The organism is Loigolactobacillus coryniformis subsp. coryniformis KCTC 3167 = DSM 20001, assembly GCF_002706425.1.
Taxonomy (GTDB): domain Bacteria; phylum Bacillota; class Bacilli; order Lactobacillales; family Lactobacillaceae; genus Loigolactobacillus; species Loigolactobacillus coryniformis.
The window spans coordinates 346,029-461,371 of sequence record NZ_CP017713.1; the positions used below are offsets into that span (position 1 = coordinate 346,029).

Genomic DNA, 115,343 nt, shown 5'->3' on the forward strand with positions numbered 1-115,343 from the left:
AAAGAAACGATTGATGCGATCTGCGCGGACTTTAACGGTGTTCATATTAATACACCACTACGCCACCACGAGATCTCACTAGAATTATTGAATTATGTTCAAGCTAAAAATGCCGTGAGCGTTTAAATAAATAAAGCAGTTCTGCCGATAAGTTGGTGGAACTGCTTTATTTATTTGGGTTTATTTTAGTAGGTTTTCGATCGTATCCAGCACGCCAAAATGATTATTGTCTAAGCGAGTAACGAAGCTGGCTTGTTGCTGCACTGCGGGTTCAGCGTTCAACATGGCATAGCCATATTTGGCCCGGCGCAACATTTCTAGATCATTATAGTTATCGCCAAAGGCTGCGACCTCATCCGGTGTCAGTTGCCAATAATCTTCTAGCTGCTGTAGGCCAACGCCTTTGTTGATGCCGGCAGGGATAACGTCGATACTGCCAAAACCACTAGCAGTTGCGTGAAAAGCACCAGGAAACTTAGCGTTTAAATAGTCGGCTTTGGCTTTGATATCCTCGTGTTTCCACGCTACGTTAACTTTATAAATATGATCAGTCACTTGCCCGATATCATCGACTAATTGCAGATTACTGATAAAGTAACGCAATTCAACATCGTTGACGTCCGGGTCAGTCCGATTCATATAACTAGCCTGTTGGCCCGATAGTCGAATCGAATCAGGTTGCAACAGCGGATCGTCATGTAAGATACGCAATAGTTGCTGCATTGTTTGCTGTGGTAGCCGCGTTTCCGCCACAATCGTCTGTTGATCCATGATCAAAGCGCCATTTTCAGCCATGAAGGTGTTGATGTGAGAGCGGGCAGCGAAAATATCGACTAAATGGCCGTAGTGATTGCCACTGGCGATTGCAAAATGGATCTGGCGCCGCCGCATTTCCTGCAATAATTCATTAAAGCGGTCGATCGCGTATTCATGTTGGTCGTTGAGAAAAGTGCCATCAATATCGGTTGCAATTAATTTTATCGTCAAGTCGCCAACCTCCAGAAATAAGTTATCTCTATTGTACCGTAGAAAGCGCATTCTGTGTTAACGAAAGCGATAACCGATTTTACGCCCAAAACTGGTTAGTTCGTTGAGCACAGGTGCGGCTAATAGTTTCAAGGCGATTAAATAAGTGAGCCCGCCTGCGCTGACCGCCAAAATAAGTCCGGCAAAATTATGTACCGGCAGTAGGTGTAATAGGCTAAACATAAGCAGCCCGCTGAGTAAATATTTCCAGGTTGCAGTAAAAAGTTGCCGGCGGCTAATAAAATCACGCACCGCGTGCAGTTGATAGGCAGTCACACTAAATTCAGTCAATACTGTCGCCACGGCTGCACCTAACGCACCGGCGAGTGGAATTAAAATCAGATTAGCGCCTACGCTGATGATGGCGCCGAGAAAAACCGAGCGGGTGTACGCCTGGTTACGATTAAGTGGCAATAACAGTTGCACGCCAGTAACGTTGCCCCAAGCAATCAGTAGAATAGCTGGTGCTTCCACGACTAGCAGCTGTCCGGTGAGGGTGTAGCCACTTCCTAAATACCAGCGACTAAAACTTGGTCCCAGCGCGGCGATCCCCAAAGTAAGTGGCACGGCTAATGCAGTTGTGAAATCGAATGAACGATATAAATTTCGTTTGATCGCCGTGTACTGATGTTGGGCAACTTGATTTGCCATATGCGGTAAAATAACGGTACCCGAAGCGGTGACAATACCGATCACTAGCCGGATCACCCGATCAGCATAACCGTAATAGCCCACCGCCGCCATTGAAACCAACCAACCCAATAAGTTGCGATTAAGGCTTAAGTAGATCTGCGTGGCGATCGTCGGTAAAAATAAAGTCAGACTACCACGTAAATGGCGGAAAGGCTGCAGTTGTCGTAGTGGGATGCGCTGAATTTGCTTGGTTAAATAAGGCCACATGGTTAGATTACCCAGTAGGCTGCTACCGGTATTAAATAAAATGTACAACCAGAGGTCAGCGGCTGAATGAACCAATGTAAAAGTAAGCCCAATCGCCAGCAAACGGACTAAAGCGTTCCGCAGCACAACCTTGCCAAAATCTTCCATACCCATGAAATACCAAGAGATATCAAACGCAGCCGCCGGTAAAATCAAAGCTTGAAGCAATAAATAAGTGCGGTATTGATCAGTGAATAACCAATAAAGCATGAAGGCGCCAAAAGCTAAGCTGAGCGTCAGTAGCTGTAAGCAAGTGATCTCCCAAAATAAGCGCGAGCGCACAACTTTGTTATCGCGCTGGTAAGCTAACGTACGATTAGCGTATAGCCCAATACCTAGCGTACCGAAAATTAGAAAGTAATTGACAGCAGCACCAGTGTAATCACTAATGCCTACACCGGTAACGCCGATTACACGCGAAACGTAGGGTACAGTGATCAACGGCAAGATCAGTAATAATAAATTATAGCTTAGGTTATATAGCCAGTTTTTAATTAATTTCATCAGTAATGATCCCTTCCATGAAATAGATCCATTACTGATGTTAAGCGTTTTGTAACTCATTTAGCAGTCAACAACGGTCAACGTTACTAAACGCACGGTCAGCGTAATAAATGATTAAGTGCCGCCACTTTGCGGAAAGCTACTAGACAACTCTGCTGATCGGGAAAGTAAGCCACTCGTTTAGCCGTGTCAAAACTGACGATCGTTTGCGGATTTAACAAAATACTACGGTGAGCTAAAAATAAGTGCGGGTATTTGGTGGCTTGTTCGCTTAGTTTACCGATGAATTCGGCTTGACGTTGTTGCGCATGAATGATCAATTTACCGGTATTACCGGGAGCAGTTTCTAAAAAGTAAAGTTGTGCAAACGGAATTTCATAGTAACGTTGGCCGATCCGATAACCAAATTTTTGTGTATTGATAACGATCGTTTGGTTATACCGCTGCACGGCCAGCTGAATATCTGCACGTAATTGAGCTTCCACTAGCGTCATACCCTTATCCTTTAGCAAATAATCCATTGGCGCAATTTTGCGTTCAAAGGTGAGAAAAGCCATCTCGGTGTGGGTGGTCATGAAAATAATCTGCGCGTCAAAAAAGCGTTCGCGAACCCAAACCGCTAAATCAAGCCCAGCCGTTAGCTCCGTACCGATTTCAATATCGAATAAAAATAAGCCGTGCGTCTGCGGATTCTGTACTAAATAATCCTGAATCGCTGCTGGTGTGGCGGTGACGACTGCTAATTGCATATCTAATTCATCGATCATGATCTGGGTGCGTACAACTTGCTGATAGTAAAAACGCTGCTGGGGATTATCTTCGAGAATAAAGGTGGTCAACATCAATTTGCCTCCATAAAAGTTAGAATCACACGAAATTCAGTTGCGGTTTGGCTTATATCTAACAATAAGTTTGGCTGTTGTTCAGCTAATTCACGTAGACTGGCTAAACCGGTACCACGCTCAGTTCCTTTTTGTGAGTAACCGTAGTCAAATAAATGACCAAAGTTAGGTGCAGTCGCAAAGTTGTTGGCGACGATCAATTCAGCGTCGCCGTTTGGGTAACTGAACAAAGCGACCTGAACAGCTGGTGTCGTAGCGCTTTTAGCGGCCTCAAGCGCATTGTCGAGAATGATACCCAGCATTCGAATTTGTGCCACTGAGATCGGTGCCGCTAAAGCGAATGGCTTAGTTAGCTCTAATTTGACCGTCACCGCATCCTGTTGTGCTTGGGCTAACTTTTGCAGTAAAATGCTGCGCAACGGCTTATCGGCAATCAAATCTAAGTTGGCAAATTGTGGCGCTACTTGTAATTGAGCGTTGGCGTTATCCAGAATCTGCTGGAAATACTGTTGTAGTTCTGGTTGCTGACTTTCGTTAACGTAGGTCTGTAATGACAGTAGAATATTTTGCTGGTCATGTTTGAATTTACGCAAAGTGCGGTCATTTTTTTCAATCGCTTGGGCGTAAACTAATAAATTCTGATAATCACGTTGCGCAACCAATTGTTCGTTACGTAAATTAAAAATCTTCAGAAAATAAACGAAAATAAAGGCGGTCAGCAAAATTAGGCTACTGAAACCGGCAATCAGTAAACTACGACTGGCCGTATTCAATTGGTAAAAATCGATCAACCATAATAATGCGGATAAGGCACTAAAGCAGATCAGCAAAAGGGCGAGAAAATATTTTTGTACTTGGACTTGGCGGAAAATACTGGTGATCGCCGCAAAAATTTTCAGATAGTGCAATAAAATAATAAAGCCACCGATCAAGCCGTAATCAATCATTAAACTAATTATGTTTGTGTAATCAGTGAGTGCGGGCCATAATTTACCGCTAGCCACCGCAAAAATCGTAGCTAAACTGACAAAAATCAATTGTAAGCTTAGCGCTGAACAGAACTTGACCAACTCAGTCAACACCGGCCGCTTTTTCTGTTGAAGGACATAATAGCTTAAGTAACAAAGAAGCAGTAGCACAAAAACGATTCGGCCCCAAAATAGCAATAAACTGCCGAAAAGTAAACTCAATAAAATTGCGTAGCCGCGAATACGCCAGGTTCGGCGCTCGACAGCAATGTAGTCCGCTAATAAGTGAACGCCTAGTATCAGTAGGCAAGAAATGATCCAGTTCACGATGGCAACTCCTTAATTGGTTTCTTTTAGCATACTCGATTTGGGGCTATTTTGCAGAACCAGCTCGGTGAGCGTCCTTAATTAGTAGTTTAACGTCAAAAAAATAGAGCAACCAAATCGGTTGCTCTATTTTAATTTTGTTTCAATATTTGATCGATCGTATCGAGCACGCCAAAGTGATTGTTATCCAAGCGGGTAACGAAAGCAGCTTGCTGTTGAACTTCTGGTACAGCATTACACATTGCATAGCTGTATTTAGCACGATTCAACATTTCGAGATCATTGAAATTATCCCCAAAAGCGGCGATGTTAGCGGCCGTTAAATGCAAGTGATCTTCTAACTGTTGTAAGCCAGTCCCCTTATTGACGCCACCAGCGATAATATCGATACTACCAAAACCGCTGGCAGTTGCGTGAATTACACCGGGAAACTTAGCGTTAAGGTAATCCGCTTTGGGTTTAAGCGGTGTATGATTCCAGATCGCGTTTAATTTGTAAATATGATCGTCGACTTGGCTAATATCTGGTACCAGCTTGAGATTATTATAAAAATATTTGATCTCGGGTGTCGTTGTTGCGGCTTCGGCTGCATTCATGTAGCTGGCATGTTGACCAGATAGGTGAATCGATTCCGGCTGTAAGTTAGGGTCGTCCTTTAATTGGCGTAATAATTGCTGAATAATAGTTGGTGCCAATCTTGATTCAGCAATGACTTGACCACGATCCATGGTTAAAGCGCCGTTTTCAGCGATAAAAGTGACGATTGGCGATTTAGTCCCAAAAATCATTTGTAAATGACTATAGTGATTACCACTGGCGATGGCGAAGTGGATCTTGCGGTGCTTTAATTCTTGTAATTGTTCGTTGAAACGGTCGATCTCATACTGATGTTGATCGTTTAAAAAAGTGCCATCCACGTCTGTGGCGATTAGTTTGATTGTCAAAAAAGTACGGCCTCCCAAAAATCTGATGGCTCTATTGTACCGCTTGAACCGGGCGCTGGCTATCAGATTTTAATTATAGCTTAGCGTACTTTGGCTGCGCCAACACTCGCGTCAAAATTTGGCCTAAACGTTTGACACCAAGTTCGATCGTTGCCGTGTCTAGGTTGGTAAAATTGAGCCGGAGACCGTTAGCTTGATGACTAACTGGGAAAAGACTTGCGCTGGGGACGTAAGCGACTTTGGCTTGTGGTAAAATCACTTGCTTCAGTAATTCGCCAGTGTCGATATCAGCGGGTAAGGTTAAATAGATGAAGAAGCCGCCACGCGGACGAGTGAAGTTAACGGCAGCTGGCAGGTAATGATCTAGTGCATTTAGCATGGTTGCCATTTTAGCAGCATATGCCTGATTCATTTTGGCAATATGATCGCTGAGGTCATGTTGGTCTAAATATTGATCAATTGCGCTCATAACCAGAGTAGAGGATTGGACGTCATTACCGAGTTTTAATTCAGTTAGGGGCACCAACAACTCTGGTGTGGTGACTAACCAACCTAAACGCAATCCTGGCGATAAAATTTTAGAAAAGCTACCTAAACTAATAACGTGATCAGTGGTATCTAGACTAGCTAGTGAGGGTAACGACTCACCACTGAAGCGCAGATCGCGGTAGGGGCTGTCTTCTAAAATAATGACATCATAGCGTTGCGCCAAACGTAATAAAGCTTGACGTTTCGGTAATGATAGTGTGCTGCCAGTTGGATTTTGAAAATCGGGAATCGTATAAATAAATTTAACGTGGTGCGTCATTAACGTTTTCTGTAAAACGTTCAGATCCATACCGTCGTCTTGCAATGGCACTTCGTAATAAGTGGGCTGATAGGCATCAAAAGCAGAAAGTGCACCTAGATAAGTGGGCGCTTCAACCACAACACCATCGCCTGGATCAAGTAATAACTTTGCTGTTAGGTCGAGACCTTGCTGCGCACCTTGAGTCAGTAAAATTTCAGCAGCAGTAAAAGTCCGTCGTGGAGAACTGATGTGTTGCGCGATTTTAGCGCGGAGACTTTTTAAACCAGCGGCACCACTATATTGCAAGGAGGTGCTATCGGTTAAACTAGATGCAAAGGCGCTTTTTAATTCGGCTTGCGGAAATAAATGATTGTTAGGATAGCCGGCGGCAAATGAAATCAGCGCTGGGTCATTGGCGTAAGTAAAGATATCATTTAGTCCGTTGTCGCAAGGTTGAATTCGATTTGCAAATTTTACCATGGTAATCCCTCCAATAATTAATTACAGTGTCGTTTACGAGTTGTTGTCTATTATGATAAAATGAACGCAGTAATAAGTAAAACTCAGCTTTTTCATATTTAGATGAAATATATTCATCAGTATATTATTTGACGGCGTGTATTGAAAAAGCGCCAAGATTTTGAGCAGCTGGTCCTCGCACCCCGTACTTCATCTGGCCGCTAAACATTGAAACGTTGTTTGTACATAGTGAAGACAATAGAAAAAATTTATTTTCAGTGTCGATTTAAGACTGCTAGTTAACTTGAAGATTACGAACTATTAAAAATCCGATCTACTATCAAACGATCGAATTGATCAATAATTTAGGTAGTTCATTTTCAGAACTCGTACAACCCAATGTGAAATTTTCGTCATTATACTTGGTTACTGGTAAAGTCGGTGCGTTATTAAGGAGGAAATTTGAATGTCCACTTTCTCATACGAAATTTTTCATGCAGTCGTAGAACGTAAAACCTTTTATCAGGCCGCAGTCGCGTTAAATGTAACTCCCAGTGCGGTCAGTCATTCGATCAATCAACTAGAAAATGAACTTGGTTTTCCGTTGTTTATTCGTAACCGCACTGGCGTGGAATTGACCAGTGATGGTAAACGTATTTTGCCGATCGTGCAGGAAATCCTAAATACGGAAGAACGCTTACGTCAGGAAGCGGCCAACATCAATGGGTTAAATGCAGGCTCGATTCGGATCGGTGCTTTTAGTAGTGTGTGTATCAGCTGGTTACCGCCGATCATTCAGAAATTCAAGCAGCAATATCCGGATATTGCGATCAGTATTGTCCAAAGTGATTTCAACGATATTGTCAATCAAGCTAAAATTGGTACGATCGATATCGGTTTTTCCGCTTTGCCGATTGCTGATCCATTGGTGGTCACGCCGCTGATTGCTGATCCGATTTTCTGTATTACACCGCAAAATTTTGTTCCGGCACATAAAAGTTATATTACCGCTGCTGATGTGGCTAATCAGGATTTTATTTTGCAGCAAACCGATTATGATCGTGACACTAAACGCGCGCTGGATCGTTACAATGTGCGGCCGAATTCGTTACGCTACAGTATTGATGATCAATCAATTTTAGCCATGGTTGAAAGTGGTCTTGGCATGGGTATTTTACCAGAGTTAGCCTTACAAAAATTATCCGGTAATGTGAATATTTATCCATTTGATCAAGACTTTCATCGTACGGTAGCTTTAGTGGCCAATAAGGTCCAAGCCGTCGCGCCATCAACAAAAAAAATGTTGCAGGCGATCAAAGCATATATTGATCAACGATATCCAGAGAATTTACTGGCATAAGAAAAGGGTGGGATGGTCGGCTTTTAGCAGCGACTCATCCCACCCTCTGTGTTTAATCTAAGTCATATTCGGCACTTGATTGTGCGGTTCTCTGTTTTCGTTTTAAGCGGAAGTACTTAGTGATCTCGAGACAGATCACTGAGCCAAAAATTGCTGGCACCGTGATCCACCATGCAGAAGTGGATAAATTGGTGAGAGCGAAAGCTTGCTGAAGCCAGGGCACAAAGGCGGTGGCCAAAACTAGACTGATCGCGATGGTGACACTGATATTTAAGGGACGATTATGCTTGAGTGTGCGCCAACTCAGCATTTGATGGGTTTTGATCGGATAAACGTCGATCACTGAGCCCAATGCCAGTACCAGAAAGGCCATCGTCATTCCTTGTTCCTGCGAACCGCCAGTTAAGCTGAAACGGCCAAGGTAGTAAACGCCGCCGACTAATAGCGTGAAGACTAAGGCCCGTAACCCTAACCGCCAACCGAGACCATCGGCAAATAACGAGCGATTTTTGCTAACTGGCGGTTGTTGCATGTTATCGCGATCACCAGGTTCGTAACCGATATAAAAGCCGGGGAGTCCGTCGGCTAGTACGTTGATCAGCAATAGCTGTTCGGCAATGAGAATAGTGCCCCAGCCGAGACTGACGCTGATCAGCATCAAGAAGATCTGAGCAAAGTTGACACCGACTAAGAATTCGATCGCTTTTAAAATATTATGGTAAACGGTGCGGCCTTCTTCGACCGCATCGAGGATCGTGGCAAAATTATCATCGGTGAGGATCATGTCGGCGGCATTTTTAGAAACGTCGGTCCCAGTGATCCCCATTGCGATACCGACATCAGCGGCTTTCAGCGCGGGTGCATCGTTGACGCCATCACCGGTCATAGCAATCGTGGCGCCGTTAGCTTGCCAAGCGGTAATGATCCGCAATTTGTCTTCCGGAGAAACACGGGCAAAAACACTATAGTCGGCAATATTATCTTTTAGTTCACGATCACTTAGCTGGCGTAATTCGGCACCGCTGATTGCTTGATCACCGGCTTGCAAGATGCCAATATCACTAGCAATTGCTTTGGCGGTGGCTAAATGATCACCAGTGATCATTACCGGTTTGATGCCGGCTGCATGAGCTTTGGCAATCGCTGCGGGTACTTCAGGGCGTGGTGGATCAATTAAGCCAATTAAGCCAACTAGGGTCAGTTCTTGCTCGATCTCGGCCCAGTCAGCTGTCGGTTTAGTGGAAAATTCACGATAGGCGATCCCTAAAATACGTAAGGCGTTGGCCGCAAAATCGTTGTGTACCCGCATCATTTCTTTTGGTTGCTGTGCCAGTTGTAGTCGATCGATGGCGCCTTTGACGATCACGACATAATGACCGTCAGGCGTTTCGTGTAAAGTTGCCATGGTTTTCTTAGTTGAATCGAAAGGATCTTCATCTAAACGTGGATAATCTTTTTCAAAGTCACGACGGTGCAAATTGAATTTTTCCAGGAGATGAACAATTGCTAGTTCGGTTGCGTCGCCATGGGCTTCACCGTCATCGGTTACTTCAGCATTGGTAGCTAGGCCCATATACGTAAAGGCTTGCTGTTGCTCAGGCGTCAGTTCATTTAGATCATCTATTTTCTGTACTGGCTGTTCAGGTTGCCAAAAGCGGGTGATCGTCATTTTATTTTGTGTTAACGTTCCTGTTTTGTCGCTGGCGATCACATTCACATTACCGATTGTTTCTACCGCAGTCATTCGGCGAATAATTGCCCGGCGCTGCGCCATTTTACGTACCCCATGAGTTAAACTTAGGGTGACGATCACCGGTAGTGTTTCGGGAACGGCAGCGACGGCTAATGAAATTCCGATCAACAAACTATCAGCCATATTATCTTGATACAAGAAAAAGTTTAAAAGAAAAATCAGTACACCGGCAATTAAAGCAATGGTGGTCAAACGCAACGCTAACTGAGATAAGCGTTGTTGTAGCAAGGTTTTTTGTTTTTTAGTTTTGTTCAGCAATGTGGCGATCTTACCAAGTTCGGTATGCATTCCGGTGGCGGTCACCACGAAGCTACCGTTACCTTGCGTGACTGCCGTGCCGGAGAAAACTAAGTTAAAACTATCGCCAATACTGTCGGGGTCAGCCGCCAAAGTTTCCGTTTGTTTACTGATGGCTTCACTTTCGCCGGTCAAAATGGCTTCGTCGATGGTCAAATTCTGCGCCGTTAACAATCGACCGTCAGCTGGTACACTATTACCCGCAGTCAGTAAAACAATGTCGCCGGGAACTAATTCGGGTGCAGGTAAAGTCGTTTTAGTGCCTTCCCGTAAAACAGTAACGGTCGGAACGTGTAGATCTTGCAAAGCTGCTAATGCTTTTTCCGCGTGATGTTCTTGGAATAAAGTAATAACGACATTTAAAACGATGATCGCGCCGATGACGATCACTTTCAGCCAAGAACTATCGCTGGTGATAGCTAAGTATGCTGCGATCCCGGTGGCGATCAATAAGATAATGGAGGTAATATCGGTAAGCTGCTGAATGACCTTGCGCCACAGCGGGATTGGGGGCGCTGCGGCAAGTTCATTGGTGCCAGCAATAGTGCGTTGTTTGTCGACCTGTGCTTCAGACAAGCCTTGTTGGGGGTCAACTTGGTATTCGCGGCAAATGTCACTGCCGCTGCGAGTGGCATGTGTCATGTTGAGTCGCCTCCTTTATTGGCTTCAGAAATGAATAAACCTACAATTTAATTGTAACAAGCAGTTAAATTAATTGTCAAAATATGTACTAGCAAAGTCGATCAAAAAAGCGCCACCGAATATTTGGTGACGCAGGACACGGTTAACTCATATGCAGACCACCATCGACGGTGATCGTTTGACCAGTAATATAGTCTGAACGGTCATTAGCCAAAAAAGTGACTAAATTGGCGGCATCTTCTGGTTCCTCAATGCGCCCTAAAGCAATGCGCTCGCTAAACTGTTTCAATGCGGTTTGCCGATCGGTTTGGTCTAATTTTTCGGTTTGTGCGTTGACTAATTCCCATAATGGACTGTTAACAATACCTGGTGAATAAGAATTGACTGTGATATGATAAGGCGCCAGTTCTTTGGCGGCTGCTTGGGTCAAACCACGGACAGCAAATTTGCTAGCAGAGTATGCACTGAGCAGGGGCATTCCCTCCATGGCGCCTAAACCAGCGGCGTTAATAATTTTGCCGCCGTGTTCTTGCTTTTTCATGAACCGCGCCGCTGCTTGAATACCGAACAGGACACCTTTAACGTTAACTGCCATTAAATCGTCCACTTCTTTATCAGTAACTTGCTCAACAGGACCGACTTTAACGATACCGGCATCATTGACCATGACGTCGATATGGCCATGCTCGGTGACGACTTGCTCAACTAAATGTTGGACATCATGTTGGTAAATGACATTCGTTTGGTAGGCTGCTGCACGATGGTGTTGCTGGTGAATTTCTTTGACGGTACGTTGTGCGGCAGCGAGGATAATATCGGAAGCAGCCACGAAGAATCCGTCGGCGGCTAAAGCTTTAGCGATGGCGCGACCAATACCCTGTCCGGCGCCGGTGATGACTGCAATTTTTTGTGGCATATTAATAGTTCCTCCTATGAATATGGTTTCAGGTTTAGTATAGCATCGATATGCGTTTATGTTTAAGCAAACGCTAGCTTTGGTTGTCCCGCTTGTCAAAGCTGGGTCAACAGCTTATACTAAAATGTATTGTTGAAGTCGTTATAATACGGTAATGAATTCTAAGTTAATCACTAATGTATAAATAATCTATATCAATGAATAATCAATGCATATAAGGGGCTACGAAAAATGAAAAAAGAAACTGTCAAATCATGGCTGTGGGTCGTGATTGATATTGTGATCGTCGTAGGTGTGGCAATGTTATTGCGCACTTTCCTGATCACGCCACATAATGTGGATGGGCCTTCAATGGAACCTAATTTTATGGACAATGATCGCGTGCTAGTTTGGCGCCACCCCACACTTAAGCGTGGGGATGTGGTGATTCTACACGCACCAGATGGATCGTTATATATCAAACGAATTATTGGTTTACCGGGCGATACCGTGACGTCAAAAGATGATGTAATGTACGTTAATGGTAAGAAATACGATGAACCTTACTTGAACAGTTATAAGACACAATGGGCGGATGATAACAACGGTTTGTTCACGCAAAACTTCTCGTTAAGCACATTGAAAGCAACGAATTATGCCAAGAAGGTACCGCAGGAATCATACTTTGTCATGGGTGATAATCGGCCGATTTCAAAGGATAGCCGAATGATCGGTTTTGTTAAACGTAATAAAATTGAAGGTAAAGTCGTTTGGCGTTATTGGCCACTGAACAAAATGTCGATTTATTAGTGTGTATCATTAAGTTAATGACTAACAGCGAAGGAGTTGGACGTAATTTACTTACGTCTAACTCCTTTTTTGTACTTCTGAACCGTATAGTTAAACCGGGTTCCATAAGGCAACCTTATTAGCGGAGTAGCTGGAATGTCATACGCTCCTTTTTTGCGCATTGTTTTCATTGCGGCGGCGTGCTAGATTAAAGCTAAAATGATGAAAGTAGTGACTTGAATGAAAAAGGATGGGCACAGCCATACAGAATTTTGTCCCCATGGTAGTGGCGACGACGTTGAATTGATGATCCAAAAGGCTATTAAATTTGGCTTTAGCGAATACAGTATTACCGAGCACGCGCCGTTACCACCGGATTTTAAGCACGATTACGCTGGTGCGATGACTGGCTTGACTGAAGCCTCAATGGCGTTGAATGATCTACCAGCTTATTTCAAGAAATGCCAGCAATTACAAGCAAAATATCGCGGGCAAATTAAAATCAATATTGGTTTTGAACTAGATTTTTTGCCCACTCAAGTCGCTTGGACCCGTGATTTTTGGGCTGAGTATGGCCCACAGACGCAAGATAACGTACTTTCAATTCATTTTATGCAAGGGGCAGCTGCTAAGTTTTGGTGTGTTGATGATACTACCGCTGACTTCAAAAAAGGCTTACTCGATCCACAAAATGGTGATGCTCAGGCCTTATACGGCCAATATTTACAGGCGTTGCTGGTTGCCGTACAGACTGATTTAGGCCCCCACGCACCAACACGATTGGGACACATGACTTTGATTAAAAAATTCCAAGACTATTTTAATTTACCAACTAAATTTAATGCGACCAATTTGGCCTTAGTTGATCAATTATTTGCTAGTTTAAAACAGCGCCATTTTAGTTTGGATCTAAATACTGCTGGGTTATATAAGCCTTACTGTAATGAGACTTATCCTTATTCTGACTTGATTCTACGGGCACAAGCGGCAGGTATTCCGTTAATTTATGGTTCAGATGCTCATAGTATTGCCGAAGTTGGTCATGCCTATCATCAGATCGAAAAATTTGTATAAAGCCGCTTGACTTTTTGAAAACAACTGCTATTATGAGAACAACATTAAAAATAAAATGAAGTTTTGATTAGAAAAAGTAGCAAGCAAATGTTTCGAGAGAGTATCCAGACGGCTGTGAGGATATAGCATAACTTGTGAACACACATCTATGAACTTTGGCGCTGAATCACAGTAAGCACCAACGCAGGGTCTGCGTTAAAAACTGTTACAAGTTAATTTGATTCTAGTGTGATTATTCAGCGCACGTTTTAAAAATGACACTTAATTTGCAACTTGAGGTCTGGCCTGTAAGGTCCAGATAAACTTGAGGTGGCACCACGATCATTCGTCCTCGTAAGCGATAAGCTTGCGGGGATTTTTTGGTGCGCCCGGCATGGGCGTCAACTAGGTGGTGAAAGTCCACTGCGGGCCGTAGTAGTCGGAACCGCTAGCCAAAGGCAAGGCCTTTATCGTGAGGTGAAGACTGAAGGAAGCCTGATGAGCAAAGTACTGCACCGATGAACAAGAAGCAGCTATAAGGCCGGAAGTAACTGGATAAGGTGGCCAAACACACTGAAGTCCGATACTACCCGAAGTTACGACAGTAAAGCTGACGGTGACATGGTACGAAAGTTGACGTTCTTACCCGGGGAGACCTGTACACACAATCCTGATTTTCTTAGGGAATACCCAAATGACAAGGAAATATGAGTTCAAAGCAAGTCAGAAATGGCTGGTTAAGTGTACAGGAGTCAGCCGAGGTCATAGTAGTGGGTAACCATGAAGGACCAAACAATAATAACTCATATTGCGACTGGAAGTGAAGACGATGCGAAAATCGCAGAAAACAGAACAAGCTGACCGCCAGCGGATGATAGGTCTGGAAGACCAAAGACAAACTGGGGCGCGTAGTATCGCCTCCGGTGAAGGAGAAAAGATGAGTGGCACTCAGTTTCAAGCATTAGTTTTGGCCCGCAACAACCTGAATTTGGCTTATCAACGTGTGGTCAGGAACAAAGGGGCGGCCGGAGTTGACGGTATGACCGTTGATGAATTGAAACCGTACCTGAAAGTACATCGCGAAGAATTACTCGCAGAATTGGCCAATGGGACTTATAAACCGGCACCAGTCAAGCAAGTCTCAATTCCAAAGCCCAACGGTGGAACGCGTAAGCTTGGCATTCCGACCGTGATCGACCGGCTAGTCCAGCAGGCCGTGGCCCAGGTCCTTTCGCCGATATATGAACAGATCTTCGCCAACAATAGTTTTGGTTTTCGACCCCAACGCAGTGCACATGACGCAGTTCAACAGGTCGTTCAGCTAGATAATGCGGGTTATCACTATGTGGTTGATCTGGATTTGAAGGCCTACTTCGATACGGTTAATCATGACATGCTTATGAAGTTTCTCAAGCAGCGAATTAGTGACCGCTGGATACTACGGCTCATTCGCCGTTTTCTGACTAGTGGCACCATGAATGGGCAATTGTTTGAACGCAGTGAGAAAGGCACACCGCAAGGCGGGCCGATCTCGCCACTGTTAGCGAATATTTATCTCAACGAATTCGACCAAGAACTAGCTAGGCGCGGTCATGAATTTGTCCGTTACGCCGATGACTGCAATATCTTTGTTAAAAGTCCACGCGCGGGCCAACGAGTCCTCGCTAGTGTGACTCGTTTTCTCGAGCATGAGTTAAAACTCACGCTCAATCAGGAAAAGACACAAGTGGTCGCCACCAACAGAATGAAGTTCTTAGGTTTTACGTTGGGCCACACTAAAGGCAGGGCTTTTCCCTATCCGGTGTGGTCAGCGAAGCAGCGAGTTAAACAAGCATTGAGGCGGCTGACTAAGCGTAATCGTGGTGTATCCGAAGACCAAATAATGGCAGAGATTCGTCAAAAGATGCGCGGTTGGTTGCAGTATTACAGCTTGGGTAGAATGAAGCGGTTCATCACGGAATTAGATGCGTGGCTGCGGTCACGTATTCGCCAGTACATTTGGAAACAATGGAAGAAAGCCAAAACTAGAGAGAACAACTTGAGCGGATTAGGATTTACGAAAGATGAAGCTAAGCTATCCGCTAACACGCGTAAAGGGTACTGGCGGACAGCGCATAGTAAAACGCTGTGCCGTACCCTAACTAACAAAGAGCTGGAACGTCGTGGACTCATTAACTTGAGTCAGACGCTCCAGCAAATTCAGAGTGCTTAAATTATTGAACCGCCGTATACGGAACCGTACGTACGGTGGTGTGAGAGGACGGTAACTTACAATTACCTCCTACTCGATTATTCAGAGTGTTTGAAAAAGCGATTAGACACTGGAACGTAGCCTAGCTTAGCGATAAGATACGCGCAGCGAATCGTTAGCTAAGCGTAGCTAGGTGGAAGTGGCTGCTTTTTCAAACACGTTTCCGCAAACCCAGTTAGCTAAGCGCAATAATCTGCTTTTCCAAACACGTTTCCACAAACCCAGTTAGCCAAGCACAATAATTATTCCGTAAACACATTTTCACCAATCATCAACTCAAAAAAGAAAGGGGCACTGACCATGTTGAATCGTAATTTACCAGTCGGTACGCGCGATGAATTTGGTGTCGTCGCACAGGCTAAAGAAAAAATTACCGGCCAGATTCAAACTTACTTTCGCAGCCGTGGTTTTCAAAAATTGACCACACCGTTACTTGAATATAAGGCGGTGTTCAGCTCAATGGAGCAACAAACTTATCAGCCCTACCAGTTACTAGATGAGCACGGGGAGACCTTGGTTTTACGGCCTGATCTAACTTTACCGGTGGCACGGGTGATGAGCACCACCGGTATCAAGACGCCAGTCAAATGGTATTACAGTGGCGAGGTTTTCCGAGTCAAAAAGCGCTTATCCGGCAGCTATAACCAGCAAACACAGGCCGGAATTGAAATTATTGGTTATCGTTCGTTAAAAGCCGAATGGGAGTGTTTGACTGCTGCAATCGAACTTTGTCAGCAATTGGCGGTCAGTGATCTCCACGTTGAGTTAGGCCACGCCCGTTTTGTTAAGGCGGTGTTACAGGCATTACCGTTGAATACCCTGCAACAAGCAACTTTGCAACGCACATTATTCAGTAAAAACGTCACTGCCTATCAAGCTGTGATCGCGCCACTAGCGGATGATCCCTTTTATCCCTTTTTACAAGTTTGGCCGTGGTTGTTTGGTGATTTTGAGCAGGTACTCGCTAAATTAGAGCTGTTACCGGCAATGCCTGAGTTACAGTCGATCATGCAAGAATTATCCGCTACTCAAGCCTTTTTACAGCAACAATTTCCCCAGCAAAAAATTGAGCTAGATCTATCGATCGAATCGCCGCAGGCTTATTACACAGGGATGATTTTTCACGGTTATAGCGATTCGACGGCCGAATTTTTGTTCAGCGGTGGGCGTTATGATCAGTTGTTATCCAGCTTTCAAAATACGCTGCAGCCTGCTGTTGGTTTAGCTTTTGAAGTTGATCAATTAGCGCAATACACGGCGGTCACCACGACAACGCCCACGACTTTGATCTACTTTGATGAAGCCAGTTGGGGTGCGGCACAACAAATTTTGCAGCAACAACCAAATAGTAGTTTGTGTTTGGCGGAAACTAAGCACGAAGCGGAGCGAATCGCTCGGCAAACCAACAGTAGACTGATCGACGTCACGGAGGTGCAACCATGAGTGCATTGAAAATTGCTTTGACCAAAGGCCGTACCGAAAAACAAGTACTGCCGTTACTGGAAGCTAGCGGTATTGATTGTACAGCGATCCGCAATAAGCAGCGGCGGCTGATTTTTAACGATTTGCCTGATTATCATTTTATCCTGGCAAAAGGGCCGGATGTGCTGACTTACCTCAATCGCGGTGCGATGGATATCGGTATCGTCGGTAGTGATATTTTGGAAGAACAGCACAACGAACAATACGAAATGCTTGATCTGCAAACGGGTAAATGTCATTTCGTCTTAGCGTCGACGCCGAATTTCGATCCTTATCAGGTCAAACGCAAAATTATCGCCACTAAATACCCGAACATTACTCAACGATATTTCCGTAGTATCGGTGAGGATGTGGAGATCATCAAGATCGAAGGCTCAGTGGAATTAGCGCCGCTAGTCGGTTTAGCCGATGCGATCGTCGATATTGTCGAAACCGGCACCACCTTAAAAGAAAACAACTTACAAGTTTTCGCAACTTTACAGTCGGTCTCGACGCGATTAGTCGTTAACCGGTTAGCCTTAAAGCAACATCAAAATGCGATCCAGCAATTGATCACAAATTTACAGCAAGCAATTCAAACGGAGGTCTAGCACATGGAAATTTTACAACAATCATTGGCGGAACTTAAAAAACAAGTGAATCAACGGACGCAACAAGCGACTCATCCCGAAGTTGAAGCCAGCGTCGCGGCAATTTTGGCTGATGTCCAAGCAAATGGCGACACCGCCTTGCGGCAATACAGTGAAAAATTTGATGGCGTGACCCTAACTGATTTGCAAGTGCCACAAGCGGAGATCGATGCGGCTTATAATAACAGCGCGCCAGAATTACTGGCGGCTTTAAAATTAGCCCAGCGCAATATTACTTCCTTCCATAAAAAGGAAATCAGCTATGGCTTCATCGACAGTGAGCGTCCTGGCGTGATCCGCGGTCAAAAAGTGACGCCGTTGGCCGCTGTTGGCTTGTATGTCCCCGGCGGAACAGCCGCTTATCCCTCAACGATCATGATGAGCGCGATCCCCGCTAAATTAGCTGGTGTCAAAAAAATCGTCATGGTAACTCCACCACAAAAGGAGGGTATCAACCCTGCCGTTTTAACTGCTGCTAAATTAGTTGGTATCGATGCGATCTACCAAGTTGGTGGCGCACAGGCTGTTGCGGCGTTGGCTTACGGCACGGAAACCATTCCGCAAGTCGATAAAATTATGGGCCCCGGTAATATTTTTGTTGCGACCGCTAAGAAACAAGTATTTGGTAAGGTCAGTATCGATATGATCGCTGGACCTTCGGAAATCGGGATTATCGCTGACGACAACGCCAAGCCAGCCCAAGTCGCCGCGGATCTGTTGTCACAAGCCGAACATGACAAGTTAGCTCGGCCGATGTTGGTCACACCAAGTTTAGTTTTAGCCCAAGCCGTTAACGTTGAATTAGAAAAACAATTAGCCACGTTACCACGTCAAGAAATTGCCCGCGCATCATTAGATAATGAAGGGTTTATTGCAATCGTGGCTTCGTTAGCTGATGCGTTTACGTTGATGAATGCTATTGCACCAGAACATTTGGAAGTTCAAGTTGCGGAACCGATGCAATATTTGGCACAAATCGAAAATGCCGGCTCTGTTTTCTTAGGTAGTACAGCCTCTGAGCCGCTCGGGGACTATGTCGCTGGTCCGAACCATATTTTACCGACTAGTGGTACGGCGCGTTTCTTCTCCCCATTAGGTGTGTATGATTTCGTCAAGCGCACGCAATTTATTCAATACACGGCCGCCGCGTTGCAGCCAGAAGCCAGTGCCATCACGACTTTGGCGCGGACGGAAGGTTTGGAAGCCCACGCCCGGGCGATTGAAGCTCGTTTTCCTAATGCGAAGTCTTGATCAAGTTGTATCGGAACAAAAATAACCACGAAGAGGTGTAAGGATGAGACAAGCAAAAATAACGCGTAATACACAGGAAACGCAAATCACGGTTGCTTTAAATTTAGATGATGCCAGCACGATCAAAATCAATAGCGGCATCGGGTTTCTCGATCACATGTTGAATGCTTTTGCTAAACACGGCCGCTTCGGCTTGATTGTTGAAGCTAAGGGCGATCTCAATGTTGACCCACATCACACTACCGAAGATATCGCGATCGTACTTGGTCAGTGTTTTAAGCAAACTCTCGGTGATAAGGCCGGGATCGAACGTTTTGGCACCGCCTTTGTACCGATGGATGAAACTTTGGCTCGTGTGGTGATCGATTTATCCGGCCGCTCGTATTTAGTTTTTGACGCTGAGTTAACCAATCCGCGCTTAGGCACTTACGATACCGAAGTGACGGAGGACTTTTTCCAAGGCTTCGCGTTTAACGCTGAGTTGAATTGTCATGCTACGGTATTATACGGTCGCAACACGCATCATAAAATCGAGGCGCTATTCAAAGCCCTCGGACGAGCAATGCGTGGCGCGGTGGCAATCAATCCCGAAGTCAAAGGCATTCCATCGACTAAAGGGGTGATCTGATGTTAGTGATCGTTGATTATGATACCGGTAATACCCGCAATTTGAAAAAGGCGCTGGATTATCTCGGCATCGCCAACCAACTTTCCAGTGACCCAGCGACGATTTTAGCCGCCGATGGTTTGATTTTACCCGGCGTTGGCGCTTTTCAAAAAGCAATGGCGGCGTTAGCAGAACGTGGCCTAGTCACCGTTTTGCAAACGGCTGCCCAACAAGGGAAACCAATTTTAGGGATCTGCTTGGGCATGCAATTATTAGTTGAAACGGGTTACGAATTTGGGATCACCCGCGGTCTTGGTTTATTACCCGGTGAAGTGGTGCCGATCCCCGCTGATAATGGGCTAAAAGTACCCCATATGGGTTGGAACACCAATCAAGTCTTGCAGCCTAATCCGGTGGCTGACGTTTTTGATCAGCAAGCAACTTACTTCGTACACTCATTTTATGTCCAAACAGCGGCGAAGAATATTATCGCCCAAACCGATTACGGCGTGAAAATTCCCAGCATCATTCAACAAGATAACGTGATGGGGATGCAATTTCACCCCGAAAAAAGCGGTCAGGTTGGCCTACAAGGCTTGGCACGCTTCAATAAGGAGTTGGTTCGCATATGAAGTTATATCCCGCAATCGATTTAAAGAATGGTCGCAGTGTCCGGCTGTATCAGGGGCAATTTGACCAAGAAACGGTGGTCAATAATTCGCCGCTACAACAGGCCAAGCAGATCGCAGCTGCTGGCTTGACCAATTTACATTTAGTTGACCTTGATGGGGCCAAGGATGGCCGCCCGGTGAACCAAGCGATTATTGCTGCGATCGTCGAACAAACACCCCTACAAGTCGAAATCGGCGGCGGTATTCGCACCTTAGCGCAGATCGAAACCTATCTGAACTTGGGTGTTACCCGAGTGATCATTGGCTCGGCAGCTTTGACTGATCCTGAATTGGTCACTACCGCGGTCAAAAAATTCGGCGCCGCTAAAATTGTTGTCGGTATCGATGGTAAGCAGGGTAAAGTCGCTACCGAAGGCTGGTTGGCGCAAAGCCAAGTCACGATGGCTGACCTAGTCGCTGCCATGCAAAAAGTCGGTGTACAAACGTTTATCGTCACCGATATTGAGCGCGATGGCACCTTACAAGGTCCTAACCAAGCACAGTTAGTTGAACTCGCCGCACAATTTCCGATGGCAACTTTTGTGGCTTCCGGTGGGGTGCGCGATGCCCGCGATCTTAAAAATCTAGCGGCAGCGGGCATTGAGCACGCAATCGTCGGTAAGGCACTTTATGCCGGTAGCGTGACCCTAGCCGAGCTGGCTGAGCTTAGTCGGAATAAATCTGAATTGTAAAAACATACGAAAAAGGGGGTTGACCATATGTTAGCTAAACGAATCGTTCCCTGTTTAGATGTCGATCATGGCCGAGTGAAAAAAGGTGTTAACTTTGTGGATCTGACCGATGTTGGTGATCCCGCCGAAATCGCCGCAGCATACGAGCAACAAGGGGCCGATGAATTAGTCTTTCTCGACATCACGGCAACCAATGAAGCCCGCCGCGCAATGGTCGATACCATCGAAAAAGTGGCGGCACAAGTGTTCATGCCTCTAACCGTTGGCGGCGGCATTAAAAGTGTAGCTGATATGCAAGCTTTGTTAAAGGCCGGCGCCGACAAGATTGCTTTGAATTCAGCTGCAGTGACGCAGCCGGAATTGATCCAAGCCGGCGCTGAAAAGTTTGGCAGTCAATGTATCGTGGTGGCCATCGATGTTCGCTGGGATGAAGCCACCCAAGAATATCGGGTTTACGTCAATGGCGGTCGTAAAGCTGCTGATCTAGAAGCAATCAGTTGGGCTAAAAAAGTGGTCGCTTTAGGTGCTGGTGAGTTACTGGTTACCAGCATGGATCGCGACGGCACTAAATCCGGCTATGATTTGAAATTGTATCAGGCACTGACTGCGGCGGTCAATGTGCCGATCGTCGCTTCTGGCGGCTGTGGTAAATTAGCTGATTTCAACACCCTTTTTGCGGAAACTGACGTTGATGCTGCTTTAGCCGCCTCAGTTTTTCATTACGGCGAGCTAACCATTCCGCAAGTTAAACAAAGCTTGCGGGAACAAGGGGTGACTGTCCGATGATCCAACTTGATTTTAGCAAATTACCGCAACAATTACTGACCACTGTCATCACTGACGCAAGTAACGGCCAAGTTTTGATGGTGGCGTATATGAATGAGGAAAGTTGGCAAAAAACGTTAGCCAGCGGTGAAACTTGGTTTTGGTCGCGCAGCCGCCAAGCGTTATGGCACAAAGGTGAAACCAGCGGCAATACACAAAAAGTGGTGGCGATCCGCGTTGATTGTGACGCCGATACCTTGTTGATCAGCGTTACCCCAGCTGGGCCAGCCTGCCATACCGGCCACTATAGTTGTTTTTATCGTGATATTGAAGGCAATGAAATTTAATTTAAAGAAGGCAATAACTATGCAAACAGTCGAAGAACTTTATCAATTGATCCTACAACGGAAAAGTAATCCCGAAAAAGGTTCGTATACCGATTATCTATTCACTAAAGGTTTGGATAAGATCTTGAAAAAAGTCGGCGAAGAATCCACCGAAGTCATCGTCGCCGCTAAAAATCCCAGCGATGACGAATTTGTGTATGAAGTCAGTGATTTAGTCTATCACGTGCTGGTTTTAATGGCTGACCGCGGGATCAGTGTCGATGATATCAAAACCGAGTTGGCTAAGCGTGAAGGGCTAATGAGCAAAACACAAGAACGCCGCGAGATCGATAAATTATAGATTGATATTATCCGAAAAAAGTGAGTAGAGGAGGAACTGCGATGCTGAAAAAAACGGTCAGTCAGTTACAACCGTACGTGCCAGAAACGCCATTGCCGGAGCTAGAAAAGCAGTTAGGCTTAGCTTCAGTGGTTCGATTATCGGCTAATGAAAATCCATTTGGCACTTCACCAAAAGTCCAACAAGCTTTACAGAATTGGGACTTTAGCAACAGCCGCTATTATCCCGATGGCGATGCGGCAGCGTTGCGTCAAGCGGTTGCCGACTACGTTAAGGTGGCGCCGGAACGGCTGTTATTTGGCAATGGCCTTGACGAAGTGATCGAACTTGTTTCCAGGACTTTTTTGGAAACTGGCGATGAAGTTTTGGAACTCGGGCCGACTTTTTCCGAGTACAAATTACACGCGCAAATTGAAGATACAATTGTCCACGATGTGGCAGTACAAGCGGATGGTATCGCTGATTTGACCGCACTGGCTGCCGCAATCACGCCGAAAACGAAACTAATTTGGTTGTGTAACCCGAATAATCCAACTGGGACCGCTGTACCCCAAACAGAGATCGCTAAATTTATGGCGCAAGTGCCGCGGACGGTGTTAGTGTTGATCGATGAAGCCTATATTGACTTTGTTGACAAGCTAGCGACCTATACGGCGTTACCGTTATTAGATCAGTACGATAATTTAATGGTTTTGCGCACTTTCTCAAAGGCGTATGGTCTAGCTAACTTCCGCGTCGGTTACGCCGTGATGCCACCTAAATTAGCGCCGAGCTTGCAGTCGGTGCGCTTACCGTATAACTTAAGTGCGATCGCCCAATTAGCCGCTCAGGCCGCCTTAGCCGATCAAGCCTTTTTACAAGCGACAGTCACCCGCGTGCGCCAAGCGCGGCAGCAATGGGAATGCTTTTTGCAGCAGCACGGCTTTACTTTCTATCATTCACAAGCTAATTTCACCTTTTTCCAAGCACCACATGCGCTGAAATTAGCCGATTACTTACTGCACAACGGCTTTATCGTACGCACTGGTTTACGGCCAGATTGGTTGCGGATCACTTTTGGTACTGCGGAGCAGAATGAAAAGCTACAACAATTGATTCTAGCGTTTTATGAGAAATAAATAATCGTCAGCTATCAACTTCCTAATGAAGGCGTTGATAACTGACGATTTTATTTTGCGCTGATCACCACGCGATAATCCAGCGGCCGTTTACTGCCTAAAATAACCAACCGTTGCTCTGGCAAGCGAACTAAGTTTACTTGCGCCGACTCAGTCTCATAGTGCCAACTAAAGCCAGTTGAATTATAATCAATGCTTAAACAAGGTAGTTGTGATTCTGGAATTGGCCAACGTAGGTGCTGCTGCGGCGTGTGTAGCTGTAAATGATGTCTGGTGACCGTGAGCCGACTGATCTGTCGGCGTTGATTATCGGTCGGTAAGTACAGTATTGGCTGCTGGCCAACACCGAAATTTAATTCTAAGTGAAATTCAGGGGGTGCTGGCGCCAATAAAACGCGTTCAGCACCATGAAGATAGCCATTAAAGACTTGCTTCATCGATCGTTGTTGTATTGTGGGAGCCACGCTCAGCAGTGAAAACAGTGGGTTCTAGCTGGTCAGTAGCAACGACAAAAGTGAATTCAGTATTGGTCGCTACACCCCAATTACCAGCTTTGTCCAAAGCAACTACGGATACGGCACCGATATGACCACTGCGATGATAAAGTTCATCAACAAACGGATAAACGGCTTGGTCGCAGGCTTCTTGTGGGGTAGCACCAGCGCGGATCAATTCATTGATCTTAAATGGCAGCATGCCCTTCATCAAATCCTCGCCTAATCCAGTGGTAACCACGCCAGCCACCTTATTATCGCAATAAAAACCAGCACCAGGCAGTGGCGCATCACCGACGCGGCCTTTAGCTTTCATAAAAATACCCGTTGTTGAAGTCCCCGTGTGCAGCCGCCCACGGTAATCAAGACTGATCACAGAAACGGTATCATGGGTATTCAACACGTCATGGCGGGTAGCATTTTTACGTACTTGCTTGCCCCAGAAAGCCTGCATTTCAGGGGTCAGCATGTTTTTATTCGTGAAGCCGTGTCGTTGTGCATAAGCATCAGCACCGCTGCCGGCTAAAAAGTTATTTAGTTGTTCATGCGATAAATTACGCGCGACCGCGATCGGGTGTGCGATATCGTGTAAGGCAGCCACGGCGCCAATACTTAATGTGTCACCGTTCATAAAGGCAGCATCCATTTCTACAGCACCTTCAGCATTGGGTAGACCACCGTAGCCGACCGTATTAAAAGCTGGATTGCTCTCGACATCTTCAATTGCTGTTTGGACCGCATCCCCGCTTGGCCGCCCTTCACGCAGCTGCTCTGCGGCTTTAGTGACCCCATCCAGGCTCATTTGCCACGTTGAAATAATTCCCCAAGTCATATGGATTCCCCCTTAAGTAAGGTTTGATTTTAGTTAAATATAAAAATGAAAAACGTGCGCCAGCAATTTGCGGCAGCACGTTTGAGTCAAGCAACGACTAAATTGGGTAATCGCAACTGTTTTTCGCTGGCGCGCAACGCCAAAATATAGCCATTCTTGATAATCAACGTATAACGAACGTTGGGCTGTAACTGTAGTCGTTGGCCCAGATAATTATAAATTGGTAAAGCTGTGCTTGTAGCGATGCTCAGCCTCCTTCATTTATTACTATCTTCATTGTACTGATTATCAAGTGAAATATCAGCGATTTAGGCGCCAATTTTGTTTACAATTTGGTAACATTTTTTAGAATGCTTAAAAAAGCACTTGCTCAGCTGATTTTCCAGCACATTGATGCTACTTGGCTAGTGTGAAATGTGCTAGTCGGCGATGATCTCGATCACAAGTTTGCCTTGCGTATGACCAGCTTCCAGTAAACGATGTGCGGTGATCATACTAAGTTCAGAGAAGGGGAGACAACGGCCCAGTGGGACTTGTAATTTATTGTGACTTAGCAGATCGACTAAATGCTGTAACTCAGTACCATCTGGGACTAAATTAAAATCTTCCTGTGTCGCTAGATAGCGGCCATTTGCACTAAGTAAGTTCGTTGTAATTGGTTTGGTCGTTAAGTCGAGTATTACGTCGTATTGCTGCTGCATAGCAGTGGCTGCATCGACTAAATTAAAATCAGATTCCTGAGTGGTTTCGGGAGTGATGGCCGTAACTTCAGCACCAATACCCGCAGCTAGTTGAGCGGCCAATTGTCCAGTACAACTGGTGAAGTCGTTGATCAAAACATGTTGCTCATTTTCGACCGCTAAATGCATTACGATCGTTTGCCAAGCAGTTAACCCGGCAGTTGGTAGCGCAGCCGCTGTACGAAAGGCAACGTTGTCTGGTTTATAAGCTAGGTTGGCCGCATCGACTGCAACATACTCAGCTGCTGCACCGGGAGTCGTCAATGGTAGACGAGCAAGTACGGCGTCACCGACTAAGAAATCAGTGACGGCACTGCCAGCCGCAACGATGGTTCCTGCTAGATCCCAACCTAAGGTTAAGGGAAAATTTGCTGGAATTTGTGCAAGCAGTTGACCTGTACGCAATTGAATATCCAATTGGTCAATTGAAAAAGCATGCACTTTAACCAGTACTTGATGCGCAGAAATTTCTGGTTGTGGTTGTTCCGTCAAGGTCAACGCCTTTGCGGAACCGAATTGATTAATTACCATTGTCTGCATAACCTGATAGCCTCTATTCGTCATTAATTATATTCCATTATTATACAATTAGTTGTCGATGTCCAAGATATTGGCATTTATGCGTATTTATTGCCAGTATTTATGATCAATGTTAATTTGTTCTTAATCATAACGATAAAATGGAGGCGTAATAAAATGAACGAATTTGATGTCCAGAAGCGTTATCTGCAGTGTGTCACTTATATGATCACAAAGTTAAAAATGTTTGATCAAGGTTTTCGCGATTATGAAGGCCGTTACTTGCATATCATGGATACACGCGAAGCAACTACTGGAGAATTAGTGGAACTCAAAACTAATTTTAAACGTAGCTTGATCAATTTCGGTAGTTTAGTTGATCGCTTCCAGGAATTAGAAGCACCCACACAATATCAACAGCAACATCAGCATTTAATTTGGATCTATCGTGATTATGCTGCTGCTGTTTGTGATATGATCGATGCTTTTAACGTTACTGATTATGCGATTTGTCATACCAAACAAGATAGTGGTCACGCCCAACGAACACGTAGTCTGACTGATGTTAAACAATTATTGGCCGAAGAATATCAGATTGCTTAATATGTACTGAAAATAGGCGCTTTTACCCAATTATGACTAAAATTTGCATGATTTTTTGAGCTCGTTTAGGCGAATCAAGCTGGGATTAGTCCAGTTAGGCAGATTCTTTGGCGTAGATAGCGGTTCAATGTTAAATTGATGATGAGCAGCGCAAAAAGTAATTTCTGTAATAACTTTAATGTCAGTGAGTCTAAGGGGGCTTATAGATGATGTTCGATGTGCTATTTATTGGTAGTGGTCAAGGTGCCTGGAACGGTGCGATTCCCATGAGTCAAGCGGGGTTAAAAGTTGCAGTGGTCGAAGAAGATTTATTTGGCGGTGTTTGCAGCAATCGTGGGTGTAACGCTAAAATTACATTAGATAAGCCAGTGGAATTGGTGCGTAATATTGAACAGTTGCAGGGGCGCGGGTTTGATAGCGTACCCCAGATCAACTGGCCTGATTTGATGGCGCATAAGCATGAAGTGATTGGTCGGCTAGCGGCAAGCAACGAACAAAAATTGGTTAAAGCTGGTGTGCAAGTGATCAAAGGCCATGCCACCGTCACTGCTGCTGATACCGTCACAGTCGGGGCAACCGAATATAATGCAGAGAAAATTGTGTTAGCCCTTGGTCAGTTGCCGCATCGTTTGGATATTCCTGGTCAAGCTTATCTGCGGGATAGTACCGATTTCATGGCATTGACTCAGATGCCAGAACGGGTGACGATCATTGGCGCTGGCTATGTTGGAATGGAATTTGCGGCAATCGCTAATACAGCCGGGGCTGAGGTTAATGTGATCGTTAAAGGTCATCAGCCACTGCGCGAATTTTATCAACCTTACGTTGAACGATTAGTTGTCAGCTTACGTGAACGCGGCGTGCGCTTTTTCTATGATCAACAAGTCGAGTCAGTGACAGAGTCAACATCTGGTTTGTTACTGCAAGGGACTAATCAATTTGCTTTGGAAAGTGACTATATTCTTGATGCCACCGGCCGTGAACCTCATGTGACGGACAGTGGCCTAGAGAATATTGGTATCGCGACCAATGCAAATGGGATCGTTGTGGATGATCATTTGCAAACCAACGTTGCTGGCGTCTATGCAACGGGTGATGTGGTCGATAAAACACAGCCGAAGATCACGCCAGTTGCTATCTTTGAATCACAATATTTAGCTCAATTATTTACTGGACAGACAACGGCGCCAATTAATTATCCTAGTATTGCCACAACTGTCTTTACTTCACCACGGATCTCACAGGTTGGCATTAGCCCAACTGAGGCGGCTAAATCGCCAGATCAATATACGATCGAAACTTTTGAATATGCTGAAGATTGGTTCCGCCAAGTGCAAAATGAAACCGATGGCAGCCTGACCTTGGTTTTTGATCAGGAAAATATTTTGGTCGGGGCGGTGGAATATAGTAACGAAGCGGTTGATACGATCAATGGTTTATTGGAGGTCATTGAATTACGCTTGACCCATGAACAGGTTCAACGCTTTATTTATACTTTCCCTAGTCTGCAGCATAGCTATTTTCGTAAGGTTTAATAAAAAGTTAGCAGTTTTAAAAAAGAAAATCCGTTTAGAAATCATTTGATTTCTAAACGGATTTTTTAAATAGTTAAATATATAACGTAGCTCTATTCAGCCAAGTGCCGTGAGTCACTTCGACTAAGTGCTTTGACCTTTTGCCAAAGTGCGTGCAGACCAAAAGCAGAAGCAAATGATAGACACCAAGTGCAAGTATAGGTCAGGATAACGCCTAATAATATACTTTGACCGGTGAGCTGTTGTCCAAATAAATGCCAGATGAGTTGTGACCAGAAGACATTGGACAGATAAGCTTTATAGGCAAAACCGGCAAACTTGTGGACGAAGGCGGTAAAAGGTAACTTGCGTTGAATTTGAAAAAGTGCCAACGCGGCAATTAAGCCAATTGCTGCTAGATCATAGATCGTCATGGATGGTTTGTAATAAGGGGCATTAGCTAGATCAACTGGCGTACCGAATTGGTGTAATTCATAGTTTGTCCAGTAGAAACTAGCTAGGAAAATGACGACTAGAATCGGCCAAAATTTTTGTAGCATACGATTAAAGCTTGCCCGGTACTGCCAGGCAAGTACGCCGCCAACACCGTAAATAAAGAAACTGATAAATAAGCGATCAAATAAATACCAACTTTGGGCGTGTGGGCCCTGGAAAATCGCGGTGTCATAAAATAGCAACCAGGCAGCGGTGATGAGCAGCGTGCCGCCTAAAGTGATCCAGCCGCGTTTTTTGTTGGTCCCGCACCAATGACCGATGGCCCAAAAAAGTGGCATCAAAATAATGAATTGCAGCATCATGGTGTTATACCACAAATGTGGCGCCGCATTCCCATTAATAAAATGCCACAAGAAACTAGGTAGATCATGAAATTGATTGACTTGTTGCACATTGGGCATTAGTAATAAATAGGCGAAAGTCCACCAAATAGTCGGAATAAATAACGCGTGCCACTGCTTGTTTAAATAACTACCATAGGTTAGCTGGGCATTAAGCGTGGTGCGGGTGGTGGTATATAAAATACCAAATATAAAAGCTGGTGCTGTAAATTTTACTAAGTTATAGATGAGTCCAATGCCGAATTGACTTCCGGCTGCGGGGTGCGCTGTAAGTGCTAAACTTAAAATTGGTTGTAGCATAACAGCTGTACAGGCACAAAGCTTGAGATAATCGCCAATATCCACGTTTATTTCAAGCTTTTTTGACTTGCTCATAAGAAATACCACCTTTTCGATAATTGTGAGACCGATTAGGCAGTACGTTTCGCATTCAATCTAACAAATAATCTCAAAAGAAGCAAGCTAAATTTTAAGTGAACGTTTGCGTTCGGCAACAAATAGTTCAACTAGCGCGTTGGCAACAATTCGTGCAACGTTGGATTCTGTTTGTTGATTTTCCGTTAAGTAAATGGTGCGAAATGGTGGATTCGAAATGATGCGCGCTAGGTGCAATTGCCGGCCGACCTTTTGCCACGTGACTGCGGGAATGAAGCCAATGCCAGCGCCGCTTAATAATAATTCGCGAATTGTCGCGGGATCGTCGGCTTCATACTGGTAGTTTAAATGAATGTCTAAGGCTTCGAAGTAACTATCAACTGTATCACGTAGGGGATTGTGCCGCCCCAAACCAATCACTGGTAATCGTTGTAGCTCGGCTGGCGTAACGTATTGCGATTTAAACTGCTGCTGGGCGCTACCAACAAGAATTTCTTCATTTAGCAACGGAATGGCGGTACGGTCGAGCTGTGGTTGCCGGCTGGAGATAATAAAGTCAAATTGGCGCGGTTCGCTGAGCGTACTGATACGTTGAGTGAGCTGAACTGGTGCTGCCGGAAAGTGTTGTTGAATGATGTGGATGATTTCGGGAATTAGTGACGAGGCAACTTCGACTAAAAGGCGAATTGGCTTTAGTTTGTTAGTTGTTTTAGTCGTGACGGCATCGATGCCTTTTTGCAGTTGGTCAAGCACAGTGGTGACGTAAGAGAAGAAGAGCTGACCTTGAGCATTTAATTGAATGGTGCGGCCAGTACGGTCAAAAAGTTGTACACCTAGTTCTTTTTCCAGTTGATGAATTAATTTGGTCATAGCTGGTTGACTGATATAGGCTAATTTAGCGGCTTGGGTAATACTGTCAGTTTGGGCAGCGAAAACAAAGCCTTGTAATTGTGCAATATTCATTTGGATTCCCCACTTTAATAACTAATGGTTATTATTTATTAATATAATTCATTATACATCAGAATTAATTCGCGTTACATTAAGCTTGTGAGACTGATTAGACTGTTTCGTCAGAAGGAAGGAACAAACATGGATGCGCTATGGATTTTTCCTGGTCAAGGTGGCCAATACGCGGGGATGCTTAAGCAGGTACCAGCAGCATTGCGTCAGCATGTAGAAACATTGCTAGACTTACCGTTGCTAGATACGACGGCCGGCTACGCGGATTCAGTGCAACTACAAGTTAGCATTACGTTGCTGCAAGTTGCCCAAGTGCAAATGATCCAAAAAATGGGCTTTCGGCCACGCTTGGCGGCGGGGCATTCGTTAGGTGTTTTTGCGGCCGCCTATGCTTTAGATTGTTTAGCATTAGATGATTTATTCAAAATCGTTAAGCAACGCGCTGAATTGATGCAGCAAGCCTATCCTGTAGGCTATGGTATGGGCGTTATTGTGGGTTTAACGCGTGCGGAGGTTACCCAGTTAGTGGCACAAGTCACGACTACCGCAAAGCCCGTTTTTGTCTCAAACCAAAATGCTGAGGACCAAGTTGCCTTATCCGGTCATTTAGTAGCAATCGATCAAGTGTTAGAACTAGCCAAAGCCCAAGGTGCGGCTAAGGCATTGCGCTTGAACGTGCCAGTACCCTCGCATTCGCCATTAATGCACGATGTTGCAGAAAAATTGCAACAAAGTTTAGCCAAGGTCACTTTTAATCGTCCGCACGGTATTTATCTAGCTAATGACAATGGGCACGCCGCCAGGCAGATCATTCCTGTGCGCCGTGATCTAGGTGATAATCTAGTGCATCCAGTTTATTTTGAGTCGATGATGGCCGTTGCAACGAACTACGCGCCAGATGTCATTATTAATTTTGCACCGGGACATCCTTTCAAACAAGTGTTAGCACAAAAATTCGACGAGCAGCACCAACTCTACTTGGCGCAGTTTTCCAAGGCAGATATACATTACTTATTAGAAAAATGGGAAAGAGGTTCTAATTTATGAGTGATTCAGAACGAAATTGGGCAAGTCATCGCCAAGCTAAAGCCGCTAAATTAGCCAATGTCGCTAATTTACTTGATGGCAAGTTTGCCAAGACTGAAGCTGCAACACAAATTTTAGAAACATTGATCAGTAGTGGTGACAAGGTGGTTCTGGAAGGTGACAATCAAAAGCAAGCCAGCTTTTTATCCAAAACGTTGGCGGCAGTTGATCCAGAAAAAGTTCATGATCTGCATATGATCATGAGCAGTATTTCGCGACCAGAACATTTAGATATTTTTGAAGACGGTATTGCCAGTAAGATGGACTTTTCATTTGCTGGACCACAAAGTACCCGAGTTTCACAAATGATCGCTGATGGTAGTTTAAAGGTCGGCGATATTCATACTTATTTGGAACTTTATGCGCGTTTATTTGTTGATTTAATTCCGAATGTTGTCTTAGTCGCTGCTGATAAAGCGGATCACCAAGGCAACCTTTACACTGGGTATAATACTGAAGAAACACCAGTGATCGTTGAATCAGCTGCCTTTAAAGATGGTATTGTTATCGTTCAAGCCAATGAGATTGTGGATCAATTACCGCGCGTTGATATTCCTGGGGACTGGGTCGATGTGGTTATTCCGGCTGACGAACCTTATCAGTTAGAACCGCTATTTACTCGTGATCCACAAAATATTACTGAGATCCAAATTTTGATGGGGATGATGGCGATCCGCGGAATCTATGAGAAACATAACGTGCAATCAGTCAATCATGGTGTCGGGTTTAATACCGCTGCGATCGAACTGTTATTGCCCACTTATGGTGAACAATTAGGTTTGAAAGGGAAAATCGTGCCTAACTGGGAAGTCAACCCTACACCAACTTTGATCCCCGCAATCGAAAGCGGCTGGGTTCAATCGATCCACAGTTTTGGTGGCGAAGTGGGGATGGAAAAATACATTGCCGCACGCCCAGACGTTTTCTTTGTCGGCAAAGATGGAACCATGCGCTCTAACCGTGCTTTTGGTCAAATGGCTGGTCAGTATGCCTTGGATATGTTTGTAGGCTCAACTTTGCAACTGGATCAATTTGGGAACTCATCAACGGTTACTAATGGTCGTTTATCTGGTTTTGGTGGTGCACCAAATATGGGGAGCAACCCAACTGGTCGTCGTCATTCAACACCAGCCTGGCAAAGTCTAAAGCCAGCGGATGATCCTTTGGCACGTGGTCAAAAACTAGTTGTCCAGATGGTGGAGACATACGGTGCCAATAAACGGCCAGTATTTGTTGATCATTTGGATGCAGAAGAAGTTCGTAAAGAAGCCAAACTAGCTAATGTGCCAGTTATGATCTACAGCGAAGATACCACACATATCGTAACCGAAGAAGGCATTGCTTACCTATATAAAACCGATAGTATGGCTGAACGGCAAGCGGCAATCGAAGCTATCGCTGGGGTGACACCAATTGGGTTACGTAGTGATCCAGATACATTAAAGGATCTCCGTGCGCGCGGCATCGTTGCTTTACCAGAAGATTTAGGTGTTCGGCGGAATGATGCTAAGCGGTCATTATTAGCAGCACAAAACATGGCTGATTTAGTTAAGTGGTCAAAAGGACTTTATAATCCGCCAGCGAAGTTCCGTAGTTGGTCATAAAATGATGAACAGTATTGCAGAACTAGCTGTTGCCGCATTAAAATGGGAGGCCAATTTTACCCCTAAACCAGGTTTGGTTGACGCCGTTTCAAATGGTGCCCATCAGGACATGGATGTGACTTTATTTAGACGTTCTGCCACTAGTTTATCTTCGTATTTTGAAAGCATCGTACAGGTGTCGAGTGGCGCAACGCTCGATCGTTCATTACGAACGAAGATTGGCGCTTTAGGTCGGCAGGCTGAAGCAACTATGTATCAGACGACTAATGGTGTCAATACACACAAAGGAGCTATTTGGACCTTGGGGTTATTAGTCAGTAGCCTCGCGATCACACCAGATGCTGCGTTAGCAGATATTCTTACTGGAGCGGCTGCCTTGGCTAGTTTACCTGATGAAAAATTGGTTGCACCAAAAAAGTCCTACGGTGAACAAGCTCAGCAGAAGTATGGATTAGGCGGTGCTAAGGCGGAAGCGCAACAAGCTTTTCCGCACATTGCCCCCTTGCTACAATGGCCTTTAAATAGTCAGGATGATTGGTTAAGGGTACTGTTGCAACTTTATGCGACTGTTGATGATACGAACATTGTTCATCGCGCTGACTTGGCAACGTTACGTAATTTTCAAAAGCAAGCACAACAGATCGTTGCCGATGAACAGCCGGTGCTGGCCAATTCTCGGTTACGTGAGTTAGATCGTTTTACTTTAAAAATGAATATTTCACCTGGTGGCAGTGCAGATCTATTTGCGGCAATCAGATTTTTAACTTGGATCAATATTTATCGAGAGGAGCATGAATCATCATGGAAAAATTACATTTCACATTTAAAGCCACAGAACCTATCAGCCACCCTGTCCATGTAGGTGTGGTTGCGTCTGGGGACTTGGAGGTTATTATGCGGCCAACAACTAAAGATGCTGAATTAAATATTGTTACCGGTAGTGATGGCTTTCATGATACGTGGGAACATGTTTTACAACGCTTTTTTGCCCGTTATCCACTACAGGCTGACTTTGAAATCAATGATTTTGGGGCCACACCGGGTGTCGTTAATTTGCGATTAACTCAAGCAATGGAGGCGTTGAATGATGAACAATAGTTTTGTTGAATTACATGCACGGCAACGTGCACTAGCGTTATTGGACGCAGGTACGACGCGTGAATTGATCGATCCATTTGCCGATATGATCTCACCGCATTTGGAACCCCAGAATATTGTTCCAGAAAGCGATGACGGGGTCGTTATTATGAAAGGCCAATTAGCTGGGAAAGCTGCTGTAGTCATTGCAATTGAAGGCGCATTTCAAGGCGGCGGTATCGGTGAAGTCAGCGGGGCTAAAATTGTTGCTGCGCTGGAACATGCTTTAGCTGATAATCAGGCTGGCAATACGATCTATCCGGTTTTGATTTTAGATACTGGTGGTGTTCGGCTGCAAGAGGCTAACTATGGTTTACTATCGATTTCCGAAATTCAAAATGTGATCATTGCGTTGAAACAGTTTGTTCCCGTGATCGGCTTAGTTCCTGGCCGGGTAGGTTCTTTTGGTGGCATGTCGATCACTAACGCGCTGTTGTCTTATGTTATTGGAACCAACCGTGCGCGTATTGGTTTAAATGGCCCTGAAGTAATCGAACAAGAAGCTGGGGTTCAGGAATTCGACTCAAGTGATAAAGATTTGATCTGGAATACCTTGGGAACCACGGAACGGCAAGCAACAGGCATTATTGATGAAGTTGTAGCTGATGACGTGACTGCATTTAAACAAGCGATTATCGCGGCTATTGACGAGAAAAAAGATAGTCACCGCGATCAGCAAGTTGATTTTTATCTATCATTATTGGATCAACTTGATCCTAGTCAACCACTGGATATTGCCGGCTATCGTGACCTTTATCACCAAGTTAAGGTAACAGAACATCACTTGGCTGCGGCAAAATCAAGTGCTGTTGCTGGCACCAAGAGTCGTGGCCGCTTATGGTTTGAACAATTAACGGGTATTAAAAACGCTCAAAGTGAGGTTGCAACAGTATTGCATGCTCAAGCCGATGGCCGTGAGTATATTGCCATTGTACCTGATGCACAAAATCGTTTCCCGCGTGTACGTGAAGGTGAAGTTGGGTTACTTGAAGGCTATACTGTCGCGTCAGTAGTCAATGACTTGATCAAGGCGGATCAAGCCAAGGCAAACAAGACACCATTAGTGTTGATCGTTGATGTTCCTAGCCAAGCATACGGTTATAAAGAAGAATTGATCGGGATCCACATGGCATTAGCCTCTAGCGTTAGTGCTTATGCCCGTGCACGGCAAGCAGGACACAAAGTCGTTGCCTTTATTCCTGGCGATGCGGTTTCCGGTGGCTTTTTGGCACATGGTTTGCAATCTAATCGATTGATTGCATTGGATGATTTAGCGATTACGATTCAAGCGATGAGTAAAGCAAGCGCCGCACGAATCACACAACGGACGATCGAAGAATTAGAAGAAGCAACGAAGCACGTTCCCGCAATGGCTTACGATATTAAAAATTATCAAAAACTAGGCGCACTGTATCAATTAGTTCCTGGTGTAAAGGGCTATGATGATGATCCTAAAGCTATTGCCACGATTCAAGCGGTTATTGCTGAAGCTTTAGCTAGCTTAGATGACGTACCTGCAGATATGAGTTTCCGCTATACGAATTCAATTGCTAAACAAAGCGGCCGGGTGGCGACTAATCAAGTCCGTCAGCTGATGGATGAACAATGGAACGGATAGCGCCACATACGCTGCTTAAATTAAAAACGGTAACCGACTTGATTTTCACTGGTGACTTACCAGAATGGGTAACGGATATGTTGGCGCAAGCACCATACGTCATTGTCCGACGTGGTCAGCAAGATACACAGATTCCGATTGGTATTCGCGGTTATCAGAAAAATCAACGCTTCGCTGCTTGGCTGCCGCTAGGCGCATGGCAACAAGTAATTACGCCACAGGCGGCGCTAAAATACTTACCACAACTGGCTGCGACTAGACAAACTTTAGCTGCTTTTCAAACCTTACGGCAGATCACGCCGCTTTTAGCTGATTATCAGTGGGGTGTCGGTGGTAGTTTACAATATGAATTAGTTACTGGTTTACCGATGGCTCGTGCAGCTAGCGATGTGGATGTGATCATGACGTTGCCACCCAAAAAAATGACGCCAGCAACGGCCAAGCAGCTAGTCACTACTTTAAAGCAAATGAGCCAACACGTTGATATTCAAGTAGTCGCTGATGAATATGGCTTTTCACTAGAGGAATACGGGATGCAGCGCAGCACGGAAATTTTAGTTAAATCTAATCAGGGACCACAATTGGTTCATGACCCGTGGACTTTTATTCAAGAGCGGTGTGACTAATGAAACATCATTTAGCCGATGGAACAGAACTAGTTGTTGATATTCAGGGTCAAAGGCGGCCAATCATTTTTCTCAATGGTTTTGGTGGTTATTTAGAAATTTGGACCGCCCAACTAAGGCCATTGCTGGCTAACGGTTACCAAACGATTCGTTTTAATTATCGCGGTCAGGGTGGTTCAAGCGGTGGTTACGCTGCTAGCATAGCAACTTTAGCCTGTGATTTAGCCGATCTATGGTCCAGTTTGAACGTTACGCGTCCGGTAATCGTTGCGCATTCGATGGGGGCCAGTGTCTTGTGGGCGTTGCGGGCTGATTTTCCACAGTTAGTGCCACAAGCACAAGTGATCGTGGATCAGTCACCTAAAATGCTTAATGCAGCTGATTGGCAGTTTGGTTTTTGTGATGCGACAGCCAGTAATTACCAAAAATATTTAACGCAGGCACGCGGACACGAAACCTTGCATGGGTTGGTTCCTGAGGTGATGCGGCCTCTGATCAGCGCGCAGCTTAAGGCACCGTTCAAGCGGCAACAAGCTCACATGTTACTGGAAACTCATTTTCAAGCCGATTGGCGCGCACAAGTTCAGATTGAACAGGTACCAACACTGTTCATCAGTGCACAGCAAAGCCCATATTTTGCCAGTGGCTTTGGTAAGTGGGCCGCCGCACTTAATGCAAAGATTCAGGCAGTGACGATTGCGGATTGTGGGCATGATATTATGGCTGAAGTACCGGCAGCATTCAATCAAACATTAAGACATTTCTTACGTCAAACTTGTTAAAGAAGACCAGCAAAAGCTGATCTTCTTTTTTCATTAGTTATTTTAATTTGTTCACTGGTCTTTTATGCTAATATAGAGACAAAAGGGCGGTGTTAGCGATGAAGCCACGTAAACGAGCGCGCTTATGGCAAATTATTAAGGTGCTACGTCAATATAATGTACTACGTAATTTTACTCATCAAACCCATCCGGAACAGGTACGGCAGGCTTTTACCGAGCTGGGGCCGACTTTTATTAAGGTTGGGCAAATGCTATCGACCCGCACCGATTTGATCACACCTGAATTTGCTCATGTGCTCAAGGGATTGCAGGATCAAGTGCCGGCTGATGATTTTACGGTGGTTAAGGCGACGATCGAAGCCCAAACAGGTAAAAAGTTAACCGAGCAGTATCAGCAATTTGATCAACAGGCGTTTGCGTCAGCGTCGATGGGGCAAGCCCATCATGCAGTCACTAAGGCGGGCCAGCAGGTGGTGGTTAAAGTCCAACATCCGCACATTCGGGCTGATATTATTACCGATCTAGCACTATTTCAAAAAGCAATCAGCTTACTGAAATTTGTACCGGAGGCCAGTGTGATCGACCCGCAAGCGATGTTTCGCGAAATCAAACGGGCCTTGTTTAACGAATTAAACACCGCATTGGAAGTGGAAAACGGCCAGCGGTTCTACGAATTAAATAATGGCTGGGATATTATTCGTGTGCCCCAGGTCGATACTGCGCTTTCGCAAGGGACGGTGCTAGTTAATCAAACCATGCCCGGCAAGCGAATCACTAGTTTTTTAGCGGATATGCCAACTGAGCAGCGGCATTATCTCGCCCAAACATTGGTGCAGAACTTTTTAAAGCAGGTCTTTACGGACGGCTTTTTTCACGCCGATCCGCATCCAGGCAATATTCTATTGACCACTGAGGAGTTGCCACCAGTAACTAAGGTTAAGCGTGCTTTTCAGCGCGCTGACTTTACGGCTACGCAAACCGAAACCTTACCACCATACCGGTTAGTCTATCTGGATTTTGGTATGATGGGCCAACTAGCCCCAGCAATGATCACGAGCTTAGCTAATGTCGTGATCGCGATCACCGGCAAAGATAGTCGCCAAATTGGCCAAGCCTTACTGGCAATCTGTAATCGAACAGGCACTGTGGATGAGGAAAGCTTTTATCAGCAATTAGGTGCGTTTATGCAACCTTATTTCAACGCTGGCTTAGGTGAAATTGATTTTGAGGCTTTGTTGTATGCAGTCATTCAACTATGTCGCGCTAATCAATTACAGATGAAACCTGAAGTGACGTTGCTACTTAAGGCGTTTGGTGTGTTGGAAGGCACAATTGCCCAGCTAGATCCTGATTTATCAATGCTAACGGTGGCCCGTCACTTTGCCCGCGATTATTTCCAGCAACACTTTGATTGGCGCCAAGAAACGGAAGCTAGTGTAGTTAAGTTATGGCAATTCGCGAAAACAGCGCCCCAGCTACCGGTGAAATTACTTAGCGCGCTTGACGTGTTTGAGCGCGGTGGGGCTAAAGTTAACCTAGAGCTAAAGCAGCGGGATACATTATTGGATCGCTTGGAAAATATTGTCAATCGTTTGGTGATTGCCATTATTTTAGCGGCGGTGATCATAGGCTCTTCATTGTTGGTTCAAGCCCGGGAAGCCAACGACTTGATCGCCCGCTTAGGGGTAATTGGCTATAGCGCCGCACTGCTGGTGATTATCGGGTTAGTGATCAGTAGTTTATATCGCCGCTACCAACGTTGGCGTCATAAATGATAGTCTTTTGGTGCTTACGTTGTAGCAGGTTTGATTTAGTTGGCACTAGACTTTACGGTCAGTGCAACCATGATTTAGAAATTGATTAGCAACAGGCAAAAGCGCGCTTAATGGCGCGATTTTTTGTTATAGTTAGGGTAAATATTCTAGAGATGAGGTGAGTGGATGCGAACTTTAATTATTGTGGCTCATCCAGAATTAGCCAGTTCCGGGACGCAACAATTTTTACGGCGTGGGGCCGAATTAGTGGCCGCCGACTGGCAGCCGCTGAGTACAGATTTTAATGTTGCCACCGAGCAAGTTAAATTACGTGCCGCTGAGCGAATTATTTGGCAATTTCCACTTTATTGGTATAGCGCACCGGCAATATTGAAAGCTTGGCAGGATCAAGTGTTAACTAGTAAATTTGTGCTCCACGAACAGGGCTTAGCTGGAAAAGAACTGGGGATCGTGGTGACGACGGATACCAAAGCTAGTGACTATCAGTCAGGAGCGGCTGAACAATTTACGCTGGCTGAATTATTGCGGCCTTATCAAGCACTAGCGAATAAAGCGGGGCTGCATTGGTTGCCACCATTTGTGATCAACCAGTTTAGATATCAAACGGAAAGTCAACAACAGGCGCTACTGATCGCCTATCAGCAATACTTAACGTTGCCGCAGCCAGCCACATTTACTCAGCGGCAGCACTGGTTTGCCCAGCAACTTCAACAAATGATCACCAATGCGACTGGTGAACGTAAAACTCAGTTAGCACTGGTCGAACAGCAACTAGCGGCTAAGCAGGATGAGCTGGAAGAGTTACGGTGGACGATCGAACAAATGCGAGGTGATGACTAATGGATTCATGGTTATATCAAACGGTCCAGCAATTGGCGCAAGATAGTGCTGCCTATGAAGAGCGCGCTTTTTTTCAGGCGTTAAGTCAATTAGCTTTAGAGCAAGAAAAACGGATCGCGCAAGCGCAAGGTGAGATCGATGGACGTAGTTGGGATGAAAAGTCATGGTGAACGAGACGGACGATCAAGCAACGGCAGCATTTTGGGATGATTTTGCGCCGGATTATGTTGCCGCTCAAAATGAGTCGCGGTTAGCGATCACAACGGATCTAACCGCCTATTTAACGCAGCAAAATATTTTACCGCGGGTCAGTGTATTGGATGTTGGTGGCGGGGCGGGGCGGTTTGCCTTGCCATTTGCGCGTGTGGCGCGTCAAGTGACGATCAGTGATATTTCGCAGCAAATGTTGAAGTTTGCGCGGCAAGCTGCTGTGCAAGCTGGACTGACTAATTTGAAATTCCAACACAGTGCTTGGTCACAACTGCCGGCACAGCCGCAAGCTGACGTTGTTTTTGCCAGTATGTTGCCGCTGGCGCCGGCTGAGTTGCAAAAATTCAGTCAATTAGGACGTCATTTTGCGGTTCTTAATCGGGCGGTGCGTCATACGGATAGTATTTCAACTGAGTTGCAGCAGTTGCTAGATCTGCCGCCAGTGCTGGACCCAACTAATGACGCTACCATCTTTTCTGAATACGTGCTGGCAGTCCGCCAACTCGGTTATCAACCTTGGCAGCAGACATTTACCTACCATTTAACTGAGCAAGTGACCCGTGAAATGTTGGTAGCCGAATTGGCGGATGAATTAACGCTACATCAGCAGCGACTATTCCAGCAATGGCTAACTGAAAAGTTTGCGCAACACGATGAGATTACGGCACAACAGACTTATGCGTTCAAGACTTTACTCTGGCGAGTCGGATTGCAGTAGCTAATTTCACGTGAGGCAGCTATAATATAAGCAAAGTAATTAGTTAGCTCGTACTTTCCGATGGTGATTAAACTAATGCCGCGAACTGGCAAGTTTAAGTCGCACTGTCCGTAATATTAAGAATTTTTGATACAAAAATTAACCACTTTTGTGGAAGAGGTGCAAAAATGATGACGGTATTTGACGTGCTAAAAATGGTCACCATCAACCATATGCCGGTTGATGTTCAGCAAATTGTCATGACGGATACGGATGGCAAACCAAATAGTGTTTTAACTGACCTGTTAAATGACGTTTTAGGAAAAGTTCGAATTTTTATCGACTTACAGGAAATGACTGGTGTTAGTCAGTTGGTCAATGAGTTAAAAATGTTTACGCCGCTGCCAACGGATGTATTAGATGAATATACGAAGATTTTAGAGCAGCCGGTCAGCAGCATCAATTTTGCACCGCGTAAGCAGCAAATCGAATTGGTTTACGATGAATATACGTATTAAGTAATTAAAGTGAGGTTGTGGCAGAATTTTTTGTCGCGATCTCACTATTTATTTTATATAGTAGAATTAGTTTTTAGCCAAACATGTGTTCTTTGAAACGTGATTTCATGGTATAGTTTAATTATTAAAACGAATGCAGAGAAAGTGGGTGCACAAATGCGTTTTTTACATACTGCTGATTGGCATATTGGCAAAAAATTGCATGGGTATGAGCTATGGACTGAACAAGAAGATGCCTTTCAACAGATTCTAGCCTTGGCCCAGCAAAAAAAAGTGGATGCAGTTGTATTGGCGGGTGATATTTATGATCGTGCCCTGCCCAGTGAACAGGCTGTGGCAACAGTCAATCAAATGTTACAACAGATCAATTTGACGGCACAACTGCCATTACTGGCGATTTCCGGTAATCATGATAGCGCGACACGTTTGGAAACGGGGAGTCCCTGGTTTACGGCCACCAATTTCTATTTGAATACTAAGCTCGAACAAGCATTTACACCAATTGAGCTCGCGGATACACAGTTCTTCCTATTGCCTTATTTTGAGCCCTTTGCCGCACGCCAATACTTTGGTGACGATAAATTGCGGACGATCGCGCAGGCGATGCCAAAAATCGTTGCGGCGATGCAGGAAAAATTTAAAGCCGACAAGAAACATGTCCTAGTGGCCCATTTTTTTGCGGCGGGTAGCCAACAAAGTGATTCGGAAACTAAAGTAACCGTTGGTGGACTAGACGCAGTACCAACGGATGCATTGGCAGCTTTTGATTATGTAGCATTAGGCCATTTACACAATGAGACGGCGCTGCATGCTGAGCGCATCAAATATAGTGGTTCACCATTAAAGTTTTCCGTTTCGGAAGCACAACAGCAGAAAGGGGTTTGGTTGATCGATACAGATCCATTTCAGGCTGAGTTTCTACCATTAAAGCCACTGCGGGATGTTGCCGAAGTGACCGCTAGCTTTGCGCAGCTCACGGATCCAGCTTATTATGGCCAACTTGAGCGGGATGATTATTTGGCGATCAATTTAACGGATACTAAAGTTATTCCCAATGTGATGCAGGAACTGCGTAAAATTTATCCCTATATACTAAGCTTATCCCGCGAAAATGGTCGCGAAGTCACTGTAACCTTAACGCCACAGATTCGAACCTTATCACCAATGGCTTTGTTGGCGGACTTTTTTCAAGAAACGACGACGCAGTCCTTGACGACTAAGCAAGAAAAATTAGCAGCGGCAGCACTTAAAGCAGCACAAAAGGACGGTGAGTAGGATGCGGCCCTTAAGTTTGATCATGACCAATTTTGGTCCCTACGCCCACGAGACGATTGATTTCACGAAATTTCAGGAAACACCGTTATTCTTGATCAGCGGTAAAACTGGCAGTGGGAAAACAACGATTTTTGATGGCTTATGCTACGCCTTATTTGGAGTGACTTCCGGTCAGGAGCGGGATGGCAAAATGCTGCGCTCTGATTTTGCGACTGCAGCCGATTTGACTCAAGTTAGTTTTCGGTTTTCTCATCGCGACCGTGAGTATCTAATCGTTCGGCAACCTGATCAATTAGTAGCTAAAAAACGTGGTGACGGTTATCGTGATCAGCCAGCCAAAGTAACGCTGACCGTTTATCAACAAGGTAAAGAAATTCAGGAATTAACTAAAAAAGGTCAAGTAGCAACTTATATTCAAGCGTTACTTCATTTGGATGCCAATCAATTTGCCCAGATCGTTTTATTGCCACAAGGAGAGTTCCGGAAATTCTTGATGTCAGATAGCAACGATAAAGAAAAAGTGCTCCGGAATCTTTTTGGCACACAGATTTATGAGCGCTGGGCGCAAGTGTTAAAAGACCAGCGGCGAACAGCTGATAAAGCTTTTGCCAATGCTAATCAGCAAGTGACTGTAATCTTACAACAGGCTTTTTGGTTACCAGAATTTCAGGCTGCGGCGGATAGTGCAAATCCCAATGATGTGTTGGCCGCTTTACAGCAACAATTACCAGAGCTAACGCACCAAGTAACTGTGGCGGAACAGCAAATGCAGGCAACGCGGCAAAGCGAGCAGCAGCAACAGGCTGCCTTAACTGCAGCGCAGCAGCAAGCTAAATGGCTGCAAGAACAGCAGGCTAATCAAGTCGCTTTGGCGGCTTTAGCTGACCAAGAACCAGCGATGGCGGCTTTGCAACAGCAAATTAAAGCGTTGGAATGGGCGCAAGGGGTTCAGCCTTTGGCGCAGCAATGTCAGCAGTTGACGGAACAGCAGCGTGAGTTAGAACAGAGCTTAACGACTTTGCGGCAGCAACAACCGCAATATCAAGCTGAATTATCCGCAGCCAATACGCGACTGAATGATTTGCAAGCAATGAGTGAGCAGCAGGCCAACTGGCAAGCACAATTGCATCAGTGGCAAGCTTTACTGCCGCTTTATCAGGAAGTTACTGAATTGACCGAAAAAATTAAAGCGACAACTACGGCTGCAGATCAGGCACAACAAGTTGAACAACAAGTCAGGACGAAGCAAGAACAACTAACCACTGAACAAACTAGACTGAATGAGTTGATGGCAACTGGCGGCAAAGTGGCACAAGAGCTAGCGGAATTGACGAGTCAACAACAGGCCCAGCAACAAATACAGCAACAGATCACGACTTTGCAACAGCAAGCCACTCAAATAAAGATTGCGGAAACAGATTTGGCCCAGCAGCAGGTGAAGTTAACTGATTTGCAGACGACTAGTGCCACGGCTGAAGCAAACTTTTTACAAGTTAAAAGTGATTGGGCAGCGACGCAAATTATCCGTTTGCAGCAGGAGCTATTACCAGGACAACCCTGCCCTGTTTGTGGCGCCGTGGAACACCAAGTCGTGGCACCGCCACAAACTCAGGTGGTCAGCGAGCAGGACTACCAAGCGGCGGAAACAACCTGGCAACAAGCTCAGGCAAATGCAGCGCGCTTAGCAGGCCAAGTCGCTAATGCCGCTGAAAATGTTGAGCAACAACAAACGGCTTGGCAAACAGCCGTTGCGACTTTACTTAAAGCGACAACCACCAGCGCAACTGATTTAACTGAACTAACGGCGATCGTAACGCAAACTCAACAAGACTTAGCCCAGCAATTGGTTGCCAAACAACAGCAACAAGGCCAATTGGACCAGGCGGCGGCGCAATTAACCAAGTTAAAATCAGCCGTAACTGCTAATCAAGCGGCTTTACAGCAGCAACAGCAACAACGTCAAGCATTAACCCAGCAGCTGATAGAATTAAAAACGCAACAACAAAATAAGCAACAGCAATTACCAGAAGCTTTTACGGATCAAGCGGCTTTGCAACAGCAACTCAGGCAGTTGCAGCAAAAAATGACGCTTTTTGAGCAGTCCCTCACAGCAGCAACCAAGCAACAGCAAGCTGCAAGTGAAGCTAGTTTGGTCAATCAAACGCAGATAGCGGAACAAACCAAGCAACTGGCTGCTGTCACCCAGCAATTGACCCAGCGCCAAGCCGAGTTGACCCAGATCTTAGCAGCGGCAAGCAAAACCGAGGTCCAACTACAACAATTAATAGCAACATTACCGCAATTAAACGCGCAGCGTCAGCGATTGCAAGCCTTTAACAATCAACGGTTGCAGTTGACGACGCGTCAGCAAAGTTTGGCAGCGCAATTAACTATTACAACACCACCAGACCTAGCAGCATTACAAGAACAGTTAGCACAGGCCACAGCAAAATTGCGGGAGCAAGAAAAAAGCTACTATCAATTAAAGGAATACTGTGAACGTGATCAACACGTTATTCAACAAGCCACAACGCAACTTGCCGGTATCAAGCAGCAAATGGCTGATCTAGCTGAATTGACCCAATTAGCTGAAGTTGCCAACGGGGATGGACCACAAAAATTGAGTTTGGAACGGTTTGTCTTACAAACTTATCTGCGGGAAGTGTTGCGTGTCGCTAATCAGCGACTCAGTGAGCTGACTCAAGATCGTTATCAATTCCAATTACGAGCGACCAATGGTAGTTTCCGGACCAATACCGGCCTGGAAATTGACGTTTACGATGATAATTGTGGTGCCATTCGCAGTGTGCATACCTTGTCTGGGGGTGAAAGTTTCATTGCCGCGTTGACGCTGGCATTAGCTCTAGGTGAGGTGATCCAGCAGGAATCCGGTGGTGTCGAGATCGAGGCTTTATTTATTGATGAAGGCTTTGGTTCGTTAGATGAAGATGCGCTGGAAACAGCTTTAGATACTTTAGAAACAGTTGAAGGTAAGCATCGTATGATCGGTATTATTAGCCACGTTAAGGAATTACAAGAGCGGGTACCAGATCAATTGCAAGTCACCACCAATGGAAATGGTCAAAGCCATATTCGTTATCAGCTTGGCTTTGAAGTTTGATATTCTCATTAAAACAAGTCGAATATTCAATGAATATCGTGCTAAAATTAATTAAAGGTTAGTATTTAATTAAAAAATGAATTGACAAGTAACGCTATTATACTTACCATTTAAAGCATGGTTTGACTTTTAAATAAGTCGACAATCAAATTAATGGTGTGGTGGATAGTGTGATAAAAAGATATGATAGCGACAAAATTAAACAATTAGTATTCAACCCGAATTATTCATACGAGGTTTAATATCGGCATACCGCACAATTTTGGACCAATTCTCGTGCTGCTATGGTGTAGTCAAACCAAGATGTACTGTTTTTGCTAAAGGCTACCAAATTATGGGGCTGGATAAATTTTTGATCCTCAATTTTGAGCATACTTGCCCCTTGGCCGAACCGACTTTTTTTGATTTATTGCACCAGTTTAGCCCCACTGTAGCGCTTGGATTCGAGCTAACAGTTGATAAAACAAATCCTGATAGACGTGGTGGCGGCTTAATTTTAGATAAAGTTGCCGGCCGCTGGTCACCAGCTTACCCGCTACTTTAAACAGCCATAAGCGCAAGGTTGTAACCTGTAATCGCTGATGTTGTACAGGCAACAATTGGCGCATCAAGCTGACTAAATTATAAGCGAGGACACTGAGCATCATGCGGGCATAATTTGGTATAAATTGCGAGCTAGTCATTTTATCCAGGTAAAAGCCAGCCTTGGCTTCCTTGATATAATTTTCCATTTGGCCCCGTTGATGATAGGCTTGAAACGCATCTTCGGCGACAAAACTCGTTAAATTGGACACAAGGTATTCATGTTGAAATAACAATTCACCAGCTGGTCGAGTTGATTTAATATAGATCTGGCGCGGCTTAGGCCATGATCGGGCTTGATAAGACGCGCGATAATAATGGACCTCGGTCTCAGTCCAATTCTGCTCATCACTGATCTGAACAAAACGTTCAGCCAGTTGGTTCAGCCGCCGATTGGCTTTCAGGCGGATCAAGTAAAAAGTGTCGTTGGCTTCACAAGTTTCGTATAATTCTGGAGTCGCAAAGCCACTATCCCCGCGGACCAAGATATCAGCGTTCGGTTTGACTTGATGATAGTGCTGTAGTAGTGGTGTGATAAAGGGGGCAATATCCGTACTGGTATAAACATTACCTGGGCGCAATTGAGCCTTTAAACAGTGGCCCGTTTGCCCGTCAAAAGCGACCAGCGGATGGTAACCCGTGGTACCGTAATGCGCATTAAAGGCCGTTTTTTCCTGATGACCATGAGTATCGGCGTGAGTCGAGTCAATATCGAGGATCAGCTGTTGTTGCTTGGCGCCAGTCCACGCTTGGTCAAGCAATGCTTGATTCAACGTTTGTAATGAGGTGATGGTCTGCTCGTCACAGCGTTGCCAAAAACGGGATAATGACGGTTGTGAGGCCAATTGCGGTTGTGCCAATAGTAATTTAAATGTGGGGTCATTGCGCAAACTGGTGGCAGCTAGATCGGCCGGGTAACCGGCGATCAACTGCAGCACGACCTGCTCTAGTAGACTAAAGTTGCTGTAACGAGCGTAATGGCGCTGGTCATCAAAATGGACTAATTGATACGCTAAGGTCGTGAAATTGAGTTGCGCCATTAATTCTTTGACCAACACTAGCCCAGCATCAGTGGAAAGTTCACCACCAGTGTGCGAAATATGTAATTTAGGATTGAAATTAACTCGTTTTTCCGGTAAAATTGCCATGAGAAGGACCTCTTTCTTTGGGTGGATAGCTGACTTGTGGTGAATCAACTATACCAAATCGGAGGTTCTTTTTCTGCACTAAAAAGGTGAAAAATAAAAAACACAGTACCGCCCATGATACCGGGGTGACACTGTACTTGGAGAACTTATGGTGAATAATTCAGGATTCAACATTTATCAAGCTTATGGGTTTTCTGAAACACAAAGTCATAAGGTAGCTGAAATGTTGATCTATACGGATTTACATGGGATAGAATCACACGGTGTACAGCGCTTGGTCATGTATGACCATTTTATTCAAAATGGTAAAATTCGGGTACATAGCCAACCAGAGATCGTGAAAGAAACCGATGTTAGTGCGGTAGTTGACGCTAAGTTTGGTCTTGGTCAATTAAACGGAATCTATAGTATGAATTTAGCAATCGAAAAGGCTAAACAACATGGCATTGGTATCGTGACGACCCGTGATTCTGGGCATTACGGGATTGCTGGCTATTATGCAGATATGGCCGCACAGCAAGGCTTGATTGGAATGTCATCGTGCAATTCACGGCCGGCAATGTTGCCAACGCATGCAACTAAAGCTTTTGTTGGGACCAATCCGATTGCATTTGCCATGCCGGCTAAGCCGCACACCTTCATTTTTGATGCCGCGACCACCACGGTTCCGCAAGGAAAAATTGAAGTGTACAATAAATTGGAAAAGGATCTTCCGGCTTTATGGGTAGCCAAGAATGGCAATGAGCCAGTGTATGACCACACACAAACTGAAGATTTTAAGGCTTTGCGTGATCCTGATGCGACGGTTGGTTTAGCGCCATTAGGTGGTGTGTCGGAAAATACTGGTAGTCATAAAGGTTTTGGCTTAGGAATTATCGTTGAAGTTTTCACTTCTATATTATCAATGGGCAATATTTCAACTGAGATCACGCCGGAGGATTTATCAGTGGGACCTCGCCAAAGCTTTACTGCGATTGATCCAGCTATTTTTGGCGATAAAGAGCAGATTATCGATCGTTTCTCGCGTTATTTGCAGGATATTCGTGAATTGCCGGCAATTCCAGGCAAAACGATCTATGTACATGGTGACAAAGAGGCGGCTGCCTACGCTGATCGTAAAAAGAACGGCATTGAAATTGATGATCGGACACTGGAAGAAATTGAATCAATTGCTAGCCGCTTGAATATTGACTATACAAACTATGTTGCTTAGTATTTAAATAAATTGAAGAACTTTTACCTTGAACCAGAGGTGGAAGTTCTTTTTATTTGTCTGTGAATTTTTGTGCGGAAATGGGCTAAAAAAGCCGATTTTACCAAAAAAACTCAGTTTTAATCATTTTCTAATCTAAAAAATGGAATTATTTTTTTATTTATCGTGAAAAAATGGCGTTTTTGTAATCTAAAAAAAGACTATTATATCAAGAACATACGGTCGTTTTGAAAAAATTATATTGCAATAGATTACAGCGATATGACAATGTTTCATGAAAATCCTGTTCTGTAATGGTTTAGGTATTTGTTTGTCATGGCGAGTTGCTATAATCATCCTCGTTGATTAAATTAAATCAACATTCATGTGAACGTCGTTATTAACAAACAAATTTTACAAACCCAAATTTTAGGAGTGATATTTATTTTATTAAGTAACCGTATTAAGATGTTAGTTTTATCAACTGTTGGTGCCGCTAGTTTATTTGTTGGTGGCGTTGCTCAGGCAAGCGCAGCTACTGTAACTGCTCAATCTGGTGACACAGTCGCTAAATTGGCAAACGCAAATGGTGTTTCGATCTCTGCATTTGAACAAGCAAATGGTATCAACACAAGCACACATTTAATTTATGCGGGGCAAACTTATACGCTTCCTGGTAGTACTCAAACAACAACGACTACAACTGCAGTAGCACAGCCTGCAGCAACTCAAACGACAACGCAAACAACACAACCTGCTGCTACTCAGTCGACAACAACACAAGCTGCTTCAACACAAGCAGCAACAACATCGACCGCAGCAACGACTTCAACTACTGCCACAACTTCAAGTTCAAGTTCAGATGAAGCTGCTAAAGCATGGATCGCTAATAAGGAATCCGGTGGTAGCTATACTGCAACCAACGGTCAATATATTGGTAAATATCAATTAAGCTCGTCATACTTAAATGGCGATTACTCAGCAGCTAACCAAGAAGCAGTGGCTAACAACTACGTCACTTCACGTTATGGTTCATGGACTGCCGCTCAATCATTCTGGCAAGCAAATGGCTGGTACTAAGCTTTAAATAAATGATTAACACAAAAAGCTGCGACTTTTAGTCGCAGCTTTTTTTCGTGTAGTGTCATGAAAATGGGGCAACTCTGCAATTAGTTTGCATTTCTGTCATAATAGAAGTTAAAGTGAAGAAATGAGGTGGCATAATGCCACAAATTAGCCGGGTACAGGTGCGACAATTTTTCTTGATGATCGTTGCACTGGAAATTATTGCCGTGAGTATTAATTTGTTTTATGCACCCCATGCTGTAGCGGCAGGTGGTGTCACTGGTATTGCGATTCTTGCTGAAGCGGCCTTTGGCTTGCCGGTATCGACTGTGGTGCTGGTGTTGAATACGGTATTACTGATCATTGCGTATTTTTTCTTGGAGCGAGCGACGGTGGTCCGCATTGCGTTTGGTAGCTTTGCTTTACCGTTGTGTTTAGCATTAACGCCGCAAGTTAAGGTAGTACAGGATCGTTTATTGGCCGTGATTGTCGGGGGCGTTGTCTTTGCTCTGGGTGTTTCATTGTTATACCGAATGGATGCTTCCAGTGGTGGAACGACTGTACCGCCAATGATCTTGAAGAAATATTTCCAGATCAAACCGGCGGTCAGCTTACTCGTTATTGATGGCTTGATCTGTCTTGGTAACTTGTTTACCGCCAATTTTGAAGTGTTTGTACTAGCACTGTTGTCGTTGGTGGTGACTTCATTATTGATGAACTATATTGAAACCGGATTGGATCGCAAACGAGTGATTTACGTCATGAGTGAGTATGAAGCAGAAATTAAAGCTTTGCTGGTCGATGATATGGCTCGCGGACTGACTGCTTTACAAGTGACCGGCGGTTTTAGCGGTGATGCACGCGAAATGTTGATGCTAGTGGTAGAAAATCAAGATTATCCCCATGTGATCAAACGAATTCGTAGTATCGATCCTAGTGCCTTTTTAATGGTGCACGATGTGGCGGAAGTCCATGGTGGAATTTTGTGAAAAGCTAAGTGGATCGAGAAAGTGTTCGGATCATGTTGTAGTGGTGGAAAGCAGGTTACCGTTAATTAGTTATTAAAACTAAGCTGGCATAAATTTTCAAACACAACTTCGGTAAAAAATGTTATTATCAAGCCACGGTAGAAATTTTTAGAAATTAGCAGGTAAGGTAAATGCAAAAAAAGAGTATACGTAATAAATTATCAATTGCTGGCATTCTCGTAACTTTAGGCATTGTTTACGGGGATATCGGGACGTCACCGTTATACGTTATGAATGCGATTGTTGCCGATGCTGGTGGCTTGCAACACGCGACCCCTGATTATGTGATCGGCAGTATTTCATTGATTTTTTGGACCTTGATGTTAGTTACAACGGTGAAGTACGTGTTGATCGCATTGCGTGCAGATAACAATGGTGAGGGCGGTATTTTTGCCTTGTACGCGTTGGTTCACAAAAACGCCCGCTGGTTGATGATTCCGGCATTGATCGGTGGTGCGGCATTGTTGGCCGATGGGACCTTGACGCCAGCGGTAACAGTAACTAGTGCCGTTGAAGGGTTAAAGGGGCAAGCGTTCGGTAAATTAGTTTTTAGTCAGGATCAAAACGTAGTGGTGCTGACGACGATCATTATTTTATTACTATTGTTTATGATTCAACGCTTTGGGACGTCAACGATCGGTAAAGCTTTTGGACCGATCATGTTCCTGTGGTTCGCCTTGATCGGTGTGATCGGTTTTGTTAATATGGTGCCTAATTTAGAGGTATTAAAAGCTTTATCACCAGTTTATGCGATCAAAACGTTATTCAGTCCAGCTAATAAAGTTGGTGTCTTCATTCTAGGTAGTGTTTTTCTAGCAACAACTGGGGCGGAGGCGCTGTATTCAGATATGGGTCACGTGGGTAAGAAAAATATCTACGCGAGCTGGCCGTTTGTTTACGGGATGCTGACATTGAGCTACTTTGGTCAAGGAGCATGGTTGATCCGTAATTATCATAGCCAGGCTGCAACTGGATTTGCCAATCCGTTTTTTGAAGTAATTCCGGCTAATACGAAGTTATTCGTGATCATCGTGGCAACTTTAGCAGCAATCATCGCTTCGCAGGCCTTGATTACCGGCTCATTTACGTTAGTTGCTGAGGCAATCCGCTTGAAGATTTTGCCACGGATGTTGATCAAATATCCAAGTACTGAACGTGGACAGATCTATATCGGCAACGTCAACTGGCTGTTGTGTCTAGTCACGTTAGCCGTGACGCTGTATTTTAGAACTTCAGAACATATGGAAGCCGCTTATGGCTTGGCAATCACAGTAACGATGTTAATGACGACGCTGTTGTTGCATTCGTATTTGGCGCACAAAATCAATCGCTTGGCTGCATTGCTGATCTCACTGTTCTTTGGTGCTGTCGAAGTTGTTTTCTTCACTGCCAGTATCGTTAAGTTTGCCCACGGTGGCTATGTGACCGTGATTATTACTTGTTTGATTTTGGCAGTTATGGCGATTTGGTATTATGGGAATAAGATTCGTGATCGGCATGAATCGGAGCGCGAATACGTTTCGTTATTGGCATATCGCAACCAATTAGTTGAGCTGTCGGCGGACGAAACGGTGCCGTTGTATGCCACCAATTTAGTTTATATGGCTAAAATGAAGCCCGGCCATATGATCAAGCGCAGTATGCTGTACTCGATTTTGGATAAGCGACCAAAACGTGCCCGTGTCTACTGGTTTGTTACGGTGGTGATCACCGATGATCCGTATACCCTGAAATACAAGGTCGATATGATGGATACTAAGAGCGTGGTCAACGTGACCTTGTATTTAGGCTTCCGGCGTAATCAATGGATCAACGTCTATATTCGGCAGATCATTCAGGATCTGATGCGCGAAGGCAAAGTTGATTATCAACCACAACGTTATACGACGATTCCTAATCGGCATGTGGGCGATTTCCGTTTTGTGGTGTTACAGGAACTACTGTCGCCGGCAACAAATATTTCAAATTTAGAAAAGCTGGTTATTGGAGCGCGGATCTGGTTGCAAAACCATACCGCTTCGCCAGTCCAATGGTTTGGACTTGAATTTAGTGATGTTAGCATTGAAGCTGTTCCGTTAATATTAGGCGAACGGCATCATATTAAATTAAAACAGGTCAAATAAAAAATGCGGTAGCCACTGACGATTTTACGTCATGTGGTTGCCGCATTTTATTTTTATTGTCGTCGTGCCTGCCACCAAGCAACGATCTCACCGACACTCATCAAAATCAAGAAGGCACCGAAAACCTGGAAGCCCAATAATACACTGCGGAATGGATTGAATAGTAGGAAGCCACCCGCCAAAATGATCAAAATACTGTAAATAATCCCGCCCCAAGGCGTCACATTAACAAACTGACGTTGATTTAGTGTCTGGCCTAATTTGAAGATTCCGTAAACAAGTAAGAGGATACCGAGGAAAATCGGTAAAATACTAACGATTCCCCGAGCAAAAATCAACACGAATAGGGCCGCGATAATTTTAAAAATACCACTGAAAAAACTTAAATTATAAACATTGTTCTGACGTTGTGCCCGCTGACCGTTGACCAGATCAAGAATTCCTGAAATCAATAGATAAAGTGAAATCGCGTAAACGCCGATCCGAAAAATCGGATGTGGGAAAATTAAAATAATAACACCGAAAATAAAATACGCTAATGCGCGTAACCAAATATTACGTTGTAAGTTTTGCATCGTATCATCCCATCTCAAATTAAGGTTAATTTTGTCTTCATAGTTAGTTCTTGGCTAACAATCAACTTGATTTTACCATGAAAGTTATTTTACTACCTCATTTAAGAATAATTATTTCTTGGCGAATGTACTATTTGAGAGCACTTATTTTGTGATCAAACGTGGCACTGTTTTGAAATTAAGGTTTTGGCCTTAACTTAGCGTAAGTGTAGTCAAATTGAATTTTCGACGTTACCTAATTGTTGACAGTCACCATACTCTACTTGGATCGTAATGTGTTGAATATTATAATGAGTTCGCAATTGCTGATCTAAATCGTTTAAGAAGCAATCGTTGTTTTCAGTAGTATCCCGAACTAAATGGACACTTAGCGCATTATCAGAGGTGCCAATGGCCCAGACATGAAGATCGTGGACTTTAGAAACGCTAGGTTGGGAAGCAATGCATTTTGTGATGGCCGCCAAATCGACGTTATTAGGTACGCCATTCAAAGCAAGATTGATTGCGCCACGCAATAATCCCCAAGTGCCGATCAAAATAATAACCGCGATCACTAAACTAACTACAGGATCTAGCCAAGTCCAATCAGTAGCTAACATAATAAAACCGGTGACCACGACACCTAATGAAACGCCGGTATCTGCGGCCATATGCATAAAAGCACCTTTAATATTCAAATCTTCTTTTTGACCGTGAACAAAAAGAAAAGTAGTAACACCGTTAACAATAACACCAAGCAATGCAACTGAAATTACTGTCCAGCCGTGGGGAGTTGCTGGCTGATTTAAGCGTTGGATAGCTTCGGTGATGATCCCGCCGATCGCAATCAATAAAAAGACGGCATTGAATAACGCTGCTAAAATTGAGGCGCTTTTGTAGCCATAAGTACGCTTAGCTGTAGGGGCTTTTTGACTTAGCCAAACTGCTAACCAAGCAACTAGTAAGCCGAGTACATCACTGAAATTATGACTGGCGTCTGCGATCAAAGCCATCGAATTTGTTGAAAACCCAAAACCCAATTCAGCAACAATATAAATAAGATTGAGATTAACACCAATAACAAATGGTGTTTGTTTTTCTGTAATAGTCAAATGATCACGCCTCTCTCTACTTTTTATATGAATATCTGCTCATATGTTTACTATAACACATTATAAAAAGTTTGCCAACCTAAATATAATTCTGTGTATCCGATTTATAATCGACTTGGCCAGAATTGTGGTAATAAAAAAGTTGTGACTTTTTATCGTCACAACTTTGGGAAACATAACTATGGAATCAACAAGTATAATGCAGCACCGATGATCCCACCAACCATTGGACCGACGATTGGGACCCAACTATAAGCCCAGTCGGAACCGCCTTTATTGGCAATCGGTAAAACAGCATGGGCCAAACGCGGACCGAGATCCCGGGCAGGGTTGATTGCGTAACCAGTGGTCCCACCAAGTGATAAACCAATGGCAATGATCAAGACACCAACAACGAGTGGATTCAAGCCGGCTGTAAAATTGCCGCGGGTGAAGGCGAGTAAGCTGAAAACAAGTACGATCGTACCAATAACTTCACTGATAAAGTTGGCAGCGTAACTACGAATTGCTGGACCAGTGGAGAAAATACCAAGGATCGTTGCTTCGTCTTTAGTTGCCCGCCAGTGTGGTCCGTAGTGGATCCAAACTAATGCAGCACCAACAAAGCCACCGGCAATTTGTGCTAGTGAATAAGGTAGAACGGAGGACCATGGAAAATCGCCGGCAACTGCCATACCGATTGAAACTGCAGGATTCAGGTGGGCAGGACTGAGAAAGGAAGAAGCATAGACCCCGAGGGTGACGGCCATTCCCCAACCAAGTGTGATGGCGACCCAACCAGCATCTTTAGCTTTTGATTTATTCAAACTTACACCGGCAACGACACCATCCCCGAGTAATACCAAGACCAGAGTACCAATAAATTCACCTAGTAATTGCAGCGTCAGACTATCTTTCATAATATTCACCTCTACTTCCACATCTAGTGGATAATTTTTGTGTCACAAGAATTGCGTTGTTAGTTCTTAGTTTTAAGCAAGCTTAAATCAGATTCAGCAATTGTTTGATTTAATTGATCTAATTGCGCTTGTTTTTCAGCATCGGTCCAGCCTAAGTGGCGCGCCATTTCGTCAACGACGCCGGCTTTAACGTCGGCTAAGGTTTCGCGTTGGAAGAGAATGTGGTTGGTCCGCCGCAGTAAATAATCGACTGGCGTCAAGGCCATTTCTTCATCCATAGCGTAGTGCAGCCCTAAGGTTTCGGCTAAGCTTAAACCAGGAGCCATGATGATTTTATCCATTAAGGCAAAAACTTTTGGCACGTTAGCCCCGTAGAGATTGGCTAAGTGAAGTGCATCAGCTTCCGGTAAACCTTTTGCTTGACCTTGTTTAGCTAAGGCAGCAAGAGCGTCGTCTACATTAGTTGGATCCAACTCACCACCAGAAACAGCTAGGCTTTGTGAATCGATTGGGGTGAAATGTTCATCAAACCGACTAGCCAGTAGGCGACTGATCACGGTTAAAGCACCAGCGGCCATTTTCCGGTAATCGGTAATTTTACCGCCAGCAAGCGTGATCAATCCATTAGTGGCAACCGTCAAATTACTACCACGAGAAACTGCGGATGGATTGACTTTGTGCTCACTTAGGGCACTTTCAAGGTCGTTTAATACGTGCTCGACATCGGCGCGCGTTGCTTTTCCATTCTCGTAATCGTTGACAACTTGGATAACGGCATCAAAGCTCTGATCGGATAGTTTTCCGGAATCACCACCGTTGTAATCGGAGCTACCATTAGTGGCAATCAGTGGCCGTAAGCCGGCCCAACTAGCTTCGATGTCATCAATCGTCAAGTTAACATTTGGATAGCGACTATTAATGATCGCCAATAAATAATCGACATCTTCACGAGTGACAGTTGGGTGTTTGAAATCAGCTGTATAATCGGTATCGGTAGTACCAAAATACGTTTTATTGGCCCGGGGAACCACAAATACCATCCGGCCGTCTTGATCGCCAGTATCGAAATAAGTTGGTTGCGGTACCGGTAACCGCGCACCGTCCACGACTAAATGAACCCCTTTAGTTGGCCGCATTTGTGGCGTGATCGATGTGTCTTGATCTAGTTTGCGAACTAAATCAGACCATGGCCCAGCTGTATTGATCACTAACCGAGCGTGTATATCAAACTCTTCGCCAGTGAATAGGTCCTTGACCCGAGCACCATTTAGCATGCCTTGTTCGTCGTGTAATAACTTGATTGCTTGAACGTGGCTGGCCATGATGCCGCCATTTTCATGCGCCTTTTTGATGTTTTCGATCACTAAGCGGGAATCGTTGTTAATATAATCAAGGTAAACACCACCACCAACTAAATTTTCAGATTTTAATTGTGGTTCACGCGCTAAAACTTCATCACGTGATAGGGTGTAGTTAGTGTAACGTGGGTCGGTTACGTCGGCTAAACGATCGTACAGGTCCATGGCGACTTTAAGCGAAAACATAGTGAAAGTTGCACCAGGCTCGTCATAAATTGGGATCAACATTGGATCTGGCCGTGGAATATGCGGGGCGATGTGTTGTACGATGGCCCGTTCTTTAACGGTATCCGCAACGACTTCAACGTCAAACGTCTTTAGGTAGCGAATACCACCGTGGACTAATTTAGTTGAACGTGATGAAGTGCCTTCGCTGAAATCCTGCATTTCAATCAATCCTGTTTTGATGCCAGTTGCGCTAGCCTGGAGTGCGACACCAGCACCGGTGATGCCACCACCAATAATCAATAAATCTAACATTTCGTTTTTTAAACGTGCAATATTTTCTGTGCGCGTCATTGCAGAAAAGGCCATGTCAATTCCTCCCTTGTTAAAAGATGAGTGAATATCCGACTCAATCAACACTTAAATCAATTGAGTACAAAGTAATTTTTGAGAAAAGGGAAGAGGTTGTGGCATAAATATGATTTATGAAACAGCCTCTAGTCATGTGACGGTAGCATTAAAATGAGTGTCTTTGCCTTATTTTAGTGATTTATGCTTGAAGGTCTGCGTTGCAGCAACCGCTTCTTGCCAACCACTGTACAGATTGTCCCGTTGTGCTGCTTCCATTTGTGGTTGGAAAGTTTCGCCAGCAGCGTATTCAGCTTTAATAGCATCAAGATCTTTCCAGTAACCAACGGCTAAGCCGGCAAGGAAAGCTGCCCCTAACGCAGTCGTTTCTAGGTCGTGGGCCCGCTGAATTGGGATATTTAAAATGTCCGCTTGGAATTGCATCAGCATGTCATTTTTAGCCGCACCACCATCGACTTTTAATAGTGGAATATCGATACCAGAATCGAGTTTCATCGTGTCGACGACATCTCGTGTTTGATAAGCCACTGCTTGCAGTGTTGCCTTAACGAAATCTTCCCGAGTCGTTCCCCGAGTTAAGCCAAAGACGGAACCACGTGCATCTGAATCCCAATATGGAGCGCCTAATCCAGTGAAGGCTGGAACAACGTAAACTTCATTATCGTCGGTTGAAGCCCGTGCAAGTTTTTCCGATTCTGGTGCAGTGCTGATCAAGCGCATACCATCGCGTAGCCACTGAATTGCCGAGCCAGCTACAAAAATACTCCCTTCGAGGGCATAATAGACTTTGCCGTTGATCCCATAACCAATGGTTGTCAGTAAGTTGTGGGTTGACATTTGCGGCTTTTCGCCGGTATTCATTACGATAAATGACCCAGTCCCATAAGTGTTTTTGACCATTCCCGGTTCAAAAGCCATTTGTCCAAAGAGGGCAGCTTGTTGGTCACCAGCCATCCCGGAAATCGGCACTTCGCTACCATAGAAATGATAATCCTTGGTTTTACCATAAACTTCTGAATTTGGCCGTACATCAGGTAGCATGGCCTTAGGGATGTTCAAAATTTTAAGAATCTCATCATCCCAAGTCAGATCATGGATGTTAAATAACATGGTCCGGCTAGCGTTGGAATAGTCAGTGACGTGAACATCGCCGCCAGTAAGTTTCCAAACGATCCAAGTATCGATAGTGCCGAATAGTAATTCACCTTTTTCAGCACGTTCCTGTGCACCTTTGACGTGATCTAAAATCCAGCGGATCTTGGTAGCTGAGAAGTAGGCATCGATCAATAAACCAGTTTTATCATGAATTAATTCTGAATAGCCGTCTTCCTCAAGTTGGGTGGCAATATCTGCGGTTTGCCGCGATTGCCAGACAATAGCGTTATAAATTGGTAAGCCAGTTTTTTTGTCCCAAACGATCGTTGTTTCCCGTTGATTCGTGATCCCGATCCCGGCAATTTGGGTTGGTTTGACGCTAGATTCGATAAAGGCATTAGCAATAGTTGATAGTACTGCATTCCAAATTTCGTTGGCATTATGTTCGACCCAACCCGGTTGAGGAAAATATTGGGGGAATTCACGCTGCGAATCGGCCACCTTACTACCTTGATGATCAAAAATGATCGTTCGTGTACTAGTGGTACCCTCATCAATTGCTAAAATATATTTTTCTTCTGCCAAAATGATCTCCTCCTTAAATTACTACAGTTAGCGACAAGCTTATATGACTCAGTAACTTTCTTTATTATAAAGGATAAGAGAAATGATAGAAAGCGTTATCATTTCGATGCTCACAGAATACCGCGTTTTTGATAATTTGTTAACTTTTTTGACTCGCGCGTTTTATAATCAAGTTAGCCAATTAGATCCAGCTAATTGAAAAAATAAAAAACACCAAGACAAATCTCTGTTATCATTGATGTTCCAACACAAAAATGAAAGAGGTTATTGTCTTGATGCAAGAACAGAATACCACAGTCCGAGAAAAAGGTCACCACCTAACTTCATTTGAGCGCGGCAGAATCGCCACGCTACACAGCCAAGGATACTCTAACCGCGCAATTGCTAGAGTTATCGGCGTTTGTCATCAAACAATCAGTAATGAACTACGCCGTGGTGAGATCGACCAAGTTAAAAAAGTGAACGGTCAACGGCAATATCACCGCGAGTACTCGCCAGAAGCGGCACAGGCCAAATACGAAGCTAACCGAATGTCCTGTCATCGACCTTTGAAACTCGCTGGTGTCGCTGACTTTATCCACTACTTTACGGCCCATTTGCACCAAGACGGTTGGTCGCCTGATGCCGCGGTGGGCCGTGCTAAACTTGAAGGCTTATATCAACCTGAGGAGATGGTTTCGACCAAGACGTTATACCACTATATCGATGCGCAACTACTTGAAGTCCGTAATCTTGATCTGCTCGAAAAAAACCGGCGCCGCACCAAACACCACCATTCACCCAAGCATAAGCGTCTGGCCGGACGAAGTATCGAAGAGCGACCTAAAAGTATTGATCAGCGCCAAGAGTTCGGTCACTTTGAGTTGGATACCGTAGTCGGTAAACGTAATGGCCAAGAAAGTGTCATTCTAACGCTGATCGAGCGCCAATCTCGCTGTCAGATCCTGCGTTTGATTGATGGCCGTGACGCCGATTCAGTCAACTACGAACTGGCTAAGATCTGCCAAGAATACGGGCACATCATGAAGTCCGTTACCGCTGACAACGGGGCAGAATTCGCAGCGGCGGGGACGGTGCTTGACGGGGTTGCCGACCTTTATTATGCCCACCCTTACCGCTCTTCAGAACGAGGCACAAATGAGGCGCATAATCGAATGATCCGTCGTGATGTGCCTAAGGGCCTGTCCATGGATACTTTAGGCCCTAGTGATATCCAAGCAGTGGAAGCCAAGCTAAACAACTTACCACGCCGGCAGTCAGGTTACCAAACCCCAAAAGAGCTTTTCTCCGCTGCCGCTGGCTAAAGATTGAATCTTTAAAATATGAATATCAATGAAAATACTGTCTTGCCGGGATTTATTGCGTGGCTAATTTGTTCTTGCAATTTGGGAACTTTTTTGACTTCGCAAATTGCAATAGTAAATTAGCCAGTACCGATAAAGCACACAGACGAAAGGGCTCATGGGAGTTCCAGGTGGATCAGGATTAGGCGGCGCGGCCTTTGCGCGCACGTGCTAATTCCTTTCGAAATACTTCAGCTGGTGTACAGAACTTAAGTAAGCGGCGCGGGAGATGGTTGAGCCGAGATTCAGCTTGACGGACCAGACTGGGTGTAGCTAGATCGAGTGATTGCCCCTTAGGAAAGTAACGTCTGAGTATACGATTGTGGACCTCATTAGTGGCGCGTTCGGCCGAGCTATAAGGGTGGGCATAATAAGTCTCGGCAACACCCTCAAGCGCAGCCGTTAGCGTGGTGAACTCTGTTCCGTTATCCGCCGTAACTGTCCGCATAACGTCACCGAATTCAGCCGTAATATTTTGCATGGCATAAGCCACAGATTCAGCGTCTTTACCCTCGATCAAGCGGACAATCTCATAGCGCGTTTTACGTTCGGTAAACGTTAATAGGACACTCTCGCTACCAGCACGTTTGCCAATGACAGTATCGATCTCAAAATGACCAAACTCGTGGCGCGTTTCTACTCGCTTTGGCCGTTCTTCAATACTACGACCGAGTAGGCGCTGATGTTGGTGCGAGTGGTGTTGGGTCGTCCGGCGTTTTGTTTTTTCCAGCAGATCAAGGTTACGGATCTCCAACAGTTGTGCATCGATATAGTTGTACAAAGTCTTCGTACAGACCATTTTGGCCGGCTTAAATAACCGGTGCTTACGGGCATAACCAACAGCAGCGTCCGGCGACCAGCCCTCATGGCAGAACTTATCATCAAAGTAGGCTAAGAAGGCCGTCACTTGGCTAAATTTTAATGGACGTCCACAGTTTTGCCGCTTTATTTCATAGCGATTCTGAGCGGCTTCAGGGCTGTAAATTTCAAAGTAGTGTTTCTGATTATTAACGCGTTTAACTTGCGTGACTCGACCACGCTTGAGCTCATTATTGACGGTCTGGTGGCAGACGCCTAATCGAATCGCTATTTGCCGTGCTGAGTATCCTTCAATGTGCCAAGCGGCGATTTGACCGCGTTCGATTTCCGATAAATGGTGACCTTTTGGGCGTGGTGTGATAGACTGTTCTTGCATCAAGACGAAAACTTCTTTCATTGTTTGTTGTAGGAACTTCAATGATACCTGAATTTTTCGTCTTGGTGTCTTTTTTTTACCATTTTGGCTGGGTGGCTAACTTAATTATAAAACGCGCGAACTTTTTTGACTTGGAAAAGTTAATAAAATTTATATTTACCCGAATTATTCATACGAGGTTTAATATCGGCATACCGCACAATTTTGGACCAATTCTCGTGCTGCTATGGTGTAGTCAAACCAAGATGTACTGTTTTTGCTAAAGGCTACCAAATTATGGGGCTGGATAAATTTTTGATCCTCAATTTTGAGCATACTTGCCCCTTGGCCGAACCGACTTTTTTTGATTTATTGCACCAGTTTAGCCCCACTGTAGCGCTTGGATTCGAGCTAACAGTTGATAAAACAAATCCTGATAGACGTGGTGGCGGCTTAATTTTAGATAAAGTTGCCGGCCGCTGGTCACCAGCTTACCCGCTACTTTAAACAGCCATAAGCGCAAGGTTGTAACCTGTAATCGCTGATGTTGTGCAGGCAACAATTGGCGCATCAAGCTGACTAAATTATAAGCGAGGACACTGAGCATCATGCGGGCATAATTTGGTATAAATTGCGAGCTAGTCATTTTATCCAGGTAAAAGCCAGCCTTGGCTTCCTTGATATAGTTTTCCATTTGACCCCGTTGGTGATAGTCGTGAAACGCATCTTCGGCGACAAAACTCGTTAAATTGGACACGAGGTATTCATGTTGAAATAACAATTCACCAGCTGGTCGAGTTGATTTAATATAGATCTGGCGCGGCTTAGGCCATGATCGGGCTTGATAAGACGCGCGATAATAATGGACCTCGGTCTCAGTCCAATTCTGCTCATCACTGATCTGAACAAAACGTTCAGCCAGTTGGTTCAGCCGCCGATTGGCTTTCAGGCGGATCAAGTAAAAAGTGTCGTTGGCTTCACAAGTTTCGTATAATTCTGGAGTCGCAAAGCCACTATCCCCGCGGACCAAGATATCAGCGTTCGGTTTGACTTGATGATAGTGCTGTAGTAGTGGTGTGATAAAGGGGGCAATATCCGTACTGGTATAAACATTACCTGGGCGCAATTGAGCCTTTAAACAGTGGCCCGTTTGCCCGTCAAAAGCGACCAGCGGATGGTAACCCGTGGTACCGTAATGCGCGTTAAAGGCGGCTTTTTCCTGATGACCATGAGTATCGGCATGGGTCGAGTCAATATCGAGAATTAGCTGTTGTTGCTTGGCGCCAGTCCACGCTTGGTCAAGCAATGCTTGATTCAACGTTTGTAATGAGGTGATGGTCTGCTCGTCACAGCGTTGCCAAAAACGGGATAACGACGGTTGTGAGGCCAATTGCGGTTGTGCCAATAGTAATTTAAATGTGGGGTCATTGCGCAAACTGGTGGCAGCTAGATCGGCCGGGTAACCGGCGATCAACTGCAGCACGACCTGTTCTAGTAGACTAACGTTGCTGTAACGAGCGTAATGGCGCTGGTCATCAAAATGGATTAATTGATACGCTAAGGTCGTGAAATTGAGTTGCGCCATTAATTCTTTGACCAACACTAGCCCAGCATCAGTGGAAAGTTCACCACCAGTGTGCGAAATATGTAATTTAGGATTGAAATTAACTCGTTTTTCCGGTAAAGTTGCCATGAGAAGGACCTCTTTCTTTTGGTGGATAGCTGACTTGTGGTGAATCAACTATACCAAATCGGAGGTTCTTTTTCTGCACTAAAAAGGTGAAAAATAAAAAACACAGTACCGCCCATGATACCGGGGTGACACTGTACTTGGAGAACTTATGGTGAATAATTCAGGTATTTAATTTATACTGATGCTATTGCGGCTGATTTATGCTTAAAAATATAAGTAATTATTTTTGGATAAGGGAATAATCAGGTATCTGATGAAATAGGTTTATCTTGCACTAAATAGAAATGCTAAGTTAAACTTAGAGTAATGAACAACGTTTACTTATATATCATATTTGTGCGATAAAGCGGGGGTGAATTTATGTTAATTAGTCAGCGGCAGGAAAAGATTTTGGCGGTAGTTAACTCACAGCGTTTCACAACAATCGCCGAGCTAGCTGCGGTGTTATCAGTATCGGATATGACGGTGCGGCGTGATTTAGATCAGTTGGCCAGCGCGGGGAAAATTTCTAAGGTTCGTGGCGGTGTACAAAGTGTACAAGCGCTAGCGTTCAATGATTTATCAGTGGCACAAAAACAAGATCTGAATTTGCCACAAAAACGGCAAATTGCTAAGGCGGCCGCACGCTACGTTTTATCTGGTGAAACAATTTATCTGGGCAGTGGCACGACGATCGCGTTGCTAAGTGATTATTTTGAGCAAGATTATTTACGGGTTATTACCAATAGTTTGACGGTTTTTAACTTACTATTAAAACGCCATCCGCGCTATGACGTTACGTTGATCGGTGGCAATTTGCGGCAACGTTCTGGTGTGTTTATTGGCGGTATTACCGAAGATACATTGCAACGGTTAAACTTCGATCGGGCGTTGGTCAGTGCTGACGGCATCGCCGATGGACAGTTAATGGATATCGTAACTGAAGAAGGGCGCAGTCAAGGCATTGCGATGGCACAAGCGCAAGAACGAATTGTTTTAGCCGATCGAAGTAAACTGGAGCATCGCGCCTTTTATCCTTTCGCCCGTTTACACGATGCGCGTTATTTGATTACCAATGAATTATCCGCTAAACAACGGGCTAAATATCAAGATGATACTGAGGTTGTCACGATTTAATTTTTGCTGCGCCAACTTGTGCTACAATAGGTTCGATAATGCTTTTGATGTGTGATTCAGTTTTAAAAATAAATCTTAGCTGAAGGCATGTAAGCTAGACATTTCTATGTGAGATAGAGGAGGACAAGTATGGCAATTTTAGTAGCAGGCGGTGCTGGGTACATTGGCTCGCATATGGTTGATCGGTTGATCGAAAAGGGGCAGGATGTGGTCGTTGTTGATAATTTATCAACGGGTCACAAAGCAGCCATTCATGAAAAGGCGCGCTTTTATCAAGGTGATACCCGCGATAAGGCTTTTTTGACTAGCGTTTTTGAAAAGGAAAAAATTGATGGTGTGATTCATATGGATGCTTTCTCATTGGTTGGTGAATCGATGACTGATCCTTTGAAATATTTTGACAATAATATTTACGGGATGATCGTTTTGCTGGAAGTGATGAAGGAACAAGGCGTTAAGTACATGGTCTTCTCTTCAACTGCGGCAACTTATGGCGAACCGGAAAATGAATTGATTGCTGAAAGCGATAAGCAAGAACCAATCAATCCTTATGGTGAAAGTAAGTTAGCCATGGAGCGGATGATCCGGTGGGCTGATGAAGCCTATGGCATCAAGTTTGTCGCTTTACGTTACTTTAATGCAGCAGGCGCTAAGGCTGATGGTAGTATCGGTGAAGATCATCATCCGGAAACACACTTGATTCCGATTATTTTACAAGTTGCGGCGGGGCAACGGGACGAATTGCAGATCTTTGGCGATGATTATAAGACGCCAGATGGCACTAACGTACGCGATTACGTTCACGTCTTAGATTTGGCCGATGCGCATATGTTAGCATTAGAATACTTACAAGCCGGCAACCCGAGCCAAGCGTTCAACCTTGGTTCTTCTACTGGTTTCTCCAACAAACAAATGCTAGAAGCCGCACGTAAAGTAACTGGCAAGGCGATTCCAGCTAAAATTGCGCCACGCCGCGGCGGTGATCCTGATTCATTAGTTGCGGACAGTCAAAAAGCCCGTAAAGTGTTAGGCTGGCAGCCACAGTACGATGACGTTGAAGATATTATTCGCACCGCTTGGGCATGGAAACAAAGTCACCCCCAAGGTTACGGTGATAAATAAACTAATAAAAAATGGTCCGCGATTTTAACATCGTAGACCATTTTTTTATTTCATCGTTAAGTTTAATTGGCCCAAGCCAGTAATTTCACCGGTCACTTGATCGCCGGCCTTTAAGAAAATTTGTGGTTCATGACCAACGCCAGTTCCGCTTGGCGTACCAGTGAAAATTAAATTACCTGGCTGTAGTTCGACAATGCCGGAAAGATAGCTGATCAACTGTGGTACGGTAAAAATCAGTTGGCTCAGAGGTGCTTGCTGCATGATTTCACCGTTAACTTTGGTCGTGATCACCGCTTGATCTAGGGAGGCAATTTCATCTGGTGTCGTTAACCAAGGCCCGATTGGGGCAAAGTTGGCAAAAGATTTACCTAAAGAAAATTGCGGCGGTGTGTTAGCAAATTGGACTGTCCGTTCAGATAAATCTTCACCGACCATATAACCAGCAATATGGTCAGTTGCTTGATCGATAGAGATATCGCGGCCAGCTTTACCGATCACAACGACTAATTCAGTTTCCCAATCTGTTTGTGCACCAGGAATTGTGACGGTTGTTTGCGGTGCTGCTAACGCACTACTGAATTTTGTGAAAATACTCGGCACTTTCGGTAACTCTAAGTGAATCTCTTTGGAATGGTCGAGGAAATTCATGCCGATTGCAAAGATTTGATTAGTGTTTTGAATCGGCGCCGCCAATTGTGTTGTTGTAAATGATTGTGTCGGTCCCAGTTGCCAGTGGTCCTGGGTTGCTTTTAAAGCCGCTAGAATCGATGGTTGATTGGTGATCGCGCGTCCAGTAGTGGGACTATCGATCAGAAAAGGGTGCTGATCTAACATTGCAAGTTTCATTAGAACATCTCCATTTCACAATAATTATAATGAATTTAGTAACAAAAAAGCCCTAAAGCTTAGGGCTTCATTTGCTGAGATAGGCTCATCTTAAACGTTGACTGCTGTTTTCAATGTTTCCTCTAACCATTTACCAAAGAATGGGTAAGTTTTAGATAATTCATAAATTTGGGTGTCAGCATCAGGATAGTGTAGCGTTAAGGTTTCATCTTGTGAATCGACCGTGATGCCTAATTCTTGTTCGTTAGGCAACTCTAATTGGAAACTACCGACTTGTGCACCAGTCCGCATCAAAATATTGTTGCCAGATGCGATCACAAATAAGTTATCTAGGCAAGGTAACGTATCAATCGCAACTGCTTCAACTGTCAACGTCAGGGTTTGGTTCGTCAATTCTGGTAGATGCTGTGCTTCCCAGCTGAAAGTACCACCAGCAGAAACGTGGGGCTTACCAATAGTAGTTACATCATTGCCAGTTTCATCGACCACGTTGAAGCTCCGAACATCGTAATGACCAATCTCAACATTGATCTTAACCGGTGTGGCTACATTATTGCTAACCTTAAGTGTGGCCGTGAAAATTTTCGCATCAGGGAACTTCACACCAAAATGTAAGTTATTAACTGGCTGCAAAACGGTCTCTTTTGGCGACAAGAAATGTAAGTCAGCAACGTATAATAACTTGATCATTTGCAGTAAGGCGGGGAACATTTTCTCGTTGATCATGTAACCTTGTGCTTCATTATTAATATCGGCTAAAACAGGCAACTCATGCGCGGTCAAATGCGCCTGCATATGCAAAGCTTGATCGATTGAAAAAAGTAAGTGATTATCGCCGGATTCGTCAGCGTAGTTCACATTGACTGCTGTTCCGTGTTCTTGCTGTACGACTTGTAACCATAAATGATCTAATAGGGCTGAGTCACCGATCAGTTCATCATCGTTAAAAGCTTCCCATAATTTATCCATGAACAGGCGGGTGTAGCTAGCACCAAATTCAAAAAGGGCATCATCATTATGGACCCAGTGGGCTTTATCCGTATATAATTGGCGCTTTTGTTGGTACAGGCGGGCGAGATCAGTTCGGACTTGCTCAATATCAGCAGGAGCTTCGATGACATCGCGTAATTGTGGTTGTTTGAAATTAAGCATTGTCGTCGTCACTCTCCTTTTGAGCTGCTAATTGTGGATCGGCTGCTAGGCTAGCCATATAGCTATCAGCAATATGCTGTAGTGAATTTTCGAATTGTTGCAATGAACTATATTGGCTGATGATTGCTTGATATTCATAGTTAGTAACTGCCGCTTCGACTTGGATCTGGCGCTTTTCTTCGTCGTAACGCGCTTGTGCTTCTGCCCGAGCTGCCTTGAGCTGTGATTGTAAGCTAGCAACTTCACTGGAGTCAGTTTGACTGCTTTGTGGGGCCGCTTCGTCTTCGGGTTGATCGATGAAATTCTTCATCAAGCCTTTGAAACCACCACCACTACGTTCACGACTGCTGCGGGTCAGCGCATCAGGTTCTGCAGCAACTGCTGCTTGTGCTTGTTCCAAACGACTTTGTAAGTGATCAGCTTCACTATAAGCTTCATCATGTAAGTTAGCTAAGCGTTTTTTTAAGTAATTTTCTGGATCAGCTGCATAAGTTTCTAGATCAGGTAAGATTTGGCGCTCAGCATCGGAATATTGCATGATCTGCCGCGTCCAAACATCGAGCACGCCAAACTGCCGCCGGTGATACCAATCACCGAACATGACAATACCGTCAGCACTGACTTCGAAAAATGGGATATACGTTTGTAACCATTCAACGAGCCCCTTTTGGAGATAAGCACGCAATTCAGATTGCGCTTGCTTATCGTATGCCAAAATGTAACCTGGAACTTCGGAGAGGTCAAGCCTTAGTGCATCGGCGGTTGCATCAATTCCACGGTAGAGATCAAGATCAGAGTGGTCTTGCCAAGCCGCCGCAAAATTAGTAAAAAACCGTTTTTGATAGTCCAAAGATTTTTCAATATCCACGGAAAAATTCCCCCCAGCGATTTATTTTTGCTCTTGTTACTATTCTACAGCTTTTAGCGCTATCTTGGAAAGCTTTATATCCTTAAGAAAAGTGTAACAAATTAATTTAAGGAAATTAATTGGACAGTACAAAAAAATCCCGCGAACGAGTCGCGAGATTTTCGTGGTTAAATTTATTTGTTGATGGCATCAACGATTGATTGAACGTAACCGTTGGTATCTTCAAGTGTTGCACCAGAAACAACATCAGTCATCTTGGAATGTGCATTTAAGTCATTCTTCAATTGATCAGCAGTTTTACCAGAAGCGTACTTCGTGATGGCATTAACTGAAGTCATCCGATCTTGTTTAGCTTTACCAATCTTCTTCATCAAAGCACTATAGGCTTTATCATTAACTTGTTTTGAAATTAACACTTTGCCTTTAGGATAAGCTTTGCCGAAGTCAGAATTGCTGTTTGGTACACCTTTGAAGCCTTTTTTAGCAACGAATTGGAATTCATCAATGTTGGCAGCAGCAACTTTATCACCGCTCATTGCAACAGTAGTTACAGCAAATGAATCAGTTCCATGAGGTGCTGCTTCAACTTGTTTCAAAGTGATGTTGTCGTCAGTGACATCGATCCCTTTGGTTGCATAACCTTTAGTTGCAGTTTGTGCGATTGATTTAACGTAGCCGTTAGTATCAGCTAAAGTTGCACCAGAAATAACTTTCTTTTGCATCTTCTTGTTTTTAGCTAAGGCTGTGTTCAGTTGTGCTGCAGTTTTACCGACGGTGTATTTTTCAATAGCGTCTAATGATTGTAACCGACCTTGGGTTGATTTAGCTTCTTTCTTCATCAAACCACTATAAGCTTCATCATTAGTTGCTTTAGAAATCAGCATTTGCTTGTTTTTAACACCTTTAGCAAAGCCTTTAGTACTGTTAGGTACTGGGGTCATGCCTTTAGTACCCTTTTTAACAAATTGAAATTCATCAATATAAGCAGCGACGATCTTGTCACCTTTCATCGCAACAGTTGTTACGGCGAAAGCTTGCTTACCATGAGGTGCAGTATCCAATTGTTTCAAGACTACCTGATTATCATCGGTGGCAGCTTTAGCAGCACCGACAGTAGAAAACGTTGCAACTGAGCCGCCCATTAAGACTGCAGCCGCTAACGTTACAATTTTACGACCTAATTTGTTCATCACATCCAGCTCCTTTAGTATGTAAAATTAGAAACGCTTGCTGATAACGTTTCCTGAATGTACGTCATTATTGTAGCACGTTGCATGTGATTTGTATAACTATTTTGTAAGTACCAAATTGGATTGTTGGCACGATAATAAAAAATCGCCGGTTAAGGCGATTTTAAAGTTACCAAGTAATTGTATCGGGATTAGTAGCAACACCAGCAACCCCATGTAGTTGGTCGATTGCAGTCATATCAGCAGCGTTTAATTCGAAGTCAAATAACTGGGTATTTTCTTGAATACGTTCGGCATGAACTGACTTTGGTAATGGTAAAAAGCCATGTTGTAATGACCAACGTAAAACGACTTGAGCAACGGTCTTGTGATATTTTTCTGCAATAGTTTTTAGTTCAGGTACACTGAAAATCTTACCGGTACCTAAGGGACTATAAGCTTCGGATAAAATATTGTGATCGTTGTTATAGGCTACAACTTCCGATTGTAAATCGCTTGGATTTAAGAAGATCTGATTGACTTGCGGGGTGACCGTTGCGGTTTTAAGTAATTCCTCTAAATGTTTAGGCCGAAAATTAGAAACGCCAATCGCTCGTAATTTGCCAGCGGCTTGAGCTTCTTCCATTGCCCGCCACGAACCAGCATTAGCTTCGATCCATTCATCACGGAAGGCGATTGGATTAGGCCAGTGAATCAAATACAGGTCTAAGTAGTCTAAGCCAAGATTATTTAATGAAGTATCAATTGCTTTCTGTGTATTCTTGTAGCCATGATCTTCACCAGTCAATTTGGATGTGACCCATAATTCATCGCGCTTAACGCCACTTTCGCGAATGCCGGCACCCACACTGGTTTCGTTACCGTAGGCAAAGGCGGTATCGATGTGGCGATAACCTGCCGCAATTGCTGCCTTAACGGATTCTTTGGCGACATCACCATCTGGCGTTTGCCAAGTTCCAAAACCAACGATTGGAATTTTTGTACCATTATTTAAAGTAAATGTATCGGTTAATTTAGTTAATTGAACCAAAATAATCCCTCCATTTCTATTTATACTATAGCAATAATTAACAAAAATGCAGTAACTTTTGTTGTAAAAATAAAATAGGTGCAGCGGATTAATGTTCGACAGGGTGGTTTTAATACTATGCAGATAACAAAAAGATTGCGGTAAAGAAAAATCCTCTACCACAATCTTTTAATACGTCAGCTTATTTGCACAAGACAAATACCGAATAGACTTGATTACTTTTGGCGTTGCGCTTTTTGAGCCGCAACATTGATGATATTCCATGGACGATCGAAGCCAGGCTGGAAGAAGAAATCAGCGTAGGCAAGGTCATTGATCGTCATTTTACCTTGAATGGCTAAAGAAATAGCGTTGATATTAGCTGTAACATCTGCTTTCGACATGATTTGTGCACCCAGGACACGGCCATTTTCTGGTGCGTAAGTTAATTTGAATAAAACTTCTGTGTTACCAGCAGTTTCGGGCACAAATGGTGGCCGATAAGTATCGGTTACAAAGACGGATTTTGTTTCGAGACCGTAATTGTGGGCAGTTCCTTCTTTGATCCCCGTTGACGCAAACTTATAGTCAAAGACGGATAATGCAGAGGAGCCAGAAACAGCGGGTACCGGATATTTTGCGTCGACTAAGTTTTTGGCAGCGTAGCGACCTTGCCGCCGCGCATTAGTTGCTAGAGCAATGCGTGCGGATCCATCAGTTGGCGCAAAACGAACTAAGGTCGCATCACCAACAGCAAAAATGTCAGGTTGGCTCGTACGTAAATACTGATCAATCTTGATCAGCCCTTTTTCGTCAAGTTCAAGGGTATCCTTGAGCCAAGCGGTGTTAGGTTTGATACCAGCAGCTTCAATAACTAAATCAGCTGGATAAGTTGCTTGATCCGTGATGACTTGTGTCACCTGACCATTTTCACCAGCAAAGCGCTGTACCGCTTGGCCTGCTGCTGGATAAATATTATGGGTCGCCATTTCTTTCGTCAAAATGTCCGTAAATTCAGCATCTAAGTATAAACTGAGTAAACGTGGTAACAAATCAATGATCGTGACGTGCTTGCCAGCTTTAGCAAAAACTTCAGCAGCTTCGACGCCAATATAGCCAGAACCGATCACAACAACGTTTTTCACAGTTGGATCAACCGTTTTGGCTTTGAGCTTGATGGCCCAATCGCGCCCACGCATAGCATAGATATTAGCTAGATCTTTACCTGGAACGGGAATTTCTGCTGGTACTGCACCAGCGCTAAGAATTAATTTATCGTATTTCTCGTCACGTTCTGTACCATTGTTATGATTTTGAACATGAACGGTGTGTGCTTGAGGATCGATCGCAGTGATCTCTTCACGCGTATAAACGGCTACACCTTGTGCCCGCATCTTTTCAGGTGTCGCGTAGCGAACGGAATTAACGTCCTTAACAACACCTTCCAAATAAAGCTGCATACCACAAGAAAGGAAAGATAGAAAATCACCTTTTTCGTACCATTGGATCTCGGCTGTTGGGTCATTTGCTAGAACTTCACGTACCGCCTCATAGCCACCATGTGATGAACCGACGACGATTACTTTCATAAAATAAATCAGCCTCCTACGAAATTTTATGTAGTGAAATAAATTCGACTACGCTTTCATTATAAAACATATCGGGCTAAATTAAAACCACTTCTAGATAATAATGATTATAAATTTTACACAATGAAAACTATGTCTACAGTGAGATGACCTAACATAGTGGATAGCCCAATTTTCATAGGAAATAAGTGGTGCCACCATTCAGGTTGAACACACCGCTAATAATGGTCCAAAGATGTCTGCATTTTGATCTTGTTGGGATGGGACTGGTAGAATACTATTGACGATAGTTGGGAAGCGTGATAGGATTACAATTAATTTATATCAAGTGAACAAAGCAGGACAAGAAGTAGTTGATTTATCTGGGTGTCAGGAAGTCGGTGGTTGCTGCGAACCGATCAGGGTAAATTGACCAAATACCGTTCTGGGTTCAAACGGCATCAAGCGTCGATACGCGCTTGTAGAGTGGAGTTTTATACTCAATTTGGGTGGTACCACGGCGTTTGTCGTCCCTGTTGCAATTTTGCAGCAGGGACTTTTTTTATACTTTTTTAGAATCGGGGGAAATGAGATGCAACAACATTGTGGGGGTAAAGCACGTTATCGCAGCTGTTAAGGGTCTATTTGATGATAAAGTTGATCAGTTGTAAAGCAGCTTGATCTTAGCATTAAGGCACCATAATAGTGAATACGAGGAGCGCATGAATATGCAGAATAAAATGAAAAAATTAGGTTTTACTGAAGCATTAATTGTTTTGATCATTGTGTTAGCGGTCATGGGGATCGGTGTGATCGGTTTTGGCTTATCACCGCAAGTACCCGTTATGCTGGCAATGAGTTTAGTGATGGTATGGGCAAAATGGCGTCATTCTGATTGGGCAACGGTTAATGTTGGTATCGCTGAAGGTATCGAAAAAGGAATCATTCCAATTTTTATTTTTATCTTGATTGGGGCTATGATCAGTACCTGGATCGCGGCTGGGACCATTCCTACGTTAATGGTTGTTGGCTTTAAATTGATCAGTGTACGTTGGTTCTTACCTTCCGTTTTTATTGTTTGTGCGTTAGTCGGTGCGGCTGTTGGGAGTGCATTTACAGTTGTGTCGACAGTTGGTTTGGCCTTTTTCGGTATGGGGATGACGATGAATTTGAACCCAGCCATGGTGGCAGGGGCGATTATTTCCGGTGGTATTATGGGCGATAAATTATCGCCATTATCAGAGACCAATAATTTAGCGGCAGCCGTCGTTGATATTGATTTATTCACTCATATGCGTAATTTATACTGGTCGATCGTACCAGCCGGTGGTATTACGTTGGTTATTTTTAGCTTCCTTGGCCGTACTAGCAATGGCGCTAGCTTGAGTCAAATTCAGCGTACGGTTAGTATTTTAAATCATAATTTTTCGATTTCAATTTGGGCATTGTTGCCAATTATTCTCGTTTTTGCTTGCGCAGGCTTAAAAATTCCTGCGATACCAACGATGCTGTTGAATGTTTTTGTGACGACTGGCTTATTGTTGGTTGAGCAGCCACGTTTAGGTTTGAATCATTTGGCAACGATTATCACCGATGGCTTTGTGGCCCATACTGGTAATGCGGGGGTCGATAAATTATTATCCCGCGGTGGTATCGTCAGTATGATGCCAACCGTTGCTCTGATCGTGTTAACTTTGTCATTAGGTGGTTTGCTAGTGAAATTTGGGTTGATCGAAGCAGTAATGACGCCGATCGCACAGCATTTAAATAATAGTGGCAAATTGATCTTAGCCGGTTTGGTGGCTTGTATTGGCGTTAATTTATTTGTTGGTGAACAATTTTTATCAATTATCTTACCAGGACGAGCGTTTAAGCAGGCATTTAACCAAGGTGGGTTAAGTGATGAGGCGCTTGGTCGTGTACTGGAAGATGGCGGTACGGTGATCAATTACTTAGTACCGTGGGGTGTTGGTGGTGTTTTCCTGGCTAACACATTAGGTGTGCCAACGATCGAGTACTTACCCTTTGTTTTCTTCAGTTTGCTTTGTCCAGTGATGTCATTGTTAAGCGGTTTTGCTGGTGTTGGTTTACAACATTTAAAAGCTCCTGCTAAATCGTTATAATAGAAATTAAGGCTGCCGTAGGCTTAAATGCTGGCAGCTTTTTTGATGACAAATTTATGTAGTGGGAAAGGTTGATCATTATGTTAAATTTTGTAAATGCCGGGCGGCCTGGGAAAGTACAGACGGAGAATCAGCGTTATCATGGTTATATTTTTGACTTTGTGCAGCGCCAGATCAAAACGCCCGATCATATGGTGGTAACGCGTGATGTTATTTTGCATCGCCCGGCGGTGGCAATTTTGGCTTTAACTGCAGATCAACAAGTGGTTGTAAATAGCGAATATCGGGCGGGGGTTAACCAGGAAAGCATTGCCTTGCCTGCCGGTTTACTAAATGAAAACGAAGATGCGTTGACCGCAGCACCACGGGAATTAAGTGAAGAAACGGGTTACGTGGCCCATGATTTAAAAGTATTGACCACGGTCGCTTCATCAGAGGGCTTTACTGATGAGCGGGTAACCTTGGTGTTGGCTCACATTGATGCAACTGAACGGGTAGCCACGCATTTTGATGCGGATGAATTTGTTAATAGTCAATTAGTTCCCTTGTCAGAGCTGGTTACCTTAGTCAAAAATGGCACTGTTCAGTCGGCCCAAACCGTGGCGGCAGTTGGTTATTATTTAGCCTTTTGTCAGAACGACTAGTTTTTAACAACCGTTTGGTTTAATTATGCCGAAGAAACGCCTATACTGATAAATGTAAGCGGTGTTAAAAATGTTTACAGTATAATTTCTGATATAGAAAGGATCAGCGGTCAATATGGCAACAACAATGCAAACACACGTCAATAATGATTTTAAAGATATTATGGCGAATCGGCAGTCGATTCGTAATTTCGATCCTAGCGTTAAAATTGATCATACTGAGATGACCACGATGATCAATGAAGCGATTACTGCACCTTCTGCCTGCAATTTACAAGCATGGCACTTTGTCGTCGTTGATACACCAGCGGGTAAGGATAAGTTACGTTCATTTTTCATGAAATTTAATACGCCACAACTGGACACTAGTTCTGCAATGGTCATGATTTTTGGTGACACGTTGGCTTACAAGTCATATCGTGATTTATGGAACAAAGCATATGAAAATAAGCAGATCACTGCTGAAAAGCGGGATGAAGTTTTCAAAACTTTCCTACCTTTGTATGAAAATGCGTCAACAGATATGTTAAAAGCTGATGCAACGGTGGATAGTGCATTAGCCGCGATGCAGTTTATGTTAGTAGCGCGGGCCCATGGTTACGAAACCAATCCAATCGCTGGTTACGATGCGTCTAAAGCGGCTGCTGCTTTAGGCTTAGATGAAAAACGTTATGTGCCAGTAATGGCAATTGCAATCGGTAAGCCAGCACCAGACGATAAAGATGAAGTGAAATCCGTTCGTTATACCGCTGAGCAAGTAACACAGTTTGAATAATTTTACTTATGGTAAGCGACTGTGATTAGTTTTAATCAATTTGACAAATTAAAATTTTATTAATATAATAGCTTCAACTTAAGTCTAGATAAATGTTTGAGATGAGTAGAAGACAAAACTTGGCAGCGAGTTCGTGGTTGGTGTGAACGAATGAAGTCGTGTTTTCGAATATGGGCTCCTTAGTAAAGTGTCGGTAAGGGTCAATTCTAAGCCGTCAACGGGGTTGCATCCGTTATCTGTGCAGAGTTTTGTCATTAGCCGTGGCAGAACTTACTGAGGTGTCTTTTGCGAAGAAGGCATAAGCTAAGGTGGCAACACGGTAAAAACCGTCCTTTTAATTCTTGAAAATAGAATTATGAGGACGGTTTTTTTGTTTCAGCAATTATTTAGTTAATATTGGAGGAATTAGTCATGATTAAACATAAACGATTAGTTTTACTGATCGGTTTAGCAGTTGCAGCATTTATTTTCGTATTTGGTGGCGCAATCGTACCCGCACACGCTGCTAAAACAGTCACAATTGGGATTAATGGTAGTGATCACCGGCAATGGAATCCGGCAGAAAAAACTTTGGCGAAGGAAGGTATCAAATTAAAATTTGTGACTTTCAGCGATTACAATCAGCCGAATACTGCTTTAGTCAACGGTGATGTCGATTTAAATGCTTTCCAAACAAAATACTTTTTCGATGATTGGAAAAAAACGCATAAGGCTAAATTAAGTGCCATTGGCAAAACCGTGATCGCACCACTTGCATTATATTCCAGCAAACACACCAAAGTTAGCCAGATCAAAAAAGGTGACACGATCATCATTGCCAATGACGTTACTGATGAAGGTCGTGCGCTGACCCTTTTACAAAATGCTGGCTTGATCAAAATCAAAAATAAGACGTTACCAACGGTTCATGATATTACGCAAAATAAGCTGAATTTGAAAATCAAAGAAGTTGATGCGTCACAAACAGCGCATTCTTTAGGCGATGTTTCCGCGGCGGTGATCAATAGTGGGGTTGCGACCGATGCTAAATTGAACCATAAGGATGCACTGTACACGGAACAAATCAATAAGAAATCGAAGCCGTATATCAATATTATTGCCGCCAGAACTGAAGATAAAAATAACAAGACTTACAAAAAAGTCGTTCAAGCTTTCCAACAAGAAGCAACGAAAAAAGCCATCCAGAAGATCTTTAAAGGCGCTGAGACCGCTGCTTGGGATATTAAGCTGAAGTAATTTTTTAGGGGGTCATTGTATGGGTAAACAACAAAATATTGCGACTTATCAAGCTAAGTTGGCGCGGTCCGTGTTTTTGACGAGCATAAATTTCCGCTGGTCTTTGCTGATTTTCCTGCAGCGACGCCGGCGGCTAATGCAACAACAGTACTATTTTATAATCATTATGATGTTCAGCCAGCGGAGCCGCTTGCGTTATGGCGGACTGATCCGTGGACGTTGACTAAGCAAGACGGTAAATTTTTTGGACGGGGAATCGCGGACTGTAAAGGTGATCTGTTTGTTCGTTTAACGGCGTTGAAAAATTATTTAGACGAATACGGTCAGCCCCCAGTGCATATCAAGTTCTTGGTCGAAGGGGCTGAGGAGATTGCCAGCCAAGGCTTAGATGATTATTTCAAACAACATAGTGAACTGTTTCAAAGCGACTTGATCATCTGGGAGTCAGGGACTAAAAATGAACGTGGTCAGTTGCGGATCACCGGTGGGAATAAAGGTATCAGCTGTTTTGAAATTTCTGCTGACTCTGCCAGTCGCAATCTACACTCATCTAATTCTGCCATTATTGATGGTGCGTTGTGGCATTTGATCGATGGCATTTCTAGCTTGCATCAGCACGGCAAAATTAGTGTAGCCGGTTTTTATGATAATATCACCGCACCCACATTACGGGCTAAAAATTTAGCCCATAAAATGTATTTTTCGTCGGCCAAATTAAGCAAACTGTATCAGCTGCAGTACCCATTTTTACAGGGTGACAATGAAGAAAAAATTAAGGAAGCTTATCTATTTGCCCCAAGTTTTAATATCGAGGGTATTAGTGGTGGTTACGAAGGCGCCAGTGTCAAAACCGTTTTGCCCGCGCACGGTGGGGCTAAGTTTGACATGCGGCTAGTGCCTGGTCAAGACCCCGCTGATGTTGCCGATAAAGTCGCCACTCAGCTGTACAACAACGGTTTTGGCGACCTTAAAGTAGATTACACAATGGGCGTTACCGCTTATCGTTCCGACATGGACGCACCACTGATCAAAGAATTGATTGCCACGGCGCAAACGGTCTATGGCGGCACCGACAGTGTCGAAGTATTGCCAACTTCTGCTGGGACAGGACCTTCATATAATTTTAATCATTATTTACATGCGCCGATCGCGGCAATCGGTATCGGTAATCCCAATTCTGGCGCCCATGCCCCAAATGAAAATGTAACGGAAGCTGACTATCTCAGCGGCATCGAAGTGATCACGCAGTTTTTCGCTAATTTAAGTGCGCATACGCGGGCTGATGACCATTCAATCACGGCCTAAGTATTTTTTTAATAGGAAGGTTTACTATGGAACGAGCAGAGAAAATTAAGATCTTGCAACAATTGATCCAGATCAATTCAGTTAATGGTAATGAACGAGTGATTGCTAATTATTTGCAACAACTTTTTAAAGCACATGGAATCACATCTGTGGAATTGATTCCCTTCAATGGTGCGACAGAGCGTTGTAGCATCATTGCTGAAATTGGTGAGCGCACGACGGATAAAGTGTTGGCGTTAGCTGGGCATTTAGATACAGTTGCAGTAGGCAATCGCGCTAGTTGGCAATTCGATCCGTTTAGTGGCCAACTGAGTGCTGATTCAATTTATGGTCGTGGTGCTGCAGATATGAAATCTGGCTTGGCTGCGATGGTGATCGCTATGATTGAAATCAAGGAAAGCGGCGTGAAGTTAAATGGCCGATTACGTTTTATCGGTACGGCCAGTGAAGAACTAGGTGCGCGTGGTGCCGTCGAGCTGACGCAGCAAGGGCGGATCGATGATGTGACCGCCATGGTGGTTGGTGAACCAACTAGTGGCGATATTGTGTTCGCGCATAGTGGGCAATTTAATTATACGGTGACGGCTTACGGAAAAAGCGCGCACAGTTCGTTACCGGATAAAGGTATTAACGCGATCTATCATTTAAATGACTTTATTAATGCTGAGCGGACGGCGTTTACTGATGTGCCTAAAAGTAAGCTATTAGGCGCTTTGGTACATAGTATTACGGTGATCAAAGGTGGCGAGCAGATCAATAGTATTCCTGATCAGGCGTATCTACAAGGTAATATTCGCCCGATCCCTGAGTTCGATACCCAGCAAGTTCTTGAGCGATTACAGCAGATCATCGTCAAATTAAATCAGCGTCCCCAAGTAAAACTTGAATTAACGGTTAGAGATCGGTTTGAAGCGATTGCGAATGACCCTGATTCACCGTTTGTCAATTTAGTTCAGGCTGCCCGGACCGCGGCGTTTGGGACGCCAGCACAAAAGTTGATCATTCATGGTGCAACGGATGCCTCGGCTTATGTTGCTGCTAATGATTGCCCGATGTTACTACTAGGCGCTGGTAATTGGCATGATGCGCATCAGATCAATGAGTCGGTGGCGGTTGCTAATTATCTCAATGTATTGGCAACTTATGAAAATATTATCCGCCAATATTTATAAAATAGTTGCTTGGCCACAGTGTATTATTTGCACGGTGGCTTTTTCTATAACATTGGTTATTTTTGTTAGGTTAGCCGCTACAATCACTGGGCATTTTTCTGCTAACCTAAACATTTAGTTGGAAGTATGGTAAGGTGTATATATGATGAAAAAAACAGAGCGAGAAAAAATGACTGCCGGCGAAGCTTATCAGCAGTTCGACCCAGAATTGATCGAACGGCGGAAACTAATTCGTCAGCAGCTAAAAGAAATCAACCAAATTGTCGATAATGAAGAACGTAATCAGCGGTTTAAGGCGTTATTAGCGGATGCCGGGGATGACTTTTTCGTCGAAAGTGAATTTAAGTTTGATTATGGGTTTAACATTCACATTGGCGATCATTTCTATGGTAATTACGATATGACGTTTTTGGACACTTGCCCGATCACCATTGGTAGTCATTGCTACTTTGGCCCGAATGTTGGCTTGTATACGCCAGTTCATCCACTGGATGCGGCGCAGCGTGATGCTGATGTTGAGCTAGGCAAGCCGATCACCATTGGTAATAGTTGCTGGTTTGGTGGTCGTGTGACAGTACTGCCAGGCGTTACTTTAGGTAACGAAGTTGTGGTTGGTGCTGGCTCTGTAGTGACAAAATCTTTTCCAGATAAGGTCGTGATCGCCGGTAATCCAGCGCGTATTATCAAACAGCTTTAACGGAAACGTGTTGAAAAAGCATGTTTTTCCGCTTAGCTACGCTTGTCAAATAGTCCACTGCGTGAATTATTCGCCAAGCTAAGCTAATGCTCAAAACATGAACGCTTTTTTTAACACTCTGTAGAAGGTCACGAATTCCTTGCGCTCATTTTAAATGAGTAATCTTAATTTCAAAAAATAGAAAGAAGGCAATACTGCGACTGAAACTCACCTAGAACGGGGGCAACCTCGCGTGGCACTATATGTACCGGTGATCAAGGATGAATCCGGGAATTAACGACTGGGGACTGGGAGCGCGTGGTTAAATGACTAAGTGCCATTTAACCACATTAATGAAGCCATAGTTATTGGTCAATTTTTTACCAATGGCACCAGGACGAATCAGTAATTTTCCTCTAGGGCACGTCGGTTGTGGACGTGTTTTCAGGTGCAGGTTTATAATTTTAAAAGCAAAACAAATTGATCGAACCGTTTTTGTTCCAACCGTGAGTCTTTTCGTGTTGATGTCGGCGGCGTTATTACTTGGTGGGCATTCACTGCAGCACTGGTTGGCGTCATTAATGACTGGTATTACGACTAACATGGGTTGGCTTTTCTTCGGTGTGTATCTCTTGAACTTCGCTTTTTTTGTTTATTTAGCTAGCAGTCATTTTGGCAATATCCGTCTTGGCAAAGCAACTGACAAACCAAAGTACAATAATTTTCAATGGGGTAGTATGGTTTTTGCCACGGCGATCGATGCTAGTATTTTAATGTTAAGTATGGTTGATCCATTACGGGCGGTAGCTCATCCAGCGTTTAATGTGAAGCCATTTTCCCATGCGGCTTACTTTGATGCCAGCATGTTTGGTCAGTTTGACTGGGGACCAATGGCATGGATGATGTTTGCTTCAGCGACAATTGCGATCGGCTATGCCATGTACAATAAACATCGTCAGGTCCAACGTTTAAGCGAGGCAATCACCTTACTTGATGGCCAACAAGGCTACAAAAAAGTATTACGTACTTTTGTTGATTTCCTAGTTGTTGTCGGCATTATGGGTGGGATCGGTTCATCAGTTGGTCTAGAAATTCCTATTTTAGCAACCGTGGTTCACAGTTTTACTGGGGTACCAGATAACTTCATGTTGAAATTAGTCTTATTTGCGATTTTATTTGTACTCTTCGCGGTGACTGTTTTTGCCGGCTTAGAAGGCGGTATCGACCGCTTAAGTGCCGCGCATATTTGGACCGCGGTCGGCTTTTTGGTCTTTGTTTTATTGTTGGGACCAACTAAGTTATTAGGCCAATTAGAACTTGGTAATTTAGGTCATTTGATCACGCGCTTTATCCCATTAAGTACTGGTTTGGTAGGTAAAGGGGCAGTCACGACGAATGCCAACACGATTTTCTATTGGGGTTGGTGGTTGTCATACATGCCATTTACTGGTTTGTTCATCGCGCGCATTTCTAAAGGGCGGACGATTCGCCAAATCATTGTCGGTATGTTATTGTTCGGTGCTTTAGGTTGTATGAGTTTTTACGCTATTTTAGGTGGTTATTCATTATACCTGCAGCATAGTGGGATCGTTAATCTAGTTCAAATATTGAATACGCAAGGTCAAGCGGCAGTTATTGCTCGTGTTTTGAGTACTTTGCCATTTAAAGTTGCCGTTTTGATATTCTATGCATTATCCTGCTTCATTTTCTTAGCCACAACGATTTCTTCATCGGCATTTATCGTCTCCTCATTGACCAGCTTGAAATTAAAAGCAGGCCAAGACCCTAGTCGCTTTAACCGGATGATCTGGGTCGGCGTGTTCATTCTCTTTTCCATGGGGATCGTCGTTGTCGGTGGTTTTAAAACCGTGCAGACGATCTGTACACTGGCTGGTTTACCGTTGATCTTTGTTTGTGTATTACTACTGGGCTCGATCGTACAGATGGTTCGTGCCGATCAAACCGTTTACGCTACCAAGCGGACACGGGCTGGTTTGGAACACGATGCCGAAGTACAAGTACAGCAATTGCGTAAAAAACAACAGCGTAAAGCACAACATAGTGGTTTAGCGCCAGTACGTTATTAATAATTAAAAGTTGAAAAGCATCCGCACATTTTTGTGGGGTGCTTTTTTTGTTTAGGAATATCGTACTGTAGCCCATTTTGCTAACTGATTGGTGCCGGTATAACAGTTGAGAATATCGTGATACTATGAAGATCGCGCTGATGATCAATTTCGGATTAGGTTTAACTCAGGTCGTTAATTTTAAGCAGATTTTAATCGTGTAAAAAAATAGTTACCCGCAGGCAACTATTATAAATTAAAAATAAGATTGATCACTTTTCGGATTTTGTTGTCGGGCGTTTTTTCAAGTACCAGCTTAAGCCGACGACTAAGCTGAAATAGATAACACCAAGTAAAATACGGATCAGATGATGTTCGATAAGTAGTGCTGAGATAAGAAAAACGAGCCCCATCATGCCAAACATCCGCCATTTACTGCGTGGCGACATTCGTTTTTCTAGAAAAGGGGTCACGTACCTTTGATAAGCCGGCAGCTTGATCAATTTGGCGTTCAATTTTGGTGAGCTACGATACCAAAAGAAACCAGTTAACAGATAAAATACCGTTGTCGGTAATAAAGGAAGAACGATTCCCAATGTACCAAGGGCAAAAGTGATCGTACCGAGGAACAGATAAGCATATTTTTTCATATGGATAACCGACCTTTTCGTTTATTAGCGGTGTTTGCATTATTCGTCATTTGCTTCTGGCGTGCGTAAAACGTTGACCCAAGTGATGTGCTGATTATCACCAACTTCAGCGACGGTCAGAGTGAATGGTTCTACGACCAATTGTTCATGCAAAGTGATCGTCGGTTGTTTTTCTAGTAAATAACCGGACAAGGTCACCGCATTGCTTGATTCAAAGGTGGGCATTCTAGTTTTAAAAGCAACCTCAAAATCACTTAATGTAATTTTACCATTGACGCGGTAGCTGCCGTCCGCCTGTTTTTGTACGTAATCCTTATCGCGATCGTTTTCATCCTGAATATCACCTAATAGTTCTTCATTGATGTCTTCATCGGTGATGATCCCAGCGGTACCACCGTATTCATCGGTTACCAACGCAAACGGTGATTTAGTGCGAACCATCATGCGGTAAATTTCGTTGATCAACATATTTTCGGGGACACGGGCAATTGGGCGAATCAGTTCTTGGACAGAGACGGTGGCGTCAACGGCATTTTGTTTAGCTAAGTCATAGGCGTAAACGTAACCACGGACTTGGTCCCGATTTTGTTCAACCATTACTGGAAAACGGGTCAAGCCGGTTTCTAGGTAATGTTGGTAAGCCGTTGCGACGTCATCTTGATCGCTAATAAAGCTGGCTGATGTTCGGTCGACCATCACATCTTTAGCAGCACGATCATTGAAATCAAAGCCGCGCGAGATAAAGGTGGCATCATCGGGATCAATGGTGCCGCCACGAACGGCTTCACGTGTGATTCCGAGAATTTCTGCTTGGGTGAAAATATCTTCGCTTTCAGTCGCGACGGTGTAGCCTAATAATTTAAGGACGATTGCGGCCGATAAGTTCATGAACCAAACCAGTGGAAAGGCAATTTTTTGAAAGCCGCTTACTGGACGAGTAATCAATAGCGCGATTTTATTGGGGCGGTCGATTGCCATTGATTTAGGCACCAATTCGGTTAGTACAACTTCTAAATAAGTTAGGATGATCACACTAGCAGTGGATAGTAGCCAATTTTCTGGCAATGTCACACCGAATTGGGCGAATAATAAAATGATCGTTTCTGACAGTGTGCTTTCCCCAATTGCCCCCATTAAGATCCCGGTAAAGGTGATTGCAACTTGGGTTGTAGATAATGTATCATTCAGCTTTTCCAGCAAGTTTAAGGTGACTTTAGCAGTACGGTTACCGTCACTAATTAAGCCTTTTAAGTAGGATGGCCGGACTTTAAGCACAGAGAACTCGGCCGCAACGAAAATTGCGGCGATAAAGCCGACCACGACGATGATCAGCCAATCAATTAATAATCCCATGCAAATTCCTCCAATAAATTAGGTTGTATTTAGTCTTAGTTTAGCGGATTCTACGGTTTTGCGCTACTTATCTAAATTAGCGCGCATTTACAGTACATTGCGGCTAGATTAAACGGAAGAATTAACGTGTCCCACTAAAGTCGTAGATGAAAATCGTTAATAAGCGCGATTCTATTTTCTTAATTTTTAGTTAAGCTAAATAAAGCAGCTCAAACAGAGACGGTTTCAATGGACCGGCAGAGGAACTAAGTTTATGTGAGGAGGTAGCAAAATGCGATTTCTAAAGCGGTTTGACTTTTGGTTGGCAATTATTTTTGCAGGTTTATTTATCAGTTGTTTGCCACGTAATGTTGAGGAGATCCATTGGCTTAGCCTAATGTTGACCGCGTCGGGTGCACTGTTAGCAAGTATTAGTGCCGCGCGAGAATTATGAACTACATAACGATAGTGGTGGCTATCTTTTTTAATTCTTTTCATAAAAAAAGCACCCGTTAACTTAGCGGGTGCTTAGAAAAGCTGTTACAAAAATGTTTATTCATTAAGAGAGAGCCAGATTACTGAATTTCAATCTGATGTTTTGTAGCTTCAGCAGATTTTGGTAGCGTGATCGTTAATACACCATCGTTGTATTTAGCTGTGATCTTAGCTTGGTCAACGTTAGGCAACTGGTATTGCCGTGAGAATTGACCATAACGCCGTTCACGATGGACTAATTGATCATTTTCATCGCGTTCATCGGTATTTTGTTCATTTTTAGCACTAACGGTGAGAATATTATTTTGATAATCAATTTTAAGATCTTTTTTGTCGACGCCCGGTAAATCGATGGTTGCGGTATAGGCTTGATCACTTTCTTTGATGTCTGTCCGCATTGCGTCATTAAAGGTCAAGTCGGAAAAATCGTCGTCGAAGAAGCTATGCGCTAACCGATTGAAGAAGCGACCTGCACCAAAATCCATTAAGTCATTGTGCCGATTCATTAAATCATTTGCCATAACGAAAGCCTCCAATAGTTTTTGTTTTGTATTTGTAGGTCTTTGATTACCTTACAAATTCTATTATAGTCAAAGATGGTCAAAATTCCAGTAATTAGCACTCGAAATCTTAGAGTGCTAATTTGTAATTGGATTTTAGTTCTGGGATAATGGTTATATACGAATAGTGATGCCAGATGTGATTTTAAATATTCGGAATAAGGTAGAATTGTGGCCGTTTTGGTATAGCTGCGGGGGTTAGTGCTAATTCTGAATGATAATGCACAGATCAGTTGGACGCACAAAATAGGTATGCAGCGACATACTTTTTTGCAATTACTTAAAAAGTATGTTTACCATATAAGAGACAGTTTGTAGATTTTCAAAGAAGGTGATGAGCAAATGGTACTATTAAAAATGTCGCATCTGAATAAGATTTATGGCGGCACTAAGGCAGTTGACGACTTTAACTTAGAAATTGAAAAGGGCGAGTTTATTTGTTTTATCGGAACATCCGGTTCAGGCAAAACAACAACTATGCGTATGATCAATCGGATGCTTCATCAAACCTCAGGAACGATTGAAATCAATGGTGAAGATATTTCTAAAATGGATCCAGTAAAATTACGGCGTAAAATCGGTTATGTGATTCAAAATATTGGTCTGATGCCACATATGACGATTCGCGATAACATTACGTTGGTACCTAGATTGCTTAAATGGTCCGAAGAAAAGCGTAATGAAAAGGCTAAGGAAATGATCAAATTAGTCGAATTACCAGAGGACTATTTAGATCGTTATCCAGCTGAATTATCTGGTGGACAACAGCAGCGGATCGGTGTTGTTCGGGCGTTAGCAGCGGATCAGGATATTATTTTAATGGATGAACCTTTTGGTGCGCTGGATCCAATTACCCGTGAATCATTACAGGATCTAGTTAAAGATTTACAGGAGCGCTTAGGCAAAACGTTTATTTTTGTGACCCATGATATGGATGAAGCGCTGACTTTGGCGACACGAATCGTGATCATGTCTCATGGTAAACAGGTGCAAGTGGATACGCCGGATAATATTTTGCGGCACCCGGCAAATGAATTCGTTGAAAGCTTGATTGGCCAAGAACGACTGATTCAAGCTCGGCCAAGTATTACAACCGTTGGTCAAGTAGCTACTAAGGCCGTTTCTGCGCGTGAATCACAGACCTTAAAGGAAGCGCTAGGTGAAATGCATACCAAGCGTGTTGATACTTTGTTGGTAACTGATGATGCTGGCGTTTTACGCGGCTTTGTGGGTATTGAGCAGATCAACCAGTTTTACGGAACTGGTAAAAAAATCGGCGATATTATGGATAAAAATATTTTCTACGTTAAGGAAGATTCAGTTATTCGTGATACGGTTGAGCGGATCTTGAAGCGCGGTTTTAAAAACGTGCCGGTGATCGATCATGATCATCATTTGGTTGGCATCGTGACTCGGGCGACGCTGGTAGATATGGTTTATGATGCCCTTTGGGGTGAATCAGACAAACCAGAAAAGTCGGATGATACCGAGGTAGGTGATCAAGCGTGATCGCATTCTTCCAAGAATTTGGTGGCCAGTTGCTTTTTAAAACTTGGCAGCATATTTATATCTCAGCGATTGCTCTCTTTTTAGGCGTAATCGTGGCGATTCCATTAGGTGTACTCTTAACCCGGTATAAAAAAATTGCTGGCTTCACGATTGGCTTAGCCAGCGTGCTCCAAACGGTGCCGGCAATGGCACTATTAGCGATGATGATCCCGTTATTCGGGATCGGTGCGTTGCCAGCAATCGTAGCGTTGTTCATTTACTCACTATTGCCGATTTTGCGTAATACTTATTTAGGCATGGAAAACGTTGATCCAACTTTACGTGATGCGGCTAAAGGGATGGGGATGAGTAACCTACAGTCGATTTTACAAGTCGAATTAAGAATGGCCGCGCCAGTGATCATGGCCGGTGTGCGTTTGTCAGCAACTTATGTGATTGCTTGGACAGCGTTGGCCTCATATATTGGCGCCGGCGGTTTAGGTGACTTTATCTTTAATGGTTTGAATCTGTATCGTCCTGATTTAATTTTGGGTGGTTCGATTCCTGTTATTATTTTAGCGTTGATCGTTGATTTCTTGCTTGGTCGGCTGGAATTGTTACTCACGCCACGAACAAAACAGGAGGGAAAATAATGCGTAAATCTAAGCTTTTTAAATTGACGCTACTCTTTCTGTCGTTGGTTACGGTGCTATCTGGTTGTGGCTTTCCTGGTTTAAACAGTAGCAGCGATGATACGGTTAAAATAGCGGCGCAAAATACGACTGAACAACAGATCATGGCGGCAATGTTGCAGCAGATGATCGAACATTATTCTAATTTGAATACCACGGTGATCAGTAATCTAGGTTCAGGGACAGTCAGCTTTCAGGCCCAAAAGCGTGGTGATGCTGATCTGACCGCGATTCGTTACAATGGGACTGATTTTCAAACGATATTGAATAAATCTGGTGAAACTGACCCTGAAAAAGTCGATCAGCTAGTTCGTAAAGCGTTCAAAGATAAATACCACATGACTTATTTTCCAAGCTATGGTTTTGCTGACACCTATCAATTTATGGTGACGCAGAAATATGCTAAGGCGCACAATTTGAATACAGTCAGTGATTTGAAAAAAATTGCCCCTAGTATGCGGGTAGGGATCGATCAAATCTGGATGAACCGTCAAGGCGACGGCTATGCTGACTTCCAGAAACGCTATGGCTTTAGCTTTGGTCGTGTATATCCAATGCAAATTGGTTTGGTCTATAACGCCTTGGCTAGCGGCAAAATGGACGCTGTATTAGGTTATTCAACTGATGGTCGGATTGGTAGTTATAATTTAAAATTGTTAAAAGATAATTTGAATTATTTTCCACCATACAATGCCAGTGTAGTTGTGAATGATTCAGCACTTAAACGGCATCCACAATTGAAATCAATTTTACATCGGTTAGACGGTAAAATTCCGTTGAAAACCATGCAGAGTTTGAATTATAAGGTTGATAATAACTTGCAGGAGCCATCAGTAGTCGCTAAACAATTTTTGCAACAGCACCATTATTTTGAAGGGAGTGACGATTGATGCAAAGCATGAATATTGTAGAACAACTTTTCTATTATTTCGCCCACAACGGCATGTACGTGCTGGAACAGTTTGATCGTCATTTCTTGATCTCAATTTATGGTGTCTTGTTAGCGGCGATTGTCGGTATTCCCATTGGTATTTTTATTGCTCGCTACCGAAAACTGAGTAACTGGGTGATCGGCATTGCTAACGTGATCCAAACGATTCCTTCCTTGGCGATGTTGTCGATCATTATGCTGGGCTTAGGCTTAGGTGTAAATACCGTTATTGTGACGGTATTCTTCTATGCCTTGTTGCCGATCATTAAAAATACCTACACCGGCATGGTTAATGTTAATCGTGATGTATTAGATGCTGGTAAAGGGATGGGCATGACTCGTTTTCAAGTGTTGCGTATGATCGAGTTACCCCTGTCACTATCGGTGATTATGGCTGGTTTACGTAATGCGTTAGTGCTTGCAATTGGGATCACTGCCATTGGTTCATTTGTTGGCTCCGGCGGTTTAGGTGATATTATTATCCGTGGGACTAATGCGACTAATGGTGGTGCAATTATTTTAGCGGGGGCCTTACCAACCGCTTTAATGGCGATCATTGCTGATTTGGTGCTTGGATTCTTTGAAAAACGCTTTGATCCTAGCACGCGAAAAACTGATCAAGGCTAAGTGAGTGTAATCGCTTGCAAATATAGCTATAACCTGCTATATTTAAATTAAGGAAGACGAGGAGACTAATTAGGAATGACGAGTCAGTCATTACCGTAGAGACGCCAGCGTGAGAATTGCGTAGAAAAACAATCAGCGCTGTGCTAAGTTAGTCAAGCAAATAGGATAACGAATCGTATCGTGCTACGTGAAAGGTAGTGTAACGGCGCTGATCGCGGGATCAGGTTATCACGAAAGCTATAGTGATCGTGTCGGATCACTGAAAATTGGTCTCGGAAGTTGTCTTCCGCTAGTATCGATCCGCAGGCTGCATCAAGGTCTGCGGTTTTTTGGTGCGCCCGGCATGGGCGTCAACTAGGTGGTGAAAGTCCACTGCGGGCCGTAGTAGTCGGAACCGCTAGCCAAAGGCAAGGCCTTTATCGTGAGGTGAAGACTGAAGGAAGCCTGATGAGCAAAGTACTGCACCGATGAACAAGAAGCAGCTATAAGGCCGGAAGTAACTGGATAAGGTGGCCAAACACACTGAAGTCCGATACTACCCGAAGTTACGACAGTAAAGCTGACGGTGACATGGTACGAAAGTTGACGTTCTTACCCGGGGAGACCTGTACACACAATCCTAATTTTCTTAGGGAATACCCAAATGACAAGGAAATATGAGTTCAAAGCAAGTCAGAAATGGCTGGTTAAGTGTACAGGAGTCAGCCGAGGTCATAGTAGTGGGTAACCATGAAGGACCAAACAATAATAACTCATATTGCGACTGGAAGTGAAGACGATGCGAAAATCGCAGAAAACAGAACAAGCTGACCGCCAGCGGATGATAGGTCTGGAAGACCAAAGACAAACTGGGGCGCGTAGTATCGCCTCCGGTGAAGGAGAAAAGATGAGTGGCACTCAGTTTCAAGCATTAGTTTTGGCCCGCAACAACCTGAATTTGGCTTATCAACGTGTGGTCAGGAACAAAGGGGCGGCCGGAGTTGACGGTATGACCGTTGATGAATTGAAACCGTACCTGAAAGTACATCGCGAAGAATTACTCGCAGAATTGGCCAATGGGACTTATAAACCGGCACCAGTCAAGCAAGTCTCAATTCCAAAGCCCAACGGTGGAACGCGTAAGCTTGGCATTCCGACCGTGATCGACCGGCTAGTCCAGCAGGCCGTGGCCCAGGTCCTTTCGCCGATATATGAACAGATCTTCGCCAACAATAGTTTTGGTTTTCGACCCCAACGCAGTGCACATGACGCAGTTCAACAGGTCGTTCAGCTAGATAATGCGGGTGATCACTATGTGGTTGATCTGGATTTGAAGGCCTACTTCGATACGGTTAATCATGACATGCTTATGAAGTTTCTCAAGCAGCGAATTAGTGACCGCTGGATACTACGGCTCATTCGCCGTTTTCTGACTAGTGGCACCATGAATGGGCAATTGTTTGAACGCAGTGAGAAAGGCACACCGCAAGGCGGGCCGATCTCGCCACTGTTAGCGAATATTTATCTCAACGAATTCGACCAAGAACTAGCTAGGCGCGGTCATGAATTTGTCCGTTACGCCGATGACTGCAATATCTTTGTTAAAAGTCCACGCGCGGGCCAACGAGTCCTCGCTAGTGTGACTCGTTTTCTCGAGCATGAGTTAAAACTCACGCTCAATCAGGAAAAGACACAAGTGGTCGCCACCAACAGAATGAAGTTCTTAGGGTTTACGTTGGGCCACACTAAAGGCAGGGCTTTTCCCTATCCGGTGTGGTCAGCGAAGCAGCGAGTTAAACAAGCATTGAGGCGGCTGACTAAGCGTAATCGTGGTGTATCCGAAGACCAAATAATGGCAGAGATTCGTCAAAAGATGCGCGGTTGGTTGCAGTATTACAGCTTGGGTAGAATGAAGCGGTTCATCACGGAATTAGATGCGTGGCTGCGGTCACGTATTCGCCAGTACATTTGGAAACAATGGAAGAAAGCCAAAACTAGAGAGAACAACTTGAGCGGATTAGGATTTACGAAAGATGAAGCTAAGCTATCCGCTAACACGCGTAAAGGGTACTGGCGGACAGCGCATAGTAAAACGCTGTGCCGTACCCTAACTAACAAAGAGCTGGAACGTCGTGGACTCATTAACTTGAGTCAGACGCTCCAGCAAATTCAGAGTGCTTAAATTATTGAACCGCCGTATACGGAACCGTACGTACGGTGGTGTGAGAGGACGGTAACTTACAATTACCTCCTACTCGATTTGCTATTTTTTCGTAGCACAAAGTAGCTTGAGCAGAGATAGTTGAATTTATTAATTAACCTTAATTGTGGAATAGGGCCATGTTTCTTGCGGCAAGCATTTTGCCACAAGAATGGACACCGACTGTAGCATCAAAATTATTAGCGTACTTAGCTAATAATTAACCTTAATTGTGGAATAGGGCCATGTTTCTTGCGGCAAGCATTTTGCCACAAGAATGGACACCGACTGTAACATCAAAATTATTAGCGTACTTGGCTGATAATTAACCTTAATTGTGGAATAGGAAGTATCGAGGATGCATAAGAACGATCAAACTGAGTGGACGGGTAATGGGGCACATGAATATTCAGCTTATTTTGGAACGGTGACCCATGATGACCATATTTTATTCGAATTATTGACGGTTGGCGTGTTTCAGGTTGGCTTGAGTTGGCAAGCTGCGGCAAGTAAATTGCCGATTTATCGGCGCGATTTTGCGGGGATGGTGATCAATGTAGTTGCTGGATTTAGTGAAGCGGATATTGAGCGAATCGCGGCTGACTCAGATATGATCCGCAATCCGCGCAAAATTAAGGCAACCATCACTAATGCTCGGGCAATTATCGGGGTTCAGCGCGAGTTTGGTAGTTTTGCTAATTATTTGTGGCAATTTGTCGATAACGTGCCCCTACTGATCACTTATGTTGATCGTGATGAAGTGGATAATCATTCGCCGCTAGCAAGTAAGGTGGCGCAAGATATGAAAAAACGCGGTTTCAAATTTGTAGGGCCGGTGGTAACCCATATGTTTATGAAAGCAGCCGGAATTATTCAGGATGAGATTTTGGATCGTTAAGTCATACCAATTTTCTAAGCGACTGGCAATGTTTGCCAGCCGCTTTTTTAGTTGCTCCAAATGTTATAAAATCTATCATATGCTAACTGGTACAGCTGATTAATAGCTTTAAAATTAAAAATAGATTTGATTATAAAGACAATTTTAATTATAATCTAATTTATAGTAAATGGTTTAGTCATTTGAGGAGGCTTTGTTGTTTGTTACCTTATGATTTAATTCCAGCTAGTGATCAAGCATTGAATGTGACTTTTGCTAATAAAATTGATCCGCAGATCAACTTAATCATTAGTCGGCTGGCAACCAAATTGAAAGAATGTCCAGAAGTTACGGCTTTATTACCGGCCTTTCGGACATTGACTATTTTTTACCAACCCTTAGTAACCAGCCTAGACCAGCTTAAAACTTTAGTTACAAGGACTATTGATAACTTAGATTTAAAACAAGTGGGACAGACACGAATAATTCATATTCCCGTTTGTTATACGCCGGAACTTGGTCCCGACTTGCAACGAGTCGCTGAACATGCGCATTTAAGTGTTGCCGATTTGATTCAGCGTCATACGCAACCTAATTATCTAATTTATATGTTAGGCTTTCTACCTGGATTTGCGTATTTAGGCGGTCTAGATCCACATTTAGCGATGTCACGTTTGGCGACGCCCCGCACAAAAATTGCGGCTGGTTCAGTTGGTATCGCTGGTCAGCAGACAGGAATGTACCCAGTTGTTTCTCCAGGTGGCTGGCAGCTGATTGGGCGTACACCAATCAAGTTATTTGATCCACAACGTGAGCAGCCACTATTTTATCAAGCAGGGGACTATATCCATTTTGATAAAATTGATCGGGCTAGCTTTGATCAGATTGCTGCGGCACCAGATGACTATCGAATTCAGATCACGCAAGGATAGGTGAGTAAGTAATGTCAATAACAGTTCTGGATGGTGGATTGTTCACGACGGTTCAAGATGCTGGACGCACCAGTCAACAAGCGAGTGGTTTTGGTGTCTCAGGTGTAATGGATCCGTGGATGTTTCGTTTAGCCAATTTACTGGTGAATAATTCGACAGATGCTGCTGTTTTAGAAATAACCAGTGTGGGACCAACGCTGCAATTTAATCAAGATTGTATTGTTGCTTTGACTGGTGCTACTGGTATAGCGACGTTAGATGGTCAGCCATTTCCGTTCTATCAAGCACGTTTGATTTTATCTGGCCAACAACTGGCCATCAAGCAGTTAATAAATGGTACACGCAGTTATTTAGCAGTCGTTGGTGGTTTTCAAGTACCTATGGTGATGGGTAGCAGGGCGACGAGTACGCGTTATCGACTCGGCGGTTTTCGTGGTCGTGCCTTACAAACGGGGGATGTTTTACCAGTGGTGCGCCATGCGGCTTATGTGCCTAATTATGGTAGTCGTCACTTACCAAGTACGACTTATTCACAAACGCAGGTTTCAATTCGCGTGACTCCCGGACCACAGTTTGACCAATTTGATCAGCAGACGCAGCGTGTTTTTGCAAAAATGACATTTACCATCAGCGATGCAGCTGATCGAATGGGCTATCGCTTGTCCGGTGCACCTTTAAAAGTGGCACAGACTGGTAATTTATTGTCGGAAGGCACTTTTTTTGGTGGTATTCAGGTACCGCAAGATGGCGCGCCGATTATTTTGCTGGCGGATCGACAAACAACTGGTGGTTATCCAGTGATTGCAGTAATTGCTAGCGTTGATCTACCGCTGATTGCACAAGCCCGACCAGGGATGACCGTTAACTTTAAGCTGATTTCAATTACTGCGGCCCAACAACTGCTTAAAGCGCAACAAGAGAAATTGGCCGATTTAGAACGACAAGTTCAGCAGCTAAGCGAGCGAGATTTAAGCCCACGCTTAGCTGCTACACGAATTGCACGTTTATTTAAATAATGATTGCGACAAGATAGAAGTTTAGAGAGGAATGATCGTATTGGATTTGGCAGAGATCAAGGCTTTAATGGATCACATGGCAGCCAGCAATTTAACTGATTTTGTTTATCAAGATGGACAAACAACTTTGAAATTAGCTAAAAAGTCTAATTTGCCTGCAGCAACTTCATCAGTTGATGTGCGACCAGTAGCAGCGACAACGCAAAGCAAAAAAGTACTGAAAGCTCCCTTAGTTGGGGTTTTCTATACTTCAGCAGCGCCAGATGAGCCCCCATTTGTAAAAGTAGGTGATGTAGTTACCGTCGGGCAAACGGTTGGTGTTATTGAAGCGATGAAAATGATGCATGAAGTGAAGGCGGAACAAGCAGGCAAGGTCACGCAAGTATTGATTGGTAATGAACAACGAGTGGGCTTTGACGATCCTTTGTTTGAATTAGATTAGTTGGGAGCGTGAGACTGTGAAAAAAGTATTGATTGCTAATCGCGGTGAGATTGCAGTCCGTATTATTCGTGCTTGTCGTGAACTTAATATTGCTACTGTGGCGATTTATTCAACAGCTGATAAGAAAGCGCTACACGTGCAGCTAGCTGATGAGGCGATTTGTGTTGGCCCAGCTGACCCACAAAAAAGTTATTTGAACATCGACAATATTGTTGCTGCGGCGACAACGATGGCGGCTGATGCAGTTCATCCCGGATATGGTTTTTTATCGGAAAATGCTGAATTTGCTCAGCGTTGCGAGGAACAGGGATTAGTTTTTATTGGTCCCTCGGCCAAAGTAATTGCGCAAATGGGTGATAAGGCAGCGGCACGTGAGCTAATGCAAGCTGCTGGTGTTCCAGTTATTCCTGGTGGTCGACAAGGATTTACCAATCAAAAAGTCGGTGCCAAGGTGGCTGCTGATATTGGTTATCCAGTTATGCTAAAAGCTGCAGCTGGCGGCGGTGGTAAGGGAATGCGTGTTGTCATGGCGGCAAAGCAATTTGGTCATGAGTTTCAGTTGGCACAAAGCGAAGCAGAAAAATCTTTTGCCAATGGTGAAATGTATCTTGAAAAGTTTATTGCACACCCCCGACATATTGAAGTGCAGATCATGGGTGATACTTATGGCAACGTACTGACATTAGGTGAACGTGACTGTTCTCTACAACAGAATCATCAAAAAATGGTTGAAGAGGCACCTAGTGATGTGCTGGATGCCGCGACACGCAAACAGATGTTAGCAACTTCGGTCACTGCAGCAAAAGCGATTCATTACGTTGGTGCTGGAACAATTGAATTTCTGTACGCTGGTCCCGGTCAGTTTTATTTTATGGAGATGAATACACGGGTTCAAGTTGAGCATCCGATCACTGAACTGATCACCAAAGAAGATATTGTTGCCTGGCAATTAAAGATTGCGTCGGATCAAGCATTACCAACTGTTACGCCAGCAATCAATGGTCATGCAGTAGAATGTCGTGTTAATGCACAAACTCCTGGTGTGATCACTGGGTTGCATTTGCCTGGTGGTAATGGTGTGCGAGTCGATACTGCATTATATCAGGGTTATGCTGTGCCACCAGATTACGACGCGCTGATCGCCAAGATAATTGTGTATGCTGCCGATCGGACAACTGCCATCGCTAAAATGCGCGCAGCAATCGACGAAACGGTGATCAGCGGAATCCAGACCAATTTAGACTTTTTAACTGAGTTATTAGCTGCGCCAGATTATTTGGCCGATAACGTTAATATTACTTTTATTGATGATTTTGTAGCGGCGCACTAGATCGGGACTTGATTTACGATACTGATCAAGAAGTTAGCGTTTTTGACTTTTAGGTGGATCATTATTGAAATAGCCGGCTTTCATTAGGTGTATTTGGTTAATAATGACATTAATCGTTTAGTAGAAAGAAGCGTAAAATAGTGAAAATTGATTTAAATTGTGATCTTGGCGAAAGTTTTGGTCGTTATACTTTAGGCTTAGATGCAGAAGTTTTACCGTACGTTACCTCGGCCAATATTGCTTGTGGTTTTCATGCTGGTGATCCAACGGTTATGGCAGCAACGGTCGCATTGGCTGAAAAAAATCAGGTGGCGCTTGGCGCCCATCCTGGCTTGCCGGATCTGGTTGGTTTTGGGCGGCGCAAGATGCAGATCACACCGGCGCAAGCACAAGCTGATGTTCAATATCAAGTAGGTGCTTTAGCGGCTTTTAGCAAAAATGGTAAATTACATCATGTTAAACCACATGGTGCACTATATAATATGGCAGCACAAGATTATGAACTCGCGCGGGGCATTTGTTTAGGGATTAAGGCCGTCGATCCAACCTTGATTTTGGTCGGTTTGGCGAATAGCCAATTGATCAAGGCAGCGCAAGACGTTGAGCTACCTTACGCACAGGAAGTGTTTGCTGATCGCAATTATTTAGCAGATGGTAGTCTGGTTCCACGCTCACAACCCAACGCACTGATAACGGATGAGCAAACCGCGGTCGATCGTACGGTCAAAATGATTCAAACACAAAGTGTAACGGCGATTGATGGTCAGCAAGTGGCGTTGAAGCCGGATACGGTTTGTGTACACGGTGATGGTGCCAAAGCAGTTGCGTTTGTGCAGAAAATTCATGCGGCTTTATTGGCAGCTGACATTGAAGTGACTGCGCTATAAGTAGATGCATAGATGAGTGGGGAGCGAATTGAATGAAAGAAAAACAAAAGCAACAATCGCCTTTAAGTGTCGCCATGGGGGCGGCCTTTATGATGGCTATGGCTGCAGTTGGTCCGGGTTTTTTGACGCAAACGGCTACCTTTACTGGTAAGATGGGGGCTAATTTTGGTTTCGCCATCTTGATCTGTATTGTAGTTGATGTGATCGTGCAGTTAAATATTTGGCGGATTATTATTGTTTCCGGTAAGCGAGCGCAAGTGTTGGCGAATGAAGTTTTCCCTGGTTTAGGTTACTTGCTGACTGTATTGATCGTCATCGGCGGTTTTTTCTTTAATATTGGCAACGTTGGTGGCGCCGGTCTAGGCTTGAATGTACTTTTTGGTATTTCACCAGAAAATGGGGCGTTGATTGCAGCCGCAGTCGCAATCATTATTTTCTTAGTCAAGGATGCAATGCGTGTTGTTGATCGCTCGGTCCAATTTTTAGCGATTATCAAGGTTGCTATTTTGATTTATATTCTTGCGGTAACGACTGTGCCCTATCAAGCGGCGGTGACCCATGCATTTATGCCGACTCATATTAACTTTTATTCTATTGTAACCATCGTTGGTGGAACGGTAGGTGGCTATATTTCTTTCTCAGGTGGTCATCGCTTGCTTGAAGGTGGCGTGCAGGGACAGGATAAGATCAAATATGTAAATGAAGGTGCCTTGACAGGAATTGGTGTGGCTTCAGTGATTCGAATCATGCTTTTTCTCGCTGGTTTAGCGGTTGTTTTAGAGGGGCACACCCTTGATCCAGCTAATCCTGCGGCTTCAATCTTCAAAGATGCGGCGGGACAATTTGGTTATAAATTTTTTGGGTTATTACTATTGGCTGCAGGAATGACGTCGACCTTAGGCTCCACCTTCACCTCGATTTCATTTTTGGACTATACGGTTAATCAAGGTGCGGAAAATAAATATTTACGTTTCCGTTCATGGTTGATCGTGGCCTTTATTATTTGTTCAACCGCAATTTTTTATTTTATCGGTAATCCGGCTAGAGTGTTGGTTTTTGTTGGTGCATTGAATGGTCTGATTTTACCGATCGCACTAGCTATTTTATTGGTCGCTGCAACTAGAAAGAAAATCATCGGTGATTATCATCATCCGCGGTGGCTATTATATACTGGCTGGCTAGTGGTTCTATTTATGGCCTATGCAGGGGTACGGACGCTTTTGACATTACAATTATAGTTTGAATAGTGCAAGCAACGTTTATCGCTGCTTGTTTTTTTGGTGCGCCCGGCATGGGCGTCAACTAGGTGGTGAAAGTCCACTGCGGGCCGTAGTAGTCGGAACCGCTAGCCAAAGGCAAGGCCTTTATCGTGAGGTGAAGACTGAAGGAAGCCTGATGAGCAAAGTACTGCACCGATGAACAAGAAGCAGCTATAAGGCCGGAAGTAACTGGATAAGGTGGCCAAACACACTGAAGTCCGATACTACCCGAAGTTACGACAGTAAAGCTGACGGTGACATGGTACGAAAGTTGACGTTCTTACCCGGGGAGACCTGTACACACAATCCTAATTTTCTTAGGGAATACCCAAATGACAAGGAAATATGAGTTCAAAGCAAGTCAGAAATGGCTGGTTAAGTGTACAGGAGTCAGCCGAGGTCATAGTAGTGGGTAACCATGAAGGACCAAACAATAATAACTCATATTGCGACTGGAAGTGAAGACGATGCGAAAATCGCAGAAAACAGAACAAGCTGACCGCCAGCGGATGATAGGTCTGGAAGACCAAAGACAAACTGGGGCGCGTAGTATCGCCTCCGGTGAAGGAGAAAAGATGAGTGGCACTCAGTTTCAAGCATTAGTTTTGGCCCGCAACAACCTGAATTTGGCTTATCAACGTGTGGTCAGGAACAAAGGGGCGGCCGGAGTTGACGGTATGACCGTTGATGAATTGAAACCGTACCTGAAAGTACATCGCGAAGAATTACTCGCAGAATTGGCCAATGGGACTTATAAACCGGCACCAGTCAAGCAAGTCTCAATTCCAAAGCCCAACGGTGGAACGCGTAAGCTTGGCATTCCGACCGTGATCGACCGGCTAGTCCAGCAGGCCGTGGCCCAGGTCCTTTCGCCGATATATGAACAGATCTTCGCCAACAATAGTTTTGGTTTTCGACCCCAACGCAGTGCACATGACGCAGTTCAACAGGTCGTTCAGCTAGATAATGCGGGTGATCACTATGTGGTTGATCTGGATTTGAAGGCCTACTTCGATACGGTTAATCATGACATGCTTATGAAGTTTCTCAAGCAGCGAATTAGTGACCGCTGGATACTACGGCTCATTCGCCGTTTTCTGACTAGTGGCACCATGAATGGGCAATTGTTTGAACGCAGTGAGAAAGGCACACCGCAAGGCGGGCCGATCTCGCCACTGTTAGCGAATATTTATCTCAACGAATTCGACCAAGAACTAGCTAGGCGCGGTCATGAATTTGTCCGTTACGCCGATGACTGCAATATCTTTGTTAAAAGTCCACGCGCGGGCCAACGAGTCCTCGCTAGTGTGACTCGTTTTCTCGAGCATGAGTTAAAACTCACGCTCAATCAGGAAAAGACACAAGTGGTCGCCACCAACAGAATGAAGTTCTTAGGGTTTACGTTGGGCCACACTAAAGGCAGGGCTTTTCCCTATCCGGTGTGGTCAGCGAAGCAGCGAGTTAAACAAGCATTGAGGCGGCTGACTAAGCGTAATCGTGGTGTATCCGAAGACCAAATAATGGCAGAGATTCGTCAAAAGATGCGCGGTTGGTTGCAGTATTACAGCTTGGGTAGAATGAAGCGGTTCATCACGGAATTAGATGCGTGGCTGCGGTCACGTATTCGCCAGTACATTTGGAAACAATGGAAGAAAGCCAAAACTAGAGAGAACAACTTGAGCGGATTAGGATTTACGAAAGATGAAGCTAAGCTATCCGCTAACACGCGTAAAGGGTACTGGCGGACAGCGCATAGTAAAACGCTGTGCCGTACCCTAACTAACAAAGAGCTGGAACGTCGTGGACTCATTAACTTGAGTCAGACGCTCCAGCAAATTCAGAGTGCTTAAATTATTGAACCGCCGTATACGGAACCGTACGTACGGTGGTGTGAGAGGACGGTAACTTACAATTACCTCCTACTCGATTTTGTAAATAGGTCAGCCTTGCAACGGAGATTCATGAATGATAAATGTGAATTTAATTAGACTTAAAAATAGTTAAAATAAATTAAACGCCTTAATATAGGCGATCTTATTAGATGATTTGTGAATATTATGAGAAATTGCGTTGACTATATACCGAAATTATGTTAATTTATTAAAAACAAATTAGAATTTTAATTTATGCATAATAGGAGATGGAGATATGATGAAAGGTAAGAAATTTTTTGCCATGCTGGGCGCCGTCGCGGCAACTGGCTTATTATTAGCCGGGTGTAGTGGCAGCGGAAGTGCTGCAGGCGGCGGCAACCAACAATCAGGGAACACGATCAAAATTGGTGGTAACTTTGAACTTTCTGGTAACGCTGCTGCATATGGTCAAGCGATGCAACGGGGGACTCGCTTGGCTATAAAGCAGATCAACAAAGATGGCGGCGTTAAAGTCGGCAACAAGAAGATGAAACTGGAGTTAGTTGGAAAGGACAACAAGAGTGATAACTCACAAGTTGCTTCCGTCGCTTCTAACTTAACGACACAAAGTAAAGTTGTCGCAACCGTTGGCCCGATCACTTCTGGCGCCGATTTAGCTGCCTTACCAAACCAAACTAAAGCCAAGGTGCCGTTCATTACGCCTGGTGGGACGCAAGATAGTTTGACGGTGCAAAAGAATGGTAAAGTTCAACCATATATCTTCCGTTCTTGCTTCGAAGATAGTTATCAAGGTAAAGCTTTAGCTAAGTATGTTTACAACAATATGAAGTTGAAGAAAGTCGCCATTTTAGCCGATAAATCAACTGATTATGGTCAAGGTTTAACTAAAGCTTTCAAGAACGAATTTAAAGGTCAAGTTGTCGAAACTCAATATTACCAAGCTGGCGACAAAGATTTCCAAGCTTTGTTAACTAAGCTAAAGTCTAAAAACTTCGACGCTATCTTCGTTCCTGGTTATTACTCCGAAGCTGGTTTGATCGTAAAACAAGCACGGCAAATGGGGATCACAGCACCAATCTTAGGGGCTGATGGTTTCGCTGATCCGAAGTTAGTTAAGATCGCCGGCAAGAAGAACGCCAGCAACATTTACTACACGACCCATTTCGATGCTAAGGCTAACGACAATGCTAAGGCCAAGGCTTACATGGCGCTTTACAAGAAGACTTACAATGAACAAGCGGGTACATTTGATGCTTTGGCATATGATGCCACTTACATGATCAAGCAAGCGATCGAAGATCAAAAGTCGGCTGATTCCACGAAGATCGCCACTGGTTTAGCTAACTTGAAGGACTTCAAGGGTGTTACTGGTACGATCACCATGGATAAGAAACATAACCCACAAAAACAAGTTATCATTTCCAAGGTTGATAACGGTGAAGAAGTTAGTGCCACTGCCGTTAAATAGCCACTCACTATAATTTATGTTTTGAACTTCATTTAGCATCATCAACAGTTTAATCGTAGTGCTATGGATCGCTGAAATCTAATGCTGAAAGGCATGGTTTTCGGCGTTTCTTAGCTTAAAGGATATTTAGTAATTAGATTACTAGTAAATTCATTTTTAGCTCATAATTATATGAGCGGCAATTATTCGGCAGAGTTGTGATCTGGTAGGTTTTTGATGGATGTAGTAGTTACTGACTATGTTCTTGGAACTGATTGCTGAAACGTGTTCTGTAAGGCAACTTTTTCCGCTTAGCTACGCCAGCCAAACGCATCACTTACGTGCTGCTTATTGTCTGGCTAGGCTAATGCTCAAAAGCTGGGCGCCTTACAGAACACTCTGCCATATTTTAAGGAGGGACTTGCCTGTGCATACAGTCTTACAACAACTGGTGAACGGTTTATCATTGGGTAGTATCTACGCGTTATTAGCGTTAGGCTACACCATGGTTTACGGGATCATCAAGTTGATCAACTTCGCTCACGGCGATATTTATATGTTAGGCGCGTTCTGGGGCTATTATGTGATCAATCAATGGCATTTTAGTTTCTGGCCTGCGTTGTTGTCAGCCATGGTGTTCTGCGCTTTAGCTGGCGTGATCATTGAATATTTAGCCTATCGTCCGTTACGTAATTCACCGCGGATCGCCGCGTTGATCACCGCCATCGGTGTGTCGTTCTTGTTGGAAAATGGGATGTCCTACTTATTTAGTTCCAATGTCCGTAATTTTCCCCAAGCGATGCACGTTAAAAGTTATAACTTTTTCGGCGCCAAGGTTTCTAATATTCAGATTCTGATCTTAGTCGTTTCCATCGTGTTAATGATTCTATTACAATTGATCATTCGCCGGACAAAAATGGGTAAAGCAATGCGTGCCGTCAGTGTTGATCCAGACGCGGCCCAATTGATCGGTATCAACATTGATCGGACGATCTCATTTACCTTTGCCTTAGGCTCCGCGTTAGCTGGTGCTGCTGGGGTCATGATCGGCTTGTATTACAACTCGATCGATCCGTTGATGGGGATGACACCAGGTATCAAAGCCTTCGTGGCCGCCGTTTTAGGTGGGATCGGCTTGATTCCTGGGGCCGCGCTAGGTGGCTTCGTCATCGGTATTTTGGAAACAGCAACGCAAGCGTTAGGTTTCTCTGCCTTTAAGGATGCCGTTGTGTACGTTGTTTTGATCATTATCTTATTGGTTCGGCCAGCAGGAATCCTGGGCAAGAACATTAAAGAGAAAGTGTAGGTGGCTGCGATGAAAAAGAATTTAAAATACAACGCCATTTGGCTAGCCATTTCGGTTCTGGGCTACGTCTTGATCTATGCTTTGGAAATGGTCGGCGTGATCGATCAATTCGGTGAGACAACGTTAGTTTTGATCGGCATCAACATTATTTTAGCGACTAGCTTGAATTTAGTGATTGGTTTTTCTGGTCAGTTTTCGTTAGGCCACGCCGGCTTTATGGCCTTAGGTGCGTACAGCTCGGCGCTGGTCACTTCGGCGATTCCGAATGTTGGTGGCCTACTATTAGGTTTACTCGTTGGGATCATTGTTTCCGGCTTAGTTGCGCTGGTTGTCGGGATTCCCACCTTGCGTTTGAACGGTGACTATTTAGCCATCGCGACGATGGGAGTTGCCGAGATCATCCGCATCATTTTAAACAACTTGAAAATTACCAACGGCCCGGCTGGTTTGTACAACATTCCGATGTTAGCCAACTGGGGCACGGTCTATGTTTTAGTCGTGATCACCACATTGATCATCGTTAACTTTGTCCATAGTCGTAATGGCCGGGCGGTGATGTCAGTGCGTGAAGACGAGATTGCCGCTGAATCGATCGGTATCAACACGACTAAATACAAGATCATCGCCTTCGTTTTAGGGGCGGCCATCGCCAGTATCGGTGGGGCCTTGCACGCCAACTATATTCAGACCATTAATCCATCCGACTTCGGGATCATGGAATCGATCAACATTTTGATCATCGTCGTTCTTGGTGGGATCGGTAGTATTACCGGGACCTTTGTGGCCGCCTTTGTTTTAGGGTTACTGGACATGGTATTGCAAAACTTTGGGACCTTGCGGATGGTCTTGTATTCATTAGCCTTGATCCTGATCATGGTATTCAAACCATCTGGCTTATTAGGCACTTGGGAATTTTCCGTTCGCCGTTTATTTACGCATAAAAAAGCGAAAGGGGATGCCTAGTCATGCCATTATTGGATGTTAAAGATCTAACCAAAAACTTTGGTGGCTTGACCGCCGTTTCTAACGTGACCATGCATTTGGACAATAACGAACTAGTGGCCTTGATCGGACCAAATGGCGCCGGTAAAACGACTTTGTTTAACTTATTGACTGGCGTGATCGTGCCTTCCGAAGGCACGGTCAGCCTACAAACCGATGCTGGTTTACAAGTGTTAAATAAGCAGAAACCCTATAAAATCGCGGCAGCCGGTATGGCGCGAACCTTTCAGAATATCCGCTTGTTCAAGGATCTAACGGTTGAAGAAAATGTTTTGATCGCCATGACCGACAAGAACAAGGAAGGCTTTCTGGAAAGTATTTTCCGTTTGCCTAGCTTCTATAAAAAAGAAGCCGCGTTACACGAGCAAGTCGTCGAACTGTTAAGCATTTTTAAAATGGAAAATCAGTTGGACACGTTGGCGCGTAACTTACCTTACGGGGCGCAACGGCGGTTGGAAATTGTCCGCGCATTGGCGACAAAGCCGAAGATTTTATTTTTGGACGAGCCGGCAGCGGGGATGAATCCAGAAGAAACCGCCGATCTGACTCGCTTGATCCAACAAATTCAGTCTGAATTCCACATTACCGTTTTGTTGATCGAGCACGATATGTCGTTGGTCATGAATTTGGCCGAACGCATCTATGTATTGGAATACGGCAAGCTGATCGCTGAAGGCACGCCGCAAGAGATTCAAAGCAATCAGCGCGTTATCAACGCTTATTTAGGAGGTGGCGACTAATGGCATTACTAAAAGTAACGGATCTTTCGGTTAATTATGGCGTGATCCAAGCCGTTAAAAAGGTCAACTTTGAAGTCAACGCTGGTGAGATCGTCACCTTGATCGGCGCGAATGGGGCCGGCAAAACAACAATATTAAAGACAATTTCTGGCTTATTGCGGCCTTCTGGTGGTACGATCACTTATGAAGGCCAAGAAATTCAAAAATATAAATCGCAAAAAATCGTCGCTGCTGGTATTTCACAAGTTCCAGAAGGCCGCCATATTTTTCCAGGATTGACGGTGGTGGAAAACCTGCAGATGGGTGCCTTTTTACGTAAAGATCGTGACGGAGTCAAAAGTGATTTCGATATGGTCTTCGATCGTTTTCCCGTTTTAAAAGAGCGGCGCAATCAGGATGCGGCCACGTTATCCGGTGGTGAACAACAAATGTTGGCCATGGGGCGGGCGTTGATGTCCAAGCCAAAATTAATTTTGTTGGACGAGCCGTCAATGGGCTTGGCACCTATTTTTATCAATGAAATTTTTGATATTATTCAGGCAATTCAAAAACAAGGTACCACCGTTTTACTGATCGAACAAAACGCGGCCAAGGCTTTATCGATTGCTGACCGTGGCTACGTGCTACAAACTGGTAACGTGCTGTTAAGTGGCACTGGTCAAGAATTGTTGGCTAATGATGAAGTGCAGAAAGCTTATTTAGGGGGTTAGGGAGTATGAGCGTAGCAGATTTTATGACGAAAAAGTTGATCACAGTGCGGCCAAAAACGCGGATCAACGACGCAGTCGATCTCATGAAAAATCACGATATTCACCGCTTGCCGGTATTAGACAACGGTCAGTTAGTCGGTTTGGTCACGGAAGGCATCATTCAAGCTGCTTTACCATCTAAGGCGACCAGCTTATCAGTTTACGAAGTGAATTATTTATTGAATAAAACCACCGTGGCCGATGTGATGGAAAAAGACGTCCGCACGATCCCGGCGGATGCAGTGTTGGAAGATGCGATCTACCAAATGCGTCACTACAAGATCGGTGTGTTACCAGTCGTTGATAACGGGCAATTAGTCGGTATTATCACCAACAACGATATTTTTGATGCCTTCTTAAATATTGCCGGCTATGATCAAGGTGGCACCACCGTTACGATCAAAGTTACGCAAAACGTGGCTGGCTTTCTGGCTAAAGTCAGTGACGCCTTGGCCGAGCATAACTACAATATTTTAACGTTGATGGTGACTGATCGGGCGGATATCCGTTTGATCGAGTTACACGTGGATACCACTGATGCAACTGGGGTCAAAGCCGCCTTAACTGGGGCTGGATTTGAACTGATCTAAGTTTTAACACTAATTCAACCATACATTAGTCTGAATTTAAGCAATTCTGCCTTGATTATCTGGGGTGGAGTTGCTTTTTGCATTGTCAGGTATCTTTTTAGTGAAAAGCATAAATATTGCAGTATACTGCAATATTTATTAATAAGTGCTATGAAATATAGTATAATGCAAAGGTGTGGAGGTGCTCAATAAGGGAGTGTCAAGAAGTTTGTGTAAATGAAAATCCCTTCTCCTGGCAAAATAATGTATTAATCGAAAAGTGATTCTAACGTGTCTTTGACTTGACCAAATCCGCGATGGCTACGATTGAAGTACTTTTCGTTATAGCTTATGACTTGAACTCCAATGAAATTGTCTAAAGATTTTTCGTTTGGAAATTATTCCTTTGGTTTGGTCTTGCGTTTGATTCTTTTGTTCAGTGATTCTAAGATATTGGTTGAATAAATTGTTGGTCGAATGGCCGGGGGAAAACTCAGGAAAGCTAATAGTTCATTTTCAATGGATTTAAGTTGCTGGATCAGATTGGAATACGATTTCCCCCATGCACCATAAAAATCATTTAAGATCTTGTGTGCTGCAGTTACATCGGTCGCTGAATGCAACTCTTTAAAGTCATTTAAGATCGCCTCACGATCTTTTAAACGCACATGCGAACCAATATTGCGCATAACATGTACTAGGCATCTTTGAAATTTAGCTTTCGGGAAAGCGTGCAATAATGCTGGCTGCAGACCAACCATTCCATCTGCAATGATCAACTGGACTTGTTCTAATCCACGTTTTTTAAGATCTTCTGCCATTTCTGACCAAACTCCTGCATTTTCACTTGGAGCGATTCGATAATCAAGAACTTCTTTGATGCCGACAGATGTAATACCTAAAGCAATATAGACCGCTTCTCTTTGAACTGAATCGCGGCGCAAAGGTAAGTAAGTTGCATCTAAGAAAAGACAAACATAGTTTGCCTTAATAGTTCGTTGATGAAAAGCTTCAATCTGTTTTGTTACCTGAGCAGTGATATTAGAAACAGTAGTAGGTGAATAATAAGCGCCATACATTTTTTCAATCAAATCTGTAATTTCACGGGTCGTAACGCCCTTGGAATAAAGCTGAATGATTGTTGTTTCTAAAGCGTCCTGACGACGAGAATAGGCTGGAAGCAGGTGGTTATGAAAATGGCCTTTACGGTCACGCGGCACAGCAATTTTCAACTTACCATATTCAGAGTCAATTAAACGATAATACTGGCCATTACGAGAATTGCCAGTATTAAAGCCACTGCGATCATAAGGATCATAACCAAGTAAGGCAGTTAGTTCAGCTTGCAAGATGTGATTAATAGCCGTTTCGAGTTGTTGACGAAAAAGTTCTTTAACATCGCCATTTGACAATAGAGTTTTGGTTAGATTTTTGGTAAACTGATCCATGGGGAATCCCTCCGTTTTGGTTTGATTTGGATGATTTAATCATACGGGGAAGGGATTCCCTTTTCAACAGGACTTTTATTCATTTACACAAACTATTTTATACTCTCCTCAATAATGATACAGCGACCAAAGTATCTTAAGAATTTAATTGATTTAAAAGATATGGATCTAGTCAAAATTATAACCGGTGTTCGTCGGGCTGGTAAATCTGTTTTGTTAATGCTTTATCGTGATTATTTATTGGCCCATGGAATAGCAGACGCAAATATTATCTATATTAATTTTGAAGATTATGAGATGCAATTGGTCCAAACTGAAGCTCAGTTGCGTCATATTCTTGATCAGCGTTTGCAGCATGATCAACGGCAATATATTTTATTGGATGAAATACAAAATGTGACTGGTTGGCAACGAGTCATCAATGGCGTTTGCGTAAGTTTTGATTGCGATATTGTGATCACTGGCTCTAATGCTAAAATGTTATCCGGTGAGTTAGCAACCTTGTTAAGCGGACGTTATGTTGAAATTCCCATTTATCCATTCTCGTTTCGTGAGTTTCTCGTCGCTAAGAATATCGATCCAGAGTCAAGGACGGTTGATCGCGCATTCAAGGAATATGCGCAATTTGGTGGCTTTCCAGCAGTAACATTAGCCAATGAAGCGGTTAAGGACCAGATATTAAAGGGAATTTATGACACGGTTCTTTTAAATGATGTTTCGCTGCGCGGTAGCGTTCGCGATATCGGGTCGTTAAAGGCAGTGGTTGGCTTTTTAGCCGATAACACGGGTCAATTGGTGCAACCTAATAAAATTGCTAATACGTTAAAGGCGGAGGGACTGGCGATTAGTCCACATACGATCAGCCGCTACCTTGAGCTACTAGCTGATGCTTTTCTATTCTATCGGGCACGACAATATGATTTACGCGGGCGGCAATATTTGCGTACTGCTGGGAAATACTTCATGATCGATCCTGGATTACGGCGCATTGCCACTGATCGGCGTGCAGGCAATTTTAGCAATCAATTAGAAAATATCGTTTATACTGAGCTGCAACGACGGGGCTATACAATTGATGTTGGCAAGTTAGGTGCGCAGGAAATTGATTTTATTGCGCGTAAAAACGCGGCCATTTTATATGTGTCAAGGGCGGCGTAAAAATGTAGGTTTATGGCGGTTAGAAAATGTAGGTTTGTGGCGGTCAATCAGCTCCCTTGATTCGATAAGATTTACCGGTAATTTTAATCACATGGGCGTGGTGAACTAATCGATCCAAAATAGCGGCAGTAACGGTCGGATTTTGAAAGGTTTCAACCCAATTCGAAAGGTCACTATTGCTTGTAATGATCGTTGAATGTTGCTCATAACGCGCATTGATCAATTGAAATAAAAGATTGGCTTCATCATGATCAATCGGTAAATAACCGATCTCGTCAATGATTAATAGGTCATAGCGAGCGTAACGACTAATATTACGATCTAGCGTCCCTTTGGCATCAGCTGCGCGTAAATGCGCCAATAGTTCGTGACAGTTGATAAACAAAGCCCTTTTCCCCTGATGACAAGCTTCAATACCGATCCCGATGGCTAGGTGAGTTTTACCCACACCAGGACTACCAATGAAAATTAAATTCTTGTGTTGTTCGAGAAAGGCTAAGTCTTGAAAACCTAAGATCGCTTGTTTATTAATACTGGGTTGAAAATTAAAATCGAAGGCGCTCAGGGATTTCACCTGAGGAAAGCGGGCTCGCTTGATGATTCGCTCGACTTGTTGGCTTTGTGTCCAAGCTAATTCTGTATTCGTCAGCTCAAGCATGGCATCGGTAAAAGACAGTTGTTGGCCGTTGATTTGATCAATATATTCCGGCAGATAAGCATGTATCTTACTTAGCCCTAAAGCATCGAGATTACTTAATAGTTCTTGAAATTTAGTGGTTGTTTGTCGCATGTCACACCTCGTCATAGGTGCTCAGATGCGCCGCAATGTAGGCCTTGATATCTGTCTCACTACGTCCTTTAAGCAGATCAGAACTCAGAATATTGACTTGATCGTTCTCGTTATAATTAAATTGATGGGTCGTAATATCGTGCGCGCGAATCAATTCTCCGTTATAATAAATTTGGATGTGACGTTCATCATCAGATAGTTCGATATTGACTGTCCGTCCGATATATTGTGGATCCACGGAGTATTTACATTTGCGGAAGATAACCATTGATTCCTTCGACACGACACGGGTAATGTCTTCTTCGAAGAAGGGCTTAAGCAGGTCATCTGGCAGCTGATGTAGGTACTCTTTTTCTTCGGCCAACCATTTATCTTGCGGGATCTCGTTGGTTGCCTGCGAGATTTCATGATTAAGTTCATCACAGAGATCATCAACCAAGTTGATCAACTCAACTCCATCACAGAACTCGTAATTATAGGGGCGTAAACGCTCAACTGTCCGCGCTAATGCTTCAACTGAACCTTTGGTTTGGGGCCTAAAGGCGCGACAAGCAATGGGCTTATAGCCGGCATCTTGGCTAAACTGGCGAAAACGTTCATTGAAAACTGGGTGACCAAAGTTGGATTTTGAATGGTCAACGACTTGTTTCATGTTATCGAACCAGATCTCAGTTGGCACGCCGCCGGTGTGCCAAAAAGCGTCATCAAGGCAATTAAACAAAGTATCTTGGCTGCGTTCGAAAATCAAAGTTAAGTATTTTAATTTTGAATAAGGCAAGACATATAAAAAAATATTAAAATGATAGGGCTTGTTTTCCTTGTTATAAAGCGTCATCTCCTCTTTCCAATCAACTTGAGCTGAAAGACCAGCAGTATGTTCAACTCGGATTGTCTCCTTATGTGTCCGTTCCTTACGGATCGTCGCACAGTAAGTTTTAACGATCGTATATTGACCCTGAAAACCTTTCTTCTGAATGAACTTGAAAATGGCCATGGCCGAACAGTTCAGTTCAAGTTTGGCCTTGATCACACCACGATAAGGATCAAGTAGGCTGGGTCGTTGCTTTTTCGGTTTCTGTGGCTTAGCGTCACCGTCCTTAACTTCTTGATAGGCTTTCTTAACAGTACGGTAGTCAACGTCATATTGTCGGCTTAAAGCGGCATAATTTGGTTCGATATCATTATCCACGTAACGTTTCACTCCTTCTCTAATATCGTGTCTCACATCATTAACCTCCCCGATTAAGATGTGATTAATGGTATCAAAAAATGTAGGAAAACCGACAATGTCTCGCCGCCGTTTTCCTACATTTTATAACCGCCGTTTACATATATGTTCAGGTGACCTATGCTTTACCCAATAATACACATGAAACTGATAATTTATTGAAGCTTAAAGATAACTATCGTAAAATTATAATTACGCAAAACTACTATGAATTTACACAAGTGGCTGGTATTCCGATCATTAATATTGTTGATTGGTTATTAGATGATACGATTTAAGCGGTGAATGAACGAAAGCAATCGCTGATCCACATTGATCAGCAACCTTAACGAGGAGGGTTATATGCCATGGCAACTAAAAAATATTACGCGATCGCTAAGGGACGGCAAACCGGCGTTTTTAATACCACGTGGGCAGAAGCCAAGCAATTAGTTGAAGGCTTCCCGGGCGCACGCTATAAAGGCTTTACTGATAAGGCAGCCGCACAGGCTTGGCTAAAGGGTGGCGCAACTGCCGCTAAAGCAGCACAAAAAAAGCCAACCGCAGCGGCGGCCAATACACCGTTGCCAGCAAATGTACTTCAGGTCTACACAGACGGCGGTTCACGGAACACCGGTAATGTTCAAGGTGGTCACGTTAAAAGCGGCGACAAGGCCGCCTGGGCTTACCTGATCGAATACCAAGGCCAACAAGTCAGCGACTCTGCCGGTGAATTTGGCGCAACTAACAATAAAATGGAGATCACTGCATTAGTCGAAGCGTTGCGGAAAATCAAAGCTACGTGGGGAACTGATTTACCAGTGGTGGTGATCGCGGATTCGCGCTACGTGCTTAACGCGATCACGAAAAATTGGTTAGCCGGTTGGCAGCGGCGTGGTTGGCAACGTAGCGGCGGGCAACCACTGGCTAACAAAGAACTATGGCAGCAGTTGGCGCAACTTTTACGTGAGTTTAGACAGATCGATTATCGTTGGACGAAAGGTCATGCGACGAATGCCGGCAATGTATTCGTTGATGCCGCGCTTAATCGAACGATGGATCAATTGACACCGACGCAACTGCATCCAGTGGCAGCGACCATGACAGCCAAGCCGGCACCTAAAGCAACGGCGGCACCTAAAACGGTTCAACCAGACGCCGCACACCAACGGGCATCAGCTGAATCAATGAAAGCCATTCGGGAACAATTACACCAAATGGGTTATTTGCAGAACCATAAAAGTGGTGAATAAATGCGTTTAAGCAGTGTGCTCATTTATATCGTTGTTTTGGTCAGTGGTGGTTATTGGCTGTTGCGCAATAGTGATTTATTTTGGTTGGTGGCGGCCGGTGGATTAATGTTGTTAAGCGTTGGTTTAGGTCGTTATTTTCGTAACCGCCGACCTTGATTTGAGTTTGACGGTTGAATTGTGGTAGGCTGTAATGAGTAATTCTGAAAGAAAGACGGTATTTTCATGCAACGAAGTGGACGGAAGAAGCGCCATTGGGTGCGTTGGACCATTCTAGCGCTGGTGGCGATCATTTTAATTAGTGGTGGTATTTTTGTTTACCATATCTATCATGTGACCGAGACTAGTTTTAATAAAATGTATGCCACTAATGGGCAAACACCGTCCACAGCGATCAAAAAAGGCCGCCCGTTTTCGGTGCTGATCCTAGGTGTTGATACTGGCGCGGACGGACGGATCGATAAAGGTAATTCCGATACGCTGATGGTGGCGACCGTTAATCCGCAGACCCACAAGACGATTTTGCACAGTATTCCGCGGGACACACTGGCTGAAATGGTTGGCGACAACAAGCGCAATATGCAGAAATTAAATGCCGCCTATAATTTAGGTGGTTCGAAAATGGCTAAGGCGTCGATCAGTAAGCTGGTCGGCATTCCGATCGATTATTATTTGACTATGAATATGGGCGGCCTGGAAACAATGGTCAATGCGGTCGGCGGTGTCACCGTTACCAGCGATCTAACCTTTACCTTCAATAATATTACGATCAAAAAGGGCACCCATCATTTAAACGGTAAAGAGACGCTGACTTACGCGCGGATGCGTTACGATGACCCCAAAGGTGATTATGGTCGCCAATTGCGGCAACAAGCTGTGATCCGTGCCGTCACGAAGAAACTGATCTCTACCAATGGCTTGTCGCGTTACCAAAAGTTGATGAAAGCCTTGGAGCCTAATGTGCGTACCGACGTTCCCTTTAAGTATATTGTGACCGGTGGGCTAAAGTATTGGCAAAACGCGACCAATATTTCTTCCAAACAATTACAAGGTAGCGATGCGTGGATCAACGGTAGTTCATATCAGATCGCAACGACGGCGGCATTGACTAAAACATCGAATGCATTGCGGCGCGAATTACAACTGCCAGCTAAGCAGATCGACAATGAAGAAACCCGCTTAAACGCGCTGAACCCAACTTTCGATGGTAAAAATAGTCAGCTATATAACACATTCGGGTTAGACACGGTTTATTACACTGAAAATACGTATTAAAAAATGAGACGGTAGCCGATTAAGGTTATCGTCTCATTTTAATTGCTTACAATGTTGCTAAGAAATCGAGTGCAGCACTGTAGTCAGGTTCATTAGTTTGTTCATGGATCAGTTCACGGTAGCGGATCTTACCGTCAGCATCAACGATGAAGATTGAACGCGTATTGATGCCTGCTTCGGGAACAAAAACGCCCATTGCGCGGCCAAATTCTTCATCAATATCTGAGAGCATTTCCATTTTAGTGACGCCTTCAGCAGCACACCAATCGGCTTGCTCAGCGGTTGTGTTCGTAGAAATAGTCACGAAGCGAATATTTGGAACCTTATCCGCATCAGCATTGAAGTGTTTGGTTTGGACACTGCAGACACTGGTATTAATGTTAGGGATCACACTGATCAAAGTCGTCTGACCTTTAAAATCAGCGGTCGTCAACGTTTGGCCCGCGTTATTGTGTAATTTAAAATCAGGTAATTGTGCGCCGACTTCTGGTGCTTCACCAACAGTTGTTAAAGGATCACCGTGCATTGTTACGTTCATCTAATTCACCTCATTGATTATTTTGATAGCCTTATCATAACACAAATTATAATTGTGTACAATTTATTATCTAAAAAAATAAGCGGTCAACCACTTATTTAGTGTATTCAATTGTATAACCGCCATTGCCATTAGGAATAACGTTAAAGTTGCTGTAGCCTTCAGCCATCCAGGAAGAAGCGTTGGCACGACCCCAAGCAACGGCCTCACTAGTTGATGAGAATGTTTGTCCATCACCGGCTGCTGCTGAACTGCTGGATTCACTACTATCAGTGTCGCTAGACGAATTACTGTCTGCTTCACTATTGCTAGCGGTGCTGGCCTCATCGGTTGTGCTACTACTTTTTTTCGCGGTACTACTTTTTGCTTTGCTGGAGCGGGCAGTTGTACTACTAGATTCACTGGAAGATACTGCCGTTGTTGTCGGTTGTGCTGTTTGATTATCATTGGCGATACTAGAGAACTCAGCATAAACGCCGAAGGCAACGATCAGTACAACGATTGCGATCAAAGACCAACGGTGGCGCGTGATAAAGGATTGGTGGGGTGTGTTAACGGTGCTGATCGGTTTTGAACTACGTGGCTGCGCATTAGTTGGTTTCGTAGTGTTGCGCTGAGTACGCGTTCGCTTTTCAGCATGGCGCGCAACTCGGCTAGTTGGTTTATCTTGTTTACTCATGAAAAAGCTCCTCTATTTCACTTTTAATGGTCGTTTCTTAAGCCATTTTCGTGCTGATAGCGGGTTAAAATAACAAAAATAGCGCAGAAAATTTTACTGGTGCGCTTATCTCACCGCTACTGCATAAGGTATACCTAAAATTGTACCATGCTAACGCAAGGGATGCAGCTTTCCGGCTAACTATTTAGCTTTATTTAACCAAGCTGCAGTCAGTTCCAGCAGTTGCTCCAAGGGCTGAACCACGGGATCAACCAGTTGCTTGCGCACCGCATGCGCGTATTGTAACACATCGCCATTGATCAATAAAATTGCTAGTGTGGCTGGTATTGGGCGGAAAATACCAGCTGCCTGGCCTTGTTCGATCACGGCCTGTAGTTCGGGAAAAATTAGATTTTGTTCCACCGGTGGAATCGCCAACTGATCAAGTAATGGTGAATCAAGAAATTGCTGCAAGGTGGCTAGTTGACGTGGTTGATCTTGGGCAAATTGGTAAAGCGCACGCATGTAGATTTGCACTTGTTGCTGTGGCGTTGACACTAAGCCGATCTTTTCGCCTAAATATTGTTGTAAATTGTGGCGTTGATACCGAAAAACCTGCCGGAGCAGATCTTCTTTATCGGCGAAATAAATATAAATAGTTGATGGATATAAGTTAGCTTTGGTCGCAATTTTGGCGATGGTAACGCCACTTAGTCCGACTTCCAAAATTAATTCGGTGACACTATCAATGATTTGGGTGTATTTTTTTTCGTCTCTTTTTCGCATAACTGAAGTATAAGTTAAGTCACGGTTTTGGTCAAAGTCTGACTAAATGATTTTGTGGAAACAATTGGTTAAGTAGATATGGACTCTAGTCTGGTACATGGCGATTTGAACCTAGCGGTTTTTCACCTAAGCTCGCTATCAGCGGTGGCACAATGCTACCTAGTAGTGGTTGGATATTGATTATTTGTCTAGTATAAGTAGGTATGAACCACAGCCTTGACGGTTTGTAAACTTAAAATTGAATAGTAGCCACCAACAAAAAAGCACTGATGAAGTGAACCCCAAATATTGGACGAAACTTTAAGCAACTTTCTGGGTGGTAAGAACACGGTATTTAACCGGGCTCTTACCACCCAGTTTTGTTTTGATTCTCGTGAAATTATAATATTGAATCCAGTTCGCTACGGCTTGGGTTAATTCCGCCAAGGTATCGAACTGTTTTTGATCATAAACTTCTGCTTTTAGAATGTGAAAAAAACTCGCGCGTTTTATAATCAAGTTAGCCCGCGCGTTTTATAATCAAGTTAGCCAAATACTTTTAGCTAATTGATAAAATAAAAAACACCCAG

The 115,343-nt window shown here is 44.0% G+C and carries 105 protein-coding genes, 2 pseudogenes and 1 other annotated feature (1 of these 108 only partly in view); of the genes and pseudogenes, 70 read left to right on the top strand and 37 right to left on the bottom strand.

Annotated features, from left to right (window positions below; all coding sequences use genetic code 11):
- A protein-coding gene (locus tag LC20001_RS01695; RefSeq protein WP_056943254.1) for a bifunctional homocysteine S-methyltransferase/methylenetetrahydrofolate reductase crosses the window boundary here: on the top strand, positions 1-126 show its final stretch. Its footprint begins 1,728 nt before the window's first position; only the last 126 of its 1,854 coding nucleotides appear in the window; the start codon falls outside the window, past its left edge; it ends in the stop codon at positions 124-126.
- Positions 127-180: 54 nt separating this feature from the next.
- Here LC20001_RS01695 and LC20001_RS01700 read toward each other — a convergent pair whose 3' ends face one another.
- The 6 genes from LC20001_RS01700 to LC20001_RS01725 form a co-directional block, all read right to left on the bottom strand.
- Complete coding sequence (locus tag LC20001_RS01700) at positions 181-987, bottom strand: Cof-type HAD-IIB family hydrolase (RefSeq protein WP_003678233.1); 807 nt, start codon at positions 985-987, stop codon at positions 181-183.
- Positions 988-1,044: 57 nt separating this feature from the next.
- On the bottom strand, positions 1,045-2,469 hold the full coding sequence (locus tag LC20001_RS01705; protein WP_010011442.1) for an oligosaccharide flippase family protein: 1,425 nt from the start codon (positions 2,467-2,469) through the stop codon (positions 1,045-1,047).
- A 98-nt stretch (positions 2,470-2,567) separates the two neighbouring features.
- The gene (locus tag LC20001_RS01710) at positions 2,568-3,311 is read right to left on the bottom strand and encodes a LytTR family transcriptional regulator DNA-binding domain-containing protein (protein ID WP_010011444.1); all 744 of its coding nucleotides are present in this window, start codon (positions 3,309-3,311) and stop codon (positions 2,568-2,570) included.
- Positions 3,311-4,606, bottom strand: a complete 1,296-nt coding sequence (locus LC20001_RS01715; RefSeq protein WP_010011446.1) for a GHKL domain-containing protein — start codon at positions 4,604-4,606, stop codon at positions 3,311-3,313. Before LC20001_RS01715 ends, LC20001_RS01710 begins: the two co-directional genes overlap by 1 nt.
- Before the next feature lie 131 nt (positions 4,607-4,737).
- Complete coding sequence (locus LC20001_RS01720; protein ID WP_003678225.1) at positions 4,738-5,550, bottom strand: Cof-type HAD-IIB family hydrolase; 813 nt, start codon at positions 5,548-5,550, stop codon at positions 4,738-4,740.
- A gap of 73 nt (positions 5,551-5,623) precedes the next feature.
- On the bottom strand, positions 5,624-6,820 hold the full coding sequence (locus LC20001_RS01725; protein WP_010011447.1) for an aminotransferase-like domain-containing protein: 1,197 nt from the start codon (positions 6,818-6,820) through the stop codon (positions 5,624-5,626).
- Between the two features lie 445 nt (positions 6,821-7,265).
- Here LC20001_RS01725 and LC20001_RS01730 point away from each other — a divergent pair, with 445 nt between their 5' ends.
- Positions 7,266-8,159 carry a LysR family transcriptional regulator gene (locus tag LC20001_RS01730; RefSeq protein ID WP_003678220.1) on the top strand — a complete coding sequence of 298 codons (894 nt, stop codon included), beginning with the start codon at positions 7,266-7,268 and terminating at the stop codon, positions 8,157-8,159.
- A gap of 52 nt (positions 8,160-8,211) precedes the next feature.
- Here the strand turns inward: LC20001_RS01730 and LC20001_RS01735 are convergent, their stop codons facing one another.
- The gene (locus tag LC20001_RS01735; protein WP_010011448.1) at positions 8,212-10,851 is read right to left on the bottom strand and encodes a cation-translocating P-type ATPase; all 2,640 of its coding nucleotides are present in this window, start codon (positions 10,849-10,851) and stop codon (positions 8,212-8,214) included.
- Positions 10,852-10,993: 142 nt separating this feature from the next.
- On the bottom strand, positions 10,994-11,767 hold the full coding sequence (locus tag LC20001_RS01740; RefSeq protein WP_010011449.1) for an acetoin reductase: 774 nt from the start codon (positions 11,765-11,767) through the stop codon (positions 10,994-10,996).
- A 231-nt stretch (positions 11,768-11,998) separates the two neighbouring features.
- Here LC20001_RS01740 and lepB point away from each other — a divergent pair, with 231 nt between their 5' ends.
- From lepB to hisC, 13 genes are all read left to right on the top strand, one after another.
- On the top strand, positions 11,999-12,556 hold the full coding sequence (gene lepB / locus LC20001_RS01745; RefSeq protein ID WP_010011450.1) for a signal peptidase I: 558 nt from the start codon (positions 11,999-12,001) through the stop codon (positions 12,554-12,556).
- Between the two features lie 219 nt (positions 12,557-12,775).
- Positions 12,776-13,609, top strand: coding sequence for a histidinol-phosphatase HisJ (gene hisJ, locus LC20001_RS01750; RefSeq protein WP_010011451.1), 834 nt, complete (start codon positions 12,776-12,778; stop codon positions 13,607-13,609).
- 54 nt (positions 13,610-13,663) lie between these two features.
- Positions 13,664-13,945, top strand: a binding site (T-box leader).
- Between the two features lie 472 nt (positions 13,946-14,417).
- Positions 14,418-15,800 carry a group II intron reverse transcriptase/maturase gene (gene ltrA / locus LC20001_RS01755; RefSeq protein WP_069700543.1) on the top strand — a complete coding sequence of 461 codons (1,383 nt, stop codon included), beginning with the start codon at positions 14,418-14,420 and terminating at the stop codon, positions 15,798-15,800.
- 339 nt (positions 15,801-16,139) lie between these two features.
- Entirely contained in the window at positions 16,140-17,282 is a 1,143-nt protein-coding gene (locus tag LC20001_RS01760) for an ATP phosphoribosyltransferase regulatory subunit (RefSeq protein ID WP_010011453.1), read from the top strand.
- Positions 17,279-17,911, top strand: coding sequence for an ATP phosphoribosyltransferase (gene hisG / locus LC20001_RS01765; protein ID WP_010011454.1), 633 nt, complete (start codon positions 17,279-17,281; stop codon positions 17,909-17,911). Before LC20001_RS01760 ends, hisG begins: the two co-directional genes overlap by 4 nt.
- 3 nt (positions 17,912-17,914) lie before the next feature.
- A complete protein-coding gene (gene hisD, locus LC20001_RS01770) occupies positions 17,915-19,201 on the top strand; it encodes a histidinol dehydrogenase (protein ID WP_010011455.1) in 1,287 nt (428 codons plus the stop codon).
- A gap of 43 nt (positions 19,202-19,244) precedes the next feature.
- Positions 19,245-19,829, top strand: coding sequence for an imidazoleglycerol-phosphate dehydratase HisB (hisB, locus tag LC20001_RS01775; RefSeq protein WP_003678211.1), 585 nt, complete (start codon positions 19,245-19,247; stop codon positions 19,827-19,829).
- On the top strand, positions 19,829-20,440 hold the full coding sequence (hisH, locus tag LC20001_RS01780) for an imidazole glycerol phosphate synthase subunit HisH (protein WP_003678210.1): 612 nt from the start codon (positions 19,829-19,831) through the stop codon (positions 20,438-20,440). The genes hisB and hisH overlap by 1 nt, the downstream gene beginning before the upstream one ends.
- Entirely contained in the window at positions 20,437-21,171 is a 735-nt protein-coding gene (gene hisA / locus LC20001_RS01785; protein ID WP_010011456.1) for a 1-(5-phosphoribosyl)-5-[(5-phosphoribosylamino)methylideneamino]imidazole-4-carboxamide isomerase, read from the top strand. Before hisH ends, hisA begins: the two co-directional genes overlap by 4 nt.
- A gap of 27 nt (positions 21,172-21,198) precedes the next feature.
- Positions 21,199-21,957 carry an imidazole glycerol phosphate synthase subunit HisF gene (gene hisF, locus LC20001_RS01790; protein WP_010011458.1) on the top strand — a complete coding sequence of 253 codons (759 nt, stop codon included), beginning with the start codon at positions 21,199-21,201 and terminating at the stop codon, positions 21,955-21,957.
- Positions 21,954-22,283: a phosphoribosyl-AMP cyclohydrolase gene (gene hisI / locus LC20001_RS01795; RefSeq protein WP_010011460.1), complete on the top strand. Its 330-nt coding sequence runs from the start codon at positions 21,954-21,956 to the stop codon at positions 22,281-22,283. The genes hisF and hisI overlap by 4 nt, the downstream gene beginning before the upstream one ends.
- Before the next feature lie 19 nt (positions 22,284-22,302).
- Positions 22,303-22,623 carry a phosphoribosyl-ATP diphosphatase gene (gene hisE, locus LC20001_RS01800; RefSeq protein ID WP_010011461.1) on the top strand — a complete coding sequence of 107 codons (321 nt, stop codon included), beginning with the start codon at positions 22,303-22,305 and terminating at the stop codon, positions 22,621-22,623.
- A 41-nt stretch (positions 22,624-22,664) separates the two neighbouring features.
- Entirely contained in the window at positions 22,665-23,741 is a 1,077-nt protein-coding gene (gene hisC / locus LC20001_RS01805; RefSeq protein WP_010011462.1) for a histidinol-phosphate transaminase, read from the top strand.
- A 50-nt stretch (positions 23,742-23,791) separates the two neighbouring features.
- On the opposite strand, the gene LC20001_RS01810 is transcribed toward hisC, so the two are convergent.
- From LC20001_RS01810 to LC20001_RS01825, 3 genes are all read right to left on the bottom strand, one after another.
- A complete protein-coding gene (locus LC20001_RS01810) occupies positions 23,792-24,178 on the bottom strand; it encodes a hypothetical protein (RefSeq protein WP_010011463.1) in 387 nt (128 codons plus the stop codon).
- On the bottom strand, positions 24,162-25,067 hold the full coding sequence (locus tag LC20001_RS01815; protein ID WP_010011464.1) for an isoaspartyl peptidase/L-asparaginase: 906 nt from the start codon (positions 25,065-25,067) through the stop codon (positions 24,162-24,164). Before LC20001_RS01815 ends, LC20001_RS01810 begins: the two co-directional genes overlap by 17 nt.
- 419 nt (positions 25,068-25,486) lie before the next feature.
- On the bottom strand, positions 25,487-26,347 hold the full coding sequence (locus LC20001_RS01825) for an NADP-dependent oxidoreductase (protein WP_003678206.1): 861 nt from the start codon (positions 26,345-26,347) through the stop codon (positions 25,487-25,489).
- A gap of 156 nt (positions 26,348-26,503) precedes the next feature.
- Between LC20001_RS01825 and LC20001_RS01830 the strand changes: the two genes are divergently transcribed.
- On the top strand, positions 26,504-26,929 hold the full coding sequence (locus tag LC20001_RS01830; RefSeq protein ID WP_010011465.1) for a hypothetical protein: 426 nt from the start codon (positions 26,504-26,506) through the stop codon (positions 26,927-26,929).
- A 209-nt stretch (positions 26,930-27,138) separates the two neighbouring features.
- Complete coding sequence (locus LC20001_RS01835; protein WP_010011466.1) at positions 27,139-28,464, top strand: dihydrolipoyl dehydrogenase family protein; 1,326 nt, start codon at positions 27,139-27,141, stop codon at positions 28,462-28,464.
- Between the two features lie 92 nt (positions 28,465-28,556).
- Here the strand turns inward: LC20001_RS01835 and LC20001_RS01840 are convergent, their stop codons facing one another.
- On the bottom strand, positions 28,557-29,675 hold the full coding sequence (locus LC20001_RS01840) for an acyltransferase family protein (RefSeq protein ID WP_010011468.1): 1,119 nt from the start codon (positions 29,673-29,675) through the stop codon (positions 28,557-28,559).
- 87 nt (positions 29,676-29,762) lie between these two features.
- The gene (locus LC20001_RS01845) at positions 29,763-30,638 is read right to left on the bottom strand and encodes a LysR family transcriptional regulator (RefSeq protein ID WP_010011469.1); all 876 of its coding nucleotides are present in this window, start codon (positions 30,636-30,638) and stop codon (positions 29,763-29,765) included.
- Positions 30,639-30,767: 129 nt separating this feature from the next.
- Between LC20001_RS01845 and LC20001_RS01850 the strand changes: the two genes are divergently transcribed.
- The 14 genes from LC20001_RS01850 to LC20001_RS01910 all read left to right on the top strand — a co-directional run bounded on the left by LC20001_RS01850 (position 30,768) and on the right by LC20001_RS01910 (position 45,927).
- A complete protein-coding gene (locus LC20001_RS01850; protein WP_010011470.1) occupies positions 30,768-31,685 on the top strand; it encodes an ACP S-malonyltransferase in 918 nt (305 codons plus the stop codon).
- Positions 31,682-33,328, top strand: coding sequence for a malonate decarboxylase subunit alpha (mdcA, locus tag LC20001_RS01855; protein ID WP_010011471.1), 1,647 nt, complete (start codon positions 31,682-31,684; stop codon positions 33,326-33,328). The genes LC20001_RS01850 and mdcA overlap by 4 nt, the downstream gene beginning before the upstream one ends.
- A gap of 1 nt (position 33,329) precedes the next feature.
- Positions 33,330-34,190 (top strand): triphosphoribosyl-dephospho-CoA synthase, encoded by an 861-nt coding sequence (locus tag LC20001_RS01860; protein ID WP_069700324.1) that lies wholly within the window; start codon positions 33,330-33,332, stop codon positions 34,188-34,190.
- Positions 34,130-34,426: a malonate decarboxylase subunit delta gene (locus LC20001_RS01865; RefSeq protein WP_029508037.1), complete on the top strand. Its 297-nt coding sequence runs from the start codon at positions 34,130-34,132 to the stop codon at positions 34,424-34,426. Before LC20001_RS01860 ends, LC20001_RS01865 begins: the two co-directional genes overlap by 61 nt.
- Positions 34,416-36,083: a biotin-independent malonate decarboxylase subunit beta gene (gene mdcD, locus LC20001_RS01870; protein ID WP_010011474.1), complete on the top strand. Its 1,668-nt coding sequence runs from the start codon at positions 34,416-34,418 to the stop codon at positions 36,081-36,083. Before LC20001_RS01865 ends, mdcD begins: the two co-directional genes overlap by 11 nt.
- Positions 36,071-36,709, top strand: a complete 639-nt coding sequence (locus LC20001_RS01875) for a malonate decarboxylase holo-ACP synthase (protein ID WP_010011476.1) — start codon at positions 36,071-36,073, stop codon at positions 36,707-36,709. Before mdcD ends, LC20001_RS01875 begins: the two co-directional genes overlap by 13 nt.
- Positions 36,709-37,491: an alpha/beta fold hydrolase gene (locus LC20001_RS01880; RefSeq protein WP_010011477.1), complete on the top strand. Its 783-nt coding sequence runs from the start codon at positions 36,709-36,711 to the stop codon at positions 37,489-37,491. Before LC20001_RS01875 ends, LC20001_RS01880 begins: the two co-directional genes overlap by 1 nt.
- A 98-nt stretch (positions 37,492-37,589) precedes the next feature.
- Positions 37,590-39,266: an ABC1 kinase family protein gene (locus LC20001_RS01885; RefSeq protein ID WP_003678203.1), complete on the top strand. Its 1,677-nt coding sequence runs from the start codon at positions 37,590-37,592 to the stop codon at positions 39,264-39,266.
- A gap of 165 nt (positions 39,267-39,431) precedes the next feature.
- On the top strand, positions 39,432-40,106 hold the full coding sequence (locus LC20001_RS01890; protein WP_010011478.1) for an NAD(P)H-dependent oxidoreductase: 675 nt from the start codon (positions 39,432-39,434) through the stop codon (positions 40,104-40,106).
- On the top strand, positions 40,106-40,276 hold the full coding sequence (locus LC20001_RS14355; RefSeq protein ID WP_010011479.1) for a hypothetical protein: 171 nt from the start codon (positions 40,106-40,108) through the stop codon (positions 40,274-40,276). The genes LC20001_RS01890 and LC20001_RS14355 overlap by 1 nt, the downstream gene beginning before the upstream one ends.
- On the top strand, positions 40,270-41,034 hold the full coding sequence (locus tag LC20001_RS01895) for a class I SAM-dependent methyltransferase (RefSeq protein WP_010011481.1): 765 nt from the start codon (positions 40,270-40,272) through the stop codon (positions 41,032-41,034). Before LC20001_RS14355 ends, LC20001_RS01895 begins: the two co-directional genes overlap by 7 nt.
- 167 nt (positions 41,035-41,201) lie before the next feature.
- Positions 41,202-41,531, top strand: a complete 330-nt coding sequence (locus LC20001_RS01900) for a hypothetical protein (RefSeq protein ID WP_010011482.1) — start codon at positions 41,202-41,204, stop codon at positions 41,529-41,531.
- A 156-nt stretch (positions 41,532-41,687) separates the two neighbouring features.
- Positions 41,688-42,806 (top strand): exonuclease SbcCD subunit D, encoded by a 1,119-nt coding sequence (locus LC20001_RS01905; RefSeq protein ID WP_010011483.1) that lies wholly within the window; start codon positions 41,688-41,690, stop codon positions 42,804-42,806.
- 1 nt (position 42,807) lies between these two features.
- Entirely contained in the window at positions 42,808-45,927 is a 3,120-nt protein-coding gene (locus tag LC20001_RS01910) for an AAA family ATPase (RefSeq protein ID WP_010011485.1), read from the top strand.
- Positions 45,928-46,346: 419 nt separating this feature from the next.
- Here LC20001_RS01910 and LC20001_RS01915 read toward each other — a convergent pair whose 3' ends face one another.
- On the bottom strand, positions 46,347-47,657 hold the full coding sequence (locus LC20001_RS01915; protein WP_099267096.1) for an IS1380 family transposase: 1,311 nt from the start codon (positions 47,655-47,657) through the stop codon (positions 46,347-46,349).
- A gap of 151 nt (positions 47,658-47,808) precedes the next feature.
- Between LC20001_RS01915 and LC20001_RS01920 the strand changes: the two genes are divergently transcribed.
- From LC20001_RS01920 to LC20001_RS01935, 4 genes are all read left to right on the top strand, one after another.
- Positions 47,809-48,870, top strand: coding sequence for an Ldh family oxidoreductase (locus LC20001_RS01920; protein WP_225358732.1), 1,062 nt, complete (start codon positions 47,809-47,811; stop codon positions 48,868-48,870).
- Positions 48,871-49,317: 447 nt separating this feature from the next.
- Entirely contained in the window at positions 49,318-49,929 is a 612-nt protein-coding gene (gene apf, locus LC20001_RS01925) for an aggregation-promoting factor (RefSeq protein ID WP_010011488.1), read from the top strand.
- Between the two features lie 143 nt (positions 49,930-50,072).
- Positions 50,073-50,903, top strand: coding sequence for a YitT family protein (locus LC20001_RS01930; RefSeq protein WP_010011490.1), 831 nt, complete (start codon positions 50,073-50,075; stop codon positions 50,901-50,903).
- 170 nt (positions 50,904-51,073) lie between these two features.
- On the top strand, positions 51,074-53,065 hold the full coding sequence (locus LC20001_RS01935) for a KUP/HAK/KT family potassium transporter (protein ID WP_010011491.1): 1,992 nt from the start codon (positions 51,074-51,076) through the stop codon (positions 53,063-53,065).
- A 53-nt stretch (positions 53,066-53,118) separates the two neighbouring features.
- Here LC20001_RS01935 and LC20001_RS01940 read toward each other — a convergent pair whose 3' ends face one another.
- The 5 genes from LC20001_RS01940 to glpK form a co-directional block, all read right to left on the bottom strand.
- Positions 53,119-53,640, bottom strand: a complete 522-nt coding sequence (locus LC20001_RS01940; RefSeq protein ID WP_056943320.1) for an HdeD family acid-resistance protein — start codon at positions 53,638-53,640, stop codon at positions 53,119-53,121.
- Positions 53,641-53,852: 212 nt separating this feature from the next.
- On the bottom strand, positions 53,853-54,731 hold the full coding sequence (locus LC20001_RS01945; RefSeq protein ID WP_003678599.1) for a cation diffusion facilitator family transporter: 879 nt from the start codon (positions 54,729-54,731) through the stop codon (positions 53,853-53,855).
- Positions 54,732-54,910: 179 nt separating this feature from the next.
- Positions 54,911-55,618, bottom strand: a complete 708-nt coding sequence (locus LC20001_RS01950; RefSeq protein WP_176720015.1) for an MIP/aquaporin family protein — start codon at positions 55,616-55,618, stop codon at positions 54,911-54,913.
- 71 nt (positions 55,619-55,689) lie between these two features.
- Positions 55,690-57,522: a type 1 glycerol-3-phosphate oxidase gene (glpO, locus tag LC20001_RS01955; protein ID WP_010011496.1), complete on the bottom strand. Its 1,833-nt coding sequence runs from the start codon at positions 57,520-57,522 to the stop codon at positions 55,690-55,692.
- 168 nt (positions 57,523-57,690) lie between these two features.
- Positions 57,691-59,202: a glycerol kinase GlpK gene (gene glpK, locus LC20001_RS01960; protein WP_010011498.1), complete on the bottom strand. Its 1,512-nt coding sequence runs from the start codon at positions 59,200-59,202 to the stop codon at positions 57,691-57,693.
- 275 nt (positions 59,203-59,477) lie between these two features.
- On the opposite strand from glpK, the gene LC20001_RS01965 reads away from it, so the two are divergent.
- Entirely contained in the window at positions 59,478-60,506 is a 1,029-nt protein-coding gene (locus tag LC20001_RS01965; RefSeq protein WP_164512712.1) for an IS30 family transposase, read from the top strand.
- 181 nt (positions 60,507-60,687) lie between these two features.
- On the opposite strand, the gene LC20001_RS01970 is transcribed toward LC20001_RS01965, so the two are convergent.
- Positions 60,688-61,761: an IS30 family transposase gene (locus LC20001_RS01970; RefSeq protein WP_099267097.1), complete on the bottom strand. Its 1,074-nt coding sequence runs from the start codon at positions 61,759-61,761 to the stop codon at positions 60,688-60,690.
- A 340-nt stretch (positions 61,762-62,101) separates the two neighbouring features.
- On the bottom strand, positions 62,102-63,412 hold the full coding sequence (locus LC20001_RS01975) for an IS1380 family transposase (RefSeq protein WP_099267098.1): 1,311 nt from the start codon (positions 63,410-63,412) through the stop codon (positions 62,102-62,104).
- A 360-nt stretch (positions 63,413-63,772) separates the two neighbouring features.
- On the opposite strand from LC20001_RS01975, the gene LC20001_RS01980 reads away from it, so the two are divergent.
- Both LC20001_RS01980 and galE read left to right on the top strand, forming a co-directional pair.
- A complete protein-coding gene (locus tag LC20001_RS01980; protein ID WP_003678595.1) occupies positions 63,773-64,528 on the top strand; it encodes a DeoR/GlpR family DNA-binding transcription regulator in 756 nt (251 codons plus the stop codon).
- Positions 64,529-64,657: 129 nt separating this feature from the next.
- Entirely contained in the window at positions 64,658-65,650 is a 993-nt protein-coding gene (galE, locus tag LC20001_RS01985; protein ID WP_003678594.1) for a UDP-glucose 4-epimerase GalE, read from the top strand.
- A 45-nt stretch (positions 65,651-65,695) separates the two neighbouring features.
- On the opposite strand, the gene LC20001_RS01990 is transcribed toward galE, so the two are convergent.
- The 6 genes from LC20001_RS01990 to LC20001_RS02015 form a co-directional block, all read right to left on the bottom strand.
- Positions 65,696-66,496 carry a fumarylacetoacetate hydrolase family protein gene (locus LC20001_RS01990; protein WP_010011499.1) on the bottom strand — a complete coding sequence of 267 codons (801 nt, stop codon included), beginning with the start codon at positions 66,494-66,496 and terminating at the stop codon, positions 65,696-65,698.
- 90 nt (positions 66,497-66,586) lie between these two features.
- Positions 66,587-67,648, bottom strand: coding sequence for a hypothetical protein (locus LC20001_RS01995; protein ID WP_003678592.1), 1,062 nt, complete (start codon positions 67,646-67,648; stop codon positions 66,587-66,589).
- Complete coding sequence (locus tag LC20001_RS02000) at positions 67,641-68,516, bottom strand: hypothetical protein (protein ID WP_010011500.1); 876 nt, start codon at positions 68,514-68,516, stop codon at positions 67,641-67,643. The genes LC20001_RS01995 and LC20001_RS02000 overlap by 8 nt, the downstream gene beginning before the upstream one ends.
- Before the next feature lie 173 nt (positions 68,517-68,689).
- The gene (locus LC20001_RS02005) at positions 68,690-69,706 is read right to left on the bottom strand and encodes a hypothetical protein (RefSeq protein ID WP_010011501.1); all 1,017 of its coding nucleotides are present in this window, start codon (positions 69,704-69,706) and stop codon (positions 68,690-68,692) included.
- Positions 69,707-69,875: 169 nt separating this feature from the next.
- Positions 69,876-70,736 carry an aldo/keto reductase gene (locus LC20001_RS02010; RefSeq protein WP_010011502.1) on the bottom strand — a complete coding sequence of 287 codons (861 nt, stop codon included), beginning with the start codon at positions 70,734-70,736 and terminating at the stop codon, positions 69,876-69,878.
- A 215-nt stretch (positions 70,737-70,951) separates the two neighbouring features.
- On the bottom strand, positions 70,952-72,304 hold the full coding sequence (locus LC20001_RS02015) for an FAD-dependent oxidoreductase (RefSeq protein WP_003678588.1): 1,353 nt from the start codon (positions 72,302-72,304) through the stop codon (positions 70,952-70,954).
- Between the two features lie 707 nt (positions 72,305-73,011).
- Here LC20001_RS02015 and LC20001_RS02020 point away from each other — a divergent pair.
- The 8 genes from LC20001_RS02020 (at position 73,012) to LC20001_RS02055 (ending at position 82,301) form a co-directional block, all read left to right on the top strand.
- A complete protein-coding gene (locus LC20001_RS02020) occupies positions 73,012-74,406 on the top strand; it encodes a Na+/H+ antiporter NhaC family protein (RefSeq protein ID WP_010011503.1) in 1,395 nt (464 codons plus the stop codon).
- Between the two features lie 80 nt (positions 74,407-74,486).
- The gene (locus tag LC20001_RS02025; RefSeq protein ID WP_056943290.1) at positions 74,487-75,050 is read left to right on the top strand and encodes an NUDIX hydrolase; all 564 of its coding nucleotides are present in this window, start codon (positions 74,487-74,489) and stop codon (positions 75,048-75,050) included.
- Positions 75,051-75,165: 115 nt separating this feature from the next.
- Positions 75,166-75,825: a nitroreductase family protein gene (locus LC20001_RS02030; protein ID WP_010011508.1), complete on the top strand. Its 660-nt coding sequence runs from the start codon at positions 75,166-75,168 to the stop codon at positions 75,823-75,825.
- 411 nt (positions 75,826-76,236) lie between these two features.
- A complete protein-coding gene (locus LC20001_RS02035; protein WP_056943289.1) occupies positions 76,237-77,061 on the top strand; it encodes a MetQ/NlpA family ABC transporter substrate-binding protein in 825 nt (274 codons plus the stop codon).
- Between the two features lie 96 nt (positions 77,062-77,157).
- The gene (locus tag LC20001_RS02040) at positions 77,158-78,366 is read left to right on the top strand and encodes a M20/M25/M40 family metallo-hydrolase (protein ID WP_235804454.1); all 1,209 of its coding nucleotides are present in this window, start codon (positions 77,158-77,160) and stop codon (positions 78,364-78,366) included.
- Between the two features lie 26 nt (positions 78,367-78,392).
- A complete protein-coding gene (locus LC20001_RS02045) occupies positions 78,393-79,538 on the top strand; it encodes an ArgE/DapE family deacylase (protein ID WP_010011511.1) in 1,146 nt (381 codons plus the stop codon).
- Between the two features lie 145 nt (positions 79,539-79,683).
- Complete coding sequence (locus tag LC20001_RS02050) at positions 79,684-80,235, top strand: sugar O-acetyltransferase (protein ID WP_003679769.1); 552 nt, start codon at positions 79,684-79,686, stop codon at positions 80,233-80,235.
- Between the two features lie 365 nt (positions 80,236-80,600).
- A complete protein-coding gene (locus LC20001_RS02055; protein ID WP_003679766.1) occupies positions 80,601-82,301 on the top strand; it encodes a BCCT family transporter in 1,701 nt (566 codons plus the stop codon).
- Between the two features lie 251 nt (positions 82,302-82,552).
- Here the strand turns inward: LC20001_RS02055 and LC20001_RS02060 are convergent, their stop codons facing one another.
- A complete protein-coding gene (locus LC20001_RS02060) occupies positions 82,553-82,930 on the bottom strand; it encodes a YbaN family protein (protein WP_035457526.1) in 378 nt (125 codons plus the stop codon).
- A gap of 39 nt (positions 82,931-82,969) precedes the next feature.
- Positions 82,970-84,283, bottom strand: coding sequence for a hemolysin family protein (locus LC20001_RS02065; protein ID WP_003679762.1), 1,314 nt, complete (start codon positions 84,281-84,283; stop codon positions 82,970-82,972).
- A gap of 271 nt (positions 84,284-84,554) precedes the next feature.
- On the opposite strand from LC20001_RS02065, the gene LC20001_RS14360 reads away from it, so the two are divergent.
- A complete protein-coding gene (locus LC20001_RS14360) occupies positions 84,555-84,716 on the top strand; it encodes a hypothetical protein (RefSeq protein ID WP_010011514.1) in 162 nt (53 codons plus the stop codon).
- 121 nt (positions 84,717-84,837) lie between these two features.
- Here the strand turns inward: LC20001_RS14360 and LC20001_RS02070 are convergent, their stop codons facing one another.
- Positions 84,838-85,278 carry an Hsp20/alpha crystallin family protein gene (locus LC20001_RS02070; RefSeq protein WP_003679760.1) on the bottom strand — a complete coding sequence of 147 codons (441 nt, stop codon included), beginning with the start codon at positions 85,276-85,278 and terminating at the stop codon, positions 84,838-84,840.
- 381 nt (positions 85,279-85,659) lie between these two features.
- On the opposite strand from LC20001_RS02070, the gene LC20001_RS02075 reads away from it, so the two are divergent.
- The 19 genes from LC20001_RS02075 (at position 85,660) to LC20001_RS02165 (ending at position 105,685) form a co-directional block, all read left to right on the top strand.
- Positions 85,660-86,826 carry a betaine/proline/choline family ABC transporter ATP-binding protein gene (locus LC20001_RS02075; RefSeq protein WP_003679758.1) on the top strand — a complete coding sequence of 389 codons (1,167 nt, stop codon included), beginning with the start codon at positions 85,660-85,662 and terminating at the stop codon, positions 86,824-86,826.
- Positions 86,823-87,458, top strand: coding sequence for an ABC transporter permease (locus LC20001_RS02080; RefSeq protein ID WP_003679756.1), 636 nt, complete (start codon positions 86,823-86,825; stop codon positions 87,456-87,458). The genes LC20001_RS02075 and LC20001_RS02080 overlap by 4 nt, the downstream gene beginning before the upstream one ends.
- A complete protein-coding gene (locus tag LC20001_RS02085) occupies positions 87,458-88,387 on the top strand; it encodes an osmoprotectant ABC transporter substrate-binding protein (protein WP_010011515.1) in 930 nt (309 codons plus the stop codon). The genes LC20001_RS02080 and LC20001_RS02085 overlap by 1 nt, the downstream gene beginning before the upstream one ends.
- A complete protein-coding gene (locus LC20001_RS02090) occupies positions 88,387-89,055 on the top strand; it encodes an ABC transporter permease (RefSeq protein ID WP_003679752.1) in 669 nt (222 codons plus the stop codon). Before LC20001_RS02085 ends, LC20001_RS02090 begins: the two co-directional genes overlap by 1 nt.
- A 778-nt stretch (positions 89,056-89,833) precedes the next feature.
- Entirely contained in the window at positions 89,834-91,216 is a 1,383-nt protein-coding gene (gene ltrA, locus LC20001_RS02095) for a group II intron reverse transcriptase/maturase (RefSeq protein ID WP_099235711.1), read from the top strand.
- Between the two features lie 376 nt (positions 91,217-91,592).
- Entirely contained in the window at positions 91,593-92,132 is a 540-nt protein-coding gene (locus LC20001_RS02100; protein WP_010011516.1) for a DNA-3-methyladenine glycosylase I, read from the top strand.
- A 200-nt stretch (positions 92,133-92,332) separates the two neighbouring features.
- The gene (gene pxpB, locus LC20001_RS02105; protein WP_010011517.1) at positions 92,333-93,043 is read left to right on the top strand and encodes a 5-oxoprolinase subunit PxpB; all 711 of its coding nucleotides are present in this window, start codon (positions 92,333-92,335) and stop codon (positions 93,041-93,043) included.
- An 11-nt stretch (positions 93,044-93,054) separates the two neighbouring features.
- Complete coding sequence (locus tag LC20001_RS02110) at positions 93,055-94,059, top strand: 5-oxoprolinase subunit C family protein (RefSeq protein ID WP_010011519.1); 1,005 nt, start codon at positions 93,055-93,057, stop codon at positions 94,057-94,059.
- Between the two features lie 31 nt (positions 94,060-94,090).
- Entirely contained in the window at positions 94,091-94,501 is a 411-nt protein-coding gene (locus LC20001_RS02115) for an acetyl-CoA carboxylase biotin carboxyl carrier protein (protein WP_010011520.1), read from the top strand.
- Between the two features lie 16 nt (positions 94,502-94,517).
- A complete protein-coding gene (locus tag LC20001_RS02120) occupies positions 94,518-95,831 on the top strand; it encodes an acetyl-CoA carboxylase biotin carboxylase subunit (RefSeq protein WP_010011521.1) in 1,314 nt (437 codons plus the stop codon).
- Positions 95,832-95,968: 137 nt separating this feature from the next.
- The gene (locus LC20001_RS02125) at positions 95,969-96,718 is read left to right on the top strand and encodes a LamB/YcsF family protein (protein WP_029508041.1); all 750 of its coding nucleotides are present in this window, start codon (positions 95,969-95,971) and stop codon (positions 96,716-96,718) included.
- 32 nt (positions 96,719-96,750) lie between these two features.
- Positions 96,751-97,956: an NRAMP family divalent metal transporter gene (locus LC20001_RS02130; protein WP_003680334.1), complete on the top strand. Its 1,206-nt coding sequence runs from the start codon at positions 96,751-96,753 to the stop codon at positions 97,954-97,956.
- 488 nt (positions 97,957-98,444) lie between these two features.
- Positions 98,445-99,827, top strand: a complete 1,383-nt coding sequence (gene ltrA, locus LC20001_RS02135; RefSeq protein WP_099235711.1) for a group II intron reverse transcriptase/maturase — start codon at positions 98,445-98,447, stop codon at positions 99,825-99,827.
- Positions 99,828-100,128: 301 nt separating this feature from the next.
- Positions 100,129-101,319, top strand: a complete 1,191-nt coding sequence (locus tag LC20001_RS02140) for an ABC transporter substrate-binding protein (RefSeq protein ID WP_035456850.1) — start codon at positions 100,129-100,131, stop codon at positions 101,317-101,319.
- A gap of 406 nt (positions 101,320-101,725) precedes the next feature.
- On the top strand, positions 101,726-102,604 hold the full coding sequence (locus tag LC20001_RS02145) for a branched-chain amino acid ABC transporter permease (protein WP_035456844.1): 879 nt from the start codon (positions 101,726-101,728) through the stop codon (positions 102,602-102,604).
- 9 nt (positions 102,605-102,613) lie between these two features.
- Positions 102,614-103,567, top strand: a complete 954-nt coding sequence (locus tag LC20001_RS02150) for a branched-chain amino acid ABC transporter permease (RefSeq protein WP_029508042.1) — start codon at positions 102,614-102,616, stop codon at positions 103,565-103,567.
- A 2-nt stretch (positions 103,568-103,569) separates the two neighbouring features.
- On the top strand, positions 103,570-104,346 hold the full coding sequence (locus tag LC20001_RS02155) for an ABC transporter ATP-binding protein (protein WP_010011528.1): 777 nt from the start codon (positions 103,570-103,572) through the stop codon (positions 104,344-104,346).
- The gene (locus LC20001_RS02160; protein ID WP_010011529.1) at positions 104,346-105,056 is read left to right on the top strand and encodes an ABC transporter ATP-binding protein; all 711 of its coding nucleotides are present in this window, start codon (positions 104,346-104,348) and stop codon (positions 105,054-105,056) included. Before LC20001_RS02155 ends, LC20001_RS02160 begins: the two co-directional genes overlap by 1 nt.
- Positions 105,057-105,061: 5 nt before the next feature.
- Complete coding sequence (locus tag LC20001_RS02165; protein WP_010011530.1) at positions 105,062-105,685, top strand: CBS and ACT domain-containing protein; 624 nt, start codon at positions 105,062-105,064, stop codon at positions 105,683-105,685.
- A 248-nt stretch (positions 105,686-105,933) separates the two neighbouring features.
- Here LC20001_RS02165 and LC20001_RS02170 read toward each other — a convergent pair.
- Positions 105,934-107,112 (bottom strand): annotated as a pseudogene (locus tag LC20001_RS02170) (IS256 family transposase).
- A 162-nt stretch (positions 107,113-107,274) separates the two neighbouring features.
- On the opposite strand from LC20001_RS02170, the gene LC20001_RS02175 reads away from it, so the two are divergent.
- Positions 107,275-108,270, top strand: coding sequence for an ATP-binding protein (locus LC20001_RS02175; protein WP_056943332.1), 996 nt, complete (start codon positions 107,275-107,277; stop codon positions 108,268-108,270).
- Between the two features lie 43 nt (positions 108,271-108,313).
- On the opposite strand, the gene istB is transcribed toward LC20001_RS02175, so the two are convergent.
- Positions 108,314-109,060 (bottom strand): IS21-like element helper ATPase IstB, encoded by a 747-nt coding sequence (gene istB, locus LC20001_RS02180; RefSeq protein ID WP_010011532.1) that lies wholly within the window; start codon positions 109,058-109,060, stop codon positions 108,314-108,316.
- Between the two features lies 1 nt (position 109,061).
- Entirely contained in the window at positions 109,062-110,285 is a 1,224-nt protein-coding gene (istA, locus tag LC20001_RS02185) for an IS21 family transposase (protein ID WP_029508043.1), read from the bottom strand.
- A gap of 350 nt (positions 110,286-110,635) precedes the next feature.
- Here istA and LC20001_RS02195 point away from each other — a divergent pair, with 350 nt between their 5' ends.
- The 3 genes from LC20001_RS02195 (at position 110,636) to LC20001_RS02200 (ending at position 112,792) form a co-directional block, all read left to right on the top strand.
- Positions 110,636-111,520, top strand: coding sequence for a ribonuclease H family protein (locus tag LC20001_RS02195; RefSeq protein WP_010011537.1), 885 nt, complete (start codon positions 110,636-110,638; stop codon positions 111,518-111,520).
- Positions 111,521-111,676 carry a hypothetical protein gene (locus LC20001_RS14365; protein WP_010011538.1) on the top strand — a complete coding sequence of 52 codons (156 nt, stop codon included), beginning with the start codon at positions 111,521-111,523 and terminating at the stop codon, positions 111,674-111,676.
- A 66-nt stretch (positions 111,677-111,742) separates the two neighbouring features.
- Positions 111,743-112,792, top strand: coding sequence for an LCP family glycopolymer transferase (locus LC20001_RS02200; protein WP_010011539.1), 1,050 nt, complete (start codon positions 111,743-111,745; stop codon positions 112,790-112,792).
- 46 nt (positions 112,793-112,838) lie between these two features.
- On the opposite strand, the gene tpx is transcribed toward LC20001_RS02200, so the two are convergent.
- From tpx to LC20001_RS02220, 4 genes and pseudogenes are all read right to left on the bottom strand, one after another.
- A complete protein-coding gene (tpx, locus tag LC20001_RS02205; protein ID WP_010011540.1) occupies positions 112,839-113,330 on the bottom strand; it encodes a thiol peroxidase in 492 nt (163 codons plus the stop codon).
- Between the two features lie 94 nt (positions 113,331-113,424).
- Positions 113,425-114,009: a hypothetical protein gene (locus LC20001_RS02210; protein ID WP_010011541.1), complete on the bottom strand. Its 585-nt coding sequence runs from the start codon at positions 114,007-114,009 to the stop codon at positions 113,425-113,427.
- Positions 114,010-114,189: 180 nt separating this feature from the next.
- Positions 114,190-114,774 (bottom strand): TetR/AcrR family transcriptional regulator, encoded by a 585-nt coding sequence (locus LC20001_RS02215; RefSeq protein WP_010011543.1) that lies wholly within the window; start codon positions 114,772-114,774, stop codon positions 114,190-114,192.
- A 300-nt stretch (positions 114,775-115,074) separates the two neighbouring features.
- A pseudogene (locus tag LC20001_RS02220) lies at positions 115,075-115,254 on the bottom strand (IS3 family transposase); the annotation flags it as partial.
- Positions 115,255-115,343: the final 89 nt, after the last annotated feature.

Bases quoted from the DNA above. Each gene is read 5' to 3' on its own strand.
- ltrA (WP_099235711.1), top strand. From the start codon at position 89,834: ATGCGAAAATCGCAGAAAACAGAACAAGCTGACCGCCAGCGGATGATA.
- istB (WP_010011532.1), bottom strand. From the start codon at position 109,060: ATGCGACAAACAACCACTAAATTTCAAGAACTATTAAGTAATCTCGAT.
- LC20001_RS01835 (WP_010011466.1), top strand. From the start codon at position 27,139: ATGTTCGATGTGCTATTTATTGGTAGTGGTCAAGGTGCCTGGAACGGT.
- LC20001_RS01845 (WP_010011469.1), bottom strand. From the start codon at position 30,638: ATGAATATTGCACAATTACAAGGCTTTGTTTTCGCTGCCCAAACTGAC.
- LC20001_RS14360 (WP_010011514.1), top strand. From the start codon at position 84,555: ATGCGATTTCTAAAGCGGTTTGACTTTTGGTTGGCAATTATTTTTGCA.
- LC20001_RS02050 (WP_003679769.1), top strand. From the start codon at position 79,684: ATGAAAAAAACAGAGCGAGAAAAAATGACTGCCGGCGAAGCTTATCAG.
- mdcD (WP_010011474.1), top strand. From the start codon at position 34,416: ATGAACAATAGTTTTGTTGAATTACATGCACGGCAACGTGCACTAGCG.
- LC20001_RS01905 (WP_010011483.1), top strand. From the start codon at position 41,688: ATGCGTTTTTTACATACTGCTGATTGGCATATTGGCAAAAAATTGCAT.
- LC20001_RS02110 (WP_010011519.1), top strand. From the start codon at position 93,055: ATGTCAATAACAGTTCTGGATGGTGGATTGTTCACGACGGTTCAAGAT.
- LC20001_RS02150 (WP_029508042.1), top strand. From the start codon at position 102,614: ATGAAAAAGAATTTAAAATACAACGCCATTTGGCTAGCCATTTCGGTT.
- galE (WP_003678594.1), top strand. From the start codon at position 64,658: ATGGCAATTTTAGTAGCAGGCGGTGCTGGGTACATTGGCTCGCATATG.
- LC20001_RS01910 (WP_010011485.1), top strand. From the start codon at position 42,808: ATGCGGCCCTTAAGTTTGATCATGACCAATTTTGGTCCCTACGCCCAC.
- LC20001_RS01735 (WP_010011448.1), bottom strand. From the start codon at position 10,851: ATGACACATGCCACTCGCAGCGGCAGTGACATTTGCCGCGAATACCAA.
- LC20001_RS01930 (WP_010011490.1), top strand. From the start codon at position 50,073: ATGCCACAAATTAGCCGGGTACAGGTGCGACAATTTTTCTTGATGATC.
- LC20001_RS01970 (WP_099267097.1), bottom strand. From the start codon at position 61,761: ATGAAAGAAGTTTTCGTCTTGATGCAAGAACAGTCTATCACACCACGC.
- lepB (WP_010011450.1), top strand. From the start codon at position 11,999: ATGAAAAAAGAAACTGTCAAATCATGGCTGTGGGTCGTGATTGATATT.
- LC20001_RS01900 (WP_010011482.1), top strand. From the start codon at position 41,202: ATGATGACGGTATTTGACGTGCTAAAAATGGTCACCATCAACCATATG.
- LC20001_RS02085 (WP_010011515.1), top strand. From the start codon at position 87,458: ATGCGTAAATCTAAGCTTTTTAAATTGACGCTACTCTTTCTGTCGTTG.
- LC20001_RS02100 (WP_010011516.1), top strand. From the start codon at position 91,593: ATGCATAAGAACGATCAAACTGAGTGGACGGGTAATGGGGCACATGAA.
- LC20001_RS14365 (WP_010011538.1), top strand. From the start codon at position 111,521: ATGCGTTTAAGCAGTGTGCTCATTTATATCGTTGTTTTGGTCAGTGGT.
- LC20001_RS02155 (WP_010011528.1), top strand. From the start codon at position 103,570: ATGCCATTATTGGATGTTAAAGATCTAACCAAAAACTTTGGTGGCTTG.
- LC20001_RS01810 (WP_010011463.1), bottom strand. From the start codon at position 24,178: ATGAAGCAAGTCTTTAATGGCTATCTTCATGGTGCTGAACGCGTTTTA.
- LC20001_RS02115 (WP_010011520.1), top strand. From the start codon at position 94,091: ATGATCGTATTGGATTTGGCAGAGATCAAGGCTTTAATGGATCACATG.
- LC20001_RS02070 (WP_003679760.1), bottom strand. From the start codon at position 85,278: ATGGCAAATGATTTAATGAATCGGCACAATGACTTAATGGATTTTGGT.
- LC20001_RS02200 (WP_010011539.1), top strand. From the start codon at position 111,743: ATGCAACGAAGTGGACGGAAGAAGCGCCATTGGGTGCGTTGGACCATT.
- LC20001_RS01725 (WP_010011447.1), bottom strand. From the start codon at position 6,820: ATGGTAAAATTTGCAAATCGAATTCAACCTTGCGACAACGGACTAAAT.
- LC20001_RS01815 (WP_010011464.1), bottom strand. From the start codon at position 25,067: ATGACTTGGGGAATTATTTCAACGTGGCAAATGAGCCTGGATGGGGTC.
- LC20001_RS02140 (WP_035456850.1), top strand. From the start codon at position 100,129: ATGAAAGGTAAGAAATTTTTTGCCATGCTGGGCGCCGTCGCGGCAACT.
- hisE (WP_010011461.1), top strand. From the start codon at position 22,303: ATGCAAACAGTCGAAGAACTTTATCAATTGATCCTACAACGGAAAAGT.
- LC20001_RS02215 (WP_010011543.1), bottom strand. From the start codon at position 114,774: ATGCGAAAAAGAGACGAAAAAAAATACACCCAAATCATTGATAGTGTC.
- LC20001_RS02175 (WP_056943332.1), top strand. From the start codon at position 107,275: ATGGATCTAGTCAAAATTATAACCGGTGTTCGTCGGGCTGGTAAATCT.
- LC20001_RS02020 (WP_010011503.1), top strand. From the start codon at position 73,012: ATGCAGAATAAAATGAAAAAATTAGGTTTTACTGAAGCATTAATTGTT.
- hisI (WP_010011460.1), top strand. From the start codon at position 21,954: ATGATCCAACTTGATTTTAGCAAATTACCGCAACAATTACTGACCACT.
- ltrA (WP_099235711.1), top strand. From the start codon at position 98,445: ATGCGAAAATCGCAGAAAACAGAACAAGCTGACCGCCAGCGGATGATA.
- LC20001_RS01740 (WP_010011449.1), bottom strand. From the start codon at position 11,767: ATGCCACAAAAAATTGCAGTCATCACCGGCGCCGGACAGGGTATTGGT.
- LC20001_RS01915 (WP_099267096.1), bottom strand. From the start codon at position 47,657: ATGGCAATTTTACCGGAAAAACGAGTTAATTTCAATCCTAAATTACAT.
- hisF (WP_010011458.1), top strand. From the start codon at position 21,199: ATGTTAGCTAAACGAATCGTTCCCTGTTTAGATGTCGATCATGGCCGA.
- LC20001_RS02055 (WP_003679766.1), top strand. From the start codon at position 80,601: ATGGCACCAGGACGAATCAGTAATTTTCCTCTAGGGCACGTCGGTTGT.
- LC20001_RS01975 (WP_099267098.1), bottom strand. From the start codon at position 63,412: ATGGCAACTTTACCGGAAAAACGAGTTAATTTCAATCCTAAATTACAT.
- hisJ (WP_010011451.1), top strand. From the start codon at position 12,776: ATGAAAAAGGATGGGCACAGCCATACAGAATTTTGTCCCCATGGTAGT.
- LC20001_RS01840 (WP_010011468.1), bottom strand. From the start codon at position 29,675: ATGAGCAAGTCAAAAAAGCTTGAAATAAACGTGGATATTGGCGATTAT.
- LC20001_RS02025 (WP_056943290.1), top strand. From the start codon at position 74,487: ATGTTAAATTTTGTAAATGCCGGGCGGCCTGGGAAAGTACAGACGGAG.
- LC20001_RS01885 (WP_003678203.1), top strand. From the start codon at position 37,590: ATGAAGCCACGTAAACGAGCGCGCTTATGGCAAATTATTAAGGTGCTA.
- LC20001_RS01825 (WP_003678206.1), bottom strand. From the start codon at position 26,347: ATGCAGACAATGGTAATTAATCAATTCGGTTCCGCAAAGGCGTTGACC.
- LC20001_RS01890 (WP_010011478.1), top strand. From the start codon at position 39,432: ATGCGAACTTTAATTATTGTGGCTCATCCAGAATTAGCCAGTTCCGGG.
- LC20001_RS02015 (WP_003678588.1), bottom strand. From the start codon at position 72,304: ATGAAAGTAATCGTCGTCGGTTCATCACATGGTGGCTATGAGGCGGTA.
- LC20001_RS01850 (WP_010011470.1), top strand. From the start codon at position 30,768: ATGGATGCGCTATGGATTTTTCCTGGTCAAGGTGGCCAATACGCGGGG.
- LC20001_RS01935 (WP_010011491.1), top strand. From the start codon at position 51,074: ATGCAAAAAAAGAGTATACGTAATAAATTATCAATTGCTGGCATTCTC.
- LC20001_RS02045 (WP_010011511.1), top strand. From the start codon at position 78,393: ATGGAACGAGCAGAGAAAATTAAGATCTTGCAACAATTGATCCAGATC.
- LC20001_RS02130 (WP_003680334.1), top strand. From the start codon at position 96,751: ATGAAAGAAAAACAAAAGCAACAATCGCCTTTAAGTGTCGCCATGGGG.
- LC20001_RS01940 (WP_056943320.1), bottom strand. From the start codon at position 53,640: ATGCAAAACTTACAACGTAATATTTGGTTACGCGCATTAGCGTATTTT.
- LC20001_RS01730 (WP_003678220.1), top strand. From the start codon at position 7,266: ATGTCCACTTTCTCATACGAAATTTTTCATGCAGTCGTAGAACGTAAA.
- LC20001_RS02165 (WP_010011530.1), top strand. From the start codon at position 105,062: ATGAGCGTAGCAGATTTTATGACGAAAAAGTTGATCACAGTGCGGCCA.
- hisG (WP_010011454.1), top strand. From the start codon at position 17,279: ATGAGTGCATTGAAAATTGCTTTGACCAAAGGCCGTACCGAAAAACAA.
- LC20001_RS02210 (WP_010011541.1), bottom strand. From the start codon at position 114,009: ATGAGTAAACAAGATAAACCAACTAGCCGAGTTGCGCGCCATGCTGAA.
- hisC (WP_010011462.1), top strand. From the start codon at position 22,665: ATGCTGAAAAAAACGGTCAGTCAGTTACAACCGTACGTGCCAGAAACG.
- LC20001_RS02030 (WP_010011508.1), top strand. From the start codon at position 75,166: ATGGCAACAACAATGCAAACACACGTCAATAATGATTTTAAAGATATT.
- ltrA (WP_069700543.1), top strand. From the start codon at position 14,418: ATGCGAAAATCGCAGAAAACAGAACAAGCTGACCGCCAGCGGATGATA.
- hisA (WP_010011456.1), top strand. From the start codon at position 20,437: ATGAAGTTATATCCCGCAATCGATTTAAAGAATGGTCGCAGTGTCCGG.
- LC20001_RS01875 (WP_010011476.1), top strand. From the start codon at position 36,071: ATGGAACGGATAGCGCCACATACGCTGCTTAAATTAAAAACGGTAACC.
- mdcA (WP_010011471.1), top strand. From the start codon at position 31,682: ATGAGTGATTCAGAACGAAATTGGGCAAGTCATCGCCAAGCTAAAGCC.
- LC20001_RS02195 (WP_010011537.1), top strand. From the start codon at position 110,636: ATGGCAACTAAAAAATATTACGCGATCGCTAAGGGACGGCAAACCGGC.
- hisD (WP_010011455.1), top strand. From the start codon at position 17,915: ATGGAAATTTTACAACAATCATTGGCGGAACTTAAAAAACAAGTGAAT.
- LC20001_RS01830 (WP_010011465.1), top strand. From the start codon at position 26,504: ATGAACGAATTTGATGTCCAGAAGCGTTATCTGCAGTGTGTCACTTAT.
- LC20001_RS01980 (WP_003678595.1), top strand. From the start codon at position 63,773: ATGTTAATTAGTCAGCGGCAGGAAAAGATTTTGGCGGTAGTTAACTCA.
- LC20001_RS01995 (WP_003678592.1), bottom strand. From the start codon at position 67,648: ATGCTTAATTTCAAACAACCACAATTACGCGATGTCATCGAAGCTCCT.
- LC20001_RS02065 (WP_003679762.1), bottom strand. From the start codon at position 84,283: ATGGGATTATTAATTGATTGGCTGATCATCGTCGTGGTCGGCTTTATC.
- LC20001_RS02005 (WP_010011501.1), bottom strand. From the start codon at position 69,706: ATGAACAAATTAGGTCGTAAAATTGTAACGTTAGCGGCTGCAGTCTTA.
- LC20001_RS01880 (WP_010011477.1), top strand. From the start codon at position 36,709: ATGAAACATCATTTAGCCGATGGAACAGAACTAGTTGTTGATATTCAG.
- LC20001_RS01990 (WP_010011499.1), bottom strand. From the start codon at position 66,496: ATGAAACTTGCAATGTTAGATCAGCACCCTTTTCTGATCGATAGTCCC.
- LC20001_RS01865 (WP_029508037.1), top strand. From the start codon at position 34,130: ATGGAAAAATTACATTTCACATTTAAAGCCACAGAACCTATCAGCCAC.
- LC20001_RS14355 (WP_010011479.1), top strand. From the start codon at position 40,106: ATGGATTCATGGTTATATCAAACGGTCCAGCAATTGGCGCAAGATAGT.
- hisH (WP_003678210.1), top strand. From the start codon at position 19,829: ATGTTAGTGATCGTTGATTATGATACCGGTAATACCCGCAATTTGAAA.
- LC20001_RS01895 (WP_010011481.1), top strand. From the start codon at position 40,270: ATGGTGAACGAGACGGACGATCAAGCAACGGCAGCATTTTGGGATGAT.
- glpO (WP_010011496.1), bottom strand. From the start codon at position 57,522: ATGGCCTTTTCTGCAATGACGCGCACAGAAAATATTGCACGTTTAAAA.
- LC20001_RS01860 (WP_069700324.1), top strand. From the start codon at position 33,330: ATGATGAACAGTATTGCAGAACTAGCTGTTGCCGCATTAAAATGGGAG.
- tpx (WP_010011540.1), bottom strand. From the start codon at position 113,330: ATGAACGTAACAATGCACGGTGATCCTTTAACAACTGTTGGTGAAGCA.
- hisB (WP_003678211.1), top strand. From the start codon at position 19,245: ATGAGACAAGCAAAAATAACGCGTAATACACAGGAAACGCAAATCACG.
- LC20001_RS01705 (WP_010011442.1), bottom strand. From the start codon at position 2,469: ATGAAATTAATTAAAAACTGGCTATATAACCTAAGCTATAATTTATTA.
- LC20001_RS02060 (WP_035457526.1), bottom strand. From the start codon at position 82,930: ATGAAAAAATATGCTTATCTGTTCCTCGGTACGATCACTTTTGCCCTT.
- LC20001_RS01760 (WP_010011453.1), top strand. From the start codon at position 16,140: ATGTTGAATCGTAATTTACCAGTCGGTACGCGCGATGAATTTGGTGTC.
- LC20001_RS01965 (WP_164512712.1), top strand. From the start codon at position 59,478: ATGCAAGAACAGAATACCACAGTCCGAGAAAAAGGTCACCACCTAACT.
- LC20001_RS02035 (WP_056943289.1), top strand. From the start codon at position 76,237: ATGATTAAACATAAACGATTAGTTTTACTGATCGGTTTAGCAGTTGCA.
- LC20001_RS02160 (WP_010011529.1), top strand. From the start codon at position 104,346: ATGGCATTACTAAAAGTAACGGATCTTTCGGTTAATTATGGCGTGATC.
- LC20001_RS02075 (WP_003679758.1), top strand. From the start codon at position 85,660: ATGGTACTATTAAAAATGTCGCATCTGAATAAGATTTATGGCGGCACT.
- apf (WP_010011488.1), top strand. From the start codon at position 49,318: ATGTTAGTTTTATCAACTGTTGGTGCCGCTAGTTTATTTGTTGGTGGC.
- LC20001_RS01710 (WP_010011444.1), bottom strand. From the start codon at position 3,311: ATGTTGACCACCTTTATTCTCGAAGATAATCCCCAGCAGCGTTTTTAC.
- LC20001_RS02090 (WP_003679752.1), top strand. From the start codon at position 88,387: ATGCAAAGCATGAATATTGTAGAACAACTTTTCTATTATTTCGCCCAC.